We start from the raw sequence: 113136 nt of genomic DNA on the forward strand, positions 1-113136 counted from the left end.
TCAGCTGAGTCCTTCAATGCAAAGATCAAAGCATTTAGAAGCCAATTTAGAGGAGTAAAAAACATAGAATTCTTTCTATACAGATTAACTACAATTTTTGCTTAAACACAACAATTAGGATTGATCCATTATTCGTCCCCTAATTCGCATCCTGTAAAAACAAAAAACCCCGAAACGTAAGTTTCAGGGTTTTTTTGTGGTACCTCCAGGAATCGAACCAGGGACACACGGATTTTCAGTCCGTTGCTCTACCAACTGAGCTAAGGTACCTCGCCAAAGCGGCTGCAAATATAAAATCATATTTTAAACTGCACAACACTTCTGGATAAAAATACTGATTTATTTTTTGAGCTTTTTGTAATTCGGTGAGTCTGAGGGGTAGAGTATTTGTATTTTTACAAAAATTTTTCAGCGCATGACGACCTTAGCCATAGATTTTGGAAATACCCGGGTGAAATTTGGACTTTTTAAGGATGGAGATCTTGATGCGTCCTATTCGGTACTTGCTGCTGAAGCTCAAAATCAATTTATAAATCTTCACGAAACCTCTAATCCTGATGCAATTGTGTTCTGTGCTACAGGTAATTCAAAAGATTTTGTCACGTTCCTAAAAAAAAGAGGTCTTTCGTATGAAGTTATTGAAGCCGGTACGCCGGTGCCTTATAGTAATTTATATAAAACCCCGGAAACGCTGGGCCTGGACCGAAAAGTGCTTATGGTGGCTGCTTATAAAGAATATTCGGCCTATAACACCCTGGTAATCGATGCGGGCACTTGTGTGACTTATGATTTTAAAAACAAGGAAAATGCTTATCTGGGGGGTGCGATATCGCCGGGTTTGCAAATGCGTTTTAAGGCCATGCATCAGTTTACGGCAAAACTTCCTGATTTGGAGGTTTCAAAAGATGCCGTTGATTTAATAGGGACAGATACGTATAGCGCCATGCAATCGGGAGCTATTAATGGTTTGGTTGCTGAAATTGACGGGTTAATCGACCGATATAAACTCGAATACGACGAGTTAAAGATTATTTTAACAGGAGGGGACGGGCTATTTTTGTCTGATAGATTAAAAAATGGCATATTTGCGGACTCAAATTTTCTCCTGAAAGGACTCAATTACATAGTAGAATTTAAAAGGACTTAATGATCAAAAGAATTTTAATTGTTGTTTTAATAGGCTTTACAGTTTCAGGCTGGGCTCAGGAAGGAAATACATCACCGTATTCATTTTATGGTTTAGGCCTTTCTAATTTTAAAGGTTCTGTTGAGAACCAGGCGATGGGAGGCATAAGTATTTTGGGAGATAGTATTCATACCAATTTTAGAAATCCTGCCGGTTACGCTGCTTTAAAGCTTACCAATTTCACCCTTGCAGGAAGTCATACAGAAACCAGTTTGACCTCAGATGAGGGAAGCGGTAGCGTAAATTCTACAACGATCGATTATTTATCGCTTTCATTTCCCGTTTCGAGGAAGTTGGGCGTTGGTTTTGGTCTTATACCTCAAACCTCAGTAGATTATGCAAATATCGAAATATCTGAAGACCAAATAAGTCAATACAGCGGTAGAGGTGGTGTAAATCGCGCTTATTTAGCTGCGGGACTTGAACCCTTTAAAGGTTTTAGGATAGGAGCTGAAGCCAGCTATAATTTTGGAAGCATACGCAACGAGATTATACAGGCCGATTCAGATCAGCAATATGCAATTCGTGAGATAGATCGTTCAGATGTGAGCGGGTTTACTTATAATTTGGGACTTCAGTACGAGCAAAATCTGGGTAAAGGTTATTTGCTTTATACATCGGCAACGTTTCAGCCGGAGACGGCATTAACTCTAGAGAATGACCGCTCGCTTCAGTCTGTATTGTACTCTGCAGCTGATAGGGCAGTAGCTGGCGTTGTTGAATCTCAGGATTTTCGTTTAGCAGATTCTGAAATGATTATGCCAAATGAATATTTTTTAGGTCTGGGTACCGGGAAACGCAACGTATGGTTTGCCGGGGGTCAGGTAGAGTTTGCAGAAACCAGTAAGAATACTAACCGTTCCTTCAGTTTGAATAATGTTACCTATCAGGATTCTTATAAATATCGTCTAGGTGGGTATTTTATTCCGGATTACAATTCAATCACAAGTTATTTTAGCAGAGTCACTTACAGGTTAGGTGCGCGCTATGAAGAAAGTGGTTTATACATACAAAATGAGTCGATTGACGAGTTTGGCATATCTTTTGGACTTGGGTTACCGTTAGGACGCGGATTCAGCAATGCCAACTTGACATTTGAATACGGCCAGCGTGGTACAAATAACGCAGGCTTAGTAAAAGAAGATTTTTTCAAAGTTGGTCTTAGTTTATCTCTCAACCCACTTAGACCGTGGTTTGTGCCTAACAAATACAACTAAAATTCTTATTATTGCTATTAAAACCTTTCAAACGATGAAAACTAAATTTAAATTACTTTTTGTAGCTCTTATTGGAGCGGTAAGCTTTGCCAGCGCGCAGGCTACAGAAGAGTGTGTGACAACGATGTCTATATTTTCAGAGCACGCTAAAGTGAAAAATTACGATGCAGCTTACGAGCCTTTTATGAAGCTTCGTAAAGATTGTCCTACTACTTCATTTGCGTTGTACCAATATGGAGAGCGTATTCTTAAAGACAAGATCGAAAAATCTTCAGGGGCCGAGCAAAAAGCATTTCTTACTGATCTGCAAAAGATGTATCAGGAAAAGAAAACACATTTTGCCAGTAAAACCAATGAAGGTGAGGATATCTCAGAACTTGCCCTGGTAATGTATGAAAACAAAATAGGTACTACCGAAGAGCAGTATGAAATGTTCAAAAAAGCATGGGAAACTGATAAAGCCAGCTTTAGAAATGCAAAAGGTCTTTACGTATTCTTCAACCACGCAGTAAGTCTGCAGGAAGCAGGTAAGATTGAGTTGCAGGAGGTTTTTGATCTTTATGATGGTGTTCAGGGACACATTACCGAAATCCAAAACAACTATGCGACCGATATGGAAAAAATTCTTGAGAAGAATGAAGCAGGTACTGCTTTAACCCCTCAGGAAAAACAACTTGAGAAAGCTGCAGAGGTAAACCTTTCTAACTATTCTAAAGTTTCCGCAGGTGTAAATGGTATGTTAGGTAAACTGGCTGACTGCGATCGTCTGATTCCATTTTATCAGGCTGATTTTGAGGCTAAGAAAAATGATGTGGCGTGGGTTAGAGGTGCCGCAGGACGTTTGGTTTCTAAAGAATGTACAGATAGTGAGTTATTTGTTTCTCTGGTAGAGCAATTAAATACACTTGAGCCATCAGCTCAAACTTCATATTACTTAGGTCGTCTTGCTGAACAGCGCGGTGAAAATGCTAAAGCATTAGAATACTATGAAGAGTCTGCAGAGCGTCAAACTGACCCTGCTGAAAAAGCTAAAGTATACTACCGTTTAGGTGAGAACTTTAGAGACAAGGGTAATTACCCAAGAGCGCGTACCTATTATCAAAAGGCTGTTGCATCTCAACCGTCTATGGGTATTGTGTACTTGAGAATAGCTTCAATGTATGTGTCTAGTGCCAATAACTGTGGTAACACCCGTTTTGAGAAACTTGCAGTGTATTGGTTAGCCGCAGAGACTGCTGCAAAAGCCGGTCGTATAGATCCTTCGCTTGCTGATACTGCAAATAAAACTGCTGCTTCATACAGAGCTAGTGCTCCTACTAGAGAGATGATCTTTAGTGAAGGTAATGCCGGTCAGCGTATTAACTTTACCTGTTGGATTGGCGGTGGTGTAACCGTACCCAGTCTATAAGTGAAACGATATTCACAACATATAATTCTAAACTTAGTCACAGCATTTGCTGTGACTTTGTTTTTTAGCTGCGGAAACAATGCTGAAGACATTCAGAAGTTTAACCAGCGTTCCGAAGGGCCTTCTGCCGAGGGGGAAGGGGTGTTGCTTAAATATACAGACTCCGGTAAAGTAGTGGCAACCTTAAAGACCCCGTTAATTATAGAATATGGTCTTGCTGATTTCCCTTATGAGGAGTTTCCTAAAGGGGTAGAAGTGACTTTTATAGACGATAATAAAAAAGAAAACTACATCACTGCAGACTATGCGATTCGGTATAAGCGATCAGGGCTTATAGATTTGCGAAAAAACGTCGTGCTGATCACCAGCGACTCCACGCGGTTAGATGCTTCGCAGTTGTTTTGGAGCCAAAAAGATGAATGGGTGTTTACCGATAAACCTTATACCATAGACTTTCCCGACGATTCTTATAATAAAGGAGATCTTTTCGATAGCAGTCAGGACTTCAAAAATTTTATATCTTTAGAAAATCAAAGCCGTCTGTACGTTGAAGATAACGCTACAGAAGCTCCCAAAGACAGCATAAACTAATGTCTAAATACTTTAAATACTTCGAGTACGCGTATCTGTTTTTTGCAGCATTGTTTTTATATGAAGCAGCGCGAACGTGGACTGAAGAACCCTCAAAAGCCTATTTTTTTCTATTTTTTGTAGTGGTCGCTGTAGGCATGTATTTTTTTAAACGCAGGTTTAGGAAGAAATACGAGCAACGCAATCAAAATTAATTATGGAAACAGAGATTCTTATCATCATTGTTTCTTTAATACTTTCCGCCTTTTTTTCGGGGATGGAAATCGCTTATGTATCGTCTAATAAGATACATATTGAGATTGAAAAAAAGCAAAATGACCTTATTGCCAAAGTGCTTACCCGGTTAACGCAGAAACCTTCCAAGTTTATAGCTACCATGTTAGTGGGTAATAACCTGGCGTTGGTGGTCTACGCTTATTATATGGGAGGGATTTTACAAAACTGGCTCGAACTGGCAGATTTTGGGTATCCCTGGCTTACTGCATTTTTTGTAGAATTCAGCCTGCTTACCCAAACCATCATCTCAACATTGCTTGTGCTTATTACAGCGGAGTTTTTACCCAAGGTTTTTTTTCAGATTTACGCCAATACGCTACTTAAATTTTTTGCCATTCCCGCTTATCTGTTTTATGTAGCCTTTAGCTTTTTGTCCTCATTCATTATCTGGATTTCAGATAAAGTGCTTAAAAAGTTTTTTAAAACCGAAGGAGACGAGGTGCAACTGGCATTTACCAAAGTTGAACTGGGTAATTACATCACAGAGCAAATCGAGTCTGTTGAAACTAATGAAGAACTGGATTCTGAAATCCAGATTTTTCAGAACGCACTTGAGTTTTCGGAAGTGAAATCCCGGGAGGTGATGATTCCGCGTACCGAAATTGTGGCGGTAGACCGGGAAGATAGCCTGGCAGAATTGCGAAGTCTTTTTACTGAAACCGGACTCTCAAAAATTTTGGTTTACCAAAACTCTATAGATGATATTGTAGGCTATGTGCATTCGTTTGAGCTTTTTAAAAAGCCGAAAAGTCTGGAAGAAGTGCTTATGCCGGTCATTTTTGTACCCGAAACTATGCTGGTTAAGGATGTTTTGAGTATTCTGATAAAGAAGCGTAAAAGTATCGCAGTAGTAATTGATGAATATGGTGGTACCAGCGGAATGATGACCGTTGAAGACATTGTGGAGGAACTTTTTGGTGAGATTGAAGACGAGCACGATAGTGTTTTGTTAATCGAAGAGGAGCTAGGGGAGGACGTTTATAAATTTTCGGCCCGTCTTGAAGTTGATTACATTAACGAAACCTATAAATTAGAACTTCCCGAAGATGAAAACTATGAGACTCTAGGAGGTCTTATTGTAAATCACACTGAAGGAATCCCTGCTGAAAACGAAATTGTAGACATCGAAGGTTATCAATTTCTCATTCTTGAAACCACAAATACCAAGATAGAATTGGTTCAGGTTAAAGTTCTTGATAAGGACTAAAAGGCATTCTGCTTCAGCATATTTACATTAATAAACCGGGTTTTATTATCAAAAAGGCTAATCTGCCCTATCGCAGATTTTTATAGCTGTATTTTGACTCGATTACATTTTATTTTTTCATTTAAAATGGTATTTTCGCCCACTATTTTACAAACACATAAAAAATGGCAGTTTTAAACAAAATTAGACAGCGGTCTGTATTTCTTATTGCGATTATAGCATTGGCTTTATTTGCATTTGTACTGGCTGATGTATTTCAAAACGGTGGATTTTCTACCCAGAAGTCACAGCGTATAATTGGTTCGGTGAATGGAGAGGATATAGATCAGCAGGAATTTGCAAGCCGGGTTGAAGCTCAGACTGCACGTTACGGTGGTAATATAACAAACACTCAGGCGGTTAATGCAGCCTGGGAAGAAGAATTGCGTCGCATCCTACTGGACGAGCAATTTGAAGAACTGGGCATCAGCATCGAGCAGGATCGCATCAATGACCTTCTTAAAGAAGCACTTGAAAACGATCCCAGCTTTCAGACTGACGGTGTTTTTAGTGAGCAAAAATTAAAAGAGTATATCGCTACATTGAAGTCTACAAACCCTACTATGTACGATCAGTGGGTGGCTTATGAAAAGCAGTTGGCTAAAAATGAGCAGCAGCAAATTTACTTTGACCTTGTAAAAGCCGGTATCAACACCAATTTCAAAGAAGGTAAGATGGCTTATGAGATGGAAAATAACCTGCGTAACATCGAGTTTGTTCAGGTTCCTTATACCTCAATTGAAGACGATAAAGTAAATGTGTCTAAATATGACATCGAGGCTTATATCAAAGAGCATAAAGATGCATATCAGGCCGAAGCTTCACGCAATCTGCGTTATGTACTCTTTTCGGAAGATGCTACTCTAACCGACGAGGACACCATTAAATCTTCTGTTGCAAAATTGCTTAATGATCGTTTGGCTTATACTGCAGCGACCAAAACCAACGATACCGTGCGTGGTCTTACCAGGACTGCAAACGTAGAAGATTTTGTAAACGAAAACTCAGACCTTCGTTACAATGACAGTTTCCTGTTTAAAAATGAATTACCTGTTGAAGTTTCTGACGCACTTTGGGCTTTGAATGAAGGTGATGTATACGGACCTTATAAAGACAACGGTTTCTACAAAATATCTAAAGTAGTAGCAGTAACTCAGATTCCAGATTCTGTACAATCATCACACATTTTATTAACCTATCAGGGGCTTCAGAATGCAGCAGCTCAAACCCGCACAAAAGCCGAAGCTAAAGAATTAGCAGACAGTCTTGCAGGAGTAATCAGAGCCACGCCTTCAAAAATGGCAGAGCTTGCACCTGAGTATTCAGCAGATGGAAGCAAAGAAAAAGGAGGAGACCTGGGTTATGTGACCAAAGGTCGTTTCGTTAAGCCTTTTAATGATTTTGTATTTAATGGTTCTACCGGTGATGTAGGTGTTGTGGAGTCTCAATTTGGTTATCACGTAATTAAAATTGACGATCAGAAGAACAGACAACGTGCTATTAAATTAGCTACTGTTGCTAAAGAGATCACACCTTCTCAGCAAACCATTAATGACGTTTTCAATAAGACGACCAAATTCCAAATGGCGGTTAGCGAAAACAAAAATGGTTTTGAAGATATCGCAAAAGAGAATAACTATACCGTACGTCCTGTAAACAACGTAAAATCTCTTGATGAGACTATTCCGGGTCAGGGCAGTCAGCGTGAAATTATTCGTTGGGCATTTGATGAAGATCGTAAAACCGGAGATGTAAACCGCTTTAATGTAGACGGTGGTTATTTGGTTGTTCAGGTTACTAAAAAGACTGAAAAAGGCCTGATGTCTGTTGACGAGGCTTCACCACGTGTAACTCCAATTCTTAGAAATGAGAAAAAGGCAGCAATGATCAGAGAAAAAATCTCAGGAAACGATCTTAATGCAATCGCCAGCGCTAATGGCGTGAGTGTACAAACTTCAACCGGAGTTAACCTTAAAAACCCAACTCTTGCCGGTGCAGGTACCGAACCTAAAGTAGTGGGTGTAGCTTTTGGCCTTGAAAAAGGTGAGGTTTCAAAACCTATAGATGGTGATAAAGGAGTTTATGTGGTTAAAGTAACCGAAATCACACCGGCTCGTGAGCTGGATAACTACGCAAGTTTTGCAATTCAAAAGCAAAATGCCGATCGTGCTACTGCAAATGGTCGCGTGTATCAGGCATTAAAAGATGCTGCTGAGATTGAAGATAAACGCGCAAGCATTTACTAATAAACCATAAGTAGAAAATAGATATAAAAAGAGCCGCTTCAAAGCGGCTCTTTTTTTAGTTTATTACCATTTCATCAAATGGGATCAGCGTTGTATAGCCTTTTTTCCTAAAGTATTCCTGTTCATCTACGCCACCTGTCGCGAGAATAAAGTCGCCACCCCAGCCGCCCAGGCTTTTGATACTGCCGCTGTAGTCTTTAAAAAGCGTCTGCTTGATGGGTGCGGTATTTAAGGCTTTAGCGATTAATTGCTCGTGAGCCTCAATGAGCATACAGAAACTGGTGAGGTCTTCACACTTCAATACGGTCTCACTAATCCCTGAAATTTTGGTCTTGAGAAGTTCCTGTCCCGCTTTAGGTTGATTGCGGTAATTAGAGATGGCATCTCTGCTGTTTTGTTTTTTATTGAGATAGACGAAGAAAAGCTGTTTACTAAAGGGAGGCTTAAAAGTGGTTTGATAAACAGTAGGCTCTCCCAGGTTTTTTTGGTATAAAATAGCCGCCTCAGCGCCTGCGCAGGCCAAATCGTAACCACTACCCCCAAAGGTGGTTTCCAGTAGGCTGTACGGATTAATTTGTGCCCATTTTGCCAACATATAAACCAGCGTAGAAGACGATCCTAAACCCCAGTTGCGGTCAAATTCAAGTTTTGTGGTGATCTTCAGGCCGCTTTGTTCTGCCAGAAATTGCGGATTCAGCTTTTGAGCAGCTCTAAATAATTGAAGCAGGCGTTGTTTAGGGTCTTCGGGCTTTGCGATTTTCGCTTCGCTGATTTCAGGGTAGGTTAATGTGGTTTCAAACCAAATTTTCCCATCTGCATCCTGACTTTCCCAGTAAATGCCATTTTGGTCACTCGACTCTATGTATAGATGTTGCCCTTTCTTTGTGGGAACAGCTAAAGCTAAAGCACCGTCAAGCACGGCGTATTCGCCGGTTATTAAGAGTTTTCCGTGTGCGTAAAAATGCAACATGCTTAAGGTTTTTTAGATTCTTGCGGGTGGTTTAATATCCACTTGCGCAGGTTGTAGATGGCCTTTACCGCTTCTGGAGTTGCTGTATTTGCGACAATAATCACGGCCAGACCTTCATCTGCATTAATAAATGTATGGCAATAATAGGTGCCGGCACTTCCGTCGTGAAAGGATATCCGATCTCCGTCACTAGTAGAATTCCCCCAGCCGTAGGCATACGGACTTTGCCCAAAATGAAGCCGCTTGTAATTTTCAGCCTTGAGGTAATTTGATTTACCGGCAAGTCCGTTTAGATTCAACTGTATAAACTTGCTGTAGTCTGCAAGATTCAGTGCCACATCACCGGCGCTTGACATGAAATTGGGCAGTCTGTAATCGTGTGTAGGTTCAAGTGCTGTAAGACTTCCGCCTTCAAACCAGTGTCCCCAGGGGTTTTCTGATGTTTCTTTATTTGGGAAGCCTACAAACCAGTCGAGGTTTAGGTCATCCATCGTTTCTTCAAGAAGCTGGCGGTAGGTTTTGCCGCTTGCTTTTTCGAGCATCAGTGCTGCTAAAACATACCCGGCGTTAGAATACGCTCCTTTTTTTACCGGTTTATCCTTCAGGATGCTTTGGGCGAAAGCATACCGGTTTTCGGAAGCGCTTCCTTTTAAATTGCGAAATTTTGCCAGTTCAATTCCTTTGGTATAGGGCGGAATAAAAGCCTGATGACTGAGTAAATCTCCTAAGGTTATTTGATGATATTCTGGTTGTGCATCAGTTTGAAATTCCGGGAAAAGCTGAAAGAAGGGGGTTTCGAGCTTTAGTTTTCCTTCTTCAATAAGATGCATTGCCATAAAAGCGGTAATCGCTTTGGTATTTGAGCCTAAATGGAATTTGGCATCGGGACTTATTTTTTCTTTTTTTCCAAGTTTTGCTTTTCCGTTTACATAACTAAAAACGGAGTCTGTGGTAATAAGACTAACCCCAATAGCCGGAATCTGAAATTCCTTTTGAGCCTGCTTTATTTGTTCCTGCAAATCTGTAGAAAGCTCTTGAGAGAAGCTGAAAACCGGAGCTAAAACTAAAAAGAAAAGGAGTAGTTTTTTCATTTTTCTACCGTGTTTCGCAAACCTTCCATGAATTGCTGCACCGCATTGTGACTTACTTTATGGGTTTTAAAATGACTGATGGCCTGTTCCTTTTCGGTCTTTGTGGCTTCAAGCAGGTTGAGCATGTTCATCAGGTGCATTTTCATATGTCCTTTTTGAATGCCCGTAGTGGTGAGGGATTTTACGGCTCCGAAATTCTGAGCCAGACCCGCCACGGCAATAATTTCCATAAGTTGGGGTGCGCTGGGATTGCCCAGCATTTCCAAATTTAGTTTTACAAGCGGATGCAGCTTTGTAAGGCCACCCACCGTACCCAAAGCCAGCGGTATTTCAATCCAAAACCGGAATTGATCGTTACTTATTTCGGCGTGGGTAAGACTGCTGTATAGGCCGTCTTTTGCTGCATAGGCGTGCGCCCCCGCTTCAATGGCTCTAAAATCATTGCCGGTGGCGAGTACCACTGCATCAATACCATTCATAATGCCTTTGTTGTGCGTAACCGCACGATAGGGCTCTACTTCTGCTATGCGTACCGCCTGCACAAACTTTTCGGCAAACTCCTGTGGGTCTATGCCGTCAGCTTCTGAGAGTTCACCCACCGCACAGTTTACTTCGGCCCGCACCACACAACCGGGAACGTAGTTTGATAGGATGCTCATCACGACCTGTAACGTTGTGTTTTCGGTTTTTGAAGACCAGGACGCAAAAATGCGCTGCCAGGATTCGCTCAGTTGTTCTAAACAGGTGTTTATAAAATTAGCACCCATGGCATCAAGCGTTTCAAAAGTTACGTGAAGCTGGTAATAGTGTTCTAAAGCTTCGGTTTTACTGATGAGTTGAAGCCCCGTGATCCCGCCGCCACGCTTTTCCATAGATTGAGTAAGCGGTTTCAAATCGGCTAAAAGTTCCGCTTTGCTGGCTTCAAAAAGCGCCTTAAGTTCAGATTCTGCGCCGCTATAAATAAAATGAACCTGTCCTATTTTTTCGGTTCCGAGAATTTCAGCCTTAAAACCCCCTCGTGACATCCAGAATTTTGCAGCCTTGCTGGCAGCCGCTACCACCGAACTTTCTTCAATAGCCATAGGGATGGCAAAAGTCTTATTGTTGATGACAAAATTAGGAGCGATTCCCAGCGGTAAATAATAATTGGTGACGGTGTTTTCGATAAACTCATCGTGCAGTTGCTGCAGGTTGCTATCGGTATTCCAGTATTGTTTAAGTATACTTTCGGCCTGAGGATTTTGGGATAAAAAGTTCTGGGTAAGCCAGTTGATTTTTTCTTCTTTACTCAGCTTTGAAAAACCTTGAATGGTATGCGACATAATTTGGACTGATATTTTAACCGGTAAAACTCGTTTTGTGCTACAAGTTTTATAGGGGTAGCAATTTAATTTAAAATACGCTTTTATAGCCTAATTAAGTCTATTCCATTCTGAAAAATGCACTGTAGTATGTGACTTTAAAAGTGGCGCGATTTTAGGATAAAGTTTTTCCAATGCTGAAATAACCGCAATAAAAACCTTGTTTACCTCTTTTTGAATAGGTATTTAACAAGGGAATTGCGCGTTCTTTAGTTAATTTTTAGTAAAATTGGCGGACTATTTTTAAGCCTGACCGGGTTTAAAACCACGCACCCCGGTGCGATCACACTCTTAAATTTTTTATATGTCTATACGAAAAGCAGGCGCCCTGATTTTATTCCTCTTAGTGGGAGCCGTTTATGCTCAGCAAAAACAAATCACTTTAGAAGAAATTTATAACGGTACATTCAGGATGCAATACCTGGATCGTTTGCACTCGATGAATAACGGGAAGGAATATGCCGTTCTCAACACAGACCGCAATACCGGCACCAAAACTCTTGATGTTTACAGCTATAAAACCGGAGATAAGGTTTCTACCCTTATTAATTCAAAGCAGATTGAAGGACTTGATTATTTTATAGGCTATACGCTGAGTGATGACGAAAGTAAAGCACTCTTAAGTACCAATCTGCGCTCTATTTACCGTCGTTCAAGTCTTGGGGTGTATTATGTGTATGATCTAAAAACCAAAAAACTTATCAAGGTTGCAGATGATGCCATTCAGGAGCCTACTTTTTCTCCGGATGCTTCAAAAGTAGCGTACGGATTAAACAATAACCTGTATGTGAAGGATTTAGAGACCGGTGCTACCACTCAGGTTACCACAGACGGGGCTGAAAATAAAATCATCAACGGTATCACAGACTGGGTTTATGAGGAAGAATTTGCCTTTGTACGTGCTTTTGACTGGAATGCAGATGGGACCAAATTGGCTTACATCCGTTTTGATGAGACTGAAGTGCCTGAATTTTCCATGGATGTTTTCGGTAAGGAATTGTATCCTTCTCAGGATGTATTTAAATATCCAAAAGCAGGCGAAGCTAACGCTACGGTGAGTTTGCATATCTATGATTTGGAAGATCAAAATACTAAAGCAGTTGACCTTTCCGGATTTCAGAATTATTACATCCCAAGGCTGGAGTGGACTCCCGATGCTGATGTACTGGCAGTGCAAACCACAAACCGAAAGCAAAACGACGTCAACCTGCTTTTTGTAGATGGCGCTTCCGCGAAAGCGAAACTCATTTTGTCTGATACAGACGATGCTTATGTGGATATTACCGATAACCTTACGTTTCTGGATGAAAACGAGTTTCTTTGGACCAGCGAAAAAGACGGTTGGAATCACATCTACCACTACGATCAGGATGGAAAACTCATCAATCAGGTGACTAAAGGCCCCTGGGAGGTGACCAGTTACTACGGTTATGATGCTAAAAATAAGCGGGTGTTTTACCAAAGTTCAGAAAACGGTTCAATCAACCGCGGAGTGTATTCGGTAAAGCTGAATGGTTCCGATAAAAAGGCACTAAGTGCAGATGCGGGTACCAATTCGGCTAACTTCAGTACTGATTTCACCTATTACATCAACAGTTTTTCAGATGCTTCAACCCCTTATGTGTTCACGCTGCATAGTGCCAAAGACGGAAAACTCATTCGTAAGATTAAAGACAATCAGGCCTTAAAAGATCAATTTTCAGAATACGTGATTTCCGAAAAGGAATTTTTCACCCTTCCGATAAATGGCGAAGAACTTAACGCTTATATGATTAAGCCAAAAGATTTTGATGCTTCTAAAAAGTATCCGGTTTTTATGACCCAGTATAGTGGTCCCGGTTCACAAAGCGTAGCAAACAGCTGGGGTGGTGGTAATGACTATTGGTTTCAGATGTTGGCACAGGACGGCTATATCATCGTGTGTGTTGACCCACGCGGGACCGGTCTAAAAGGCCGTGATTTCAAAAAAATGACTCAAAACGAATTGGGCAAATATGAGGTTGAAGATCAGATCGCTGCTGCTCAGGCTTTAGGCGAGCGCCCTTATATTGATGAAGATCGTATCGGAATCTGGGGATGGAGTTACGGCGGTTTTATGGCTTCAAACTGTATTTTTCAGGGAGCCGATACCTTTAAAATGGCCATCGCAGTTGCGCCGGTTACCAGCTGGAGGTTTTACGATTCTATTTATACCGAGCGTTATATGACCACGCCGCAGGAAAACGCGAGCGGTTATGACGAAAACTCACCTATTTCGCACGTAGATAAACTGAAAGGAAAGTATTTATTGGTTCACGGTAGTGCAGATGATAATGTACACGTACAAAACACCATGCGCCTAATTGAAGCTTTAGTACAGGCTAATAAACAGTTTGACTGGGCAATTTACCCAGATAAAAATCACGGTATTTATGGCGGAAACACCCGTTTACACCTCTATACCAAAATGACCAATTTTATTAAAGACAACCTATAATCCTTTTATATGACACAAGCAGCACAAGTCGCCAGACAAAAAGAATTGTTCGGCCATCCGGTAGGACTTTATATTTTATTCTTCACAGAGATGTGGGAGCGTTTTTCGTACTACGGAATGCGGGCAATATTGGTATTATACCTTGTTGCAGAGGCAACTTCCGGCAATCCCGGTTTGGGTTGGACAAACGCTGAAGCCCTTTCGTTGTATGGAACTTATACCATGCTTGTGTATGTTTCTTCCATTCCCGGAGGTTGGATCGCAGATAAGTTTTTAGGTCAGAAAAAATCGGTGCTATACGGAGGTATTCTGCTGGTTGCGGGGCATAGTATTTTGGCCATTGAAGAAATGTGGGCTTTTTATACCGGTTTGGGTTTGATCATTGCCGGAGTTGGAATGCTGAAGCCTAATATTTCAACTATGGTAGGTGGCTTGTATAAAAAAGGTGATATCCGCAGAGATAAAGGCTTTACTATTTTTTATATCGGTATTAACCTGGGTGCTTTCATCGCTAGTTTACTGGTTGGAACCGTAGGGGAAGTTTACGGTTGGCACTACGGTTTTGGTCTTGCAGGAATTGGAATGGCTTTAGGGCTATTGCAGTATTTATTTGGGCAGAAATATCTTAAACACGTAGGGAATTTTATTGGAACCTCTCTGGATCCCGAAGAGATTGAAGCGCGTAACAGACCATTAAACAAACAAGAGAAAGATCGGGTTGTTGTTCTTTTTGTTTCCTTTTTAATGGTAATTGTTTTTTGGGGTGCTTTTGAACAGGCAGGCGGTTTAATGAATTTATATGCATCTGAGAAGACAGATCGCTTTTTGTCATTTTCACTTCCATTTATAGGTAATGAAGTTCCGGCTTCCTGGTTTCAGTCTCTAAACTCTTTGTTTATCATTTTATTAGGTACCAGTGTTGCGGCATACTGGGCGAAGCGTAAACTTAAAGGAAAAGTAGCTACATCTCTTTTCAAAATGGCGATGGGGCTTATTATTATGGGTACCGGATTCTTCTTTATGACAGCGGCTTCAGCGCAATTTCAGTCTAATGGAGCATCAGCAATGTATTGGTTAGTAATTGCTTATTTATTCCACACCGTCGGTGAACTTTGTCTTTCTCCGGTAGCCTTATCATACATTACAAAACTTGCTCCCCTTAAATATGCATCAATTATGATGGGTGTGTATTTCGCGATGACCGGTTTTGGAAATAAAGTAGCCGGTCTTTTGGGAGAATCAGCATCTCAATTAGGCGAGTACACGATTTTTACAGGAATCGCTATTTTCTGTATCGCTTTTGCGCTACTTGTTTTGGTTTTTAGAAACAAGCTCGAAAAGCTTACTCACGGGGCAGAGGATAATGAACGTGAGATGCTGGAGCAGGAAGATTATGAACTGGCAGACCCTAAAATCAACAATTAAGATTTAGTATTTAGCTCTATGGCCAATACGTCAACTGATCAATTTTTTAAAAATCCGGTGTTGGGTCATCCCGCCGGATTATTTGTATTGTTTTTTACCGAAATGTGGGAGCGTTTCTCGTATTACGGAATGCGCGCCTTACTGGTATTATTTTTAACGGCTTCGCTGTTTGATGAAGGCTGGGCCTGGCCACGGGAGCACGCGCTTGCACTCTACGGTACCTACACCTCTATGGTTTATTTGACACCTATTCTGGGAGGTTATATAGCCGATAAAATTATTGGCTATAGAATGGCAGTGGTTGTAGGAGCTTTGTTGATGACCTTAGGTCACGCTTCCATGGCACTTAATGCTCCTTTTGCGTTGTACTTAGGATTGTTTTTACTTATTGCAGGAAACGGTTTTTTTAAGCCGACTATGACTTCGATTATTTCTCAGATGTACGAAAACCATCAGCATAAAAAAGACGGCGCATATACCATTTATTATATGGGCGTAAATGCCGGGGCGTTTTTGGGTATTTTGCTTTGCGGATATCTGGGCGAGCAATGGGGCTGGCATTGGGGCTTTGGTCTGGCAGGGATTTTTATGTTTGCCGGGATGCTTCAGTTTTATTTTTCACAGGATATCTTTGGCGAAGTTGGTAAAAAGCCTGAAAAGACTGATGATGAAAAAGCTTCGCTTGACCCTTCGGTTAAATTGAATCCATTCTCGTTACTCGATAAAGCTTTTATCGTAATTAGTGCGGTTATAGGTCTGGTGTGGATTATCAATGATCCTATGTCTAAAATTGGTGACGTCAATGTTTTTGATTTTGAGGTGGGAAGCCTTTCAGGAAGTAATTTCATGATACTTTTTGCCCTGGCAGTATTTCTCATTTTACTCGTTTCACGTATCGTTCGTTATGCGCCTATCGTGCGCGATCGCATGATTGCCGTTTCGATCTTTGCTTTTTTTACTATTTTCTTTTGGGCGGCATTTGAACAGGCTGGTGGCTCGATGACCATTTTTGCAAACGATTATACAGATCGCGTACTGGAAGGAAGCGCAGGAACCATCTTCAGAATTGCCAATACGCTAATTACTGTGATTCCCCTTGGTGTAATTACCTGGGTTTTATGGATGTTGTTTAAGCAGACTTTTGAGAAGTACAAGTGGGCTAATATCATTCTGGGAGCCAGTTTTGTCATCATTTGGGCTTTGGTACTGCGTATGCTTTACGAGCAATATACCGCCGAGGCGCCAGAAGTGCCGGCATCATGGTTTAGCGTTTTAAACTCTTTATTTATCATCATTTTTGCACCGCTTTTTTCTAAACTTTGGGAGAGTAAATACAATCCCAGTGTAGCTGTAAAATACGGTGCCGGACTTATTCTTTTGGGTGTAGGTTTTGCAGTTCTGGCTTATGGTTCGAGCGATATCCCACAAGGTGCAAAAGTGGCTGCAGTGAGTATCATATGGTTGATTTTGGCGTATTTCTTTCATACCATGGGAGAACTTTGTCTGTCGCCGGTAGGGCTTTCCTACGTCAGTAAATTGGTGCCGGGCAGAATGATCGCGATGATGTACGGGGTATGGTATCTCGCTATCGCAATTGGTAATAAACTTGCGGGTACGACCGGAGGAATGATCGATACAATTACGGCTGAGTATTCGCTTTCTACCTTCTTTTTATTATTTTTCTTCATTCCGGGAGGAGCTGGGGTACTAATCATCCTCTTGCACCCGTTACTTAAAAAATTGATGCACGGCATTCACTAATGTGGTCTGCTTTTTGAAATGTGTTGGAAAAACAGAAATATGAAAAAAATAATTATACTTCTTCTTTTAACCGTCGTAGGCACTGCTGCCGGATTTTCCCAAAAGCAGGGCGAGATCAAATGGATGAGTTTTAACGAGGCTCTGGAAGCTCAAAAGAAAGAACCCCGAAAGATTTTTATGGATGTCTATACAGACTGGTGTGGCCCCTGTAAATTGCTGGATCAAAATACCTTTCACAACAAAGACGTGGCAGACTACATCAACAAAAACTATTACGCGGTAAAGTTTAATGCGGAGGGCACCGAGAAAATTGACTATCAGGATTTTGTGTATACCAATCCCAACTACGATCCCAACCGTAAAGGCCGCAACAGTCAGCATCTGTTTGCACACGCGATGAAAATAAATGCCTATCCCAGTGTTGTGTTTTTTGACGAAACCGGAAAGCTCATTCAGCCGGTACCGGGTTACAAAACGCCTCAACAACTGGAGATTTTCTTAAAAATGGTGTATTCTGACGCGTATAAGAAAATTACTTCTGCAGAAGCCTGGCAAAATTATCAGGAAAATTTTGTGAGTACTTTTAAAGGATAAGGTATTCAGTCTAAGCTATAAAATCCCTTTTCATACGTGCTGTGAAAAGGGATTTTTCGTTTTTCACAGGTGGCTTCCCAGCGTTTTACATAGCTTCTGTAGTTGCTGGCGTCTGCTATTAGAATAGCCTTCGGAAAGTACGCGATTAGGCGATCAAGATTGACCTTTGGCGATTGGGTTAGCAAAATGTATTTGGGCTGTAATTCTTTAAGCTGGTAGATTGCGAGACTGTCAATAATGAGCAGGGGTCCTTCAGGGGTGTTGTAAATGGACTTCAGCGGTTGGATAGAGATTTTTTTTATCTGAAGATTTTCTTTAAAGCCTTTTATGATTCGGGACGTGTCAATGGTTTTAGAATTGAGATACAGAGACAGGTTGTTTGCCTCATCCACGTTTGCAAGACTTGTTGAGCGGTAGGAGTTGAGAACATGAAATTCGTTTTGTTGCTTCAGTTTTAAGGCCAAAAGTACAAGCGGAAAGATCGCACCCGCAATTAGAAATCGGCTTACATTTTTAAAATTGAATTTTTCCGTGAGCTTTCCTAAACCAAACACGAGTAAATAGGTGGTGGGAATCAATGCCAAAGGGAAATAAATACTTTTAAAAATGAAATAATCTGCCTGCGAAATCAAACCTATGCTGTTGTTGAGCAGCCGTAGTATAAAGTCATAGGCGTCAACCATTAGTTTTGGTAACCACTCCGGAAGAGCTAAGATTAGAATCAAAATTCCATAAATCAAAATAAAACCTAAAACCGGAAGGACAACCAGATTCGCTATTAGAAACAATCCCGGAAATTGGTGAAAATAGTACAGGCTTAAAGGTAAAACACCCACTTGTGCCGCAAGACTCACGCAAATAAGTTGCCAGTAATAGCCGAGAATTTTGTTTTTCGGTTTCCATAACATTTCCAGTTTGGGATAAAGCCACATGATAAAGAATACAGCGGTATAACTGAGTTGAAAACCTACATCAAGAAGGAGGTTTGGGTTTATGAGCAGCAAGATTAAAGCAGATGCGATCAACGCGTTATAGCCTGCCCGCCGCTGGCCGTAAACCAGACCAATTTGTAAAAAGCTAAACATGGTTGCGGCTCTTAAAACTGAAGGAGATAGCCCCGTTAGAATCGCAAACAGCCAGATTACAGCAAGCACGATTAGCATACGCAGCAGTCTGGTTTTTTTCTGATTGCCTAAGGGTTTAAGTAAAAACTGTACAATGAGCATGAGAATTCCCACGTGAAGCCCAGACACCGCCAGAATATGAATGACACCGGCATCAACATAGCTTTGTCTGAGTTGAGTCGACAGATCCTGACGTTCTCCTAACAGCAGGGCATAGGTTATGGCTTTGCTATCAGGGCTGAGTTCGTAGCGGTTTAGTTTAAATTTGAGATACGAGCGAAAACGGTGTGCACTAAATTTGGAGGAATTTGCATCTGAAGAAATCTTTATGAAAGAGTCTTTTGTCAATCTGATTTGGCCAAAAATCCCCTTGCTTTTCAGATACGCGCCATAATCAAATTGATAGGGCGCATTAACCGGAAACCGGGTCTGAAGCAGGGCGTCTACGTATAGCAGATTGTCTACATCCAGATCTAACGCACGGTTTATAGAATCTTTAGGTATGGTTACCAGTATTTTGCCTGTTGCGGCAGCCGTATTGTGTTGAAGCACCTGAGCTGTAAAACGAGCCTGAGAATTGCCCGGCGCAAGCCGTTCTTCTAATTCAATTACAAAATTGCTATCTGCGTTTAAATCTGTTTGATTGATATAATGATTTGGTAAACGGAGTGGATTGCTCAACGTTTGTGCCAGTAGGCCTAATGAAAAAAACACCAGAACAGCAGCCGCGCCGGTAAAGACCGAAGTAGACTGTTTGTGCAAATGGAACACATGCAGCAAACCGAAAATAAACAGGCTTACCGGCAGCAGGACTAAGGCTGATTTTAGCGAAGGCTGAAAAGTGCTGGCGTAGACAATCCCGGCCAAAAGTCCTGTAAGAAGCAGCAGTAAAGTGGTATTTAAGCCTTTCACAAGTAATTTTTAAAATTCAAAATCACCTGTTGCTTAAACGGTAGGGCGTTCTAAGAACAGTAGCCTTAAAATACTACTTAAATCGAAAATTACATAATGCGGCGCGCTTCAACAAAAGCATTGTTCCAGTAGCCTTCATTGAGAGATGAGACGATAACTCCCTGCGAAGTAGATGAGTGAATAAACAGAATCTGCCCGGGTAAGACGTCTACCACAAGGCCCACGTGATTGATGTTTTTACTGCGCCTACCGGTAATAAAGAATAGCAAATCTCCTGGAATCACTTCATCGGTTTTAATGCGTTTACCTTCTTCGGCGATAGCGCGGCTTACTCTGGGGATGCTTATGTTTTCCTCTAAAAAAACCGTGTAGATCAGGCCGCTGCAGTCCATTCCTTTTGAGGTGGTGCCGCCATATTTGTAAGGTGTACCTTCAAAGCGGCGTGCGTTGCTGATGATGTTATAGCGCAGTTGATTTTCGTCTTCGTCTTTGATTTCAGAAAGGTAGATGAGTTCATCTCCGGCGTCTTCAGCAGCTTTGATTTCTCTGCGTTCCGGTTCTTCATAGGCTGCCGATCCTATCACGGCAGGGGTTTGTATGCTTCTTTTGCTTCCGCCGCAACTGGCTAATGCCAGGCTTAAGGCAAGTATGCCGCTCTGCTTTAGTATTCTGTTTCTCTTCATATATAGAAGCAAATATTCCTTAATTGGCGCCGCTGCGGAAAAGTATTCCTTAAGCTTGCCTGATTTCTGTAATTGGGTTAAAATAGGTATCTCTTTTGGTAATATCGAGATCCTATTTCTTTAATTTTTCACAAATTAACTGGGCTGTGTTTCTACTGGCGCCAGGTCCTCCCAGTTTTTTCTCGAGTTCGAAATACTCGTGAAACACCTGTTTCCGGTTTTCTTCATCAAGAATGTTGTTTAACGCAGCTTTCAGCGATTTGGTATTGAAATCGGTTTGAATCAATTCTTTTACCACTTCCTTATCCATAATAAGGTTGACCAGCGAAATATAATCAAGATTAATTACCCGTTTTGCAATTTCGTACGAAATCCTTCCGCCCTTATAGCATACCACTTCAGGAACTTTAAATAATGCTGTTTCCAGGGTTGCTGTACCCGATGTAACTAAAGCCGCGCTAGACACATCAAGGAGATTGTAGGTTTCATTCATCACAATGTGCACCCGGTTTTTCTTTAAAAACGGCTCGTAAAACTCGGCGTCCTGACTGGGAGCTCCGGCTATTATAAATTGATATTCCTTAAAATCTCCGGTAATGCTGAGCATACCTTCAAGCATTTTCTGAATTTCCTGTTTTCGGCTTCCGGGCAAAAGAGCAATTATAGGCCGTTCATCCAGATTGTGCTTTTCGCGGAAGGTTTCCGGAGATACGGGTTCGCGGTCGTAAATAGCATCGAGCAGGGGATGCCCCACAAAATGAACCGGAAACTGATGTTTCTTTTCGTAAAACTCTTTTTCAAAAGGCAGAATGACAAACAGCTCATCAATATCCCGCTTGATGTCTTTGATTCGGCCTTCTTTCCAGGCCCAGATTTGAGGCGAAATGTAATAGTAATTCTTAAAGCCCTGCAGACGCGCCCATTTCGCTATGCGTAAATTAAAACCGGGATAGTCCACGTAAATAATAACGTTGGGGTTGTAGGCCTGAATGTCTTTTTTGCAGAATGTCAGGTTTTTGAAAATCGTGCGTATGTTAAGCAATACCTCGAGAAAACCCATAAAGGCCAGATCGCGATAGTGCTTGACCAGAGTACCGCCCTGTTGCTGCATCAAATCACCTCCCCAAAACCGGAATTCAGCCTCGGGATCTTCCTTTTTCAGGGCTTTCATCAGATTTGAGGCGTGTAAATCGCCGCTCGCTTCGCCTGCCAGAATGTAATACTTCACGTGTTGAGTTTTAAAGATTTTCGCAAAGCGAAAAGACTAGGGGTTCAGATTCCAGGAATTCAATTCAGTAATAAAACGATGTGCGGTAAGATCAAATTGTACCGGTACTACCGAAACATAGCCGTTTGCCAAAGCCCATTCATCGGTATCTTCCCCTTCGTCGTGATTTACAAACTCGCCGCTCAGCCAGTAGTAATCGCGACCCATTGGGTTTGTGCGTTTATCAAAATCTTCCACCCACTGCGCATTAGCCTGGCGGCCCACCTTGATACCGCGTATCTCGCTGGCCTTTAGTTTTGGTATGTTTACATTCAACACCACGCCCTGAGGAAGACCGTTTTCTAAGACCTGACTGGTAATGCGTTTCACAAACGTGTCGCAATGCGAAAAATCTGCATCTATTGAGTAATCAAGCAATGAAAATCCTATTGCCGGAATACCTTCAACACCGGCTTCTACCGCTGCACTCATCGTGCCGCTGTAAATCACATTAATAGAGGAGTTAGAGCCATGATTGATGCCGCTCACGCAGATATCCGGTTTGCGGTGCATGATTTCCTGTACGGCGATTTTGACACAATCTGCAGGAGTGCCCGAGCATTTATATTCTTTATGATCGTCATCCTGAAATTCACGAACGGGATCGCAATAAATCGTGTCATTTACTGTTATAGCGTGACCCATACCGCTTTGCGGACTGTCTGGCGCTACCACAATAACGTCCCCCAGTTCTTTCATAAGGCTGATGAGTTTGCGAATGCCCGGTGCGGTAATGCCGTCGTCGTTTGTGATTAAAATAAGCGGTTTTTGTGGTGTCATTAATTTTTGCTTTCTGCTGCTAAAATACTAAATTACGTGGCCTTTGGCGGGCCTGCGGTTTAACAAATTATTACCGCTTCCTTTTGGCCGTGGCACGGTTTTTAATGTAGATTGCTAGTAAAAGAATAAAATGCTTAGAATTATGATAAAAAATGCAAAAGTACTTGTTTTAGCCTTACTTCTTGGGGCTGCGTCGTGTAGTTTCACGACAAATTCTGAAGACCCCGGTAAGGATAAAGTACTTATAAGCCTTATTTCTTATGTTTTAGAGAAAGGGCATTACGACGCAAAAGATTTTGACGATAAATTCTCTGAGCAGGTCTTTGACGATTTCATTACCGCGCTCGATCCGCTTAAACGGTATTATTTAGCCAGCGATATCAAGGAATTTGAGGTTTACAAAAATCAAATTGATGATCAGATCAGAAAAGAGGATATTACTTTTTTTGATATGGCATATACGCGTTTAAGAGAGCGTATGGAAGAATCTAAGAAAATTTATGAGGAGGTACTCGATAAGCCTTTTGATTATACTGCCGAGGATTCTATAGATACCGATTACGAAAATGTTGGGTACGCCAAAAACCGTAAGGAACTTAAAGAGCGTTGGGAAAATCAGCTGAAATTCAGTGCTATTGGCACCTATTACGACCGAATTCAGGAAGAGGAGCAAAAAGCGAAAGACTCTACAGGTTATACTCCAATGTCTAAAAAGGAACTGGAAGAAGAAGCCCGTAAAACAACCAAGGATTCGTATGCAGAATATTTTGAGTTTGCAGACGAGTTAGATCGGGATGATTATTTCTCGGTTTATATCAATTCTATCGTAGAAGAGTTTGACCCACATACCACATATTTCGCACCCGTAGATAAAGATCGATTCGATATGCAAATGAGTGGTCAGTTTCAGGGAATTGGGGCACGTTTACAGAAAAAAAGTAACGAAATCAGTATAACCGAAATCATATCCGGTGGTCCTGCCTGGAGAGGTGAAGAGCTTGAAGAGGGCGATATCATTCTGAAAGTAAAACAACAGGATGAAGATGTCGCGACCAGTGTTGTGGGAATGCGTCTGGACGATGCGGTTGAATTGATCAAAGGCCCTAAAGGAACTGTGGTTACTTTAAACGTTAAGAAAAAAGACGGGACAATTCGCAATGTTGCCATTACCCGTGATGTTGTGGAGCTTGAAGAGACTTATGCGAAAACTACCACTGTAGAGAAGGAAGGCCGCAAGTATGGGGTTATTAATCTGCCTAAGTTCTACTTCGATATGCAAAACGCCAACCAGCGTAATGCAGCGACCGATGTGAAGCAGGAAATAATCAGACTTAAGGAAGAAGGTGCAGAAGGTTTGGTAATCGACCTGCGCAGTAATGGTGGAGGTTCACTTTCTACTGTTGTTGATATCGCCGGCTTGTTTATTAAAGAAGGTCCGGTCGTTCAGGTGAAGTCTAATGGAGCCGAAAGTGAAATTCTTAAAGATAAAGACCCAAGTATTTTATGGGATAAGCCTTTAGTGATTTTGGTAAACGAAATCAGTGCTTCAGCAAGTGAAATCCTTGCAGCAGCAATGCAGGATTACAAGCGTGCTGTAATCATTGGGAGCAAACAAACCTACGGTAAAGGAACCGTTCAGAATGTATATGACCTCAATCGCTGGTTGCGTCAAAATGATCTGGGTGATATGGGAGCATTAAAAATTACTACCCAGAAGTTCTATCGAATCAACGGTGGTTCTACCCAGCTTGAAGGTGTAAAAAGTGATGTGGTGGTACCAGACCGTTACAGCTATATTGACATAGGTGAAAAAGATTTAGAAAACCCACTTCCATGGGATAAGATCGATGCGGCAGACTACAAGGTTTGGGATGGGTATATCGATTATGAGCAAACCATCAATAACAGTAATGCGCGTATGTCACAAAACCAGCAGTTGCAGTTGATTGAAGAAAACGCCAAGTGGATTAAGAGCAAGCAGGACGATTCGGTATGGCCTTTAAATCTGGAGCAGTATGCTGCTAAGGTTGAAGAAAGTGAGGCCGAGGCCAAGCGTTTTGATGCACTCAGAGATTATAAAACCGACCTGGTTTACAAATCTCTGCCTTACGAACTGGAAGAATTTAAGAAAGATACGGTGCTTAAAGATAAGCGTCAGCGCTGGCACGAAGAATTGGCTAAAGACGTGTATATGGAAGAAGCCATCAATGTGCTGGAAGATCTTAAGACCAATAACATTAGAAGAGGAAAGCTGGCTGACGTAAGAGAATAATTTAAAAGCGTGTTGTTTGCGCAACTTTAAAAGAGCTCACCAAGTGAGTCATCTATGGCAGAAAAATCCAGTTCATTAACTCAATTAGCGCTCCGGAAATTCAAACGAAATTTCTGGGGCGTTTTGAGTTTTATATACATCGTGCTTTGCGGCTTTGTTGCCCTTTTCGCCTATGCGCTGGCGCCAGACGATACCCAAAATGCAAACCAGATGCATCTTTCCATTCATTCTAAAAAGCCGGGATTTACCGTAAAAATGCTAACGGTGCCGGGTCCTGACCCCGCGGAGCAATCCTTTTTTAGTCAGCTGTTTCTAGGTAAAGCCAATGCAGATACCGAAATCCCGATTGATTCATTCCGCCTTACAGAGAATGAAGTGGAGTATGTTCCCTACAGCGATGAGGGAGCGGGGGAGTTGACTAAAGCCATAGCATACACAGACTTTGGCCTACAAGGGCAAATTGATCCTTCCGCTTTTGAAGACGATTTTGTTTCAGAGAAAACCTTTATTCTCGGTACCGATAAATACGGAAGGGATCTCCTGAGCAGAATGCTTATAGGTACCCGTATTTCCTTCAGTATTGGTTTTGTAGCTGTATTGATTTCATTACTCATCGGAATCTTTATGGGCGCAATTGGAGGCTATTTCGGTGGAAAAATTGATGCACTCGTGATGTGGATTATCAATGTAACCTGGTCTATCCCAACCTTACTTCTGGTGATAGCAATCACTTTGGCTTTGGGTAAAGGCTTCTGGCAGGTTTTTATAGCTGTTGGGCTAACGATGTGGGTCGAGGTTGCCCGTGTAGTGCGGGGGCAGGTTTTAAGCGTCAAGGAAGCGCAATACGTAACTGCAGCCCGTGCACTGGGTTATAAAGATATGCGCATTTTGTTTCGGCATATTTTACCTAACATTCTGGCTCCCGTTATTGTGATCAGTGCGGCAAACTTTGCAGGAGCCATTCTCATTGAAAGCGGGCTCAGCTTTTTGGGAATTGGAGCTCAACCGCCTATCCCCAGCTGGGGTGCGATGATTAAAGATCACTACTCGTATATAATTTTAGGCAAAGCTTATTTAGCCATTATTCCCGGCCTGGCTATCATGAGTCTGGTAATGGCATTTATGCTTATGGGTAATGCCTTGCGTGATGCCCTTGACGTAAAAGGAATCAACTAATATGAAACGTAAATACACGTATCCGTTCCTGATGATGGTGGCGGTAACACTTATTTTTTTGGCCGAAAGGTATCTGGATGCACAGGAAAAACAGAAGTATGTTGAGGCCGGTGCAAGCGTAAAGTCTGAAGATTTGGACTTTTTTCTGCCGGCTGCTACCTCAAATCAAATCATTAACCACGATTATTACACTCTTGAGTATAGCGAGGAGGCTGAGCAGGCGAGTTGGGTGGCCTATACCTTAACTAAAGATCAGCTTACGGAGACCAATTTGAGCAGGCCCTATTTTGAGATTGACCCGGCGGTGAAAACCGGCGCCGCACATTGGCGTAATTATAAGAACAGCGGCTATGACCGGGGGCACCTATGTCCAGCCGGGGATCGTCGTTTCAGTACGCAGGCGTATAACGAAACCTTTTTGACGAGTAATATTAGTCCGCAATTGCAGGAATTTAATGGAGGGGTTTGGAACAGGCTTGAAAATCAGGTGCGTGACTGGGCGCGGCGTTATGGGGAGCTTACTATTATTACAGGCGGACTTCTGAAAGATCCTGTTGACAAAATAGGCGAAGAGGAAGTTTATGTCCCTTCAGCTTTCTATAAAATTTTGATTCGAAAAGACGCTTCCGGTTTTACGGCGCTCGCTTTTTTAATTCCGCATAGCGAAAGCGATCAGGATCTAAAAGCATTTTTAGTTACAATAGATGCGATTGAAGAGCTAACCGAACTCGATTTCTTTCCGCAGCTAGACGATGCTACTGAAGCTCAACTGGAAGCTTCCCATTCGGTTACAGACTGGAAATTCTGATTTTCCAAAAGTCTTTTCGCCCAAATTCTACCAGTCGTTAACCCGGTTGCTATCTAGTTTAACGAATATGAATAGCAAGATCGTAAAGCCCCATAAGGATGAGCCCCCATAACTGAAAAAGGGCAGGGGAATACCTACCGTAGGAAGCACCCCGGTTACCATCCCGATATTTACCAGAAAGTGAATGAATAGAATTCCGGCAACGCTATAGCCGTAAATACGACTGAACTGACTCTTTTGCCGTTCGGCAAGTATAATGACGCGCAACATAAGGCCCACAAAGAGGAAGATGACCAGCGTGCTGCCTAGAAAGCCCCATTCTTCACCCACGGTGCTAAAAATATAGTCGGTTTGCTGCTCAGGTACAAAATCGCCTTTGGTCTGAGTTCCCTTCAAAAAGCCCTTTCCAAATAAACCCCCGTTGCCAATTGCAATTTCAGACTGGTAGGTGTTGTAGCCTATGCTTTTCATATCTACATCTTTCCCCAATACCACATTAAAGCGGTCGCGATGGCGCTGTTCAAAAACGTTTTGAAAGATATAATCTACCGAAAATACAAAGAGCATTGAGACTATGGGTAAAACGTAATACAGTCGTTTGCCGAAGCGCTTTTTGCGGTTCATTATGAGCAGAATTACCGCAATCGCAAAAATTCCTGCAATGACGTAATAAGGGCCAAAAGCCAGCGTCAGTATAAAAAGGCCTACTACAACAGAGCCAATAATGAGGTAAATACCTGAAAGTCCTTCGCGGTAAAGTGGAAAGAAAAAGGCGGCATACACCAGCGCGCTACCGGGATCGGGTTGTGGAATAATACAAATAGCGGGTAGAGCAATAATTACAAAAGCTCTAAGTTGATGAACAAATGATTTTACATCGGTCTGAATATCACTTAGGTATTTGGCCAAAGCGAGTGCTGTTGCGGCCTTGGCAAATTCGCTGGGCTGCAGGCCAAAACTTCCGAAGCCGTACCAACTGGTAGCGCCTGAAATGGTTTTTCCAAAAACAAAAAGCCCCAGAAGTGACAGGATGGAAACTACATAAATAATACTCGCAAAGCGTTCAAAAAACTTAGCTTCGAGTGACAGGATAAATATGATGAGCAGAATGCTTAGACCTATAAAAAGCAATTGTTTTGCATAGAGGTTGCTCAGGTCAAAGAGATTGTAATTCTCCGTAGGATCTATAGATGCCGAGATGATATTCACCCACCCAATACCTACTAAAGCGAGATATAATACAATAATTAACCAGTCAAAAGTTCCGCGGTTGCGTGTATTTATAGCCATTAAAGTTGAGGCTTTTCGGGAATGCCACTTAATTTTTTACCATCATTGATATAGAAGGGCTGGCCGCTTAACGGTTTTGCATATTCGTCCTCAAGGCTGTGGGTAAGTACCCATTCTTCAAGATCTGTTCTGGTGATTTCGCCTTTAATGTGTTTTTCAATCATTAAACTGGCGATTTTACCGGCGTAACGCGATCCCCAGTATCCGTTTTCTACGAAAACCGCGATGGCAATTTTTGGGTTATCTTTTGGCGCAAAAGCCACAAAGATCGAGTGGTCGGTTAATTGTTCGCGCTCCCCGTTAATCTTGGTGTAATTTTCGGCAGTACCGGTTTTACCACAAATATCAATATCGGCGATACGCACGGCCGATGCTGTTCCGTAGTTATACACATCGTACATACCCTGAACTACCGGTTCAAAATTAGCAGGATCTATACTGGTAACATGCTTGGTTCGGTATTCTTCGGGAATTTGCTTTTCATCTCCTTCAATACTTTTTATGATATGAGGTGTATAATACCAACCCCGGTTAGCAATGGCCGCTGTGACGTTTGCCAATTGAATAGGCGTAGTGATTACCTCGCCCTGACCAATGGAGTTAGATATTGTGGCAGTACTAAACCACTTGTATTTTGGGTACTCGTACGACCTATTGTAAAACTTGCTATCCGGAATAAAGCCGGGACGTCCTGTAGGCAGGTCGGTTCCCATGAAGTCACCAAGCCCGAAACTGGCAAGGTGATTATTCCAGACGTCCATACCTTCCTGAGGAGAATCGTATTTTTCAATGACGCGTCGGTAAACATTGGCGAAATAGGCATTACACGAGTTGGCAATACCCGGAATCATACTCAGTGGTGAAGGATGGTGGTGACAACCCAGTTTTCGGCCTCGTCCATAAACATAGCCGCCGTGACAGGAAAAACTCTCTTCAGTGTTGACCACGCCTTCCTGCAATGCGATAAGCGCATTTAAGGTTTTAAAGGGTGAGCCGGGAGGATATTCTGCCTGAAGACTGCGGTCAAACAGAGGTTTTGAGATAGTATCGTACCAAAGTTTGGTAAAGTTAGCCGAACGTTCACGCCCTACCAGCAAAGCAGGATCGTAATTGGGTGCAGATATCAAGGCAAGGATTTCACCGGTAGCAGGCTCTATGGCAATAATACCGCCACGTTTATTGACCATCAATTCTTCTCCATAGCGTTGCAGTGCAGCATCTACGGTAAGGGTAATGTCTTTACCGGGTTGGGGTAGGGTATCTAGGCTTCCGTTTTTATAAGGGCCTATGTCGCGATTGAAGCGGTCTTTTTGAATATATTTTACGCCCTTGACTCCTCTTAAAACATCTTCATATTGTTTTTCTACTCCTGTTCTACCTCTTAAGTCTCCCGATTGATAATACGGGTTTGCTTCGATGTCAGATTGGTTTACTTCGGCTATATAGCCTAAAAAATTGGCGCCAAAATCTATTTGATAATCCCTTAAAGAACGTTTTTGAATATAGAAACCTTCGTATTTGCGCATTTTTTCCTGTAAATAGGCGTACTCAGACTTCGTAAGCTGAGGTATGACAATAGAAGGCAGGCGCGGTGAATAAACCCTTGCCTTTTCAAGACGCGTTACCAGAGCTTCTTTGGTCATCTTAAGCATCTGGCAGAGTTCCAGGGTGTCAAAAGGCTCTACTTCGCGCGGTATTACCATCACATCATACGAGGGCTGGTTACTAACCAGCAGTTCGCCATTGCGATCGTAAATATGACCGCGTTGCGGATAGTCGAAGCTGCGTTTAATCGCATTGTTTTCAGACAGGCCGGCGTATGAAGTATTTAAGATTTGTAAATAGAATAGCCTTCCGGTAAATAAAAGTCCGGAAACCAATACAACAGTAAATAGCAGTATTCTTCTCATTTACGTCTAAAACTAAAGAGGGTGATAAAAAGCATGCAGAGGGTTAAAGTAAATACCCCACTGAACAACGTCTTCTTAAGTATATAGATTATATCTGAAAAGTTAAAACTTTCGAGAGAAAAAAGGATGAGGTGATGTGCGAAAATCATAATGCTGATGAAGAGCAGTCGCTCGCCATAAGCCGCGGTTGAGATTTTCACGGCATTGTACTCGTAGGCAATACCAAAAATAGATTGCAGGATCCATGGGCGTATGTAGGCAACCGTTACACTTGCAGCTGCGTGCATCCCGCCACTATTGGTAAACATATCTATACTGAGTCCCAGTAAAAAGCTCGAAAACAATAAGAGCGCGCGGTTGTCACCTATTGGAAACAGAAGTATAAACAGAATATACGGGTAGGGGTTTATATAGCCTAAAAACTCGATGTTGTTAAACAGGGTAATCTGTGCCAGGACCAGCACGATAAAGCGTAGGGTGTTACGTATTATACTATTGCTCATCGCGGGTTTCCTGTTCTAAAGTTTGTATTTCTTTCCGGTCCAGGTTTTCAATCACGTACACGTGACCTACATTAGTCATATCGTTAAAAAGTTTAACCTTGATGCTGTAAAAATTTTCGGTAGGATCCAGTGCAAACTGCTCTATGGTACCTATACCAATACCCTCCGGAAAAATGGTTGATTTTCCACCGGTTACGATGGTGTCGCCCTGTTTTACAGGGGCTTTAGACTGCACGTCGATAAGATCAACGAGATTGGGGTCACCGCCTTTCCATACTAAAATTCCAAAGTGATTGCTCTTCTTCAATTTGGCATTGATCTGGGAGTTGCTGTTGAGAATGCTCATTACGGTGGCATAGCCCGGAGATACCTTATCTACAATCCCTACAATCCCTTTGCTGGTTATAACGCCCAGGTCTTGCTTTATCCCTGCGTCACGACCGGCTTTTAAGGTTAGGAAATTGTCTTTGTGTGAGTAGTTGTTGTTGATGACTTTTGCGGTGGTAATTTTAAATTTTGTACCAAAGCTTGAGGTGTCAATTTTCTGCGAAACACTGTCCCGTGTGTTGAGAAGCTGTTGTCTAAGACGGCTGTTTTCGGCAAGCAACTGCTCATTATGGGTTTTTAGATCAAAGTAGGTCGAAACGTTGTCGATAGCCGTAAAAATACCACCACTAAGAAAATTTGCCGAGTTGACAAATTTGCTTCGGTGATAGGAATGCGACTGAATGGTAAAAACAAGGGATAAAAACAGCAAAAATGCAAATAGCAGAAAGTTTCTATACTTGATTAGAAAATTGACAATTTGCTGCATGAATCACAATGCTATTATTTGATGAGAACGCTCTTGAATCTGTTCAGGTTTTTTAGCGTAATACCGGTACCGCGTACTACAGCGCGAAGCGGATCTTCGGCAATATAAACGGGTAAATCGGTTTTTTGCGATAAACGCTTATCAAGACCGCGCAACATACTACCACCACCGGCTAGGTAAATACCGGTGTTATAAATGTCTGCAGCAAGTTCGGGCGGGGTTTGAGATAAGGTTTCCATCACAGCGTCTTCAATACGCAGGATCGATTTATCTAAAGCCTTGGCGATCTCACGATAAGAGATTGATACCTGCTTCGGTTTGCCGGTTAGCAGGTCACGTCCCTGAACGCTCATATCTTCCGGCGGAACTTCTAAATCTTCAGTAGCTGCACCAATTTGTATTTTAATTTTTTCCGCACTGCGTTCCCCTACATAAAGGTTGTGCTGGGTGCGCATATAATAGATGATGTCGTTTGTAAAAACATCTCCCGCAATCTTAACCGATTTATCGCAGACAATTCCACCTAAAGCGATCACGGCAATTTCGGTAGTACCACCACCTATATCCACAATCATATTTCCTTTAGGCTGCATAATGTCTACCCCAATACCTATAGCTGCTGCCATAGGCTCGTGAATCAAATAAACCTCCTTGCCGTTTACACGCTCTGCACTTTCTTTAACCGCGCGCATTTCAACCTCTGTAATCCCGGAAGGAATGCAAATAACCATACGCAAGGCAGGAGCAAAAAGGCGTTTTTTGAGCGCAGGGATCTCTTTGATGAACATACTCATCATTTGCTCGCTGGCATCAAAGTCTGCAATAACCCCGTCTTTCAAAGGCCGGATGGTTTTGATGTTTTCATGCGTTTTGCCCTGCATCATCGCGGCATCTTTACCGGCAGCGATAATCTTATTGCTCACCCGGTCACGGGCTACAATAGACGGACTGTCAACCACAACTTTATCGTTGTGGATGATGAGGGTGTTTGCGGTACCAAGATCTATTGCTATTTCTTCGGTAAGAAAATCAAAAAAGCCCATAAGCTATGATGTGATTAGGGAGGTTAGATGCTAAAAGGTTAATCTTTAAATGTACTTAAAAAATACGGTTTATTAGTGTTTAAAATGTCTTGTTCCGGTCATTACCATCGCCACATCGTGTTCATTGCAATAATCAATGCTTAATTGATCTTTTATGGAACCTCCGGGTTGAATTACCGCAGTAATACCTGCCTTATCTGCCAGCTCCACACAATCCGGAAACGGGAAAAATGCATCACTCGCCATCACGGCACCTTTAAGGTCAAAACCAAATGAAGTGGCTTTTTCTACTGCCTGACGCAAAGCATCAACTCGTGAATTCTGACCGGTACCACTTGCAAAAAGCTGTTTGTCTTTAGCAAATACAATCGTGTTCGACTTGGTGTGCTTGCAGATTTTTGAAGCAAATACTAAGTCAGTTAACTCTTCAACCGTGGGTTTATTGTTTGTTACCGTCTTAAGATCTTTAAGGCTGTCTGTTATAAAATCTTTATCCTGAACCAGCACGCCGTTTAAACAACTGCGCACCTGATCTTTAGGAAGGTCAACCGGCTTTTGAACCAGCAGTACTCTATTTTTCTTTTCTTTTAAAATTTCTAAAGCGGCTTCAGAATAAGAAGGAGCAATCACTACCTCACAGAACAGTTTGTGAATCTCTTCGGCGGTAGCTTTATCAATTTCTTTGTTGGCGATAAGTATACCTCCAAAGGCAGATACGGGGTCTCCTGCCAAAGCATCTACATAAGCCTGGTGTAATGTCGCGCGCTGTGCTACTCCGCAGGCATTGTTGTGCTTTAAAATGGCAAAGGTTGGATTTTCATCTTTAAATTCGGCCATTAGGTTTACGGCAGCATCTACGTCAAGCAAATTGTTATAGGAAAGCTCTTTTCCGTGCAGTTGCTCAAACATTGCGTCAAAATCTCCGTAAAACGTTCCTTTTTGATGCGGGTTTTCACCATAACGTAAGCTTTTACCCTGTGTATAACTGGCTTTGTAAACGGTTTCTTCTTCGTTAAAATAATTGAAGATCGCTGTGTCGTAATGTGAAGAGACATTAAATGCTTTTGCTGCAAAACGCTTGCGATCGGCCAGGGTAGTGGTTCCTTCATTTGCTGAAATAAGTTCTAAAACCTCTTCATAATCGTCAACCGAAGAAACACAAAGCGTGTCTTTAAAGTTTTTAGCTGCAGCGCGAATCAGTGAAATACCGCCAATGTCTATCTTCTCAACGATGTCCTGCTCAGAAGCTCCTGAAGCCACCGTTTTCTCAAAAGGATATAAATCTACAATTACGATATCCAACTGTGGAATCTGATATTCTTCCATCTCGGCAACATCGCCCTCGTGATCCTGGCGGTTCAAAATTCCACCAAAGATTTTAGGATGTAAGGTTTTAACTCTTCCGCCCAAAATAGAAGGATACGAAGTGATATCTTCAACAGGTACAACCGGGATGTCTAAATCGCGTATAAATTTTTCGGTGCCCCCCGTAGAATAAAGCGTTATGCCAAGTTCATGAAATTTTTTGATAAGCGGTTCTAGACCTTCTTTACTAAAAACGGAAACCAGGGCTGCTTTGGCCTGAATAGGAGTGCTCATAAGAAAAATTTATTTTGGGTGCAAAAGTATGAATTTAAGCACTAAAACGTCACGCATATTTTTGTAATTTCTAGCTATAATTTTGTAACGATATGCGCCCTTTTGCGTCATACCGTCATTCTAATCCAATCTATACCATGCTTATTTACCTCAGGGTTTTAAAAGAGAGTCTGGCATTTGCTATTAACGCATTGCGTAATAACAAGTTGCGTACACTGCTATCGCTGTTGGGGGTAACCATAGGTATCTTTTCGATTATAGGAGTACTTGCAGCTGTAGATTCGCTAAAACAGGAAATTAAGGGCAGTCTGTCTTCTCTTGACAACAGTACGATTATTCTGATGCGTTTTTCGTTTGGCCCCACCGATATCCCACAATGGAAACGGGAACAATTTCCTGATGTGACGTATGAGGAGTTTCAGTTTATAAGCCGAAACGTGCCTGATGTAGAGGCCGCCTCTTTCAGTCTCAATGTGCCTCAGGAATCTATAAAGTATGGCGATAAGCTGGTTACAGGAGTGAGTATTGCACCGGTTACAGACGGTTATTACAATATTGAAGCCTTGCAGCTTGAAGAAGGGCGTTTTTTTAATGAGGCCGAATCGAACAGTGGTTCAAACGTTGTGGTGCTGGGAGATGAGATTGCCGAAGGTTTGTTTGGCGGCCTTGATCCTATCGGAAAAGAGGTGCGCCTGTACGGACAGCGATTTTCGGTAATAGGAGTTTTGGAGAAAGAAGGAAGCAGCATTTTTGGTCCGTCTAAAGATGGAATGGTCATACTTCCGGTAAATGTGGTGCGTCGTATTTACGGAAGTAATAATAAATCTGCATTTCCGCAGATTGTAATTAAGCCAGAATCCGGAGTGGATATTCCGGAATTTAATGCGGTTCTAACCCAGCGCTTACGTCAGTTTCGGGGATTGAAAACGGACGAAGTCAATAACTTCTTTATCAATCAGCTTTCGGGTTTTACCGATTTTATAGATAATATCACGGGTACGATGTCAACCATCGGAGGATTTATTGGGCTTTTTTCCCTACTGGTAGGAGGTTTTGGAATCGCCAATATTATGTTTGTAAGCGTAAAGGAGCGTACCAATCTGATTGGGATTCAAAAGGCCTTGGGAGCCAAAAACAAGTTTATTTTGCTTCAGTTTTTATTTGAATCAATAATTCTGGCTGCCATAGGCGGATTGATCGGTCTGGGGCTGGTATGGATTATTACCATCGTCCTCTCGCAATTCACCGGAAGCTTTGAATTTGTGCTTTCGGCTACCAATATTTTCTACGGACTTTTCAGTTCTGTGATAATAGGTTTAATCGCCGGAATTGTGCCTGCTTTTATGGCTTCGCGTTTAGACCCGGTAGAGGCGATCAGGACGGGGATGTAAATTTTTAGCTTAAAATTCCCGAAACCTGCTCATTTACCCATTCTAAAAAGCGCTCGTCAGCTTCCGTAAAGGGGTCTGCGGTATTTGAATCAATGTCGATTTGACCTATGTTTTTTCCGTCAACAAATAGTGGGACAACGATCTCTGCTTTCACGGTAATGCTGCAGGCGATATAGTTGTCCTGAGCCTTAACATCTGGCACCACAAAGTTTTGATTGGATACGGCTACCTGACCGCAGATGCCTTTTCCAAAAGGAATTATGGTATGATCTGTAGGCTCGCCGGCGTAGGAGCTTAGTTTTAGTTCGTCTTTATCTCCATTCTTAAAATAGAAACCTACCCAGTCGTAATAATCAACTTCAGCACGTAAAAGCGTGCAAAGTTCTTCAAGACGGTGCTCTACCGAAAGCTGATCTTGTTGCAGAATAGTTGATACTTGTGGTTTTAGAGCTTCAAAAGTCATTTTTCTTGTATTTTAGGGCGGTTTTAAACCTGTTTTTTAGTGCTTCAATTGATTCGCAAATATAAGTCGGTACTTTCGTTTATCCTTACTTTTTTAGGGGTGTATCTCGTGTTGACGTTTAGTTATGCGATGTATTTGAAATATGCGCAGTCAGAAGTCTATTATCCAGATTATATCACACATCGCGTAGCTGAGCAGAGCGAAAGCCTGGTGAATATGATAGGATATCGTGGAGAGATTGAACCGCATCCAAACGAGGCTTCTATGAAATTGTATGTAAACGACCTGTTTGTAGCCCGTGTGGTAGAAGGTTGTAATGCAGTAAGTGTAATGATTTTATTTGCTGCGTTTATTTTGGCATTTTATCAGGGATTGCGCCCCACGCTGCTGTTTATTCTTGGTGGTGGTGTGCTTATCTATAGCATCAATATTATACGCATCGCCTTGCTGAGTATTGGTTTGTATCAATACCCGGATTATAAAGATCTTTTACACGACGTTGTTTTTCCGGGTATCATTTACGGGCTGGTAGTAATGCTTTGGCTTTTTTGGATTCGCAGGTTTAAAGGCCGGATGAAATGAGAAAAGGTCTTGTGATTTTAGTGTGTGCTGTTTTAATAATTGCTTTGGGGTGTATTCGCATTTTTCAACAGCAGTTGTTTTATGATCCGTTGCTTCTTTTTTTTGAATCGGCCTATCTGTACGACGCTTCGCTTCCTCAACTGGATTTTATAAAACTCATCGTGCACACCGGCATCCGTTTTTGGCTGAATGCTTCAATCTCCATTGTTTTTATTCTTTTGCTTTTTCGCAGCAGCGAAAATTTTAAAATACTGCTGCTTATTTATGCGGCGACATTTATTTTACTCCTAACAGCCTTCGCTTTAGTGCTAAATAGCTATACTATAGAGCTTAACCTGTTGCTTTTTTACATCAGGCGGTTTTTGATTCAACCCATGTTGCTCCTTATTTTAATTCCTGCATTTTATTACCAAAGGCTCAAGAGCAGCGCGTAGTTTGTATCTTTAGCCGGAAAATTGAATTTTAAATTACAAAAGCCCATAAGTGGCATTTGGTAAATAAAGGTCATTATCTACCAAAATAATTAACTGAACTCTAATTCTTGACAACATTTAAATAGATGAAAAAAGTACTTATAGCATGCGCTACGCTGGTGTTTTTAGCCTGCGGCGAAAAGAAAACAAAATCAGAAACGGTAAGCGTTTCTACTGATGCAACTCAGAAAGAAATCTATACGGGCAGTGAGCGTGAGGCACAGTTTGAAGACGAACAGGTTGCTCGGGTTTATGATGACTACAATTTACTCAAGGTTGCACTCGTCAATACCGATGCTGAGGCTGCCAGGGCTGCTGCTTCAAAAATGTTGGAAAGTATTAAAGAATTAGATGATGATACGGCTGATCTTTTGGTTGCTGCTCAGGATATTGCTGCCGCGACCGATGTAAACCTGCAGCGAGCCCGTTTTGAAGATTTAACCGCTGAGATTAAATCTTTGGTAGAAGCAAATATCGCCTCAGGTAGCCTGTATTATCAGTATTGCCCAATGGCTTTTGACGGGAAAGGAGCGTATTGGATTTCTAATGAGGAAAAAGTTTACAATCCGTATTTTGGAGATGTCATGCTCAATTGCGGTACGGTTGACTCTAAGATTGAATAACCCTCTGTCTGTTAAGGGTTTAAAGTTCAGAAATAAAAAAATCCCTTTGGTCAACCAAAGGGATTTTTGCTTTATAAGGTTTGCCTGTACGGCTTGCGCTTACATCATTCCGGGCATACCGCCGCCCATTCCTCCTGGCATAGCGCCTCCGCCTTTCTCCTCAGGAATGTCAGTCAATGCACACTCGGTAGTAAGAATCATACCAGAAACCGAAGCTGCGTTTTCAAGAGCAACACGGGTTACTTTCTTAGGATCTATGATTCCTTCGGTAAGCATATTTACATAACGCTCAGTCTTGGCGTCGTATCCGTAGTCTGCTTCACCTTCAATTACCTTAGCGATCACAACAGAACCTTCGCCGCCAGCATTAGCAACAATTGTGCGTAATGGAGCTTCGATTGCACGGTCAACGATTTTAATTCCGGTTGCCTCGTCTGCGTTTTCAGATTTTAGTCCTTCAAGAACGCGTTTTGCGCGAACCAAAGCAACACCACCACCGGCAACGATGCCTTCTTCTACAGCCGCACGGGTTGCGTGAAGGGCGTCATCTACACGGTCTTTTTTCTCTTTCATTTCTACTTCAGAAGCAGCGCCTACATAAAGAACAGCAACACCACCGGCTAGTTTAGCCAGACGTTCCTGTAATTTTTCTTTATCATAATCGCTGGTTGTAGTTTCAATCTGAGCTTTGATTTGGTTAACACGAGTTTTAATCGCGTCGCTTTCGCCACCACCATTTACAATAGTAGTATTGTCTTTATCGATGGTTATGTTTTCTGCAGTACCTAACATATCTACAGTTGCGTTTTCAAGTGTGAAACCGCGCTCTTCGCTTATTACCGTACCACCGGTAAGAATGGCGATATCTTCAAGCATTGCTTTACGACGATCTCCAAAACCTGGAGCTTTCACAGCAGCGATTTTAAGTGCACCACGTAATTTATTTACTACAAGTGTTGCAAGAGCCTCACCGTCTACATCTTCAGCTACGATAAGTAAAGGTTTACCTGACTGAGCAACCGGCTCCAAAACAGGAAGTAAATCTTTCATAGAAGAGATCTTCTTGTCGTATAACAGGATGTAAGGATTGTCCAGTTCAGTCTGCATTTTTTCACTGTCGGTAACAAAATACGGAGATAAGTATCCGCGGTCAAATTGCATACCTTCTACAACGTCTACGTAAGTTTCGGTACCTTTTGCTTCCTCAACGGTGATAACACCTTCTTTGCCTACTTTGCCAAAAGCTTCAGCGATCAACTCCCCAATAACGTCATCGTTATTTGCAGAGATTGAAGCTACCTGCTTTATTTTTTCAGAAGAGCTTCCTACTTCTTTAGCTTGTTTTTCAAGGTCTGCAGTGATTGCTTCAACTGCTTTGTCAATACCGCGTTTCAAATCCATCGGGTTTGCACCGGCAGCAACGTTTTTAAGACCTTCCTGTACGATTGCCTGAGCAAGTACGGTTGCAGTAGTTGTACCGTCACCGGCAAGATCGTTGGTTTTAGAAGCTACTTCCTTAACCATCTGTGCTCCCATATTTTCAAGAGGATCTTCGAGTTCGATCTCTTTTGCAACGGTTACCCCGTCTTTGGTTACCTGTGGGCCACCAAAAGATTTGCTGATGATTACGTTACGACCTTTAGGTCCTAGAGTTACTTTTACCGCGTTTGCGAGTGCATCTACACCGCGTTTTATGCCATCTCTTGCTGAGATGTCAAAGGTTATATTTTTAGCCATTTTTGTTAAATTTTTTGTTTTTCGCGAATGCGAAAGAATTGATAATTATTGCGTTAAACAGAAGTTGAATTAGATGATCGCCAGGATGTCGTCTTCGCGCATCATCAGGTAATCAGTTCCTTCTAATTTTAATTCGGTACCCGAATATTTTCCGTAAAGAACAGTGTCGCCCACTTTCACGGTCATTTCGTGATCTTTTTTACCGCTTCCTACAGCTACAACTTTACCTTGTTGAGGTTTTTCTTTTGCTGTTTCCGGAATGTAAAGTCCGGATGCCGTTTTGGTCTCAGCAGCCATCGGCTCTACCAAAACCCGATCTGAAAGAGGTTTAATGTTTACTCCCATTTTTCTATAAATTTTAGTTATTAATTTTTTCTTGAATGTGACCTCCAAAAGGCATAAAGTATGCCAGTCAAATAAGGCTGACAAAAAGGCAAAAAAAAGACCGCTGTATTGCGGTCTTCTAATTTATGAGTTGTCTAAACTGTCATTTAGTTATTATCTGTATCTGTAGCAGGAGCTGCATCGGCCGGAGCAGGTTCTGATAATGGCATAATGTTTTCCACATCTTCTCCTTCGATTACTTTAGACTCATTGCTGTCGTTGCCTCCAAAGATGGTTACGTTCGATATCAAAATGAGTACAAGAAGTACGGTTGCCAATCCCCAGGTACTTTTGTCTAAAAAGTCTCCGGTTTTTTTAACACCGCCTATTTGCTGAGTGCCTCCACCACCAAAAGAAGAGGATAGACCGCCACCTTTAGGATTTTGTACCATAATTACTACGATAAGTAGGAAGGCTACTATAATGATTAAAACTAAAAAGATTGGAAACAACATTGTATTACGTATTATATTTTGTGTTCGTCTTTCTTAACGAAGCACTATTTCTTTATTTACTTTCCTGCAATTGTTCTATTGCCCGAATTTGGTCTGCAAAGAAACCACTTTTTTCCGGATATTTCAAACTTAAAATTTTATAGGCCTGTTTTGCTTTTGTGTAGTTTTTTTGCTCCACATAAACCCGGGCCAAAGTCTCGGTCATCAGGCTGTCACTGGGTTTAAAGCGGTCTTCCAAATCGGTCTTTTTAAAACCGGTATCGGGCGGACTCACTTTGATTTTTGGATTGGTTTCAATAAAACGGTCAATAAGCTCGAGACGGCGGGCGCGGTCGGGATCGTCTTCGGAAGGGATTTGGGGTTCAATATAAGATTCAGAATCTGCGCGTATTTCTTCTTGTTCAGTCTGGGTTTCAGCTTCTTCTTCTATGGGAAGTGCTTCAGTTTCCCGGTTTATTTTATTAAAAGAAGTAAGCTTCAGCCATTCACTGAAGGAATGTGTTTCTTTTTTATTGAAGTCGAGTGGTTTACCTATTTGCAGTTGCTTCTCGGGAGTAGATTCTTCTACGGGTTCTTTAGGGATAAAAAAGTCGGGATCCAGAACTCTGTTAGCTTTGTTGACTTCTTCGGCGTCCAGTTGGGCTGAGACATCAGTAAACTCGTAAACAGCCATATTTTTAAGCTGAGCTTCCTGATTTTTAATTTGCTCGCTCACATCGGTCTGATTAAAGACTTCAGAAGTGATGTAGTCAAACAGCACACTCCGATCCTGCGTGTGTGCCGCTGTTTTTTTTAGTTCGGTATTGTAAAGGTAACTGTCTTCATTTTTAAGACCCTTTAGGTAGAGCGCACGTGCCGCCTGAAAATAGGGATAGGTCTTTACAATTTCTCTCAGTTCGAGGGACTGATCTGCGGTAATGCGGTCAGGATGTTCTAAAAGATAGGTAAAGGTTTCAACGTGCATAAGATTACCAGTTTGCCAGTGACGCCTGAAAAATATCTTGCGTGATGCGTTCAAAAATTTCTTCAATGGCCCCGTCCAGTACCGTTCCTACAGGTTGTGCATTACCGGCTATATCAACGAAAAATGAAAAGCGCTTTTCAAAATCGGCGCTTCCGTCTTCAATAGCTTTATTGGTAAAACTACACAAAACCACTATGGTCAAACGGGTTTGTGCCGCTACGTCATCTGAGGTCGCAGTTTGGGGTGCAAAATAGTAGTCGATTATTTCACCGGTGTACACCAGATCGGCTTCATTAAGATTGGTCGTAAGATTAAGACTGGTTTGGTTTTGTATTAAATCCTGTAAGGCAAAAGTAAAACGCTGGTCAATCCCCGGCTCAATCACCGCTGCGGTATTCTGAAAAAACGGAACTGCAAAAGTTTGTGCATTGCCTATGTCAACCCCGGTAAACGAATAAAACCCGCAGCTGTTGAACGTTAAGAGGCTTAAGAATAAAAAAGTCAGTTTAAGTTTTTTCATAGTTGCCGGTGTGCTAAGGTCTTAAAATGGTGTAACGCCTTTTTTATAAGTCGTATTGTTTGATTTTGCGATAGAGCGTGCGTTCACTGATGCCCAGTTCTTTTGCTGCTGCTTTGCGCTTGCCGTTGTGACGCTCCAGAGATTTTTCAATCAGTTCGAGTTCTTTTTCCTGAAGTGAAAGCGTTTCTTCTTCCTCTACATCTTCGGCAAAATGATATTTGTCTGAAGCCGGAGCGCTCACTACAGACTCCTGAGGAATTTGAAGCACCTCGGTAATATCTTCGGCACTCTCAAAAGCATCAGTATCTTCTTCCTGATAAATCTTTTTGATGAGTGATTTGTTTTCTTCCCTTACCGAAGCGTTGTTTCCGTTTTCCATCAACTCCAGCGTTAGCTTTTTGAGGTCGTTGAGGTCGCTTTTCATATCAAAAAGCACTTTGTATAAAATCTCGCGTTCGCTGCTAAAATCGCTTTCTCCTTTTTTAGATCCTACAACCGCAGGCAAATTTGCTCCGGTATCGGGTAAATAGGCGCGTAGTTTCTCTAGTGTAATGCTTCGGTTTTGCTCCAGTACCGAAATTTGCTCGGCCACATTACGCAATTGTCTAATGTTACCAGACCAGCGGTATTTCAACAAAAGCTGAACCGCATCATCATCAAGCCTTATAGTAGGCATTTTGTATTTACTGGCAAAGTCTGAGGCAAACTTTCTAAAAAGCAAATGAATGTCGTCTTTACGGTCGCGCAGAGGCGGAAGGCTGATCTCAACCGTACTCAGGCGATAATATAAATCTTCCCTGAACTTCTCCTGATTGATAGCCTCAAACATTTTTACGTTTGTGGCAGCTACAATGCGCACATCAGTTTTTTGGGTTTTTGACGAACCAACTTTTAGAAATTCGCCGTTTTCCAAAACACGCAGCAAGCGTACCTGAGTGGGAAGCGGCAATTCGCCCACTTCGTCCAGAAATATGGTTCCGCCGTCAGCCTCTTCGAAATAACCGCTTCGGGTTGAAGTAGCACCGGTAAAGGCGCCTTTTTCGTGACCAAAAAGTTCACTGTCAATGGTTCCCTCAGGGATAGCGCCGCAGTTTACGGCTATATATTTATTGTGTTTACGGTGCGAAAGCGCGTGTATGATACGCGGAATACTTTCTTTACCCACACCGCTTTCACCAGTAACCAAAACCGAAATATCTGTAGGTGCCACCTGAATGGCTTTTTCTATTGACCGGTTGAGTTTGGGATCATCGCCTATGATACCAAAACGTTGTTTTATCGCGTGAACTGATTCCATAGTTTGCTCTTAATTGTTGTCTGAATAACCAACAGCCCTGCCCAAAAGGGTGGTGCTGGTGCAGTCTAAAATTTCAACATTTACAAAATCACCTACTTTATAATGTTCTTTAGGGAAAACAGCGACTGTGTTCTGGGTGGTACGCCCGGCCCATTCTTTATCGCTTTTCTTCGATTCTTTCTCTATAAGTACTTCAACTGTTTTGCCTAATTGTTTTTGAGTGTTGTGCAAAGAATGTTTTTGCTGAAGGGCAATGATTTCGGCCAGGCGCTCTTTTTTAACTGCCAGTGGCACGTCATCCTCGAGTTTTCGCGCAGCTAAAGTACCGGGACGCTCGCTGTAGGCAAACATAAAACCAAAATCATACTTCACATACTCCATAAGACTTAGCGTGTCCTGATGATCGGCATCGGTTTCGGTTGGGAAGCCGGTGATCATATCCTGAGAAATCGCACAGTCCGGGATAATCTCCCGAATGCTGTGAATCAGGTCAAAATACTCCTGACGGGTATGCAGGCGGTTCATTTCTTTAAGAATACGGTCGCTACCGCTCTGCACCGGCAAGTGAATGTACTTGCAGATATTGGGATATTTAGCCATTGTTCGAATCACATCCAGTGTCATATCCTGTGGATTAGAGGTCGAAAAGCGAATGCGCATTTTGGGCTGTGCTTCGGCAACCATAGCAAGTAGGCCTGAAAAGTTTACAGCAGTGGCCTTGGCCATATCGCTGGCTTTGTCAAAATCTTTCTTGAGTCCGCCGCCATACCATAAAAAGCTGTCAACATTTTGTCCGAGCAGGGTCACTTCCTTAAAGCCTTTAGCGGCAAGATCATTTACTTCCTCTACGATGCTTTGGGGATCGCGGCTGCGTTCGCGTCCACGGGTGAATGGTACAACGCAAAAGGTGCACATATTGTCACAACCTCGGGTAATACTCACAAAAGCAGTCACACCGTTGCTTTGCAGGCGAACAGGCGCGATATCTCCGTAAGTTTCTTCTTTAGAGAGAATGACATTTATAGCATCGCGGCCTTCTTCAACCTCGCTCAATAAATTGGGCAAATCTTTATAGGCATCAGGTCCTACAACCAGATCCACGATTTTTTCTTCTTCGAGAAATTTGCTTTTAAGGCGTTCTGCCATACAGCCTAAAACACCAACTTTCATAGCCGGATTTACTTTCTTTACGGCATTGTATTTTTCCAGACGCTTGCGTACAGTTTGCTCGGCTTTATCGCGAATGGAACAGGTGTTTACCAAAACCAGATCTGCATCTTCCAGCGATTGTGTGGTGTTATACCCTTCCTTAGAAAGTATAGAAGCGACAATCTCACTGTCGCTAAAGTTCATCTGGCAGCCATAGCTCTCGATGAATAGTTTTTTGGTGTTGGTCTTTTGAGGCTTAAGAACCAGAGCTTCGCCTTGTTTTTTTTCGTCAATAATCTTCTCCATAAACAAACTGCTTCCTTAAAATAGTGGGCAAAGATACAATTAAGCCCAGTTGTGACAAAGTGTCACTAGCTTATAATTTAAATCATTTTGATCCTAACGTGATTTGGGCTGAAAAAACTTAGTGGCGAGGGATAAGCAGGATTTCTTTTAATTTTGTCTAAGTTCGTTGCAGCAAGCTTAAACAGGTCTATATTTAGGTCTTGTCTGGCGCATTGTAGGGGCTTAGCGGTTAAATAATAAAATTTCTACTACTTTTGCCTAACTCAAGTCAGAAATAAAGGAACTTGTAGCCCTTGATGTAAGGGCAAATCGCTTCAAAAAATCACTATGGCAAAAAATCTGGTAATTGTTGAGTCACCTGCGAAAGCAAAGACGATAGAAAAATTTTTAGGTAAGGAGTACAAGGTTGAAAGCAGCTTTGGTCATATTGCCGATCTTCCTACCAAAGAACTTGGCGTAGATGTAGAGGGCGATTTTAAACCAAAATATACCGTTAACAAAGACAAGAAGGCTGTTGTAAAGAAGCTGAGGGATCTGGCTAATAAAGCAGAGACCGTATGGCTCGCGAGTGATGAGGACCGGGAAGGAGAGGCAATTGCCTGGCACCTCGCCGAAGAACTGAATCTCGACAAATCAAAGACAAAGCGCATTGTTTTTTCTGAAATTACCAAAAAGGCGATTTTAAAAGCGATAGAAAACCCAAGAGAAATTGACTACAATTTGGTTAATGCGCAGCAGGCACGTCGTGTGTTAGACCGTTTGGTAGGCTACGAAATCTCTCCGGTTTTATGGCGAAAAGTAAAGGGCGGACTTTCGGCAGGACGGGTACAATCGGTATCTGTGCGTCTTATTGTAGAGCGCGAGCGCGAAATACAGGCTTTTAATACCGAAGATTATTTTAGAGTAGATGCAGAGTTTGCAAATGCGGAAGGAAAAACTTTAAAAGCAAAGCTTCCGAAGAACCTGGATACCCGAAAAGAGGCAGAAGACTTTTTAAATGCGAACGCAAATGCAACCTTCAAGGTAGATGCCTTAACGACCAAGCCGGCTAAAAAGGCACCGGCACCACCATTTACAACTTCAACCCTTCAGCAGGAAGCTGCACGTAAGTTGTATTTTTCGGTAAGTAAGACGATGACTCTGGCACAACGCTTATATGAGGCGGGTCTTATTACCTATATGAGAACCGATAGTGTCAATCTTTCGCAGGATGCCAAACAAGGTGCGGCTGATGAGATTGTTGCAGCATACGGTGAGAAATACCATAAGGAACGCAATTATAAAGGAAAGAGCAAAGGAGCTCAGGAAGCTCACGAGGCAATCAGACCTACCGATTTTAGCAAACACAGTGTAAATATCGACCGGGATCAGGCGCGTTTGTACGAGTTGATCTGGAAACGGGCAATTGCCTCACAAATGAGCGAAGCCCGTCTGGAGCGTACTAACGTTCAGATTGCTTCTTCAAACCATCCGTCAAACTTCACAGCTAATGGCGAGGTAATTAAATTTGATGGATTTCTAAAAGTTTATCTGGAAGGTACCGATGATGAAGATCAGGAAGAAAGCGGGATCCTTCCGCCATTGCAAGAAGGAGAAGTGCTTGACAATCTGTGGATCACAGCAACAGAACGTTTTACAAGACCGCCGTATAGATACACTGAAGCTTCTTTGGTTAAAAAACTCGAAGAACTGGGTATAGGTCGTCCTTCTACTTACGCACCAACCATTACCACCATTCAGAATAGAAAATATATCGAGAAAGGAAATGTAGAGGGGACCGAGCGCGAATACGATTTGCTAACGCTTAAAAACGGAAGCGTTAAGGCTAAAAAGTTGACCGAAAAAGTGGGTTCAGACAAAGGAAAACTGGTGCCTACCGATGTGGGGATGGTGGTAAATGACTTTTTGGTCAACCATTTTGAAAATATTCTGGATTACAACTTTACGGCCAAGGTAGAGCAGGATTTTGATGAGATCGCCGAAGGTAATGAGGAGTGGACCAAGATGATGAGAGATTTCTACAAAGATTTCCATCCTCAGGTAAAAGACGTGGCCGAAAATGCAGACCGTGAAGTAGGGGAGCGTGTTTTGGGTACAGATCCTAAAACAGGTAAACCGGTGAGTGTGCGTTTGGGTAAATACGGTGCGATGGTGCAGATAGGTTCTGTTGAAGATGACGAGAAACCGCAGTTTGCAGGTCTTTTGCCCGATCAGCAATTAGAAAGCATCACCTTTGAAGAAGCGATGGATTTGTTTAAGCTTCCGCGGGATTTGGGTGAGTATGAGGGCGAAACCGTTGAGGTTAACAATGGCCGTTACGGACCTTATGTGAAGTTCGGGAAAACTTTTGTTTCCCTGCCTAAAGGTCGCGACCCTATGGAAGTTGAGTATGACGAGGCTGTAAAATACATCAAAGAAAAGCAAAAGGCCGATGCGCCTATCTACGAATACGAAGATAAGCCTGTAACCAAAGGTGTGGGGCGTTTTGGGCCTTTCATCAAATGGAACAGTATTTTTATCAATGTCAATAAAAAATACGATTTTGATAACCTTTCAGAGGATGATATCATAGAGCTTATTGAAGATAAAAAGCAAAAAGAGAAAGATAAAATCATTCACAACTTCAAGGAAGAAGGAATTCGGGTTGAAAAAGCCCGTTGGGGACGATCTAACATCATTAAGGGGAAAGTGAAGATCGAATTGCCTAAAACTGTTGATGCGGCAGAACTTACGCTCGAAGAAGTAAAAGATATCATCGAGAAACAGGGGCCAAAACCCAAGAAAAAAGCTGCAAAAACAACAAAAAAGAAGACAACCCGTAAGAAGACAACGGCAAAAAAGAAATAATTCATGGCATTTGAAAATTTGCTTCCGGTCTCTGATGCCCTTTTGGCACAGGCGGGCTTATTTAATGAACAGCGACTCTTCAATCAGCTTCAAATACATTCGCGGGAAGAGGGTTTGCCGGAACTAGAGGATCTTGATATCGTGATCATTGGGGTAAGAGAGCGCCGTGGTGCAATTGAAGAGCAGGAAGATTATCTTGATTTTTCAGCGGTGCGAAAAGCTTTTTATACTCTTTTCCCCGGAAACTGGCATTGTAAGGTTGGTGACCTGGGTGATCTGGATGCCGGCGATCAGCTTTCAGATACCTATTACGCACTTAAAGAATTGATTAATGCCTGCGTTAAAAATGAAGTGATCCCCATTATTCTGGGCGGGAGCCAGGACTTGACCTACGCTTTATACCGCGCGTTTGATGATTTGGACCAGATGGTAAACCTGGTCAATGTAGACAGTCGTTTTGATTTGGGGAACAGCAGTTTGCCCATTACCCATCAATCGTATGTGGGCAAAATCATAGTTGATCAACCCTATAATCTGTTTAACTATTCTAACCTGGGTTATCAGACCTTTTTCAACAGCCAGGAAGAAATAGATTTGATGGAAAGGCTTTATTTTGATGCGTTTAGATTGGGTAATCTTACCGCAGATATCAGCAGGATTGAGCCTGTAATGCGAGATGCGGATATCGTGAGTTTTGACCTGTCGGCAATACAGGCAGATGTGCTTGGTTTTATGCACCCGCAGCAGAGTAATGGTTTTAATGGGCGGGAATCCTGTGCTATCGCCCGTTACGCAGGCTTAAGTGACCGGGTGCGTGTTTTCGGGATTTTTGAGTATCAGTTAACCAGCGAAGCTACGGTGTCTGCGTCGCTTGTAGGTCAAATGATCTGGTACTTTGTAGAGGGTGTTAACTTCAGGATGAATGAATCACTTTCTAACCGGGATGAAGATTTTTTGCATTACACTGTCCCTGTTGAAGATGAGATGCTTAGCTTTTATAAAAGCCGGAAGTCAGACCGCTGGTGGATTGAAATTCCATTTTTGGAAGGTGTTAATACTAAATTAAAAAGGCATACGTTATTACCTTGCACTGAAGAAGATTACATAAACGCTTGTAATCAGGAGATTCCGGAGCGATGGTATAAAGCAAAGCTTAAGAATGAAATATAATTAACAATTTATTTAGATTTTCGGGTAATTTTCATGAAAAAATTGCTTTTTAGCATTTTTATAGATAGGTTTACCGTCTCAAATCTAGATTTAACATAATTAACCTATGAAGAAGTTTCTTGCAATTATTGCAATTGCGAGCTCGTTGATTGGTTGCGGTCGTAACGATCGCGGTGAGCTTGTTGGGGCAAAAGGCAAAAAGTGGAATCCTGAAAAGCCCTATGGGATGACTTTAGTGTCTGGAGGGGCTTACATTATGGGTAAAAGTGATGACGATATCGCCGCCATTAAAGATGCCCCTACCAAAACGGTTACCGTCCGCTCGTTCTACATGGATGAAACCGAAATTACCAATTCAGAATACAGACAGTTTGTGCAATGGGTACGGGATTCTGTTATCCGGGCACGTTTAGCTATCGAGGCTGATCTTATGGGTGAAACTCCGGGTAATGGTACCATAGGGGATTATGCTTTTATAGATTACGATCCAGATGACATGACCCCGTACGAGCAGTATATGTATGATAATTACTACAGTCTTAGCGATGATTACAGTGACCGTAAATTAAACTGGGACATTGATTTAATTGATGATCCAATGGATTATCCTGACGAATCCTATGTAATGGTTATGGATTCTATGTACATTCCTCTTGAAGAAGCATACAACGGTCAGCGTACCATTGATGTGGAGAAGCTGGTGTTTAAATACAAGTATTTGGATATTGAGGCTGCGGCCCGTAAAAAGAACGGTTCCAGAAAAGATTTTATAATTACCGAAGAGACTAAGATTTATCCTGATACTACGGTTTGGATTAAAGATTTTGCCTACTCCTATAATGAGCCTATGCACAACGATTACTTCTGGCATAGCGCTTATGATGACTATCCGGTTGTTGGTGTAAGCTGGCAACAGGCCAAGGCTTTTTGTCAATGGCGTACAGACAACAAAAACTCGTATAAAAAACAACGCGGGCAGGAGCTTGTAAACCGTTTCCGTCTGCCAAGTGAGGCAGAGTGGGAATATGCTGCTCGTGGAGGTCTCGAAGGTGCTACCTATCCTTGGGGTGGGCCTTATACCAAAAATGACCGGGGTTGTTTTATGGCAAACTTTAAGCCGCTGCGAGGAGATTATGCTGCAGACCAGGCACTTTATACCGTAGAGGCCGACGCTTATGAGCCTAATGACTACGATTTATACAATATGGCGGGTAATGTTTCAGAATGGGTGGCTTCATCCTATGATCCTAACGCCTATGAATATGTTTCTACAATGAACCCAAACGTAAGCGATCCTCTTAATGCGCGAAAAGTGGTACGTGGCGGTTCCTGGAAAGATGTGGCTTACATGATTCAGGTAAGCACTCGTGATTATGAATATGCTGATTCAGCCCGAAGCTATATAGGCTTTAGAACGGTACAGGATTACCTTGGCGTTGATCAGGATGTAAATATGCGTAATGGTGCTTCGCGCCGCTAATTAACCCTAAATATATTTCCCCAAATATATCTTAACCTAATTTCACTTAACTAAAAATCTTTAAAAATGGCAAGCGCTAAAACAAAAAAGAAATTATTAAACATGGCTTATGGCCTTGGTGCATCTGTTGTAATCCTGGGAGCATTATTTAAAATCTTACACTGGGAGTTAGGCCCCCTTAACGGTGGTACCCTTCTGGCGATAGGTCTTATTACTGAAGCTCTGATTTTTGCCTTATCGGCTTTTGAACCCGTCGATGATGAGTTAGACTGGTCTTTGGTGTATCCTGAATTAAAGGGAGAACTTGCAGTAGAAAAGCCTAAGAAGAAAGAAGAATTTACAGAAGCAAAAGGTTTATTGTCTGAAAAGCTTGATGCGATGCTTAAAGAAGCGCGTATAGATGCAGAATTGATGAGCAGTCTGGGTACCAGTATCCGTAGTTTTGAAGGTGCTGCAAAAGGTATGGCTCCAACTGCAGAAGCTATGAACTCTACTAAAAAATACAGTCAGGAGATGGCACTTGCTGCTGCTCAGATGGAGTCTTTGAACAGTCTCTATAAAGTTCAGGTAGAAACTGCCGGACGTCAGGCTGAAATTAACAACGAAGTGGCTAATAACGCCGGTAAGTTGAAAGAACAAATGGAAAGTTTAGCAACCAACCTGTCCTCTCTTAATGGTGTGTATGGTGGTATGTTGTCTGCAATGAGCAAAAGATAACTGAATTAGTTAAATTCATTTAATTCAGTAGAAAACTAGCACTATGGCAGGAGGAAAACAAACCCCAAGACAGAAGATGATTAATTTGATGTATCTCGTGTTTATCGCGATGCTTGCATTAAATATGTCAAAGGAGGTGCTTTCAGCATTTGGTCTACTTAATGATAAGATAGCCGAAGCGAATGTCACTTCAGAACAAAGAAACCAGGCTTTTATGGCCGGTTTGGCTGAAAAAGCCTCAGAACAACCCGCTAAATACGGGCCTATTCAGGAGAAAGCAAAAAAAGTAAGCGAGCTTTCTGCAGATTTAGATGGTTATATCGCCAATCTAAAATCAGAAATGGTAGCGACTCTTGAAGATCCTAAAGACTATGAGACTCAGGATAAAACAGACTTTTTAGATCAGCGATTTTTTCAGGGTGATCAATTAAGCGCAGAAGGTGAAGCCTTCAAAGCGAAGATTGAAAACTTTAGAAATGAAATGATTGCATTAACTGAAAAGGATTATCCGGCTATAGCTGAAGAGATCAAACAAAAATTTGAGACCAGTCCTGTAGAAAACCGCGACGGTAAAGAGGTAGAATGGTTGAGCTATAATTTTGAAGGCTTCCCAATGATTGCTTCAAGAACCAAGCTTACTCAAATGCAAGCTGATATTAAGACCACTCAAAGTGAACTCTTATCGGCTATGCTTGCCGGTGAGCAGGCAGCTCAACTATCTATGAAAAACTATCAGGCTATTGTGATTCCAGATAAGAGCGCTTTTTTCTCAAGTGAAAACTTTAAAGGAAAAGTGGTTTTGGGTCGTTATGACAATACCTTGAATTTTGAAAAGGTTATTATAAACGGAAAAGAAGTTAAGGCATCAGCGGGAGAGGTTAGTCTGGAGTTTCCGGCAGGAGCCGTTGGTGAGCGTAAAATTGAAGGAGAGCTTCAGTTTAAAGAAGGAGATGAAATTGTGACTATACCTATTTCAGATACCTACGCAGTAATTAATAAGCCCAACTCGGCAACCATTTCTGCCGATAAAATGAACGTGGTATATCGTGGGGTTGATAACCCGATGACCATTAGTTTTGCAGGAGTGGCTGATAACAATGTTTCGGCAAGCGCTCCGGGTCTTTCAAAAGGATCAGGAAGCAGTTATGTTATGAGACCCGGTCAGGGACGTGAAGTTACCATTAGTGTTTCCGGTACTATGGCTGACGGAACTAAAGTAAGTGACTCTAAGCAATTCCGTATTAAAGATATTCCAAACCCGATAGGAACGGTTCGTGGAGAAGACGGTATACTAAAAATGCAACGTAATTCGTTAGAAATTTCAGAAGTAGGTGCAGCCTTACCTGATTTTGACTTTGAGTTAGGTTTGCGTGTTACCGGTTTCAAATTTAACGTTCCCGGGCAGCCTACCGTACAGGTAAGTGGGAACAGACTAGACTCGCGTGCAAAAGATGTATTACGCAGAGCGCAACGCGGGGAAACGGTACAAATATTTGATATCGATGCTCAGATTTCAGGCAACAGCAGTTACAGACTTAAAAAAGTGTCGCCTGTATTGATTGAGCTTACCAATTAAAAGAAATGATTATGAGAGGCCAGAAGCTATTAACACTTGTTTTGTGTTTGATGACCGGAGGTTTGAGTATGTATGCTCAGACTAACATTCTCAATGCAAAAATGCCCGGTGAGATGTTTGAAAAGACCGAAGGGCAACGGGAGTTGGATAACGACAAACCCCTTCCTTACGGGTATGTGGATAGTCGTGATGTGCTTTGGGGTAAAAACACGTGGGAGATCGTTGATCTTGATGAGCGCATTAACTTTCCGCTGTATTATCCTATAGATACCAATAATATTGGTTCTGACCGCAGGCCCTTATATGATGTTTTGGTAAAAAATGCCCGGGAAGGAAAACTGGATATTTACGCAGATTCGTATTTCAATCAAAAAATCGCTTTAGAAGATATCTCAGCGGCTTTATCGAGAGTAGATACCACAGATTTAGGTATTGAGCAAATCAATGCCGGCTATGAGGTAGACGAGCAATATATAGATCGTCGTGATATTTCTGCTGCTGATATCGAGCAATATTGGATAAGGGGATACTGGTATTTTGACAAGCGTCAGGGAGAATTGAAGTACCGTCTTATAGGTATTGCACCCGTCGCTCCTGATGTAAACTTTATTGATGAGGAAGATCCGGTGATGGTGCCTTTATTCTGGGTGTGGTATCCTACGGCGCGTGAAATTCTTCACGAGGCCAAGGTATTTAACCCTCAGAACTCAGCTCAGCCTTTGTCTTTTGATCATTTGCTGAATTCAAGACGTTTTAACGGCGTTATTTATCAGGTAGATAACATCCAGGGAGATCGGGAAGTGAAAGAGTATATCGCAGACAACGCAATGATGCAGCTTCTGGAGTCTCAACGCATTAAAGAGCAAATCCGCAATTTTGAAATTGATATGTGGAATTACTAAATGTAAATTCTCTAAAATCTTGAAAACGCCTTTTTATAAGGCGTTTTTTTATGGGTATAGCTAAGGTCAGATCAGACTGGGTTGCGTTCTCAGCTAGTGCGGGATGTTATTCCTACTGAATTTTTATTCTTTTAATGAGAGGTTTGTTTACTTTGTAACCTATGAAGACGGTTGATTATATAGTTGTAGGTTTTGGTCTGGCAGGTATGGCTTTTTGCGATCAGCTGGAGCGGCATGATAAGACTTTTGTTGTGGTAGATGGGCGTTTTCCTTCGGCTAGTAGAGTGGCAGCAGGACTCATCAATCCGGTTATACTAAAGCGCTATACTATTCCCTGGAAAGGTGAGGAGCAATTTGATCTGGCTCTTGATTTTTTTAATAGCGTAGCAGCCCGTCTCGATCTGGAAGCTGTTGATTATATGCCTGTGCATAAATTATTCGCTTCGGCAGAAGATCAGAATAATTGGTTTGAAGCTTCAGATAAACCCGTTCTTAACCGGTTTTTAAGCGATGTCTTGCTCAAGGATACTCATCTGGTGCACACGCCCTACGGTAAAGGTCAGGTTCTTGAAAGCGTGCGTATTCAAATTAACAGGTTGCTTGATGCCTATGCTGAAAGATTAAAGACTGAGGAGTGCTACATCGAGACTGGTTTTGATTATGACAATCTAATAATTAAAGATCAATACGGCATTGAGTATGGTGATATTGCAGCCAAACAGATCGTGTTTGCCGAAGGTTTTGGGCTTAAAAACAATCCGTATTTTAATAAACTTCCGCTTGTGGGAAACAAAGGGGAGTATTTGATCATCAAAGCACCAAAGCTTCAATTGGAGCAGGCATTGAAATCTACTTTTTTTATCATTCCGCTAGGTGATGATTTGTATAAGGTAGGGGCCACGTTTAACTGGAATGACAAAGATGCCTTGCCTTCGTTAGAATCACGCGGGGAACTGGAGGCTTATTTGGCCAAAATACTGAAGTGCGATTACGAAGTTGTCGATCAGCAGGCCGGAGTGCGTCCTACTACGGGAGATCGAAGGCCTCTTTTGGGCAGGCATCCACAACATCCACAACTTGTTTTGCTAAACGGTCTTGGTACCCGCGGAACTATGATGGCGCCTTATCTGGCCCGCCTGCTTTATGAACATTTAGAAAGCGGGATTCCGCTTGATGATACAGTTTCTATCTCGCGTTTCCCTAAGAAGTTTTAGCTTTCTTCGGGTCGTATTTAAAGAAAAAATTCACCCAGATATTTCGACTCAGGCGCATAATGACCGGAGCAAGAACAAACAACGTAGCAACGATTGTCAGAAATGCCGTAAGTAAAGTTGAGCCCAGAAAGTAATACGAGATGATAAAAGCCGCTACGGCAAATGCCACACCTACGCCATAGCTTACATACATAGCTCCGTAAAAGAACGAGGGTTCGATTTTAAATTTGGTATTGCAATGCGGGCAGTGCTCGTGCATTTTAAGTGTTTCAGACAGTTTGTAGGGATTGGGGTCCCTATACATCCCGGCTTGATGGCATACAGGACAGCTTCCGGTAAAAATGCTGTAGAGTGGGTTTCCTTGCAAAAGTTTTTTCATGGGTTTCGTTTTTACCAAATGCCTGCGGCTTTAAACCACTGCAACCCGTTTCCGGAAAATTGATTTGGCTTATGCCTGGTAAAATTAAGGTTTTAGGCTCGGGATAAATATGACTTTTAGCATTAAAATGCATTTCAAATAGACTCTGCAAATCTTGCATTAAATGGTAACTTTGCATCTTTAAATTTTTAGCTATGCTTAACATACATAATCTTTCGGTTAGTTTTCAAGGGTCTTATCTTTTCGAAGAAGTGACATTTAGATTAGGAGAGGGAGACCGCGTAGGTCTGGTGGGGAAAAATGGTGCCGGAAAGTCAACAATGTTGCGCATAATCTCCGGGGAACAGGAATACGATACGGGCCAGATCGCAACCGATAAAGAGGTAGAGATTGGTTTTCTTAAACAGGATATCGATTTTGTTGAAGGGCGTACGGTGCTTGAAGAATCGTATCAGGCTTTTGAGAAGATTAAAAAGCTGGAGAAGCGCCTTGAAGAAATAAATATAGAGCTTGCTGAGCGTACCGATTATGAAAGCGAATATTACCATGACTTAATGGTTGAGCTTAATGAGGTACAGCAACAATATGAAATACATGGCGGTTATAATTATCAGGGAGAGACCGAGCGCATCCTGATGGGACTTGGTTTTTCGCGTTCAGATTTTAACCGAATTACCGATACCTTTTCCGGAGGATGGCGTATGCGTATTGAGCTTGCTAAACTCCTGCTTCAGAACAATGATGTACTGCTTCTCGATGAGCCTACAAACCACCTTGATATTGAATCAATTATTTGGTTGGAAGGTTTTCTGCGTAATTATACCGGGGCGGTAGTAATCGTATCACACGATAAAATGTTTCTCGATAATGTGACTAACCGAACCATCGAGATTTCATTGGGAAAAATCTACGATTATCCCAAGCCGTATTCTAAATATCTGGTGCTAAGACAGGAAATGCGGGAGCAGCAACTGGCTGCACAGAAAAATCAGCAACGCGAAATAGAACAGACCGAAAAACTGATCGAGAAGTTTAGAGCCAAGGCCTCTAAAGCTACAATGGCTCAGTCGCTCATCAAAAAACTTGATCGTATGGATGTGATCGAGGTTGATGAGGATGATAATAGTGTGATGACCTTGAATTTTCCCGTATCTGTAGTGCCCGGGAAGGTGGTTGTAGAGGCTGAGAATGTCTCAAAAAGCTATGGCGAAAAAACCGTGCTTAAAGGTATAGACCTTCTTGTTGAACGCGATAGTAAAACCGCTTTTGTTGGTCAAAACGGTCAGGGTAAATCTACTTTGGCAAAAATTATTGTTGATGAGATCAGCTACGAGGGTAGGCTCAAGTTGGGGCATAATGTACAAATAGGTTATTTCGCCCAGAATCAGGCAGATTATCTGGACGGAAACAAAACCGTACTCGACACCATGATCGACGCCGCTAATGAAAAAAACCGCAGTAAAGTGCGTGATATTCTCGGCTCCTTTTTATTTCGCGGAGACGAGGTTGAGAAGTACGTGCGGGTACTCAGCGGAGGGGAGCGTAATCGCCTGGCACTGGCCAAACTCATGTTGCAACCCTTCAACGTGCTTGTGATGGATGAGCCTACAAACCACCTGGATATCAAATCTAAGAACGTACTTAAGGATGCTCTTAATCGTTTTGAGGGTACTTTGCTGATCGTTTCTCACGACCGGGATTTCCTGCAGGGATTAACCAAAACGGTTTACGAGTTTAGAAATCACCAGATCAAGGAATATCTGGGAGACATCGACTATTATCTGGAGCAGCGTGAGGTAGAGAATATCAGGGATATTGAAAAGAAGGATAAAAAAGAGAAAGTAAAGCCGGTTGCTTCAAAAAACACCTACCACGATCAAAAGAAGTTTAAATCGCTTAGTAATCAATTGAGTAATACTGAAGCCGAAGTACAAAAACTAGAGCGTGAACTCAAAAAAATGGATGCAGAACTGGCTCGTGATTACGAGAAGACTTCAGCCAAGCCCGATTTTTTTGATAATTATAATGCAGTCAAAAAAAATCTGGAGCGCTCCATGGAAAAATGGGAAAGCCTCTCTGAAGAACTGGAAGAATTTAACTAGTCTTTAACTTTAGGCTTTTGTTAACTGATGTGGTAGGGTCTTACAGGTATTTTTGCTAAAATCTTATTAACTAGACAGAATGCTTACAGCTGTACGTACTATTATCGCGCTAATTATTGTGGGTGGCGCTGCCACTGCGGGATATTTTATCGCCAATCGGGATAAGGATATTCCTAAAGAAGTTGAAAAAGCGGTGAAAACCGTTTTTGTTGACGAAGTTCAAAATGGTACTGTACCCATAATTATTCCGGCAAACGGAAATTTGGTTGCAAAAAACAGACTGGAGCTATATGCCGAAGTTCAGGGCGTTTTTAGATCGAGTGCACATGACTTTAAAGTAGGCCAAACTTATTCACGCGGGGAAACCCTTCTTAATCTGGACGCTTCAGAATATTACACCACAGTACAGGCAGCCAAGAGCGAACTCTACAATGTAATCACTTCTATAATGCCCGACCTGCGGCTAGACTATCCGGAATATTTTCAGAAGTGGCAGAATTATCTCAACGGGTTTGAGATGAGCAGAACGGTGCCTCAGTTGCCCGAGACCGCTTCCGAAAAGGAAAACTATTTCATTACCGGCCGCGGAATCTTTTCGGCATATTACAACGTGAAAAACCTGGAAGAACGACTGGTGAAATATCGCATTACCGCTCCATTTAGCGGTATTCTTACCGAAGCCGCCGTAACGCGCGGAACCCTTATTCGTCCCGGTCAGAAATTGGGAGAATTTATAGATACCTCTGTTTATGAACTCGAGGTTTCACTGGGTAAAAAGTTTAGCGATTTGCTTGAGCTTGGAGAAGAAGTGGAGCTTAAAGATGCCGCTGGTGTTGCCTATACCGGTAAGGTGGTGCGCATAAACGGCCGGGTAGATCAGGGGACTCAAACCATCAAGGTTTTTATTGAAGTAAAAGGTTCAGACAGCCTTAAAGAAGGTATGTTTCTCGAAGCGCTGCTCAATGCCAAAGAAGAACTCAATGCCATTAGCCTGCCAAGACAGCTGGTGGTAGATAATTCAAAAGTTTATATTGTGCGCGACAGCATTCTTGACCTGGTAGAAATAGACCCGGTTTATTTTTCAGATGAAAATGCGGTGATCAAAGGTCTTGAAGATGGTACGCAATACCTGGCCAAACCCGTTCCGGGAGCTTATGCAGGAATGCGGGTTAAGGTGTATGGGGAGGAGTCTGCTAAAGCGCAAACCGAGTAGGCTTTATGAGAAAAATCATCAGTTATTTCATAAAGTACGATGTTGCAGTCAATATCGTCATTTTTGCATTTATCATTTTTGGAATCATTGGCGTGTTGCGCATGCGCTCGTCGTTCTTTCCACTTATAGATTCTGAAATTATAACCATAAATGTCACCTACCCCGGGGCAGCCCCTCAGGAAATTGAGGAGGGTATCATCTTAAAGATTGAAGATAACCTTAAAGGACTGGTAGGGATTGAACGGGTTACTTCAACTTCGAGAGAAAACGGGGGTAATGTGACGATCGAGATTGATAATGACGAAGATATTAACGTCATTCTTGCCGAAGTTAAAAATGCCGTAGACCGCGTACCCAGTTTTCCCAGTGGTATGGAGCCTCTTGTTGTTGCAAAACAGGAAGCCATACGGGAGACCATTGGTTTTGCTGTAAGTGGCGAGACCTTAGATCTTGCTACGCTAAAGCAAGTTGCCCGGGATATCGAATACGATTTGCGTGCGATGGATGGGATTTCCCAAATAGAAATCACCGGGTATCCCGAAGAGGAAATTGAGATTGCCGTAAGGGAAAACGATCTTTTAGCCTATAACCTCACCTTTGAGGAAGTCGCACAGGCTGTCTCCAGAGCAAACATTCTTACCACGGGAGGTAATATCAAAACCGAAACTGAAGATTATCTCATACGAGCCAATAACCGTGAATATTATGGTAAAGAGCTTAATAATCTTATTGTAAAGGCTAATCCAGACGGTTCCCTGGTGCGTCTTGGAGACATTGCGGTAATACGCGACCGTTTTTCGGAAACTCCAAATGCATCCTTTTTTAACGGGAATCTGGCGGTGAATGTAGAAATCAGCAATACCAATAACGAAGATCTATTGCCTACAGCCGAAAAGGTGAAGGCGTATATTGAAGAGTTTAATAAGAAATACGATGCAGTACATATAGACATTACCTCAGACTCTTCCGTAAGGCTGGAGCAGCGTACAAATCTGCTGCTGGTAAATGGTATTGAGGGAATTTTACTGGTATTGCTTTTTCTATCCTTTTTTCTGAATACCCGCCTGGCATTTTGGGTAGCTGCCGGAATTCCTGTAGCTTTTCTTGGGATGTTTATTTTCGCCGGAGGTTTTGGCGTCACCATAAATGTGTTGTCGCTTTTCGGGATGATTATTGTAATCGGGATTCTGGTAGATGATGGGATTGTCATTTCCGAAAATATCTATCAGCATTACGAGATGGGCAAGACTCCCATTCGCGCTGCGATAGATGGTACGATGGAAGTGATTCCGCCTATTATTTCGGCCATCATCACTACGGTTCTTGCATTTTCTACCTTTTTGTTTCTGGACAGCCGTATCGGGGAGTTTTTTGGGGAGGTTTCGACGGTCGTTATACTTACTCTGGTGGTTTCTTTAGTTGAAGCACTCATTATCCTGCCGGCGCACATTGCGCATTCTAAAGCCCTGGTGCGGGAAGAAGATCTGGATATCAGTTCAAAAAAGGGTTTTGATAAGTTTTTATATAAGCTGCGTTTTTTCAACGAGAAGGGCGATCAGTTTATGCAGTATATGCGTGACAACCTCTATACGCCCGCATTGCGCTTTACGTTAAAGAATCAGCTTATAACCCTTTCTATTATTATTGGATTGTTTGTTTTGACCATAAGTTCGATTATGGGAGGCATCATTGGGGTTACCATCTTCCCAAGTATTGCCAGTGACACGGTTTCGATAGACTTGCTTATGCCCGAAGGAACTAACCCGCAGCGTACCGATAGTATAATTACTATGGTAGAGCAGGCTGCCTGGAGGGTAAATGACGATTATACTGCAAGACAGAGTGGTAACAAACAGGTTGTTGAAAATATTATTAAGCGTGTGGGGCCCGGTAATAACAAGGCTTCCCTGCGTATAAACCTGCTTCCCGGGGAGTTTAGGGATTTTTCTTCGCCCGATATTACAAATTCAATACGCGATGAAGTGGGCGATGTGTATGGAGTAGAGCGGCTCACTTTTGGTTCCGGCGGAAACTTTGGCGGCAGCCCGATTTCGATTTCTCTTTTAGGTAATAATACCGAAGAGCTAGAGGCTGCAAAAGATGAATTGCGTATAGCGCTTGAGGATAATGCCCTGCTCCGTGATGTAGTAGACACAGATCCTGAGGGTATAAAAGAAATTCAAATCGAACTTAAAGAAACGGCCTATGCTCTGGGGCTCAATTTAAACTCGGTTATGAGCCAGGTGCGCGGTGGTTTTTTTGGAACCCAGGCACAGCGCTTTCAGCGGGGTCAGGATGAAATACGCGTTTGGGTACGTTATGACCGCGATGACCGCAGCAGCCTCAATGATCTGGATGATATGCGAATAGTGACTCCTTCCGGAGAGCGTATTCCGCTTAGTGAGATAGCTACTTACGATATAAGTCGGGGAGATGAATCCATCAGCCACCTGGAAGGCCAGCGCGAGATACAGGTCAATGCAGATATGGCAGATCCTAACGGGAGTGTAACAGACATTCTGGAGGACATCAAGACCAATATTCTGCCCGATATTTTATCGAAATATCCTACCCTTTCTGTTTCGTATGAGGGGCAAAACCGGGAAGCAGAAAAGCTTAGCAGTTCGGCAAATAAAGTCATCTGGGTTATACTCTTTTTGATTTATGCCACGATCGCTTTCACCTTCCGCAGTTACAGTCAGCCGTTTTTACTGTTGTTGATGATACCTTTTAGTATCATTGGTGTGGCATGGGGACATTACCTCAATGGCTTCCCTATAAACGTATTGTCGGCTTTAGGAATTATTGCATTGATAGGTATTATGGTTAACGATGGATTGGTGCTTATAGGTAAGCTTAACGGCTTCCTGAAAGAAGGGATGAAATTTGAAGATGCGATATTTGAAGCCGGTAGATCCCGTTTTAGGGCTATTTTCCTTACCAGTATCACTACTATTGCCGGTTTGGCGCCCTTGCTTCTGGAAAAAAGCAGACAGGCGCAGTTTCTTAAACCTATGGCGATTTCTATTTCCTTTGGTATTGCAATCGCAACCGTATTGACCCTGTTAATGCTGCCGTTGCTGCTTTCCATCTCAAACAAGATCAAAATCAAATCAGCTTGGGTGCGTACAGGTAAAGAACCCTCACGGGAAGATGTAGAGCGGGCTATAAAAGAATTAAAGCAGGATGAAGATGATGCGCATTAATTTAAATAAGACGATGGCAAACCACTTATTCCACACTTTTAGATTGGCTTGGACTGTCAGGATAAGCTATGTGTTCTTCGCTGTGTTTCTTTTTAGTGAAACGATTGGAGCTCAGGAGCAGCTTTCTAAAGATGAAGCCATTAAGCAAATGCTGGAGAATAATTTTGGGATTAAACTTGCCGAGAATCAGTTGAAGATAGCAGATAATAACCAAAGCATTCTCAATTCGGGCTATCTCCCATCTATTACCGGTAACGCAGGAGCTCAATACGATCAATCTGATGATATTAGGGAATTTCCCGGGGTATTTGATGAAAATGGAGACCCAAGGGATGATGTAGTCATTGAGGGTGCTGAAACTCAAAGCTACAATGCTGCGGTAAACGTAAATTACCTTTTGTTTGACGGGTTGGGCAGGTATTACAATTACAAACAGCTTCAGGAACAGTACAACCTCACCGAACTACAGGTACGGGAAACGATAGAAAATACGGTTTTACAGCTTTACAGTGTGTATTATGATGTTGCACGGCGTTCTGAAAATTTAGAAGTGCTTAAAAAAGCTTTAGCAATATCCCGGGATCGGGTAACCCGTGCGCAGTACCAATTTGATTATGGCCAAAACACAAAACTTGAGGTCCTGCAGGCAGAAGTAGATGTAGTTACAGATTCTATTAACGTGCTTAATGCCAAACAGGATTTGATAAACGCCAAGCGGGACTTAAATGTGGTCTTAAACCGGGAGCTTGAAGTGGGTTTTGAAGTAGATACTGTTGTTAATTTTCAAAATCAGCTCATCCTTGAAAGTTACATCAAGGATGCTCCGCAAAATAATGTCACCTTACTACAGGCAGAAAAATCTGTTACAATAAGCGATTTTCAAATTAAAGCAAACAAGGCGCTCTTTTTACCCAGTATCGGTTTAACGGGTAGTTACGGGTGGAACCGCTCAAACAATCCGGCATCTGCATTTTTCCCGGGTTCTATTTCGCGAGGTGAAAGTTTACGTCTAGGCGCTAGTCTTACCTGGAGTTTATTTGACGGTGGGCGTAATATCATCAGCCTTAAAAATGCAAGGATATTAAAGGATTCTGAGGTTTTGCAACGGAAGCAATTTGAGCTTCAGATAGAGCGAGACATCGCAAATGCGGCCGGGAACTACGCAAATCTGCTACAGATTTACCGCATACGGGAACAAAATGTAGAAACCAACGAAAACAATTTAGAACGCTCTCAGGAACGTCTTAAACTGGGGCAAATTTCATCTATTGAATTCCGGCAGGCTCAGGTTAATCTAATTAATGCTGAGACCAGTAAGAATTTTGCAAAGTATGATGCAAAACTGGCAGAGCTTGAATTGTTGCGGTTAACAGGCCAGCTGCTTAATATCGAATTTTAAATGGAAGAACATTTTTTTCAATGTCCGTATTGCTGGGAAGAAATTTCTATGTTGCTCGATACTTCCGTATCCTATCAGGTCTACGTTGAAGATTGTGAGGTATGCTGCAATCCTATAGAATTGAGTGTGCGTTATGAGGAGCAGGAGTTAACAGCATTTCAGGCCAACAGTATAGAACAATAAACCTACCTGAAATAAAAACTGTTAAAAGGGTTTTTTTGGCAAAAAGGTTTCGTAACTTATTATAAAACAAAAAGTTATGAGCTTAAGGTATTTTGAATTGGGAAATGAGGTTTTAGGATTTCTCACCACAACCAAAATTGAGGAAAGAGATCTCGAAGAAGTTCATGTAGAAATCAAGAAGCGACTCGAAAATCACAATAAAATACGCATTTATTGCGAAAATGCTTCCGGAGAAGCGATGTCTGCAAAGGCTTCTCTGGAAGATCTTATCTTTAAATTGAAGTTTAAAGACCGTTTTGAAAAGGTCGCGATTGTTTCAGATGTTTTTAAAGATAAGCTACGCACTAAGGTAGAATGTACTTTTCTCAATTCACAATGTCACTTTTTTAAATGTTCTGAGCGTACCGAGGCCTTACAATGGGTGGTTCGTTAATAGTCCTGAATAACTTTGATACCTGAATTTTATCCTTTAAATTACAACTAAAATTTTAAGGTGCTTCTAAATTTCAGTTTTTCAGACAATTCCGTAGGCTACATAATTGAGGGCTCTATGGATTATAAGGCCGTTCAGGAATTGAAGTCGGCCATTCTTGAGATGCTGAAAGAACACGACACAATTAATCTGTATCTTGAAGATAAAAATATTGATCGTTTTACGCTTGATGCTATTTTTATAGCTTCCATCTTCCCCATGCAACATTTAAGAAAGCTCAATAAAATTGCGATGGTGACAAACCGAAAATGGATTCACGCAATCGCCAATTTTAATAAGGCACTTGTAGGAGTTGAGATACGTAATTTTACAATCGAAGAGCGATTGGATGCTATTAGCTGGATTGCTGAAGATTAATCAAGCAGGGTCATCGATTTCAGCATGCCTTCCTTGATGTTGATCCAGAGGTAATTAAAAAAGGACTTGTTGCGATTGCGTTCTACTTCGCCCTGACCTTCCTTGAAGCCTGATTCCTCCCGTTTACTGGTTTTCGAAATAAAGATGTTAGCCAGGGTACTGGCCAGCCATTTTTTTTTCTTTTTTTCCTGATCAACGATGCTCACCTTGTACTCATCATATTTCATTTTCATATCGATCTGAGAGCTGTAGTCATTACCGGTAATATCAAAATAAACCTCCTGAAGGCTTCCTTCCATCGAGACTCCAAGATTGGGCGAGGTAAATGCGTTTAAATCTTCTGCCGGCAGGTTTTGCAGGCTTCCGTTAACGTGAAAAAGATCCTGTGTGTTTTGCACATCAAAATTCCAACTCAGCCTTAGCGTGCTTTGTTTCATAAACATTGCGCGGATGTCGATTGCTGTTTTTTTGGTACCGATTTTATACGTGTTACCCAGATTGTAAATCGAAGCATTGATTTGTTTAAAATCAAGTCTGCCGGCCTGTGTTGCACTGTTTACCTTTTCTTCATAGGTAATGGCTCCATTTTTTATGCGAACCGAATCAATCATCAAATCGAAGTTTAATTCACGAAGCTTTTGAGAATACAGCGGTTTGGTCTCGTAGTTGTCGGGTAAACGTTTGTCCCGGTAGATGATAAGTGCCGGTTGCTCCATCTCCAATACCGAAGCATCAACGTACACTTTTTTTGAGGGATGATGGCCATACCGTAATGAATCTAGCGTCACGCGCTTTATGCTGAAGTTGGTATGGTCCTGTTCCCGGCTGATGCTTTTGCTGAGGGTGCTTCGGCTTACGATGGTTTTTAGGTGCGTGTTTTCTAACACCAGGCGAATACCGTCCCATTTAACCTGCGCAATGGTAAGTACATCAAACTCATTAAGCTTGTAATACAGGGAGTCTGAACTTAATTGTATTTGCTCGTAGTTAAAGGGGCGGGTTGGCGTTTCGGTAATTGTGGGAGTTATAGCGGTGAGCTTTAAATTGAAATGGGCTGTTTTGAGAACAACCTGCTCCGTTTCAGGATTTCGTATTTGTATAAAATCGGTTACCAGATTAAACTGTTCGATTTGAAACTTGTGATCCAGGTTTTTTGCACTTATAGGGTTGTTGATACTGTCTTGTTTTTCCTTTTGGGACACTTCCCTTTTAGGCCCCTGATGGGGATAATGTATTAAGGTATCTGCGTGAATATTTATTTTATTAAAGTGAATATTCTTTTCCCTGAAATAATCCCAATGATTAAAGCCTTCTAAAGTCACTGTGGCATTCTGAACCCGGCTTCCGGGAAGCGAATCATTAGATTGAAAGCTTACGCAGGCATTCTTCATTTGGGCATTACCGCCCCAGCTGTCAATATTCAGGTCCTCGTAGCTTAAGGAAATAGATTTTGGCAGGTCGTTTTCAATGACCTCCTGAAGTTGATCTTTGAGATACGAATTGAGGTACAGCGCGGTTAAACCCAGCAATACAACCACTATGAATAACCCGGCAAGTATTTTTCTCATAGGCGTAAGTTATCTATTACTCAGAGTGCTGCGTGTTATTGAAATGATAATATTAATAAAAGTTACATTTATTACGGCAATTCTTGTGTGGAAGGGAAATTAGTTCTATATTTGCCGTCCAATATCGCGGGATAGAGCAGTAGGTAGCTCGTCGGGCTCATAACCCGAAGGTCACTGGTTCGAGTCCAGTTCCCGCTACTAGGAAAGACAAGGCTTTCGAGAAATCGGAAGCCTTTTTTTATACTCAGGGTACAACATAGGTACAACATTTGGGCATTTTGAGAGCAACATTCTTATTAATGCCTATTACCTCTCTTTGTGTTTAAATCCTATGAATTATTAAATGAAATAATAAATTTCAAGTAGTTGCAACCTCAATTCTTCGTTAGAGAGGTTTATTATCATACAATATACCCGCAAGATAAACTCGTAAAATACTTCCATCAAAAGACTACGGCATAAAGCCGACGCTCTTTCCTTCGCTTATTTATTCCGTTTCCTTTTGAGCCAAGATTTTATCTTCCGTTTGGTTTCTGCTCGAATATTGTTTAATCAAAAATTTGAGTATTATGACAACAAAAGCCAGTACCACAAAGAAGCGCAGTAGGACGAAATCTACTGCCAAGAAAGAAGTAAACGGAAAGAAATCTTCCGTGCTTCAAATTCAGAACTTACCGTTGGGCAACATCAAGCCTGACCCAGAACAACCAAGAAAGACTTTCAACAAAGATACTTTACAGCAACTTTCTGAGAGTATCGAAAATCACGGTGTATTGCAGCCAATCACGGTAAGGCAACTAAATGGCCATTATGTCATCGTAATGGGCGAACGCCGATATCGTGCAAGCAAGCTGGCAGGAAAAAAGACCATACCCTGTATCGTTAGGACTTATGAGAACAATGATGTCATTGAAGTTCAAATCATAGAAAATCTGCAACGACAGGATGTTGAGCCTACCGAGGAAGCTGAAGCGATTGCTTACCTAAGTGAGAAATACGCACCGACTGAAATTGCAAAACGACTGGGTAGAACAGACAACTTCATTCGGCAAAGATTAAAATTGGCTGGACTGATTGACGGTTTCAAACACTTTGTTCGTAATGGCGAAATGACCATTTCCTTAGGTGTAGGTGTTGCATTGTTTGCACCAGAAGAACAGCAGATGATGTTGGAAACGATGGGCGAGGATTTTAATGCGCATCAAATAAACAGAATGATTAAAGACCAGACCTACGACTTAGAAAAAGCATCTTTCGATGTAGCTGATAAGGAATTATTACCGAAAGCAGGCTCTTGTATTGAATGTCCGTTCAATGCGGCCAATCAAGGCAATCTGTTTGGCGAGGGTAAAATGGTCTGCACAAAATCAGCTTGTTTTGAAACGAAGAAAAACAAATCGTTCTTGAATTTGATTGAGAAATCGAAACAAGAGAATATAATTTTAATTCCAGAAATACGGAAGTATTGGGCAGACGAGGAAAACAATCAGATGATTATCTCACAATTGGAAAAAAGTGGCTTGAAGGTTTATCTGCTGGACGATGTCGAAATCATAGAAAATCCGATTAAGCCGACAATGGATGCCATTAAGATTGAATACCAGCATTATGATTATTCCGAGGACGAATTGAAAGCAGAATTGGACGAAGCCATACAGAGCTATAAAGAAGACCTGGAAACGTACAATTCAGCAGAAAAAAATGGTTTTGTAAATGGTATCGTCTTCCATCCTGAGACCTACCAAAACAAAGAAGTGTTTGTAAAGGTAATCGAGAAATCAAAAAATGAGTCAACTGAGTATTCAGCACCATTGACCAATAGAAAAATGGCAGATTGTACACCTGAAGAACAAATCATCAAAATCAACGATAGGGAAATCCGCAAGAAGCAGATTGAGAACAACAAACAGTTTGAAGAAGTTGTTGAAATGATACGAGAGACAAAATACATCAATACGAAGAAGGCACTTTCAACAGACGAAATGGTGGCATTCTCGATATCACTTTTTGAAAATAATGTGGACTATATGAGCCAACAAAAGTATTTCTCAAAGTTCTTGGGCGACACGTCCAAAATGACCAAAGTTGAAATGGTCGAGAATTTCAAGAAGAAATTCAAAAAGGAAATCTTTCACAAGCTGATACGCTATATGCTTACAAAGCAAGTGCATTTTGGCGAAAGCAATCACGTTAATAACCTGACGAATATTTCATTCTACATTGCGATGCAAGGATATTATAAGTCTAAGGTTACCGGCATTGAGAAGGAATATGCCGAAAGACGAGACAAGCGTGAAGCAGGTTTGAAAGAGCGTATCACAGTTCTTGAAAAGAAAATTCAGGAACTTAACGATTAGCTTTTGTTGTTTGAAGAAGGGTCGGCATTCGTGCTGGCCCTTTTTCTTTTTTATGATAGTGCCTAAAAAATGTATTTACTAGGAAGGGGTTATCAATCAATAGTTGGCGCAAAGGTAAACTCGTAAAATACACCCATCAAAAGACTACGGCATAAAGCCCATGCTGCACTCTACGCTTATTTATTCCGTTTCCTTTTGAGCTGTGATTTTAGCTTACGTTTGGGTACTGCTCAAATATTGTTTAATCAAAATATATAATTATGAAACGAGTATTTAAAAAATCTAAAATTTCGCCACAAGAGGTTGAAATACATTATCAATCGAGTAAAGAAAATTACTACATCGAAGGCGCGGAAAGCCACTTGGCTTATTACAGAGAAAAAAATCCAATCTATTATGCGGTGTTATTACAAAATGTTTAATCTAAAATTCAAAAGCTATGTATTTACAAAATTTGCAACAGGATGAAATCTTTTTTCCATCAGAAATGAAATCCTTAAAGAGTCTGACCCAGATGGAATCTCGCAGAGGACTTGAAAATGCCATTATCTCAAATGGAAAAATTGTCAACGTGGTATCGAACAGTTACGGGCACATTCCGAATCAATTGTTCTTCAGGAAAGCTGAGGAAATGCTGACCGATGCCCAACTGAACTTCCACAAACGTACCATCAACAAGAATGACAGGTCGTTCATTACCGATTTTATCATCGACGACAAAAGTCAGTTTACGGTCAAAAACGATAAGGATTTGATACTGCCGATGCTTCGGTTTAAAAACTCGTATGACGGTAGTGAAAAGACCTCTGGTCATTTTGGATTTTATAGAGAAGTGTGCTCAAACGGTCTGCACGTTTCACAAGCAGAAATCGAGTTTTCGATTAAGCACAGTAAGAACAATACACATCTTATAATGCCAAGGCTGAACAATCTTTTCGATAAATTTCTGGACAATGAGTTCTACACCATTACCAAGAAATTTGATAAGATGAAGGAATTTAAAATCATCGACACACAAGAGTTTGTAAAAGCCATTCTCGATAAAACAAAACTCTTTAGATACGAGTGTAGCGACAAGAATAGTGACCCTTCAAAAAAGTCTCGTGAGGTTATCGAAATTTTAAATTATGAAGCCTTGTTGCTTAATGAAGAACCGAATCTTTGGCTGGGTTACAATGCATTCAATTCTGTACTTCATAATGTAATAAAGAAAAGCTTCGGCCAACAAGAACGGTTGGATAAAAAGCTGTTTGATGAAGTCTATGCTATGGCATAAATTAAATAAAGGTTTGTCCAGTACCTTAAACTGGATGACTAAATATATCATAAGCATTTACTTCCAATCCACTCAGCACATTCCCCTACATTCCACGCTTACCTGCCGAAAAAAGCAGGCAACCACTTCATTCCGGGAAAAGAGCTTCACTACAAATATCTTGGACACAATCCCCAATTTCAGCTTTCCATTCCGTTAACCCTTCCCGCTGCTCTGGGAAGGGACACTACATTCCTGAGCCAAAATTGTGAATTAAGTCCGCTTTTCGTCGGAAAGCCATCACTTCGGTTTCCTTAACAGGATTTTCGGCGCGGTCTTCTTGAGCCTTCCCTCGAAAATCCCTAAAAACCAAACCGCTGTCTTACACATTTTAAGGGGTTTATAATGGATAAAGCCTTTGTTGTTTTTCGGGTCGTCGAAAAACAGGCAGTGCATAACCAATTCTACATTAAACCCAGCCACTCATTTCGCTTAACTGTCGGTACGCTCAAATCGTAACCGGATTTAAAAGAATTGCTAATGCCCTTATGGAACTTGTCAAGACCGTAGCAAGTTTTAGTGAAAAATAAGGTATCTACTTCCTTGAAATTCCAAGGAATTTACTACGTCGCAAACACACCTGATTTATTCCCTAAAAGTCTTGACAAAACCCACTCTATCCATTGTGCTATGCACGAAAGAAAAGAACAAACACCCCTTAAAATTTTATCTGAATTGAAAAGGGAAATATTAATCAAGCCTGTAAAGGGCATTTAAAACCATTTAGTTATGAGTACTATTAGAAATCACGTACAGTTAATCGGAAATGTTGGTCAAGAGCCGACCATTACGAACCTTGAAAGCGGTAAAAAAGTAGCTCGCTTCTCACTCGCTACAAACGAGTATTACAAAGACAGCAAAGGCGAAAAGCAAACGGACACCAACTGGCATACCGTTGTGGCTTGGGGCAAGACCGCTGAAATCGTTGAGAAATATGTTGAAAAAGGCAAGGAAGTAGGGATTACGGGAAAATTAAAGACCCGAACCTACACCACGGACGATGGAAATCAACGCTATGTTACCGAAGTGGTAGCCGATGAAATCCTATTACTTGGAAGCAAAAACGACAAGTAATCTTAAAATGAAAGAGGGCGTTCCTCTCGAAAGTTGCGCCCTCTTTTTTTCATTATCCATTAATTAAAATTAAGATAACAATGAAAGCACAAGTTAACGAAATCAAAGAAGGATTACAACATTTTCACGGAACGGAAATGTTCTATTCCTTACCTCTAATAAGAACCAGATTTACCGACGGATTGAAATATCTATCGGAAGTTGCCGAATGTTTTTGGCTCATTACGGATGCTTCCGTAATTGCAAAAAGTCTGATGAACCGAAGCGAATTTATCACAATCGACTTTAAACGATTACCCGAAGAAAAACAGGATTATTCGGGTTACGAAGCCGAGATAATTTACAGCGATGGCAACGATAATATTTTGGAAAAACACGGCTATCGTGCCACCGATTTTCCACTCGATGAACTGCGGTTGTTTTTTGTAAATGATACGCTGATGTTACCAAGCGAATATTAAAATCTTCAGCTATGGTATATCTCAATTTTACAGACTTGAGCGAGGAAGCTCAAAACCGACTTTTGGAAACTTCCAAAGAAGATGTGAAACGAAAATTTGGGGATAGCATTCGCAAATACGTAAAGGATAATTATGGCTGTTTTGAAACGATAATTGAAGAGGAAGCACTTCGGAATTTATATTCTTACACCTATGTATTTAACATATGAAATTTTGAAACAATAAGGCAAACGCCTCTGAATTTTCAGAGGTGTTTTTGTGTGTAATTAAACCTACATCAAGAAAAAATCACTATCTTTATTTCGCTGAAATTCAGCATTCAAATTAAAGTAGGGTTATCCACTTTTCGACTTTCGCCGATAGCCTTACACATCGAAAAATAACATATCGGAAAATCATTTTCCCTGAAAATGGCAATCGGCTTTTTAGCCGGATTGTATGGATTTTTGTCACGCTTGCGCGTGACGAAAAGGAATAGCAAGAGGGTAACGGGCTACGCCGCGTTACATATTCCATTTTCGTTTTAATCCATTGAATTTTAATTAGTTAAAATCAAACAGGATTTAAAAATTTCAGCAATTTGCGTCAAATGGTCTTGAAACACCAGTAAACAGGGATGGATTTACGTCAAATCTTTAAAAAAAGCGAAAGGAAATGGATTCATTCATCACTATCAGGTTCAAACGAAAAACTGCCAAGCGGTTTCAGGAATTTTCAAAAATGCACTTTAAAACGCACACCGAAGCGATGGAAAACATCCTTGATTTTTTCCTCTATAACGAGATTTCCCCACGAGAAAAATTTGGTCCTACAGGTAGAACCATTGAAGCCAAGCTCTTGAAAAGAATCAATGCGGTCATCGCCATAATGCGTGATGTAGAAAAAACCCAAACCAAACCTACGGTCGCAATGTTGCAATCCCTTTTTGTGATAGACGAACCCAACAAAAAACCATTGATAGTTGAAAAGAAATATGCCGAAGAAAAGAAAGAAGTGCGCTTTCGCGAAAATCGAAATCTAAAAAACGAACTCTAATATTCAAGCTATGTACATCACAATAACACCCCAAAAGATGGGCGGTAATTTTTCCAAAAGTTCTGCAGATTTTGTTGGGTATTTAGAGAAAGAAAATCAAGGTTTGGAACAACAGGATATGGAACATTTTTTTAATCAATATGGCGATGAGATTTCCGCTGAAGAAGTCATTAAGGAAATCGATGGGAATACTGCAAAATTGGAAAAACACGAACCAAGATTCTATTCAATTACCATTAGTCCTTCAAAATATGAATTGCAAAAACTTCAGAATAGTAGTCAAGATTTAAAACGATACACCAGAGAGCTGATGAAAGATTATGTGGCTTCATTCAATAGGGAAATCAAAGGGCGACCGGTTAACATCGATGATATAAAGTACTACGCAAAAATAGAACATCAACGCACCTTCAAGGGGACAGATTTTCAGGTAAAAGAGAACCAACCGTATGCCACGAAAATTCTTCAGCTCAAAACGGAAATCCGAAATATCCAAGAAGGAAGAGCTGAAGGAAATATTAAAAGGATGAAAAAGGAAATAGCAAAATTGGAACGCCAAGCGCCCCACCAGCAAAATGGAAAACGGATTGTCCAGGGAATGCAAAAAGATGGAAACCAAAGCCACATCCATATTATCGTGAGCCGTAAGGATGCGTCTAACAGATTCAGCTTATCACCCGGAAGCAAATACAAAGCATCCGACGTGAAGTTGAATGGGCAAACCGTAAAACGAGGATTTGACCGAGACAAGTTTTTTGAAAGTGCAGAAAAAACATTTGATAAGACTTTTGGCTATAAACGAAACTTTGCCGAGACCTACAAAGCCAAAAAGACATTCGTCAAAAATCCGAATCTATATTTCGCTGCCTTGATGAAATTGCCAGCTAACGAAAAAGCATTGGCCTTCAAAATGATAGCAAAGACCGGATTGCCGATAGTGCCAGATATTCCAGTTAGTCAAACACAGATTGCACTTCGGGTTCTTAAACGTTTAAGACGTGGTGCTGAAATAGCAATCAAATCGAGTTCCATTGGAATCTAACAATTATGCAAATAGACAATCTCATAATTTCACTTTCAATTATTGGTCTGGCCAGTATCGTTTTCTATGCGATGTTTCGGGTAAGTAGGTATGCATTCATCGTTAATTTTCTCGTGCTTGGTGCGATGGTGTTCTATTTGAACGAGGAAAACCGACTGATTCTGATTTCTCTCTATCTGGGTTGCCCTCTCATATTAATTAACATAGGAATGTATGTGTTCCTTCATAAAACGGACAAGCCGAAAAATGGCGATAGCAAATATCAGGTCAACTTTCCTACGACCAAGGGCAATTTCAAATTGGATAATATCAAACGGGGTGCATCCATCATCGGTTCTGCCGGAAGTGGAAAGACCGAAAGTGTTGTGTATGGATTTCTGAAACACTTTCGGAAAGAAGGGTATTGCGGAATTATCCACGACTATAAGGATTTTGAACTGACCGAAATGGCATATCCACTTTTCAAAGACAGCGATATCCCTTTTAAGGTCATTTCCTTCGATAAAATCATCCACAGGGTAAATCCTATTGCGCCACGCTATTTAGAGAACGAGGAAAGCGTAAATGAGGTGTCGAGAGTGCTAATCGAAAATCTTTTAGAGCAAAGGGAAAGTGGCACGACTGGCACAACGAAGTTCTTCAACGATGCTGCGGAAGGTTTGATTGGTGGGTTGATTTGGAAACTGAAAACCACCTATCCACAATTCTGTACACTTCCTCATTTAATTGCCATTTACCAATATCTGGACACGGATAGCTTAATCCAATTCTTAGAAACTAATACCACATCAAGGGCAATGGCAGATGCTTTTATAAGCGGCAAGGATTCAGATAGGCAGACCGCAGGCGTTAAAAGTACCTTGGCCAATGCGCTGAAACGAATTAGCACACAACGCATTTTTATGGCATTATCGGCAGATGAAGTACCGTTAAATGTAAATAGCGAAGATAATCCTGCAATCATTTCCGTAGTAAACAATCCCAAATTTGAAACATCATATTCGCCTGTTATTGCTACTATTATTCACACCATTACAAAACAAATGAGCGTGCGGAATTCCAAACCATCATTCTTGCTAATGGAAGAAGCACCGACCATTCGTCTATTAAATATGCACCGTATTCCGGCAACGTTGAGAAGTTACAATATCGCAACTATTTATGTGATGCAAGATAAAATCCAGAATGATATGATGTACGGCGATAAAGCAAGCAAAGCTATATTAAGCAATTTATCCTATCAGTTTTTCGGCAAAGTCAACGATCCAGATACCGCAAAATATTACGAACGATTTTTTGAAATCATCAAGGATCCTACAAAAAGTATAAGTCGTGGTCATAATCTGGATTTTGATACGCGAATCACGACGGGCGAAAAGGAAATTCCAAAGATAAGAGCCGATGTGTTTTTCAGGCTAAAGCAGGGCGAGTTTATCACGTATGCCGATGGGAAAGATAAGAAGGTACAATTCAAATTATCTAACATCAATAGGCAACTACCAAAAGAAACCAAGCAATATTCAAGTGCTGATATGAATGCTAATTTTGAGCGGGTTTATGCTGAAGTGCGGTCGATATTTAGAAACTGAGTTAATAAAATAATAACCTTTTAAATGTTAAAGAAAACTAAAAAATATTTAGTATAATTATATAAATTCAACGATATTGCAAAGTTTATTGTTATATGAAGAAAATTTTAGACTTTATTGCCGATGAGACAGATGGGAAAAATTTTAAATCCTATAAGTACTGCTTTGAATCTGTTGAAATCCCGAAGATAGAATACGAGGATAAAAAAGGTATACAAGTCAAAAAGAAAGGCGAGACGGATAAAAGTCTGACCAAGACAAAATCTTTAAAAGAATTGGCAGATAGGCTTGTCAAAAACGGTAAACCTCTTTTTAAATACTTTCTTGATGGTTCCCGTCGTACTTATAAAGTTGATGATATTGCCTATGGCAAAAGACTTTATCCCGTAATAGCAGGTCAAATAGGTGTAGCAGTTTGTGAAAGACAGGATAGGCATAGTTTTAAATCTGTTAATTTGAAAAATCCTCTGGTTATTTCAATTCCTGAAAATGCTAATGCCCAAGAAGGAATTGGAAACAGTGGTTTGTTCTTTAATAATTTGATTAAAAAATTGAATGAACAGGATATTCTTCTGAAGCAGAACTTGAAATTCAGCAAAATCCTTCCATACAGTAGCAAGACTCTAAAAGAAAATGATAAATATGAAGATAGGGGTGTTGCTAAAATTCAGGATGAGATGATTGGTTTGGAGCAAAAAGTTGTTTTTGAACTGGTTAGAGCTAAAAAATTAAACGACCAATCCTTTTTAATAAAGGATGGTTCTCTTGAATATATGAAAAGTGGAGAGGCTAAAGAATTGTCCGTGATAAAAACAAACTATGATTGCGTTGTAGGTGTCTCAAAAGCATTCAATCCCGAAGCCTTATCGAATGATGTTAAAGACATTTCAAGAAGGATTGCAGAATTAAAGTGTTATCATAGAACACCTGCTTTTATGTATCAAACTGAAAGAATTCCTGATGTGAAATTTGCGGTTTGGTATTTGAGAATTCGTGATACTCTAAGTCCGTTTGACGGGATTCTTAAAATCGAGAAGATTTTAGTTCGCGAAATCCAAGAAGAAGAAGGCTTGGATTCAGATGAGATAGATTTGATTAGTGCCAATATAATAAATGAAAGAAACCCTGTTTGCTATGGCAAGGATGACCGATGGCAAAAACATCTGTATCCCGTTCATCTTACAGAGTCGTATATTAAGAGCCAATATCTAAGCGATATACATTTCATAAATTTATTTTAAAATATGAAAAAAATTATAGGCAAAGTAGCTGCCACCGAAAAGAAACCAACTACAATTGATGAATTTTATTTTTGGACCAACAAACAAAGAATTTTGAACCCCTTCGATGTGGTCAAAGTTGAACATATTGATAAGTCTATATCTTACGGAGTTATAGAGGAGATATCGCATATTACTGATTCAGCAAGCTACTTAAGTAATTTTATTTCAAGTGATTTTGGGGATGTTTCTACTGAACCGAATATGCATCGCATAGGTATGAACTTTGTTAAGGCAAAAGTTCTGGGAAATAACAAAAGTATTTACACCCCAGTCCTTGACGGGAGTAAGGTGGGTCTGGCCGAACAATCTGAAGTTCTTGAAGCTTTGGGCTTGGATAAAATCAAAAACCCACTTATATGTGGGTATATGGAAATGTATCGAGACGAAGATAAAGTGACTTTGCCAGTACACTTTAATTCTCAATTTTTGATAGGTCCAGAGGGTGCTCACTTGAATATTTCAGGTATTTCTGGTTTGGCGGCCAAGACTTCTTACACAATGTTTTTGATGAAGGCTATTCAGGATGAATATTTATCGAAGACTGATGAAAGTGATTCGGTAGCTTTTGTGATGTTTAATGTAAAAGGAAGGGATTTATTAGCTATTGACGAGCCTAATGAAGATTTGAGTATTGATGAAAAAGAGCGATACACTTCAATGTTAGGCTTGAATACTGAACCTTTTAAAAATGCCAAGTTTTATTATCCATATTCAAACCACTCAAAATCTAAGACACATAGTTATGGCAATAGTGACGATATCAATACGCAAGTTGACTTAGATAAAGCTTTTAGATACAAATATAATTTTGAAGATGATAAGGAGAGTTTAGATTTACTTTTTTCAAATGTGGAAGATTCAACTGGCACTATGGAGTCCATTGTAAATTTTATATTGACTGGACAAGGTGGGTTTGGCGATATAACTACTTGGAGTCAGTTTATAAACAAAGTTGGAGAATATACTAAATCTGGACAGAAAGGAGATAAAGAAATTTCTGTAATGAGTTGGAGGAAATTCAAAAGAATTGTTACCAAAGCGTTGAATAATGAAATCTTCAATCCGAGAGTTGTACCAGAAAAAAGCGAGGTAAGATTACGAGATTCAATAAAAAGTATCCAAAAGAATGATATTCACGTTATAGATATAGCAAAACTTGACCAAGATACTCAAGCGTTTGTTTTCGGAGATGTTATTAGGGCAATATATGACCTCAAGCTTGGACAGGAAGAAAGAGACGAAAATGATATTCCTTCAAAAATTGTGATTTTTATTGACGAGCTAAATAAGTATGCATCCAAGGATATACCAAAAAACTCACCTATTCTAAGGCAAATTATTGATATTTCTGAGCGTGGTCGCTCATTGGGGATTATTCTTTTTTCGGTCGAGCAATTTAAAAGCGCTATTCACGATAGAGTAAAAGGAAATTGTGCTACCCACGCTTATGGAAGAACCAATGCAATAGAAATATCGAAAGGTGATTATAGGTTCGTTCCTAATGTTTACAAAAATATGATGACACGCCTTGACCCAGGGGAATATATCATCGAACACCCAGTATTTCGTTCTCTACTGAATATTAAATTCCCAAGACCACTTTATAAACAATTCCCGAATGGCTAATATTAAAACTCAAATAGGTAAAGATGTAATTGAATCCCTTACATTAGGAATGTACGAGGATTCAAGGTTTATTTTTCGAGAATATATACAAAATAGTGCTGACCAGATTGATAAAGCGGTTGAAGATGGCTTGTTTGATACGTTAAGAGATGGCAAAATTGAAATTGAGATTCAACCAAATACTGAAAAAATAAGCATAACCGATAATGCCACAGGTATATCTAAAAATAATGTGCAATCAATTCTAAAGAATATTGCAAAATCCACCAAAGATAGAACTAAGAATAAAGGATTCCGTGGAATAGGAAGACTTGGAGGTCTTGCCTATGCAGATAGATTAATCTTTGAAACAAGCTTCAAAGGAGAAGATGTAAAGACATACCTTATTTGGAATGCGCAAGAACTAAAATCAATTATAAATAATCGTAGTACTAAGGAAGATGCCTCAAAAGTAATTGACCAAGTAACAACTTTTAAGGAAGAAAAAGAAGATAAAGAAACGCATTATTTCAAAGTTACCTTGGAAGGTGTTAAAAATAAAACTCTTTTAGATAAGGATGATATATATGATTATCTAACTATGGTGGCACCAGTGCCTTATAAAAAAGGTTTTTTCTTCAAGGATAAAGTTTATACCAAGGCTAAAGAGCTCGATTTCAATATTGATGAATATCTTATTTACGTCAATAGAAATCAGGTGCTTAAATCTTACACAATGAGTATATATTCAGGAGATACTCAAAACAGAAAAAAGATAGACGAAATACACGACATTGAAACCTATGAGATTCGTAATTCAAGCAACCAACTTTTAGCTTGGGGATGGTATGCTATTTCAAACTTTACAAAAGTTTTGCCAGCCATTAATACAGCTCGATGTTTGAGGCTTAGAAAGGGGAATATACAGATTGGATTGGAGGATGCACTGTCAAAACTGTTTAAAGAATCAAGAGGTACCAAATATTTCTTCGGCGAAGTTTACGCGGTAAGTCCGGAACTTATACCGAACTCACGTAGAGATTATTTTACAGAAAATAAGGCTTTAAAAGAATTTGAGAAACATTTAAAATTTAAATTTTTTGAATTACACAATCTTTATCATTTCTCATCAAAAGTTAGGAACAGCCAGAAAAAAATTGACGATTTAGTGGATTTCACGAAGGTTTTTGAGCAAAAATCGAAAAATGGAGGCTTTACGGACGAAAAGGAGAAAGCTGATTTCATAGAAAAATTTGAACAAAAAAAGGAAAAAGCTGCAACAGCGGAAGCCGAGCTAAAAAAAGAGAAAGAAAAAATATCCTCAGCTGACACTTCAAAATCTAAGGTTTTTGACAATGTGGTTAAGGCTAAGAATAAGGATGTAAGTAAAGTAAAAATCAAGGATACTGGTAAAACAAAATTTATTACTGATGATATTACCACTTTAAGCCGAAAAGACAGGAAATTGGTTTCTAAGATTTTTGGGGTTGTGGATACAGTTTTAACACCAGATTTAGCATCATTGCTTAAAGAAAAAATTAAAGAAGAGCTGCAATGAAAATATCAATTGAGAATTTTAAATCCATTCACAAAGTACAAGGTTTCGAGATTAAACCGTTGACACTTTTATCAGGCGTTAATAGTGCTGGTAAGTCTTCATTTTTCCAGATTTTACTATTGCTAAAGCACTCAATTGAACAGAAATCTCAGAATAGGCCTCTCGATTTAAGCGGAGGGCTTTACGAAACTTCGAGTTTTAATGATTTAATACATAACCACGATGCTGAGAAAAATATTAAAATATCCTTTTTGTTTTCGAAAAAGGAGTATCAAAGTTTAGATGATAGAAAAACTACCAAATTTTTTGATTCTCTAGGTGGGTATAGTTGTGAAATAGATGTTCATTTTTCTATAAGTAGTAATAAGATAATAATTTCTCTATTTCAGATTGAGTTTAAGTTTGACGAGGACACAAACAAATATATTCGTTTTTATCAGGATAAGAATCTAGTTCATAAAATTGAAACAAATACCCCAACTTTTATTGATGAAAATTTTACTGCCGATATAATATCTGAATTAAACGTAGAATATAATTCAATTTTTCCAAATCAAATCAGCTATAAACAAAAGGTTGAAGATGAAGATTTGCAAGGTAGGTCAACCACTCTAACAGAAGAGTTTTATAAGGTGGTAAATGTGAGCGATACAAAAAAATTAATCAGCAGGTTCTTTGAGTCAATTCATTATATCGGTCCCTCTCGTAAAGAACCTCAAGAGAGCTATACATTTAAGAGGGAAAATTTTGACGTTGGCAAGTATGGTGAGAATACATCCCAAATACTTAAAGACCAATCAGAAAGGCCAATTACACACTTTGTTTTTGAAGAGAATAACAAAGGCGAAGTAGAGTATATAAAAAAAGAATCTTCCTTAATTGAAGCCGTAAACTATTGGATATGCAAAAAATTTGTGTTAGCAAAGGAAATATGGTCTGAGGAAGATGACGGGAAGTATAGAATTTTACTAAAATATGGTAATGACCTGATAGTCAATATTAAGCACGTAGGTTATGGAATAAGTCAAATACTACCAATTATAGTACAGGGATTGCTAATGAATCCGGATAAAATTCTGATGATTGAGCAACCCGAATTGCATCTTCACCCAAAAATTCAGAGCAAACTCTACGATTTCTTATATAGTCTCACCTTATCAGATAAAAAGCTAATAGTTGAAACGCATAGTAGCCATTTTATAACAAGAATGCGCCGTAGAATTGCTGAAGATTTGAGTAATGAAATGGACGATAAGATAAATTTGACTTTTATAGAAAATTCATTGTTCAGGACTTTAGAATTAAACGATTATGGAACAATATTAAATTATTATCCAAAGGATTTTATTGAGCATCCAAGCAAAGAAATGCGCGCTATCGTGGAAGCTCAAATAAAAAAGAGAAAAATTAATGAGTAAACAGAATTATTTACCGAGCATCGACCCGTCGTCTATTATTTGGGATAAAGCAATTTATGAAGATAATAGGTTGGAATATGGAAGTATTTTATTGTCGCTTTCTAAGTTGATGGACGAAATGGAAACATTTACATTTTTATTAAGTGAAGAATTAAAAGAGGAGATGATTTCTAATTTTCCTGCCAACTTATGTGAAGGATTGGAAGGAGACCTATGGGCAATTGTGCATCAGCTTTACGATTTTTTGTCAAAGATTGGGAGTAATGACTTCACGAAGAACCAAGATGAAGATTTAGAATCATTTCCAAATCAGATAAAAGGTCATTTTAACGAGAGAACTTCTTCAGAAGTTAATTACCTATTGAATTATTATCACACTGATGATACTGAAAACAAGATTTACTTTTCTTTCGAGAAATTATGGAATGAAACTAATGAATTGGTAACTAAGTCTAAAAACGATAAAAAGCATTCGTGCATAATTGTAGATAGGGAAAATAATTTTCAGGATTTCATAGATAGTTACGTCCCTAAATTTGAACACAAGGAAAAACACGATATATCAGTATATGGCAATAAAGAAGCTTGGAAAAATAAAGATGTTGAGAATGAATTCATTAGTCAACTCAGCTGTTTGTTAGATGATGGCTCTAAATCACCTCAGGAAATCTTAGACGAAAGGTATGATAAATTCTTTGGCAATCTGTCATATTATGGATATGATACCTGCAACAAAGTTTATGTAGTTTTTAGAATTTCTGGTGCTGGTACAAATATTTATCACGCCCACGATGAATATGACATTAATGTTATTCCGCAAGAGGTAAAAAATCATTTTGGAGTTTTTAAGTACGATTAATATATGGAGTTTAAACCACACATAGGAAAGAACGTAATAGAAACACTCACATTGGGGATGTATGAGGATGCTCGATTTATTTATCGGGAGTATGTTCAAAATGCGGCTGACCAAATTGATATTGCGGTTGAACAAGATATTTTAAACAGTAAAGATGAAGGCTTAATCGACATTCATATCAACAGAGCAGAAAGGTCTATTACAATTTTCGATAATGCCACTGGAATAGAAAACAAGAATGTATATCAATTTTTAGGGGATGTAGCGAATTCACAAAAGGATAGAAATAAGAGAAAAGGATTTCGAGGTATCGGAAGATTAGGAGGATTAGGCTACTGCGAAAAATTGGTCTTTGAAACAAGTTACGTTAATGAGGAGGTGAAGAATACGATTACCTTAAATGCCAAGAGCTTAAAAAGAATCATTGAAGATAAAACAGATACATCAGATGCAGCAACGGTAATTAGAGCAATCACAAGTTTCGAACAGCAAACAGAACAGCCAGAGAGGCATTATTTCAAAGTATGCTTAATTAACGTGACTAATGATTTATTGCTCGATGAGGTTGAAGTACAGAAATATTTGTCCATAGTTGCGCCCGTACCTTTTAGGAAAGACTTTAAATTCTCAGAAAAAATCTACCGGAATTTCAATAAACGTTATATTAAAATTGAAGAGTATGATGTTCAACTAAATTTAAATAATGAAAAACTTTTCAAACCATATAAAAATACCGTACACAGTAAGACAGGATACAAACCTGTAGAAATAATAGATGTCGAGTTTATTGAAATACTTAATAGCGATGGTGAGCTTATTGCATTAGGTTGGTACGGGGTTTCAGATTTATTAAACAACATAATTCATCAAGATGATTATGAAAGAGGATTCAGAATCCGAAACGATAATATTCAGATTGGCTCTGAAAATACTTTGAACGGCTTCTTCAAAGAAGATAGATTTAATCACCATTTTATTGGAGAGATTCACACTTTCGGATATAATTTCAAGCCTAATGCTAGAAGAGACTATTTTAACGAAAACAAAGTAGTAACTCTTTTTGAAGAAAAACTAAAGAAGGAATTTGGCTCTCTGTATAAGATTGCTCATCAATCCTCTGATATTCATAGCTGTATAAAAAAGATTGAGCTATACAACAGAGAGAAAGAAAATTTTGAGAGTACTAACTTCAGAAGTAAAAATGAAGAGATAAAAAAGAAACGAGCACTAAAGCCAAAATTCGATAAGGCCAAGATGGCTATCACAAAATTGAATAAAATAGCGGTAAAAGCTGAGGAAAACGAAATTCTTAGAAAAATATACAATCAAAAAGTAGAAGATGAAAGTTTATTTGTAGATGATATGCCTAATAGTCTTATCCAATATGTAAAACCTAAGCTATCAAAGTTATCAAAACAAAAAAGAAATTTAGTTTATGAGGTTTTTGAAATTCTGGAAAAAAATTTGGACATTGATAATGCTGAAAATATAAAAGAAATAATCGCTGAAAAGTATAATTAATAGATGCAAAGAAAAAACCGAAATATATTATTAATAGAACCTGGATATAAAAATAAATATCCACCAATCGGTTTGATGAAAATTGCAACCTATCATAGAATGTTAGGAGATAATGTAGTTTTCTACAAAGGCAAAGTAAAGCAGTTTATATTTAATCAAATTTTAGAAGATTGTCTGTTCAAATTAAATGATGTCTGCCCTAAAGTTGACTGGGTAAAACAAAAAGAGGATATTTCAAAATTTATAAAATCAAACCATTCCACGAAACGTGAAGCGCTCTTGCCCACGCCTAAAATGGAGGATCAAAATTTCAGTGAGATAACTAGCCAAGTTCCATTAGTTGAAATGTGGTTAAAGTATTTCGGAGACTATTACAAGAGTAAAAAATATAGAGAAGAACCAGTTTGGGATAGGGTTTACGTAACAACGCTTTTTACTTTTTATTGGAAAATTACAGTCGAAGCAATTCACGAAGCTAAAGACTTGGTTAAAGATTTAAATGAGTTAAAAGTAGGTGGTGTGTTGGCTTCATTATTAACACTAGAGGTCGAGGAAGAAACGGGTATTACGCCAATGACAGGTATATTAGATAAACCTGGAATGCTTGATAAGGGAAATTCAATTATAGTAGATGATTTGCCTTTGGACTATTCAATACTCGACGAGATTGACTACAAATACCCAACAGGTAGCGCATATTTTACTTTTATGACTAAAGGTTGTACTAGAACCTGTGCCTTTTGTTCCGTACCAAAACTCGAACCAACTTATAAAGAAAAGATACCTACGAAAGATAAATTTGAGAAAATCAAAGAGTTGTACGGAGAACAACAGAATCTTCTTCTTATGGATAACAATGTTCTAGCATCGCCTAAATTTCCGGAAATAATTCAAGATATTAAGGATATGGGGTTTGTTAAAGGTGCAAAATTTGTAGAACCTAACCAACTGGATATTGCAATTCGCAATTTAAAAAGAGATGATAATGATGTGGCATATGTAAAAAAATGCTTTTCATTATTGCAAGAATTTTTGAATAGGAGAGTTAAAGGAGAAAATGAACAAATTGTTTACGACATATATGATAAATTCGATTTATTAAACATTAATTCTGTTACTAAGAAAAATTTAATACTTGCTTACGATGAATTAAAAGAATTATACGAACGATATCGAAATAAAGCACCGAGAAACCGATATGTAGATTTTAATCAAGGCACAGATGCTCGTTATGTAACTGACGAGAATATGAAATTGATTAGTGAAATACCTATAAATCCATTACGTATTGCATTTGATTATTGGGGTTTAAAGAAAACATACGAAAAAGCAGTAAGATTGGCTGCCAAATATGATATCACTAGGTTATCAAATTATCTTCTTTTCAATTTTAAAGATAGGCCTGAAGATTTATGGAAAAGAATGCATATTAATATGGAACTATCAGAAGAATTGGATATTCATATTTATTCATTTCCAATGAAATATATACCATTATTTGGAGAAGAAGCAAAACATCGAACCTACATTGGTAAATTTTGGAATAAAAAATTCATAAGAGCAATACAATCTATTAGTAATGTTACTAAAGGAATTGTGCCACCTGAAAGGAGCTTTTTTGAAAAGGCGTTTGGTGCTAGTGAAGATGAGTATTTTGAAATTATGTATATGCCTGAAACTTTTATCATTTACAGAAAACTATTTGAAGAGGAATTAGAATTGACGCCAAAGTGGAAGTCTGTTTTTAATGCCATTAAATCTGATGAAAAGCTTTGGGAGGAAGTTAAGCCAATTCTTGAAAGTAGCGAATTTTCTAATATTGAAAATTTAACAAATAACCCGATTTTGTTGAATTTCTTTGAATTCTACAAAATTAAAAGAGAAGATGTTAAGCAAAGCGATAAGGAATATAAAAAACTGAAAAAGAAATTTGACCATTTGATAAAGTCTGACCAATTTATTGACCTCACTTTGACTTATGATTATGAATAAATGCCAGAAACAAACCGCATAGAATATAAACGAGAACTGTCAGACGGACTTGAAAAAGAGGTCATTGCGTTTCTGAACTACCGTGAAGGTGGTGTTCTATACATTGGTGTCAATAAAGACGGAAATACTTATGGTTTGGCAGATGCAGATGGCGACCAGTTGAAAATTAAGGATAGGCTAAAGAACAATATCCGTCCTTCTGCACTTGGCTTATTTGATATAGTAAGCGAAGAAAGAGACGGTAAGAACATCCTAAAAATCATTGTGGCGAGTGGTCCCGAAAAACCCTATCATCTTAAAAAGTATGGGATGAGCGAAAAGGGTTGTTTTATTCGCTTAGGTTCAGCAGCTGAACCGATGCCGCAAAAGATGATAGACGAGCTCTTTGCCAAGCGTACCCGAAATTCCATCAGTAAGATCAAATCTGGATGGCAGGACTTGAATTTTGGTCAGTTGAAAATCTACTACGAAGAAGCTGGCTATAATCTTGGTAAAGCCTTTGCAAAGAACTTGGAACTACTTACCGAGGATGGTGCATTCAATTACGCCGGCTATCTTTTGGCCGACAAGAACAATACCTCTATAAAAGTTGCCAAATATTCAGGAAAGACCCGTACTGACTTAATAGAAAGCAATGAATATGGCCACGAATGTTTGGTAAAGGCCACTAAACAAGTGATAGATAAAATTGCGGTCGAGAACAGAACCGCGACGAAAATCACAGCCAAAGAGCGACAACAAGCCAACCTTTGGCATCCCGTCGCTTTGCGTGAGGCGATAATCAATGCCTTTGTGCATAATGACTATACCAATGAGATTACCCCAAAGTTTGAAATCTTTACGGATAGAATTGAAATCACATCGGCAGGTGGTTTACCTGAAGGATTAAGCAAACAAGAGTTTTTCGAAGGCTTTTCAGTCCCACGGAATAAGGAATTGATGCGAATTTTTAAGGATTTGGAACTGGTGGAACAATTAGGTTCTGGCATCCCTCGTATTTTGGAACACTATGGCAAAGAGAGCTTTAGTTTTTCAGATAACTTTCTTAGAATGAAATTTATGGCTAAAGAAACTGCTGTTGAAGAAGGTGGTCAAGTAGGTGGTGTAACAGGTGGTGTAACAGGTGGTGTAACAGGTGGTGCAATAGATGCTATAGATACACTTACTAAAAGACAAAAAGAAGTTGTTAAACTTATTGCTGCAAATCCATCTATAACTTACAATGAAATAGCAGATGTTTTAGGTATCAATGAATCTGCTGTTGGAAAACATATAACAGCTATAAAAAACAAAGGCGTCCTAATTCGTCAAGGTGGCACGCAAGGTTATTGGGAAATAAAGTTACCGAAAACCTAAAAAACAAATTTCATCAAAAAGGCGATTTATCCTTTGAACCTCTCGCATCTGCCAACCATTTGCCATCCTGTTTAATCAGTTTAAAAACACCAGGCGTTTTGTCGTAAGCTGTGGTATATTTTACCCAAGCCACGTCGCCCATAATGGTGTCTTGCAAAACAGTAAAGTTTGAATCATCTTTTACCGTAGCATTAAACATATTTATGGTATTCATATAGTTTGAATACGCCTGCGGTGTCGAGTTGGCTTTTAAGGTTTCTTCATCCTTTTCATAAAAGCTTTCGATAACAACTTGGGCTGTAGCACTTGGTCCTGAAACATTAGTTGTGGAATCACCACAAGAAAGAAACAGTACTACGAGCGAGAAAACAACAATTTTTTTCATAACAGTATTAATTTGGGTTATTAATATATCTGTGCGATAGTTTCATTTCAATATTTCGTTCACCATCCTTTTCGTTCAATTCTAAAATTGCCCTGCGGTCATTGGATAACGAGAACTTGGGCAACACATAAACGAACCGTACCGTTTGGCCTTCTACAATTTTTGAAGGCAGATTATGTTTGTAAATCGGCTCTTGATACAGGCGTTGCAATGATTTCCTTTTTCCTTTTTGTCGTGTTTCAATCGAAAGGTTCAAGAAATTCAAATCGTAATCCAAGGTAGAATTATTCTCAATCTGGATAACGAAATAGAGCTCTTCTTTATCAAAAACGATATTCTCAACGCTCAAAACAATGCCTTCATTTCGCTTTTTGATTCGACCTATGCGCTGTTTTCTATTGAGAAGATACGAGCAGAATTTTTGATAATAAAAGGTTCTGTTATCTACACGCTCTTCAGAAGATTCAGCAAGAATTGAATCAGTCACAATCGGCTTTTCATTCCCGATACTATTGGATGCCGGAATGAAATAATTGAGCTTAGAAAGCTGTTTTTTATACCTTACAATATACGAAAAAATCGAACCATTTCGGTTGACTACCAGCAAATTACTTTCCTTCCCAGGCTTAGCTTGTAACAGGCCAAAATACTGTTCTTTTTCACGATTGTAGGTAAAGACAAAATTATCTGAACCGGTTATGCCTTGCCGAATAGGTTCCGGAAAGAAAAGCGCAACATTCTTGGTGTCGTTTGCATAAATAGTATCAAGTAAGTGAGTGGTTTTTGAATTCGATGTAACCTGTGCCGAGCAAGGTCGAGGTACGAAAGCGAAAACAAATACCATTATGAATATATAATTATATCGTCTCATAGCTTTGGTTTTAGAATTAATTTGTAATTGTTGAGTACGGTTACTTTTACCCTTCGGTTAGAACGCCTGAATACTTGGGTAAGTCCGCCAACTTGTGGGACACTGGGGATATTTATATCACCAATAACATCATCGAGCACCTCTCTCGTAGCTTCTTCCCTAAAGTTGTTCTCAACATAGATGCCCTCGCTACCGTCTTGCAAATCGAATGCTTTGAGTTTGGTGGGATGGTGCTCTATATTCTCAATCTCAATCAATGCACGATTGGGCTGAAAGCTGATAAACCCAAAAATCGGTGTGTTCTTTGGCATCAGTTTGCCATTTATGGTAGCAGCTTTGGTAAGGCGCATCCGTAATCGGGTATTTGCCTGAACAATTTGGTCGCCATCCACCACTACAAAAATCGTTTCGTCTGTATTGCCGATAATTGAAACTTCATTGGGTTTTGGCGCAGCGGCAAAGAACAGTTGATGTTCCAAGCCCAATTCCTTGGCTTCAATTTTTTGAGCTCTTTTAACTTCAGCTGAGTCCACTTTTGGTTTGGTTTTTTTGGGTGCTCGCCTTTGCCCCAAATTTTGATACCGCTTTTCGGAATACTTAATCTTGCCAGCATCATAGATACTGTCAACGATACGTTCTTTTTCACGTTCCGGTAAATCTGGGTCGTAAAAGCCCAGGGAATCAATCAGCTTTTCATCATAGATGCTGGGTGCATTGGTTTCACGCACTTCCTTGAGGTCATTAATCGCATCGAGCTTGGACTCGTATTCTTTCTGGTCTTCTTCCAAATCAGGCACTAAAGTCTGTTGTAGGCTTTCGTTCTCGCTGTCATCATCACCCATTACCATTACGGAATAGGAAATGAGGAATATGAAAATCACGGCCAATACCGCTGCAAATACTATTTTGTTTTTCTCAACTTTCATCGTTTAATTTTTTAAGGGTGTTCTCGAAGTAATTTGTAATCAAAAGTCCGTGCGGATTGTTGGGAAAGTTCCGGTCCACCATAATCAGGTTTCCGGTGGAAACTAATTCATAGGTATCTATGATTGAACCTCTATTAATTTCAAAAATGGTTGTGGTCGTGAAACTATACGTGCCATTGCTTTCTGAAATTCTTGAATCAATACTCAAAACTTTTTGAACCAATGAATACTGAAGCAATCGGTTGTAAACACCATCCGCTTTTTTCTGACGGTACAGATTGTCCACAGAACTATTGCCCAGCCAAAGTGCCTTTTCCAAGTTACGTTCATAATTGCTCGCATCGATGTTGTAGAAGTAGTTGTGAAACAATTCCAGATGTGCGAGAGCTTCCACCTTGAAATTCTCTTTTTGGGTAACGAGTTTTAAGGGAATAATACTGCCATCGGTATTAATTGCAAAAGCACTATTGAGCGCCTTTTGATTGGTGTTGAATACCATCCAAACTGAAAAGGTGCTGGACAATAACGCACAGACAACGACTGCCAAAACGATAAACCGATTTAATTTTAGGACGTTATAGATATTCTTGTAAGGTGTTTTCATTTTGAATTGAATTAGTTGGTAAAGAGTCTGAGCGTAAAGGATGTGGCACGTCTGTACAATTTGAATTTCAGGAAGACGATGAAGCCAACAGAACCCAATTGAACGACAGGTGCAAAAAAGCCCTGACCTGTATCAGTCCCAAATAGGTTGACCCAGAAATTGGTATTGATTTCCGTATAGATGGCATTGATGAATACATTGACGAGAAAGAACGCTGGTACGAGCATATAAACGGCAGCATACAGTTTAAAGAAGGTATAGGCGAGCGAACGGAATTTTTCAAAGACCGCAAGGCTAATGACCAATGGGAAGAATGCTTGCATTATTCCCAAAAGGAAAAAACGCTCTGCCAAGAATAGCGGATAGATGAACAAATCCAATATCCAGAGGATGGTACTTAGGATAAAAGCCAATATTTTGAAACCATATAATGGTGTTACTAATGCCTCATACAAAAGCGTCATTGCGGAACTTGCGGCATCAAATAGGCTTACATCTTCCTCTAATGGAATATCCTGCATTTGCAAGGGAAGTAACGCAGGTGCCGTGCCCCTATATTGTCCCTCGATGGCTACCAATATCCCATCAAAGAATCCTAACACCTGCGTTGAAAATATGACCAGTAGGACAATAGCGAAGTTCTTGGCCAGTTCGCCCGGACTCAATCCCCAAGTATAACCGTCCTTATCTGCAATGCCTTCATTGTATTTTTTAAGGATATTGACCAAAAAGAACAGGACGGCAAGCGTTTTCATTCCGGCAATAGTGTATTGCGAAAAGTCGCTGGCCTGTATGGTCTGGAATACCGTATCGATGTATTCCAACCCAATCCCTAAAATGATGGTCGCGGTCATTTTTAATATTCTGTTTCGCGGTTATTGACTTTATCCTGCATTTTTCTGAAGGATATAATGTCACGATAGCGTTTCGTTTTCGTAGTGATGTTGGACACCATTTGTTTAGATTCCAATTCTTTTGCTTTCAGGATTTCGGCACGTTCGGCATCGCTCATTTTTAGGTAATCGCTGGATAGGACTTCGTCTATAAAATCCACCGTATCCAATGAATTTTGGACAATGGTTTCAAATGAGGCCACAACCCTATCAATTTCCTCGGGTTTGATGTAGGGCGAATTCAGAATATCCTGCAAATCATTTTGCATTACATTGATAAGGCGCTGATTGTTCTGTGCGATTTCCTCAACCGCTCTAAGTTGTTGCACTACGCTCGATACTTTCTCAATGGCTTCCTTGGCATCTTTCAGGAATTTGACGGACTTGATCATTTCTGCCGTCTGTTTACCAGATTCCAAGAGTTGTTTTACCAAACTGATAAAGTTGGTATTGTCATAAACCGGCATTCCTTGAGCGGAAGCATCTTTCGGCATTAAAAGGGCAACCGCTAAGATTAGCCCGAATAACATTGTTTTGATTTTTGTCTTCATAACTTTATGTTTTAGATGTGAATTGAATGATTGCTTTTTGCATATCCTGATGCTCGTTGTAGAGCTTCATTATTTCCTCATTTTCCTTACCGTCTGTGAGGTAAGCGGCATAGACTTCCTTAGGAACTTCCAGACGGAAGATGTTGCTTTCCCTACCTATTTTGATGAACATTTCGGTGTATTTCCGTGGTCCGGTAAGGTTGTTCTTGATGGATTTTAACTGGTTCAGGTCGTGGCTGGACAGATTGAGCCTTTTGACCAATTCGTCATAACCCTTCTCATTGTTTAGGCTATAGATGACCTGTGTGTTTTCAAGGATACTTGCTGAAGTCGAATTGTTCGGAAGTTGATTGATAGATTGAAGGATAATCCCAATCGCACCGTTCTGTTTTCGGATGGCTTGATAGTAGAACTCGACACTTTCCAAAACGTTTTCAAACTTCAACTGTTTTGCAAACTCATCGAAAAGGATGATGCCTTTTTCAGCTCGGTTCTTCCAAATCGTTCTTTGGATGGCTGACTTTATCAATTTCAGCATCACGGATAGGATTTCCTTATTGTCCTTTACTTCATCCAGTTCAAAAACTATCAATCGTTTGTCCTCGATTTTATAGGTCTGGTCTTCGCTCACTTCAAATAGAAAACTATATAGACCATCGCCGACATATTCGGACATTACGTGCAAGAAGCTCGTAACATTGAAATAGTCGGGATGGATTTTAAGGGTGCTCAGAAGGTCTTTCTGATTCCTTTCTATAAAGCTGTAAAAACCATCCAAAGAATGGTTTTCTGAAGTGCTGTCATAATAATGGCGCAGTATCTTTTTGACCGAAACCGATTGTGCTTTGGTAACTTTCAAATCAGATGCGAACAGCTCAAATAGGAAAACTGATAAGTCTTCCAAACGTTCGGGTGTAAGGTCTTTTGCATTACTTATGTAGAATGGATTTATACCCAGGTTCTTTCCGCTTTCATAGCGCAGTACTGTATATTTTTCTGGGTAGAGTTTGGCAAACTTGGTATAGGATCCACCAAGGTCAATAATGACCAGACGAACACCACTTTCAAAATATTGGCGCAGGATGTTATTGGCCAAAAAGGATTTGCCTTCACCTGTTGGTGCAAAAATGGCAAAGTTCCGTGCTTTGATGCGTTTCTTGCGCTCGTCCCAGACATCCTTTAGAACGGGAATGTTGTGTTCGCGGTCATTGAAGATGATTCCAGTTTCGTCGGATTTGTAGCTGGTATTGTTGATGAACAAGCACAGGGCGTGTTTTAAATCGGTGACGTATAGGTCATTGTTCGAGAAGTTGGAAGAGAAACAGCAGAAACTATTTAGGATATAGTTTTTTCGTTCCTCACCTCTTGGGTAATATGGGATAATATCGAGTTCCTTAAACTCGGTCTTAATTTTTGAGGTTATCTTATCAAGTTCTTTGACATCTTTAGACCAATACACGATGTTCAGATGCCCACGAATTATACGTGCATTATCATCGGCATTGATTTGGTCAAGGATGTGCTGAATCTTTCCAAGCACCACTTTATTCTGTGACCCGAAATTGGAACTTTTGTTCAGTTCTTCAATTTTCTTATCCAGCAATTTGCGCCACTTTTGTTTGTCGTCGAGATAGAGAATCTGATTGACGATATGATTTTCATTAAGCGTAAGCCCCAAACCATCAATAAACCCTTGATGAAACACAAAATCGTCAGAAGTGAATTTCTCATTGGTCTTGCTACTCTGTACACTTTCGCCAAAGCACAGTTCGCTATTGATGGCCAGGGCATCAAAATGGTTTTCGCCAATATTGACGCTTTTCTTTTCTAATATGATATCCGTATCAAAGCCTTCGTTGAAACCATTGAAATAGCCATTCGTGAGTTGCAGAATCTCTTCCGCTTTTAGCGAAATAAATTCCATCTTTCGGCTATTGTTGATGAAGGAAACGGAATCGCTTACTGAATTGACAAAGCTCTTAACGTTGTCATTGAGTTCTTGCACAATTCCCTTGGAAACCTTCAGGAACGGGTTGACATATTTTGAATTATTAAGTGCCTTGTTCTTGGTCAGTATGAAGAACAGATAGCATTTATGTTCTATATGTCCACGTCCTTTAAAATGCTCGTGTGTGGCTTTTTCCAGAAAGGTTGTATTTGGAAGTTGTTCCGAAGAATAGGATTTCTTCAAATAGATATCCTGTTTATGAACCACAGTCCCAATAGGTAGGGACTTCAAAGCCTGAAACCAAGCACCGTGCATATCCTCAAAGTCCTTTTCGGACAACGAATAAATTTCAGGTAGATTACCTTCATAGCTCAGAACGACATTGCCATTATTAGCAAACACGATATTGTCCTGAATATCTGCAATGGGTTGATATTTAGAAAGGTTAATCTTGTTCATAGTCGAAGCCTGAATTTCTTTTGTTGCTGATAATTTTCGGGAATGCGTTGGCAGTTTGAAATAGCTGAGGGTTGTGGGTAATTCTTGTCAATGCTACATAGAGCGCAGCGTTAAAAACCAGTACGCCTATAATTATCCCAAAGCTGAAAGAGAAAATAATGACCAAAAGCGATGCGAGTATGGAAACCATCATTAAGGCAAACAAGGAAATGGGCAGCCCAAAAATAACCGCCCGTTTCCTGATGTTTTTATAGACCTCGAACTGTTTCATTTACACAACAATTCCTATGAGGTAAGTGAAGATGCCGACTACCGCACCTGCAATCAAAACAAAGACGAGAACCCGGGTAATCCCTTTTTTAAGGTCAGCATTTTCGCCAAAGAAGTGTCCTGCGTTAAAAAGGAAACCAACAAGGAAAATAACACCAAGTAAAATGGGAAATACGGTTCTTATAGTATCGCCCACATCGTTAACAGAATCTTCAATGCCACCAATTTGAGCAAATAGCGAAGTAGATAAGAGTGAAAGAAAGGATGCTAAATAGAATGATTTTTTCATAACGTAACAGTTTAAATTTTTGTGTTGTTTTCGTTATGGGAAATTTACATATATTTGATTATAATAACCTGAAAATCAAATATTTGTGAATAAAATAATATTTGGTTTCGTTTGAATTCCGTTGCTATTATTTGGCATCAAATGCTATGGATTTTTGAAGTGAAGTTGTTGATAACCCGAAAATTGAAAATGAAAAAAGTGCTCAAAAACGTCAGTTTTATGTTTTTACTTTTGAAAATGTGCATCATTTTCGGACAAGAAATGAGTACTCAAAAAAGAATTATAATTGACGCCGGACACGGTGGAAAAGATTCCGGTGCGATAGGTGTAAATGGCATTCAAGAAAAGGATGTTGCACTAAATATTGCAAATGCCATTCTGAAGCTAAATAATGAATTAGATACCCCTTTAGATATTTACTTGACCAGGTACACCGATACCCTCATTTCATTATCCGATAGAACGAAGTTGGCTAAAGCCCTTAAAGCGGATTTATTTGTGTCGCTGCATTGCAATCATTCGGATAATCCGAATGCAAGAGGTGTAGAAGTTTATGTGGCAGGTGCAACATCCAAATATTCTGATGATGCCACTTGGATTGCATTTGAAATACAAGCTGCACTCAATAAACAATTAGGATATGAAAGTAGAGGTGTAAAATTTTCAGGCTTTCAGGTACTACGGGATGCTACTGATTTGTTTCCTGCGATACTTTTAGAATTAGGTTTCCTTTCCAACCTGGATGAGGCAGAGCATTTAATGGAAGAAGAAAGTTTATTTGCAGTAGCGCTATCAATTCTGCAAAAGTTACAAATTAATTAACAAGGTTATGAGCGAACTATATACATTGGTTTTTAAAATTTTAAAAAAAGTTTTAAAACAAATATTCATTGAGCTCAAAGGGATTATTACTCGTATTCGGAAGCGGTAAATCCGCTTGATTTATCTATGGGTTCACAAACCAATTTTTAAAAGGGGTTGATAAAGCTTATCCTCGGTCAATCAAAAAATATCTAAAATTATTTGCGTAGTTAAATGGCTTCATATATATTTGTAGTCAAATAACTTCATAATGAAACTGAGACGAGACATATTTCAAGCCATAGCCGACCCGACGCGAAGAGCGATACTGGTTCTGCTTACCACACAGACGATGACAGCAGGAGATATTGCCTCTAATTTTGATTCTTCAAGACCCACGATTTCCAAACACATTCAAATCTTGAATGAATGTGATTTAATTGAGGCAAACCAACAGGGACGGGAAATTCATTACCAAATAAAAATCGATAAGATGAAAGAAATCGATAAATGGTTGGAACAGTTCCGAAAAATCTGGGAAAATCGTTTCGGACAATTGGACCATTTATTATCAACATTAAAAAACAAAAAAGATGAAAAATGAGATTAAGGTGTCTGCAACCATAGAAGCAGACGTGAAAAAAGTTTGGGACTACTACACCGACCCAAAACACATTGTCAATTGGAATTTTGCAGACCCATCTTGGCATTGCCCAAATGCTTCAAATGACCTAAAAGTAGGAGGAGAATACAAAGCAAGAATGGAAGCCAAAGATGGAAGTTTCGGATTCGACTTTGAAGCCATCTACACCAAAGTTATCGAGGGCCAGGAGTTTACCTACGAATTTGGAGGGAGGACGGCCAACGTAAAATTCCATAACCGAAATGACCAAACCGAAATCGTGGTGGTCTTTGAACCAGAAGAGGACAATCCCATAGAAATGCAAAAGGGAGGATGGCAGTCTATCCTCAACAATTTTAAAACATATACCGAGAACAATTAAAACAAGAAAGATGAAAAATAATTTGTTATTCGACTTTATCGTCGACAAGAAAACAAGTACCGTATTTGTTAATCGGGAATTTGACGCAGCCCAACCAACGGTTTGGGATGCTTTCACAAATCAGGCAATCCTTGACCAATGGTGGGCACCGCAGCCTTGGAAATCAAGAACAAAATATATGAATTTTGAGGAAGGCGGAAGACGGTTTTATGCAATGGTCGGTCCCGAAGGGGAAGAACATTGGTCTATTCAGGATTTTACCTCTATTTCGCCAATAGATAATTTCCAGTTCAAGGATGCCTTTGCGGACAAGGACGAAAACGTAAATGAACAAATGCCATCTGCCAAATGGAATTTAGACTTTAGCGAAAAGGAAGGAACAACAACCGTAAAAATTTCCATAAAGCACGAAAAACTTGAAGACCTTGAAATGCATATACAAATGGGCTTCAAAGAAGGTTTCACAATGACTTTAGATTACCTAGCCGAATTATTATCAAAATCAAAATAATATAAAATTATGAATATAAGAACCACAATACTTTGTTTGCCTGTTCAAAATTTGGAAGAAACACTAACATTTTACAGTAATATATTTGGACTTCCTGACATAAAGATTGAGGAAGGAATGATTACGATTGAGCTTCCAAATCTTTCCTTATTTTTTATGGAAACAACGGCTTTTGAAGGCTACAGCAGAAAAGCAGGTCGTGGAGTGCAACTTCCAAATCAAAATGTTGGAACAATTATCAGTTGTGCATTGATGACTAAAAAAGATGTAGATACAGCTTTGGAAAATGCACCAAATTATGGAGGAGTAGTAAAAGAAAAAGCTAAAATTGATGAACTCTATGGAGGTTACATCGGCTACATTTCTGACCCCGATGGCCATTTATGGGAACTGGTATATCCCCAGCAGAATTAAAATAAAGTGAATAATAAACAAACCGCCAGCATTGATTGGCAGTAGTATAAAAATAATACAACCAATGGAAAAAATGAAAAATAATTTGCAATTCGACTTCCTTGTAGATAAGGAAAACAACACGCTCACTATTGTTCGTGAGTTTAACGCAGAAAGACAACTGGTTTGGGACTGCTACACCAAACAAGAATTGTTGGACCAATGGTTTGCACCAAAACCATTTACCACTAAAACAAAATCAATGGACTTTAAAAATGGTGGCCATTGGCATTACGCAATGATTGACCAAGAAGGTACTGAATATTGGGGTTATACCGAATATTACGATGTAAACCCTATTGATTATTATCGAACAATCGATGCATTTTGTGATAGTGAAGGTACAATAAATCAAGAACTTCCTACGGCAAATTGGAAAGTGACTTTTAACGACAAAGGCAAAAATGCCACAGTTACAACCGTTGTTACTTACGATTCGTTAAATGACCTTGAAACCATAATCAATATGGGAATGGAAGAAGGTATGATTTCAACACTTGAGAAATTAGATGAATTATTAGAAACCTTAAAAAAATAAAACGATGAAAAAAATTAAAATCATTTTTTGGGTAGCTACAACTATCATTTTCCTGATGGAAGCTGTGATGCCATTGGGTACACTAATATTCGCTCACGAATACTTTAACGCAGGGACAAAACCATTGGGCTATCCAGACTATTTTGCTTACACTTTAATCATCTGCAAAATATTGGGCGCAACAGCACTGATGCTTCCTAAGCTTCCCATCAAATTGAGAGAATGGGCTTACGCAGGTTTAACTTTTAATCTGATTTTTGCTGTCATAAGCCACATCGTAGTGGATAAAAATATCAGCTACATTATAATGCCATTAGTGGTTGGTGCTATACTCGCAGTATCATATATCTATAATCAAAAAATTCAATCAAATGGCTAAGAAAATAATTCCAAACCTGTGGTTTGACGGCAATGCAAAAGAAGCCGCTGACTATTACCTGTCCATTTTCAAAGACGGTAAAGTAATTAACACTACATATTATCCAAAGTCTGAAGCCGAAGGTCTGGCAGATTTTCAAAAAGACTTTGCGGGCAAGGTACTTACAGTTGAGTTTGAGATCTTAGGAATGCGGTTTATTGGTATCAATGCTGGTCCGCATTTCAAATTCAATGAATCGGTTTCGTTTATGATACCCTGTAAAGGACAAGAGGAAATTGATTATTACTGGAATACGCTCACGGCTAATGGGGGCGAAGAAAGCGTATGTGGATGGTTGAAGGACAAATACGGATTAAGCTGGCAGGTATGTCCTGAAAATTGGGAGGAGCTTAATAAAAAACCAAATGCCTTTAAAAAAATGATGGGTATGAAAAAAATCATTATTGCAGACTTTTAAATAAGAATTTTGAAACCTAAAGAGACTTATTGTGGAGACAAAAAATAAAATCCGATGGAACAACTCAATAAAAAAGTAACGGAATATATTAGAAATTCAGAAGATTTTGCGAAGCCAATTTTAGAACATTGGAGACAACTCGTTCACGAAACTTGCCCAAATGTAGATGAAGCCATTAAATGGGGAATTCCCCACTTTGACTATAAAGGCGATTTTATGTATGTAATGGCTTCCTATAAAAATCATTGCTCGTTCTCATTTATCAAGGCAGAATTGATGAAAGACAAAAGGTTGAAAGAAAATAAAAACCTAAAACCTATTCAACGCTTTTTGGGCAAAATCACATCGCTATCAGATTTACCATCCGATAAAGAATTTGTTGGTTTTCTTAAAGAGGCAATGATCTTGAATGATAAAGGAATCAAGGTAGTTGCAAAAAAGTCCGACAAACCAAAAGTAATCGAAACACCAGATTACTTTGTGGAAAAATTGGCCACCAACCTAAAGGCAAAAGAAATTTTTGAAACCAAGTCAGATTCATTTCGCAAGAATTATTTAATTTGGATAACCGATGCAAAAACAGAATCCACTCGGAATAAAAGAATTGAACAATCTTTAGAATGGATAGCTGAAGGAAAAGATAGGTTTTGGAAATATGCGAAATAAAGAAACAATGAGCGACACAAAAGATTTAAAAACAGTCAACGAATATTTTAATGCTCAACCCGATAAGACGAAAAAAGCACTACTTGAGTTAAAGGCGTGCATAGTAAACGTTGCACAGAATGCGACTGAATTGCTCAATTATAACATTCCAGCTTATGCATTATTGGAAGGTGGAAAAAGAGAACAGCAAATTATGATCGCGGGTTACAAAAAACACGTCGGGTTATATCCGCACCCTACGACTATGGAAAAGTTTGATTCGGAACTGAGCGAGTTTAAAAAAGGAAAAGGCTCGGTTCAATTTCCATTGGATAGACCACTTCCTGTTGAATTAATTAAAAGAATGGTTCGATATAGAATGGAACTACTGAGAAAGGAAATTTAGTATCACAATTTGGACAGTTTCAAAAAGTTTGTTGAATCAATTAATAGCTAAAATGACAAAAATAAATATTCCAATTGACTGTGGTAACTCGCCAAAAAGAGAATTCATCAAGGAATTTAATGTGGCCTTTGCCAAAGGGAATGCTGATTTTATTATTGAGCACGTAAGTGATGATATAGTTTGGACAATGCACGGCGATAAGAAAATTGAGGGTAAGGAATCTTTCTCAAAAGAAATTCACAAAATGAAAGAGAAAGTTGCTGATGAGATGACCTTGCATAGTGTCATTACACACGGTAAAGAAGCATCCGCTAACGGGGAAATTAAAATGGATGGTAAAACCTATGCGTTTTGTGATGTGTATGTTTTCGCAAAAACTACAGGCAAAATTATAAAAAGGATAGATTCCTATATAATCTCAATTTAAACAGAACAAGTTTATTTTCTCTTATCGCCAGCCTTTGTATCAAAAGCAATCAAATTAAAGAGCTCTCGCATCCGACTACGAACACGATTTCCGTAGCGTTCTTCCAATTCTTCAGCGTTAAGATTGGTAGTGGCGTGGGTTTTTATTTTATGCTTAGTCTGAAGATAAAGTTCATACCGAGAAAGTAGCACTTCGCCCATCACATTAAGATCCTTTCCATAAAATCTTCCAGATGGTTCCACGCCTAAATCATCAAAGCAATAGAATTTGGTGTTACCATATTCCTCAACTGTTTTAAATCCTAAATGGTTAAAGCTGAATGTTACGTTACGGCAGGGAATCATTTCATAAGGTCGTTGCAAGGGAACTAAATGCCGTAGCAATTTCATTAAACTGGTCTTTCCACAACCTACCGGTCCAGAAAGTAAAATACCTTTTTCAATATCAATTCCGTACGTTTTACAATTTTCTTTGTCCTTGATGAAGTAAGAACAGAGCTTCAGTAGAATATCCTTGTCCTCATCATAAATCCTGAATTTTTTGCCAAACAGTAGTTTGCCTTTGGCATTCAGGTAAATCAGAATTTTTGGAAAATCGTATAGGACGCTTTTGCCATCAAATTTTCCCAGCGAATATTCTACGCCACCTTCAATAATTTTAGAGGGGTTGTCCATAATCCTTGTTTTTAGTGGTTCGCAAGTTGTCCTTGATTTGGGACGCTTGTTTTTTGTTTGGTTTGTTTTCTTCTTCGAAAAGTTCGGTTCTATCCATCCAGTTTGTGGCCAATGAGCGCCAATCCCGTATTGGCTTTCCGTCGCTTGTTTTCCATTCTCGGTCTGCATAATGCTCGTAGAATTTTTTTCCTTCATCAGCATCAAAACCTTTTTCTTGAAAAAATAAAATAACGGCCTGCCTGCCCTTTGGCTGTTTTATATTGTTTTCTAGTTTGATATTGTTTGTATTAGATACCAATGCTTGTCCATCTATGGGACGGTGTTGGTACACAACCTGTCCATTTTTGGGATGGTGGTGTCCCTCAAGCGGTACACCTCTGGGATGGTACTGTTCCGCAAGCTGTTCTAAAATGGGATTGTACTGTCCCACAACTGGTTCATCACTTGTCCCAATAATGGCCATCTTGATTTTGCTGCCTTTGTATGGATTGTTGGAAGGAAAGTAGGATAGGTACTGCCAAGCATCCAATTCCACAATACATCTATGGTATGTTGATTTTGAACCAATCTTGGCAACGCCCATCAGTTCCCGTCGATTTACATAGAATTCATCCATAAACCGAGAGCTGTTCCATTCCTGGAACAGCGCCATATACAAACTGATATGGGTAGGATTTAGGCGGTCATCAAAATAGAACTTCTCAAAAGCCGCATTAAGTAGCTTTATATAGTTCATCGCTTAAGAATTTAGACCGTGACACACACGGTTGGCGTCCATCACTTTTTGAATTTCTTCTGTATCGTAATAGATAATACCACCTACTTTGGTATAGGGCAAGGTGCCATTGATACGAAGATTTTGAAGTGTGCCTGGACTCACTTGAAGCAAATCCATAACCTCAGAAGATTTGAGGTATTTTTTTAGTTTTCCTTTGGACTGATTGGTAAGTAGTTTTTTAATGTCATCGAGCAATTCCATTTTGAATTCCCGAAGGTCGTCTGTGGTAATAATACTTGTCGGCATAATAGAACGGTTTTAATAGAAATGGACTATCTGGGTTCATACTTTTAATTGATAGTCCCTGACCTGATTTGACTTTCGTTCTACAAATTTGAGGTGGTTTATTGGATTTTATTCCCCAGTACGACCGTACTACGGTCAAAATTTAACATCTTGAAATTTGGTGTGTTTTGGTGTGTTTTGAGTTGACTTTTAGGAAATATAGTCATCAAAGCATACTGAAATTTATTAAAAATTCGCGTGAAACTAAATCACCGTAGGTCGACCGTACTACGGTCTTTTTTTAACAGTTTGAAACGTACTACTTATAGAGTGAATTTAGGGTTCATTCCTCACTTCTATCCATTTCTATGAGTAGCGATGTAGCAAGTTGGTCCAGAAAAAGTGTTCTGCTGTTTTTCCTGTTTTTAATGTCCTGATAGGTTTTGTAGATGTCCTTTGGTTCAATATTAAATAGTTTTTCCAACTTTTTTGAAACCTGCATAATGCCTTGATTGTTTTGTTTTCCCAATCCTTTTGAACATAGTGCATAGAGCAGTTCCACATAATCTGTGTTAGAAAATGGCCAATCAATTTTTTCCATTGGCTTGATGCTCTTGTGTTTTCCGTTTAATCCGTTGCGAACTCTATCTTTTTTTTCATCAAAATAGGTCACTAAATAATCGTACGCCTTGTATTTGCCCAAAAGCATATCTCTCGGTGTGCAAAATTCAGGGTCTTGAAAGTAGAATTTGGATGTTGTGATATGAAAGGTTTCCAGATAATCCCGTGTGTAATATTCTTTGTCAAAATGGGTAGCCCCAGAATTGACGTATCGACCAAAATCAATATTGTAAAGGAAGAATCGATTTATTTTATTTATTTTTTTCTTTATCGATTTTAGTTGGGCATCCTTATCGCCTTTGGGAAGTTGAATCTCAAATGAATGTATTTCAGAAAAGTAGATGAGTTTAATGAGTGGAACCTGCTTTGTGTTCTTGAAGAAATTTATCTCATCTTGAACCGTCTTAAATTTCGTTTTGATTATTTCTTTTTTGTAGGCGCTCAGTAGTTTGCGACAGGCTTTTATGGAAAGGTAGGCACTTTCTATAATGTTTCCATTCTGAATTTTGATTTCATCCAGATCCTTTAAAAGTTTTTGAGATAGCAATTGTGAGTTCATAAGCAGGAACTTTAAGATAATAAACCATAGTAATGGGATTTAGTTGATAAGGTTGGTTAGATGATGTCATAGTCCTGCAAAATGGTATAAATGAAAGTCACGCTTCATAAAATTTGTGGTTCATTGATGTATTTTAGGGAACTCTATCTAAAGTAACTTTACCTTGTGATTTTACAAGGAAAACGTACCGTATATAATTACGGAATAGTCCGTATTTTTCTACGGATAACTTGTGAGGTATTGCCAATAGGGGGTTCTGTAAAGAATTGAATTTGCCTATTTTTTCTTCCTGAATCGCTTTAAAAATTCACGCCTATTCTTCACGCCTGTCTTTTTGAAGATATTGGATGCGTGTTTCGATACAGTACTTTCAGCGATGAACAAATCTTTGGCTATATTTTTATAGCTCAAATTACTCAGAATTGACAAGGCTACCTCGATTTCCCTTCGGGTCAAATCTTCATAAATGATTTTGCGTTCTACCGATTCATCACGTTGTTTTTTCTTTAGGGCAAATACCTCATACATTCGATTGTTGTTTTCTATAAAGTACAAATACCTATCAGCTTCAATAGCGGTTATCGCAAAAAAAGCCAAGTTCATAACGGTAAAAGTTATCCATTGGTAATCGCCTATTACCGTACAAATGGGTAATAAGGCTATGCTTGCCACACTAACCATCGACAACTTATTTCGCCTTAGTATAAAGGCATTTGGATTGCTGGGATTCGAGATTCTACGGTAGAAAATGAATAAAAAAATAAAGGCTAAAATCGATATCGGAATGGTAAAAAGAAAACGTGCCGATTTCAGCGAATCTGTTAGAAAATAGGGAATCAAGAATAAAACTATAAAACTGACACTTGCCAGTATTGCAAGATTTCTAATGGACGAGTTAAACTTCAACACAACAATATCATACTCTTTATACAGGTAGTAAACAATGTAAACACAAAGCGTAATGGCAACACCGTAAGTAATTATATATTGAAGTATAAAAGGTCCGGGAAAATCTTCTACGGGTAGAAACCCACCAGTGGCATTATAGGCAATAAATAAAAAGCCAAGATAGAGAAACCGTCTTAGGCTACTGCGAGTTTTTTTTCTCGAAAAATAAAGGGTAAGCAATACAATGACCGTATCTATTAAAAGATAGAAGAACGTTGTCCAATGTATTGATGTCCCAAACATTTATATTCCTACTCATTGCGCTCAAATTTGTTGGTTTCTAAATTTTTTGAAACATTGTTCCAAAGAAAAATTTGTCCGTTCATAGCAATATAAACATCCGGTTTTAGAAGCTGTAGCGAGCTGATTGCATATCCTAAATTAAATGGTGCATCCGTGTTCTCAGATGAACCTATAATGAAAGACCCAACCAGAACAATGGTTTTTTTCAGATTGAGTCTTCCTATATATTTTGCGGTATCTTCCATCGTGAAAGTACCGTGTGTTATTAAAATTTTAGTTGCATTAGATTCGGCAATCTTGCTAACTAACAGTTTTCTATCATTTTCATTTATTGCCCGACTATCTTTTTTAAAGACGCTCTCGATGGTATATTTAAAATCAACATTTGCACCTTTAAAAAAATCCTCGATGGTAACATTGGATTTTGTTATTCCGTTGTCATCAACATAATCTAAGCCCTCTATGGTGCCACCTGTTGTGAATATATGTATCATAATAGGTCTTCGTTTGGACCTATAAATATAGTGGTAATAATTTATACTCAACTCTTGTTGAACTTGTTAAGTCACTGTTTGTTTAAGAATCTTTCCACTTCATCTTCTGCAACCGAACTGCATTTAATATAGCCAAAAGCGCCACACCCACATCAGCAAACACCGCTTCCCACATAGTTGCCAAACCGCCTGCACCAAGAATAAGCACAATTACTTTTACCCCAAATGCCAAGCCAATATTTTGCCAAACGATGCTTCGGGTTGAACGCCCAATTTTAATTGCCCTGGCAATCTTGCTTGGTTGGTCGGTTTGGATAATAACATCTGCCGTCTCAATGGCAACATCGCTGCCCAAACCACCCATTGCGATACCTACACCACTGGCCGCCAATACAGGCGCATCATTAATACCATCGCCTATAAAGGCTACTTTCGTTTCAGGTTGTTTTTTGAGTTCTTCGACCTCGTTTAACTTATCTTCCGGCAATAAACCACCTTTTGCCCAATCTATGTTCAGTTCTTTTGCTACTTGCTGGGTAATGGAATCCTTATCGCCCGAAAGCATTATGATTTTTGAAATACCAGCCTCACGTATTTGCTTAATGGCTTGGTGGGCATCTTCCTTCAGTTCATCGGCAATGGTTACATAACCTGCAAATTTCCCGTCAATAGCTACCATCACTATGGATTCTACTATACTATCGGTTTCAGAAGGTACTTCGACACTGTTCGAGGTCATCAATGCTTTGTTACCGACCAAAACAGTTTTTCCGTTGACCGTTCCTTTTAAGCCCTTTCCGGCGACCTCGGAAACTTCGGTTGCTTCCAAGTCGGCACCATCAGCTTTGTATTCCAGAATTGCCTTTGCGATGGGATGGGTAGATTGTTCTTCCATCGCCATCAGGTATTGCATAAATTCCGCTTCTGCGAAAGTGGATGTATTGACCACTTCCTTAATCTTGAAGACCCCTTTGGTAACAGTTCCCGTTTTGTCCATTACCACGGTATTGACTTTGGTCATTGCATCCAAAAAGGATGCGCCCTTGAACAAAATACCGTTGCGGGATGCTGCACCCAATCCGCCGAAATATCCTAATGGAATTGATATAACCAAAGCACAGGGACAGGAAATAACCAAGAAAATCAACGCACGATAAAGCCAATCCCTAAATACATAATCGTCCACAAAAAAGTAAGGCAAAAACGTTAAGCCGATAGCAAGAAAAACCACGATTGGTGTATAGATTCGTGCAAACTTTCTGATGAACAATTCAGTCTTTGATTTACGAGCGGTAGCATTTTGCACCATATCCAGAATACGGGCAATGGAACTGTCCTTAAATTCTTTGGTGGTTTCAATTTCGATGACACCATCGAGATTGATGCTTCCCGCAAAAACCTTTTCGCCTTTCGCAATGGTATCGGGCTTGCTTTCGCCCGTTAACGCTGCGGTATTAAACGACCCTTTATCTGAAAGTAAAATACCATCGAGTGGTACTTTTTCACCCACTCGTACTTGAATTTTCTCGCCAATCTCGACAGTTTCAGGATTGACAGAGACAAAATCATCATCACGATAGACCAATGCTTCATTAGGGCGCACATCAAGTAGTGCTTTAATATTTCTTTTGGCGCGGTTGACCGCTGCATTCTGGAACAGTTCGCCTACGGCATAGAACAGCATAACCGCCACACCTTCGGGATATTCGCCTATGGCAAAAGCCCCCAAAGTGGCAATGGACATCAAGAAAAATTCCGTAAAAAAGTCGCCTTTTAAGATGCTGTTCCAACCTTCCCGTATAACAGGAAATCCTACAGGAATGTAAGCCACAGTGTACCAGACAACTCGAATCCAACCTTTAAAGAAGGGGAAGGCATCAAAATAATCAATAGCAATACCAGCAATTAGCAACACAAAGCTGAAAATGGCGGGCAAATAAGTTCTGAAGTTTGACAATTCTTCCTGACTGCTATGATTGTGTCCGTCATCGTGGCTGTGCTCGCCCTTATGTTCTTTAGGGTCTATGTCGCGTAAATTTACTTTTTTCTTTTTCATCTATTCTGATATCCAAATTTTTGCTTGTTCTTTATCTTTTAAATCGAAGTATTTTACTTCCGAGCTTGTGAAGAAGTCGGTGGCTTTCGCAGCCCATTCTTGCCATTTCTTTTCGCCGACAAACGCCATTTTTCCATAGTCTTTAATATGTGCGGCATCAGTTTTTATGTCTTCCCAAAATCCTTTAAGGGTATAGCCTTCGAAATTTTCCATTTCAAAATAAAAGTCCACTTTATGACCCTTATCGATAATTTGGTGTATGCGTTCGTGAACGGTCTGTAAATTTTCTTCATTCAATTTGCCCAAAAGCTTTGCTGCAATCAGGTTTTCTTTTTTTGTTTCTATAAACTGTATCATAACTTCTTATTTTTCAGCTTTCAAAGTACAGGTTTAAACCGTGCAACGGAAGTGCATTTATTGCCCGCTACACTTTTCGCAAATTCCTTTTATAACTAAGTTCGCATCCTCAGCCACATATCCATCTGGTAGATTAACCTGCGGTATCTTATGTTCTGTGAGACATACTGTTTCATCGCAGTTGTTACAATGAAAATGCAAGTGTAAATCTTGTTCGATTTCACAATTGCACCCAGGTTCGCAAAGCGCATATTTTGAAATATTGGTGCCATCGTCTATTTGGTGCACAATTCCTTTTTCTTCAAAAGTTTTTAAGGTTCGGTAAAGTGTAGTTCTGTCCGCTTTCGCGAAAGCGTTCTCAATGTCCGTTAATGCAACGGCAATTTCTTTCTCGGCCATATACTTATAAATCAAAATGCGCATAGCCGTAGGACGCACACTTTTGTTTTCCAATGTTTTTTCTATTTCTTTCATTATTTATCGAGATTCTTTTTTATGTTTTTTGCTTTGGTAAAGGCTTCCCAGCCTTCTTTTGCCGCGTAGGGAACTATCAACAATGCCGCGACAGGGTCTGCCCACCACCAGCCCAACCATTTCACGAGCAGCAGACCCAATAGAACTACCACGGTTTGGTACAGGCAGATAAAAGTGTCCTTGGCATCCGCTAACAGAGCGGGACTATCCAGTTTATTTCCATAGTTCCGTTTGTAGTAAATCAAAATGGGATTTACAACCAATGATACCATCAGTATCACAATGCCCACCGTTGACCAAGAAGCGGTTTCTTGACTCATCAGTTTTGATATAGAATCATAGGATATGAATGCACAGATAAGCGCAAAGGATATCGCAATGACGTAGAGCGTTATCATTTTTCTTTTCTCTACACGCCTTTCATCAATGCCTTTGATTTCGCCGTGCAATCGCCAGCCCAGTGTTCCGGCACTTATCACCTCAATGGTACTGTCAAGTCCCCAGCCTATCAACGCCGAACTGTTTGCGGTAAAGCCTGCGATTAGCGATACGACTACCTCTATAACATCATAGATGACATTCCAGATTTGAAGTGTACGTGCTTCTTTTAAATTTTGTTTTCTTTTTGTTTCCATAGGATTAGTGACTATGTTCCGCTTCGCCCTTTTTCATTTCGGCCATTAAATAATAAGCATTATTCAAAGCATATTTGACATTCGATTTTTGTTCTGTTAGAAAATCAATGGGAATCCATTCCCCATCTTGAGACCCTTTTGTTACTTCATTAGGTGTAAAAGACCAATCATCACCTTCCTTTTCAACCGAAAAAACAAAAAATCGGTTACCATCTGCGGCTATGGCACTTTCGGGTATCGCCAACGTCTTACTATTGTCCGTTTGTATGCGCCCTTGGATATACATTCCGGGAATAAGATTGCCTTCCTTGTTCTCGATTTCTGCGTGAACGTGTATCGCTTTGGGATTCTGCTCAAAAGTCTTTCCTACTGAATAGATTTCCGCGGTCAGTTCCTTCCCAGGAATGGATTGGACATTGAACGTCACTTTCTGACCTTCCTTCACCTTATAGACATCCTTCTCAAACACCATCAAATCTGCGTGAACGTGATGGGTGTCCACGATTTCCATTAGGTCGGTCTGGGGTTCTACATACTGCCCTGTTTTAACCTCTACCTTTTGTACAAATCCTTCGATGGGACTTCGCAGCGCGACACGCTGGTAAATCGTTCCGTTCCTTACGCCCGATGCACTAACGTTTAGTTGTTGCAGTTGGGCTTCAAGACCTTTTGCCATACTTCGGGATGCTTGGTATTCGGCTTCCGCCTTTTGAAAATTAGCACCGCTTCCTACACCTGCATCGTAAAGGGTTTTTTGTCGTTCAAATTCCTTCTTTAAAAATTGACTGTTGCTATACGCGTTCAGGTAGTCGGTCTGTTTTTGAATAATGTTGGGGTGCGATAGGTAAGCGACTGTTTGCCCTTTATTGACCTTATCACCCTCGATAACTTCTATGGAAACTACGTTTGCACCCACCACTGTTGTAATGGATGCTTCATTCTGTGGTGGAACTTCCAACTGACCATTGGCTTCCACGTACCCACTCATATTTCTCATTTGTAGGGTATCGATTTGCATTTGCAGGGCGTCGAACTGTTTTGCTGTGAGCATCACTTCTTCGGCTTTGCCTTCTGCGTGGGCTTCTTCCGTTTCAGAATTTCCCTCATTGTTTTCAGCTAACTCTGATTTAGAATCACCGCAAGAGGTTAACCCTAAGAGAATAGCCAATAAACTGATGACTGTATATTTAGATAGATTTTTCATTATTGTTTGAAATATTGTAGTTCGAAAACTGATTTTAGATAATTGTCGAGCGCATCCAGCGCATCCATTTCAGTATTTATGGCATCCCGTATGATTTGCGTGAACGCTGCATAGTCTACCGCACCTTCCTTGTAGGCAAGTAGTGCGCCCTTGCGTTGTTCTTCAGCAAGGGGTAAGGCTTTATCCCTGTAAAATTGCCAAGATGTTTCCCATTTTTGATAGGACTGTACGGCCTGCTGATATTCAGATTGCAATTGGCGTTGTGTATATTCAGCATTAGTTCTTGCGATCTCGCTGTCAATTTTGGCGGCTTTGGCTTGGCTACGTTCCGTACCGGAAAATAAAGGAATGGAAATACCAGCTTGATAGCTGTAGAACCCGCTATTGCCGTTCACTCTTTGAAGTCCGCCCTGAAGATTAAACTTAGGAAGCAAGTCAGCACGTGCCGCATCATAATTTGCCTCAGCTTCATCAATTTGCCTTTGCGAAAGCTTCAGTTCGGGATGATTTTCTACTGATGTGGGTATGCCCAATACGGCAACTTCACTTTCATCAAGCGATTTTGGAACAGTATAAAAAACGTCCGAGACCAGCCATAAGTTGAGTTTTTGTAAGGCAATAGCATAATCGGTTTCAGCCTGTTGCAATTTGTTACTGATTTGCAAGGCTTGATTTGTCGCTGATGAATATTCCAACCTTGAAATGGCTTCTACCTCATAATTAAGCGCAATGGCTTTTTCAAATTGTGAATAGATAGAATCCAGTTCTCTGTACAGTTCAAATTTCTGCCGTTGCTGATAAGCTTGCGACCACGCCTTTTTAACTTCCTGTTCTACCTGAAGTTCAGAAAGGTCAAGAGCTGTTTCGGCCAAAGCGATACGTTGCTTTTGCAGACGCTTTTTCGCACCTATGCCGAATAAGTTGATATTCTGTTGCCCTAAACCAACCAATGTATAAATCCCCTGACCATCCGATATTTCCTCGCCACCTGTAAACACTTGGGTGTTTCCAAAATCGTAAGCTGTGCCTTTTAGAGCAGTTTGTCTTTGAATTTCCAACTGTTTCGTTTTCAAGAGCGGATAGTTTTCCGTAGAAACTTCTACCGCTTTTTCTAATGATATTACTTGCAGGGAATCATTCTGTGGAAGTTGCTGCGCTTTCGCGAAAGTGGAAGTAAATAGCAAACAAACCACTGCCATAGCGGTAGCAAATTTTGGATTCAATTTCGCTTTTCGTTCCGAACGTTTCTCGACCCATTGATAAAAGATGGGCAGTATAAAGAGCGTCAAGAGGGTGGAAGTTATCAATCCACCAATGACCACGGTAGCCAAGGGTCGTTGCACTTCAGCCCCTGCGGATGCTGAAATGGCCATAGGCAGGAAACCAAGAATATCGGTTAAGGCAGTAAGCATAATCGGGCGGATCCTTCGTTTTGTGCCTTCCACTATGCGGTCTCTCAAATTGGTCACACCTTCTTCCTTCAGTTCGTTCAATCCGCTTATCATTACCAATCCATTCAGTACCGCCACACCAAAGAGCACGATAAAACCAACCCCTGCGGAAATGCTAAATGGCATATCCCTGAGCCATAGGGCAAAAACGCCACCAATGGTTGCCATAGGGATGGCCAAATAAATCATCAAGGTTTGGGGAAAGGATTTTAAAGCGAAATAAATCAAAATGAAAATTAGCAATAAAGCAATCGGGACAACGGTCTGTAGCCTATTGCTGGCACGTTCGAGGTTTTCAAAAGCACCACCATAACGAATGTAATATCCAGGGGGCAATTCAAATTGGGCATCTAATTTATCCTGAATTTCTTCGACTACCGATTTAACATCACGGTCACGTATATTGATACCTACATACGTTCGTCTATTTGTATTGTCCCTGCTTATTTGCATTGGGCCGGGTTCGTAGCTCACATTCGCAATTTCCCTTAACGGAATTTGTGAACCATTAGGCAAATTGATAAATAGGTTTTGGATATCATTAATGCTTTCTCGGTTTTCTTTTTGCAGTCTAACCACCAAGTCAAATCGCTTTTCCCCCTCGAATATCACACCTGCCTTACCACCTGCAAAAGCAGCCTGTACCACACTATTGAGCTGGTTGATTTCAAGCCCATATTGTGCCAGTTTATTGCGGTTGTAATCAATGGTTATTTGAGGTAATCCGTCAGTTGCCTCTACTTTCATATCCGCTACACCAGAAACGGTCGCAATGATTTTGCCCATTTCTTCCGCCTTGCTTGCCAGAATGTCCAAATCTTCCCCAAACAGTTTGATAGCAACATCTTCACGTACACCCGTAAGTAGTTCGTTAAAACGCATTTCTATGGGTTGGGTAAATTCATAATTGACACCGGGAATTATGCTTATGGCTTCTTTCATTTTTTCCACCAATTCATCTTTGCTCTCGGCAGATGTCCATTCATCACTTGGTTTTAAGATGACGAATACATCTGCAATATCCATTGGCATAGGGTCGGTAGGCACATCGGCCACACCAATACGGCTGATGATAGTTTCCACCTCTGGAAATTCCGCTTTTACGATACGCTCTATTTTTGTGGTTGTTTCTATCGTTTCTGAAAGGGAACTTCCCGGTTTTAGGATGGCGTGAAAGGCAATATCGCCTTCGTCCAATTGTGGGATGAATTCGCCGCCCATTCTGGTAAAAGCAAAAATGGCAACTGCAAAAAGAGCAATAGCAATACCTATAACCATCTTCCCTTTAGTGAGTGATTTGGTCAATAGCGGTTCATATTTTCGCTCTACCCAATGCACAAACTTATCGCCATACGATTTCTTTTCAGATTTTGGTGGTCTAAGGAATAATGCCGAAATCATTGGAACATAAGTCAAGCAAAGTAACATTGCACCAATCATAGCAAAGATGAAAGTTAAAGCCATAGGCTGAAACATCTTACCTTCAACCCCTTCGAGCGCCAGAATAGGAAGGAATACAATAAGTATGATTAGCTGACCAAAGAAGGCGGCATTCATCATCTTCTTAGAGGCCTTTGCAGCGATTTCGTCCCTCGTTTCAGAACTCACGGCCTTCTTTTTGACTACATAAGAATACATTAGGAAAACGGTACTTTCCACAATGATGACAGCACCGTCCACGATGATTCCAAAGTCGATTGCCCCCAAACTCATCAGGTTTGCCCACACGTCAAAAACGTTCATTAGTATGAACGCAAACAACAGCGATAGGGGAATGGTGGATGCCACTATTAAACCACCGCGCCAATTCCCTAAGAGCAAGACCAGAACAAAAATCACGATAAGGCCACCTTCCAAAAGGTTTCCAGTTACCGTTCCGGTGGTTTCCGCAATCAATTCGCTACGGTCGAGGAAAGGTTTGATACTAACCCCATCTGGAAGCGACTGCTGAATTTGTTCCATCCGTTGGGTTACATTTTCAATAACTTCGTTGGAATTTGCGCCTTTTAGCATCAAAATCATTCCGCCTACGGCCTCACCCTTACCATCTTTGGTCAGCGCACCATAGCGCACGGCACTTCCTATACTCACATTCCCTACATCCTTTATTTTTATAGGAATGCCGTTGACCGTTTTTACAACCATATTTTCGATATCCGAAATGGTTCTGGCAAGTCCTTCGCCACGGATGAAATTAGCTTGATGATTTCGCTCAATATAGGCACCGCCCGTATTCTGATTATTGTTTTCCAAAGCTGAAAACACTTCAGATATTGTAATTCCGATGGCACGAAGTTCGTCAGGGTCAACGGCTACTTCGTATTGTTTTTTATTTCCGCCAAAAGCATTCACTTCCACAACACCAGTAACCATTGCCATTTGTCTGCGGACTATCCAGTCCTGAATCGTTCTCAGTTCCGTTGCAGAATATTCGCCCTGGTGCTCATCATCGACTTCAAGGGTATATTGGTAGATTTCGCCCAATCCCGTTGAAATGGGTCCCATTGCTGGTTCGCCAAAACCCATAGGAATTTGTTCCTGTACCTCAGTAAGTTTCTCGGCAACAAGTTGTCTAGGTAAATACGTCCCTACATCATCGTCAAATACAATGGTTACAACAGAAAGACCAAAGCGGGAAACCGAACGGATTTCTTTGACATTGGGCAGGTTACTCATAGCCACCTCGACGGGATACGTCACAAATTGCTCGATATCCTCTGTCCCGAGATTGGGCGATTGTGTAATGACCTGTACCTGATTATTCGTAATATCGGGTACAGCGTCAATAGGAACTTGGGTCATACTATATATACCTGCACCAATTAATGCAAGCGTGAGCAGACCAATAATAAATTTGTTATTGATTGAAAAATCAATGATTTTATTAATCATAGATAAGGGTGTTAATTCAGTTTAAATTCTCTGTGAGCGCAATGCAGAAATGCAACGCACTATATTGACATACCTAAAATGAAGACACGTCAAGACAGGATATAGCTATCCTATGAAAACTGAATTATGCCCGAGGGGGTTGTAAAAGGGAATGGGGAATATCTTTGCCGAGATTATCAAAATGGGCAAAAAATTCGTGTGGGATTGCAGCCTGTAGCGTTTCAAAAGCAACAAGCCCAAAATTTATAGTGTGAACGTGGCAGCAATGACATTGGCAAAAAGGCGAGCATAACTCGCAATCTTGGTCGTGTTCGCCATCAAAGTCGATTACCGTAACAACTTGGGAATCAATTTCGTTATTCGCCGAGTCGCTACAAGGCACAGCATTAAGTGCCAAAAAGTAAAAGGATAATATGATTGCTATAAATTTCACGTTACAAAGATAACAGAATTTTAATGCAATCGTGTTGCAAAGTATTTTAGGTTATGTGTAAAGACCAGGAATATATGTTTTAGGTGTCAAAAAAGGTATGGTCATCCTCGCCTGAACAGTTCGATTGAAAACATAATTTTTAAAATCCGTAATTTCAAAAAAATCATTGCGGGTCGGTTCAGAATTTAAGGCATAAACTAAACCAAATGGCGGATAGGTAATCTCGCCAAGAGTGTGAAATCCTTTTTCCGTTCTTGCCATTCCCCAACCATTTCTTACTTGCTTTGTAGCAGTATGATATACAAAAACCCTTATAATTTCTGGAAGTGTCTGGGAATCTTTATCCAATAGAAATTTTGATAGCCCTTCTAAATTTAGAAGTTGGTCACTTGTATCAATCGACATAAACATAGACAAGACTTGCTTTAGTATGTTGAGAGGTTGAATGGCGTATTCAAAGGTTATAACCTTAGATGCCCAAATTCGATTTGTCAGGGCCATCATGGATCAATCCTAATTGTTGTGTTTAAGCAAAAATTGTAGTTAATCTGTATAGAAAGAATTCTATGTTTTTTACTCCTCTAAATTGGCTTCTAAATGCTTTGATCTTTGCATTGAAGGACTCAGCTGA

The 113136-nt window shown here is 40.2% G+C and carries 105 protein-coding genes and 2 tRNA genes; 61 read left to right on the top strand and 46 right to left on the bottom strand.

Annotated features, from left to right (window positions below; all coding sequences use genetic code 11):
- Positions 1–197: 197 nt before the first annotated feature.
- Positions 198–270, bottom strand: a tRNA-Phe gene (locus LLW17_RS12305).
- A 145-nt stretch (positions 271–415) separates the two neighbouring features.
- On the opposite strand from LLW17_RS12305, the gene LLW17_RS12310 reads away from it, so the two are divergent.
- The 7 genes from LLW17_RS12310 to LLW17_RS12340 all read left to right on the top strand — a co-directional run bounded on the left by LLW17_RS12310 (position 416) and on the right by LLW17_RS12340 (position 8170).
- The gene (locus LLW17_RS12310) at positions 416–1147 is read left to right on the top strand and encodes a type III pantothenate kinase (protein ID WP_228230590.1); all 732 of its coding nucleotides are present in this window, start codon (positions 416–418) and stop codon (positions 1145–1147) included.
- Positions 1147–2403: a BamG family beta-barrel-assembly machinery protein gene (gene bamG, locus LLW17_RS12315; RefSeq protein ID WP_228230591.1), complete on the top strand. Its 1257-nt coding sequence runs from the start codon at positions 1147–1149 to the stop codon at positions 2401–2403. The genes LLW17_RS12310 and bamG overlap by 1 nt, the downstream gene beginning before the upstream one ends.
- A 34-nt stretch (positions 2404–2437) precedes the next feature.
- Positions 2438–3811, top strand: a complete 1374-nt coding sequence (locus LLW17_RS12320) for a tetratricopeptide repeat protein (RefSeq protein WP_228230592.1) — start codon at positions 2438–2440, stop codon at positions 3809–3811.
- The gene (gene lptC, locus LLW17_RS12325; RefSeq protein ID WP_228230593.1) at positions 3812–4402 is read left to right on the top strand and encodes an LPS export ABC transporter periplasmic protein LptC; all 591 of its coding nucleotides are present in this window, start codon (positions 3812–3814) and stop codon (positions 4400–4402) included.
- On the top strand, positions 4402–4596 hold the full coding sequence (locus LLW17_RS12330) for a hypothetical protein (RefSeq protein WP_228230594.1): 195 nt from the start codon (positions 4402–4404) through the stop codon (positions 4594–4596). Before lptC ends, LLW17_RS12330 begins: the two co-directional genes overlap by 1 nt.
- Positions 4597–4598: 2 nt before the next feature.
- On the top strand, positions 4599–5885 hold the full coding sequence (locus tag LLW17_RS12335) for a hemolysin family protein (RefSeq protein WP_228230595.1): 1287 nt from the start codon (positions 4599–4601) through the stop codon (positions 5883–5885).
- 164 nt (positions 5886–6049) lie between these two features.
- Complete coding sequence (locus LLW17_RS12340; RefSeq protein ID WP_228230596.1) at positions 6050–8170, top strand: peptidylprolyl isomerase; 2121 nt, start codon at positions 6050–6052, stop codon at positions 8168–8170.
- A 55-nt stretch (positions 8171–8225) separates the two neighbouring features.
- Here the strand turns inward: LLW17_RS12340 and LLW17_RS12345 are convergent, their stop codons facing one another.
- From LLW17_RS12345 to LLW17_RS12355, 3 genes are read right to left on the bottom strand one after another with little or no spacing between them, the layout of a single operon-like run.
- On the bottom strand, positions 8226–9140 hold the full coding sequence (locus LLW17_RS12345; protein WP_228230597.1) for a GYDIA family GHMP kinase: 915 nt from the start codon (positions 9138–9140) through the stop codon (positions 8226–8228).
- Between the two features lie 2 nt (positions 9141–9142).
- A complete protein-coding gene (locus LLW17_RS12350; protein WP_228230598.1) occupies positions 9143–10231 on the bottom strand; it encodes a serine hydrolase domain-containing protein in 1089 nt (362 codons plus the stop codon).
- The gene (locus LLW17_RS12355) at positions 10228–11553 is read right to left on the bottom strand and encodes a hydroxymethylglutaryl-CoA reductase, degradative (protein ID WP_228230599.1); all 1326 of its coding nucleotides are present in this window, start codon (positions 11551–11553) and stop codon (positions 10228–10230) included. The genes LLW17_RS12350 and LLW17_RS12355 overlap by 4 nt, the downstream gene beginning before the upstream one ends.
- A gap of 343 nt (positions 11554–11896) precedes the next feature.
- On the opposite strand from LLW17_RS12355, the gene LLW17_RS12360 reads away from it, so the two are divergent.
- The 4 genes from LLW17_RS12360 to LLW17_RS12375 are packed head-to-tail and all read left to right on the top strand — an operon-like array spanning position 11897 to position 17848.
- The gene (locus LLW17_RS12360) at positions 11897–14068 is read left to right on the top strand and encodes a S9 family peptidase (RefSeq protein WP_228230600.1); all 2172 of its coding nucleotides are present in this window, start codon (positions 11897–11899) and stop codon (positions 14066–14068) included.
- Between the two features lie 9 nt (positions 14069–14077).
- Positions 14078–15493 carry a peptide MFS transporter gene (locus LLW17_RS12365; protein WP_228230601.1) on the top strand — a complete coding sequence of 472 codons (1416 nt, stop codon included), beginning with the start codon at positions 14078–14080 and terminating at the stop codon, positions 15491–15493.
- An 18-nt stretch (positions 15494–15511) separates the two neighbouring features.
- Positions 15512–17254 (top strand): peptide MFS transporter, encoded by a 1743-nt coding sequence (locus LLW17_RS12370; protein ID WP_228230602.1) that lies wholly within the window; start codon positions 15512–15514, stop codon positions 17252–17254.
- Positions 17255–17293: 39 nt separating this feature from the next.
- On the top strand, positions 17294–17848 hold the full coding sequence (locus tag LLW17_RS12375) for a thioredoxin family protein (protein WP_228230603.1): 555 nt from the start codon (positions 17294–17296) through the stop codon (positions 17846–17848).
- Positions 17849–17853: 5 nt separating this feature from the next.
- Here the strand turns inward: LLW17_RS12375 and LLW17_RS12380 are convergent, their stop codons facing one another.
- The 4 genes from LLW17_RS12380 to surE form a co-directional block, all read right to left on the bottom strand.
- Positions 17854–19884, bottom strand: coding sequence for a ComEC/Rec2 family competence protein (locus LLW17_RS12380; protein ID WP_228230604.1), 2031 nt, complete (start codon positions 19882–19884; stop codon positions 17854–17856).
- Between the two features lie 89 nt (positions 19885–19973).
- Entirely contained in the window at positions 19974–20567 is a 594-nt protein-coding gene (locus LLW17_RS12385) for a C40 family peptidase (protein ID WP_228230605.1), read from the bottom strand.
- Positions 20568–20679: 112 nt separating this feature from the next.
- Positions 20680–21795, bottom strand: coding sequence for a lipid-A-disaccharide synthase (lpxB, locus tag LLW17_RS12390; RefSeq protein ID WP_228230606.1), 1116 nt, complete (start codon positions 21793–21795; stop codon positions 20680–20682).
- Positions 21796–21831: 36 nt separating this feature from the next.
- Positions 21832–22614, bottom strand: coding sequence for a 5'/3'-nucleotidase SurE (gene surE, locus LLW17_RS12395; protein WP_228230607.1), 783 nt, complete (start codon positions 22612–22614; stop codon positions 21832–21834).
- A 142-nt stretch (positions 22615–22756) separates the two neighbouring features.
- On the opposite strand from surE, the gene LLW17_RS12400 reads away from it, so the two are divergent.
- Genes LLW17_RS12400 through LLW17_RS12410 form a run of 3 tightly spaced genes read left to right on the top strand, consistent with a single transcriptional unit; the run spans position 22757 to position 26870 of the window.
- Positions 22757–24886, top strand: coding sequence for a carboxy terminal-processing peptidase (locus tag LLW17_RS12400; RefSeq protein ID WP_228230608.1), 2130 nt, complete (start codon positions 22757–22759; stop codon positions 24884–24886).
- Between the two features lie 54 nt (positions 24887–24940).
- Complete coding sequence (locus LLW17_RS12405; RefSeq protein ID WP_228230609.1) at positions 24941–26062, top strand: ABC transporter permease; 1122 nt, start codon at positions 24941–24943, stop codon at positions 26060–26062.
- Between the two features lies 1 nt (position 26063).
- Positions 26064–26870 carry a DNA/RNA non-specific endonuclease gene (locus tag LLW17_RS12410; RefSeq protein WP_228230610.1) on the top strand — a complete coding sequence of 269 codons (807 nt, stop codon included), beginning with the start codon at positions 26064–26066 and terminating at the stop codon, positions 26868–26870.
- A 27-nt stretch (positions 26871–26897) separates the two neighbouring features.
- Here LLW17_RS12410 and rodA read toward each other — a convergent pair whose 3' ends face one another.
- The 6 genes from rodA to purH all read right to left on the bottom strand — a co-directional run bounded on the left by rodA (position 26898) and on the right by purH (position 34029).
- Positions 26898–28160: a rod shape-determining protein RodA gene (rodA, locus tag LLW17_RS12415; protein WP_228230611.1), complete on the bottom strand. Its 1263-nt coding sequence runs from the start codon at positions 28158–28160 to the stop codon at positions 26898–26900.
- A complete protein-coding gene (mrdA, locus tag LLW17_RS12420; protein WP_228230612.1) occupies positions 28160–30070 on the bottom strand; it encodes a penicillin-binding protein 2 in 1911 nt (636 codons plus the stop codon). Before mrdA ends, rodA begins: the two co-directional genes overlap by 1 nt.
- Entirely contained in the window at positions 30067–30573 is a 507-nt protein-coding gene (locus tag LLW17_RS12425) for a rod shape-determining protein MreD (RefSeq protein WP_228230613.1), read from the bottom strand. The genes mrdA and LLW17_RS12425 overlap by 4 nt, the downstream gene beginning before the upstream one ends.
- Positions 30563–31387 (bottom strand): rod shape-determining protein MreC, encoded by an 825-nt coding sequence (gene mreC, locus LLW17_RS12430; RefSeq protein ID WP_228230614.1) that lies wholly within the window; start codon positions 31385–31387, stop codon positions 30563–30565. The genes LLW17_RS12425 and mreC overlap by 11 nt, the downstream gene beginning before the upstream one ends.
- Positions 31388–31401: 14 nt before the next feature.
- Complete coding sequence (locus tag LLW17_RS12435) at positions 31402–32430, bottom strand: rod shape-determining protein (protein ID WP_228230615.1); 1029 nt, start codon at positions 32428–32430, stop codon at positions 31402–31404.
- A gap of 72 nt (positions 32431–32502) precedes the next feature.
- A complete protein-coding gene (gene purH, locus LLW17_RS12440) occupies positions 32503–34029 on the bottom strand; it encodes a bifunctional phosphoribosylaminoimidazolecarboxamide formyltransferase/IMP cyclohydrolase (protein WP_228230616.1) in 1527 nt (508 codons plus the stop codon).
- Between the two features lie 137 nt (positions 34030–34166).
- On the opposite strand from purH, the gene LLW17_RS12445 reads away from it, so the two are divergent.
- Entirely contained in the window at positions 34167–35420 is a 1254-nt protein-coding gene (locus tag LLW17_RS12445; protein WP_228230687.1) for an ABC transporter permease, read from the top strand.
- 4 nt (positions 35421–35424) lie between these two features.
- On the opposite strand, the gene LLW17_RS12450 is transcribed toward LLW17_RS12445, so the two are convergent.
- Positions 35425–35883, bottom strand: coding sequence for a GAF domain-containing protein (locus LLW17_RS12450; protein WP_099647362.1), 459 nt, complete (start codon positions 35881–35883; stop codon positions 35425–35427).
- Positions 35884–35922: 39 nt separating this feature from the next.
- On the opposite strand from LLW17_RS12450, the gene xrtF reads away from it, so the two are divergent.
- The 3 genes from xrtF to LLW17_RS12465 all read left to right on the top strand — a co-directional run bounded on the left by xrtF (position 35923) and on the right by LLW17_RS12465 (position 37561).
- Positions 35923–36465 carry an exosortase family protein XrtF gene (gene xrtF / locus LLW17_RS12455; RefSeq protein WP_228230617.1) on the top strand — a complete coding sequence of 181 codons (543 nt, stop codon included), beginning with the start codon at positions 35923–35925 and terminating at the stop codon, positions 36463–36465.
- Entirely contained in the window at positions 36462–36899 is a 438-nt protein-coding gene (locus LLW17_RS12460; RefSeq protein WP_228230618.1) for an exosortase F system-associated membrane protein, read from the top strand. Before xrtF ends, LLW17_RS12460 begins: the two co-directional genes overlap by 4 nt.
- A 125-nt stretch (positions 36900–37024) precedes the next feature.
- Entirely contained in the window at positions 37025–37561 is a 537-nt protein-coding gene (locus tag LLW17_RS12465; RefSeq protein ID WP_228230619.1) for a DUF3347 domain-containing protein, read from the top strand.
- A 99-nt stretch (positions 37562–37660) separates the two neighbouring features.
- Here the strand turns inward: LLW17_RS12465 and groL are convergent, their stop codons facing one another.
- The 7 genes from groL to miaB all read right to left on the bottom strand — a co-directional run bounded on the left by groL (position 37661) and on the right by miaB (position 44373).
- Positions 37661–39298: a chaperonin GroEL gene (gene groL / locus LLW17_RS12470; protein WP_228230620.1), complete on the bottom strand. Its 1638-nt coding sequence runs from the start codon at positions 39296–39298 to the stop codon at positions 37661–37663.
- A gap of 69 nt (positions 39299–39367) precedes the next feature.
- Positions 39368–39643, bottom strand: coding sequence for a co-chaperone GroES (locus tag LLW17_RS12475; RefSeq protein ID WP_228230621.1), 276 nt, complete (start codon positions 39641–39643; stop codon positions 39368–39370).
- A 146-nt stretch (positions 39644–39789) separates the two neighbouring features.
- A complete protein-coding gene (gene secG / locus LLW17_RS12480; RefSeq protein WP_228230622.1) occupies positions 39790–40137 on the bottom strand; it encodes a preprotein translocase subunit SecG in 348 nt (115 codons plus the stop codon).
- A gap of 52 nt (positions 40138–40189) precedes the next feature.
- Complete coding sequence (locus LLW17_RS12485; RefSeq protein WP_228230623.1) at positions 40190–41101, bottom strand: DUF8458 domain-containing protein; 912 nt, start codon at positions 41099–41101, stop codon at positions 40190–40192.
- 4 nt (positions 41102–41105) lie between these two features.
- Complete coding sequence (gene lptE / locus LLW17_RS12490) at positions 41106–41621, bottom strand: LPS assembly lipoprotein LptE (RefSeq protein ID WP_228230624.1); 516 nt, start codon at positions 41619–41621, stop codon at positions 41106–41108.
- Positions 41622–41664: 43 nt separating this feature from the next.
- Positions 41665–42918, bottom strand: a complete 1254-nt coding sequence (locus LLW17_RS12495) for a sigma-54 interaction domain-containing protein (RefSeq protein WP_228230625.1) — start codon at positions 42916–42918, stop codon at positions 41665–41667.
- Between the two features lie 9 nt (positions 42919–42927).
- Positions 42928–44373, bottom strand: a complete 1446-nt coding sequence (miaB, locus tag LLW17_RS12500; protein WP_228230626.1) for a tRNA (N6-isopentenyl adenosine(37)-C2)-methylthiotransferase MiaB — start codon at positions 44371–44373, stop codon at positions 42928–42930.
- A 327-nt stretch (positions 44374–44700) separates the two neighbouring features.
- Between miaB and topA the strand changes: the two genes are divergently transcribed.
- The 7 genes from topA (at position 44701) to LLW17_RS12535 (ending at position 54279) form a co-directional block, all read left to right on the top strand.
- The gene (topA, locus tag LLW17_RS12505; protein ID WP_228230627.1) at positions 44701–47220 is read left to right on the top strand and encodes a type I DNA topoisomerase; all 2520 of its coding nucleotides are present in this window, start codon (positions 44701–44703) and stop codon (positions 47218–47220) included.
- A gap of 3 nt (positions 47221–47223) precedes the next feature.
- Positions 47224–48390, top strand: a complete 1167-nt coding sequence (locus LLW17_RS12510) for a formimidoylglutamase (protein WP_228230628.1) — start codon at positions 47224–47226, stop codon at positions 48388–48390.
- Positions 48391–48496: 106 nt separating this feature from the next.
- Positions 48497–49870, top strand: a complete 1374-nt coding sequence (porK, locus tag LLW17_RS12515; RefSeq protein WP_228230629.1) for a T9SS ring complex lipoprotein PorK/GldK — start codon at positions 48497–48499, stop codon at positions 49868–49870.
- Between the two features lie 66 nt (positions 49871–49936).
- Positions 49937–50587 carry a type IX secretion system motor protein PorL/GldL gene (porL, locus tag LLW17_RS12520; protein WP_228230630.1) on the top strand — a complete coding sequence of 217 codons (651 nt, stop codon included), beginning with the start codon at positions 49937–49939 and terminating at the stop codon, positions 50585–50587.
- A 43-nt stretch (positions 50588–50630) separates the two neighbouring features.
- Entirely contained in the window at positions 50631–52163 is a 1533-nt protein-coding gene (gene porM, locus LLW17_RS12525; RefSeq protein ID WP_228230631.1) for a type IX secretion system motor protein PorM/GldM, read from the top strand.
- A gap of 11 nt (positions 52164–52174) precedes the next feature.
- The gene (gene porN / locus LLW17_RS12530; protein ID WP_228230632.1) at positions 52175–53065 is read left to right on the top strand and encodes a type IX secretion system ring subunit PorN/GldN; all 891 of its coding nucleotides are present in this window, start codon (positions 52175–52177) and stop codon (positions 53063–53065) included.
- Between the two features lie 161 nt (positions 53066–53226).
- Positions 53227–54279: an NAD(P)/FAD-dependent oxidoreductase gene (locus LLW17_RS12535; protein ID WP_228230633.1), complete on the top strand. Its 1053-nt coding sequence runs from the start codon at positions 53227–53229 to the stop codon at positions 54277–54279.
- Here the strand turns inward: LLW17_RS12535 and LLW17_RS12540 are convergent.
- Positions 54266–54658 (bottom strand): DUF983 domain-containing protein, encoded by a 393-nt coding sequence (locus LLW17_RS12540; RefSeq protein ID WP_228230634.1) that lies wholly within the window; start codon positions 54656–54658, stop codon positions 54266–54268. The genes LLW17_RS12535 and LLW17_RS12540 overlap by 14 nt on opposite strands.
- A gap of 194 nt (positions 54659–54852) precedes the next feature.
- Here LLW17_RS12540 and LLW17_RS12545 point away from each other — a divergent pair, with 194 nt between their 5' ends.
- The 7 genes from LLW17_RS12545 to LLW17_RS12575 all read left to right on the top strand — a co-directional run bounded on the left by LLW17_RS12545 (position 54853) and on the right by LLW17_RS12575 (position 63611).
- A complete protein-coding gene (locus tag LLW17_RS12545; RefSeq protein ID WP_228230635.1) occupies positions 54853–56760 on the top strand; it encodes an ABC-F family ATP-binding cassette domain-containing protein in 1908 nt (635 codons plus the stop codon).
- 79 nt (positions 56761–56839) lie between these two features.
- Positions 56840–57973: an efflux RND transporter periplasmic adaptor subunit gene (locus LLW17_RS12550; protein ID WP_228230636.1), complete on the top strand. Its 1134-nt coding sequence runs from the start codon at positions 56840–56842 to the stop codon at positions 57971–57973.
- Positions 57974–57978: 5 nt separating this feature from the next.
- Positions 57979–61179, top strand: coding sequence for an efflux RND transporter permease subunit (locus LLW17_RS12555; RefSeq protein ID WP_228230637.1), 3201 nt, complete (start codon positions 57979–57981; stop codon positions 61177–61179).
- 13 nt (positions 61180–61192) lie between these two features.
- Positions 61193–62578, top strand: coding sequence for a TolC family protein (locus LLW17_RS12560; protein WP_228230638.1), 1386 nt, complete (start codon positions 61193–61195; stop codon positions 62576–62578).
- Positions 62579–62761, top strand: coding sequence for a CPXCG motif-containing cysteine-rich protein (locus tag LLW17_RS12565; RefSeq protein ID WP_228230639.1), 183 nt, complete (start codon positions 62579–62581; stop codon positions 62759–62761).
- A gap of 76 nt (positions 62762–62837) precedes the next feature.
- Positions 62838–63194, top strand: coding sequence for a SpoIIAA family protein (locus LLW17_RS12570; protein ID WP_228230640.1), 357 nt, complete (start codon positions 62838–62840; stop codon positions 63192–63194).
- Between the two features lie 60 nt (positions 63195–63254).
- Positions 63255–63611, top strand: a complete 357-nt coding sequence (locus tag LLW17_RS12575; RefSeq protein ID WP_228230641.1) for a SpoIIAA family protein — start codon at positions 63255–63257, stop codon at positions 63609–63611.
- Here the strand turns inward: LLW17_RS12575 and LLW17_RS12580 are convergent.
- A complete protein-coding gene (locus LLW17_RS12580; protein WP_228230642.1) occupies positions 63608–65179 on the bottom strand; it encodes a hypothetical protein in 1572 nt (523 codons plus the stop codon). The genes LLW17_RS12575 and LLW17_RS12580 overlap by 4 nt on opposite strands.
- A gap of 125 nt (positions 65180–65304) precedes the next feature.
- Here LLW17_RS12580 and LLW17_RS12585 point away from each other — a divergent pair.
- The 18 genes from LLW17_RS12585 to LLW17_RS12670 all read left to right on the top strand — a co-directional run bounded on the left by LLW17_RS12585 (position 65305) and on the right by LLW17_RS12670 (position 85644).
- Positions 65305–65377: transfer RNA gene (locus tag LLW17_RS12585), tRNA-Met, on the top strand.
- A gap of 371 nt (positions 65378–65748) precedes the next feature.
- A complete protein-coding gene (locus LLW17_RS12590; RefSeq protein WP_228230643.1) occupies positions 65749–67536 on the top strand; it encodes a ParB/RepB/Spo0J family partition protein in 1788 nt (595 codons plus the stop codon).
- Positions 67537–67796: 260 nt separating this feature from the next.
- The gene (locus LLW17_RS12595; RefSeq protein WP_228230644.1) at positions 67797–67958 is read left to right on the top strand and encodes a hypothetical protein; all 162 of its coding nucleotides are present in this window, start codon (positions 67797–67799) and stop codon (positions 67956–67958) included.
- A 17-nt stretch (positions 67959–67975) separates the two neighbouring features.
- Positions 67976–68812: a DUF932 domain-containing protein gene (locus tag LLW17_RS12600; protein ID WP_228230645.1), complete on the top strand. Its 837-nt coding sequence runs from the start codon at positions 67976–67978 to the stop codon at positions 68810–68812.
- Between the two features lie 768 nt (positions 68813–69580).
- Positions 69581–69925 (top strand): single-stranded DNA-binding protein, encoded by a 345-nt coding sequence (locus LLW17_RS12605; protein ID WP_041495866.1) that lies wholly within the window; start codon positions 69581–69583, stop codon positions 69923–69925.
- Positions 69926–70005: 80 nt separating this feature from the next.
- Entirely contained in the window at positions 70006–70386 is a 381-nt protein-coding gene (locus LLW17_RS12610) for a DUF6876 family protein (protein ID WP_228230646.1), read from the top strand.
- Positions 70387–70397: 11 nt separating this feature from the next.
- On the top strand, positions 70398–70595 hold the full coding sequence (locus tag LLW17_RS12615) for a hypothetical protein (protein WP_228230647.1): 198 nt from the start codon (positions 70398–70400) through the stop codon (positions 70593–70595).
- A gap of 445 nt (positions 70596–71040) precedes the next feature.
- Positions 71041–71421 (top strand): BfmA/BtgA family mobilization protein, encoded by a 381-nt coding sequence (locus LLW17_RS12620; RefSeq protein ID WP_228230648.1) that lies wholly within the window; start codon positions 71041–71043, stop codon positions 71419–71421.
- Positions 71422–71431: 10 nt separating this feature from the next.
- Positions 71432–72463, top strand: coding sequence for a MobB family relaxase (gene mobB / locus LLW17_RS12625; protein ID WP_228230649.1), 1032 nt, complete (start codon positions 71432–71434; stop codon positions 72461–72463).
- A 5-nt stretch (positions 72464–72468) separates the two neighbouring features.
- The gene (locus LLW17_RS12630) at positions 72469–74052 is read left to right on the top strand and encodes a type IV secretory system conjugative DNA transfer family protein (protein ID WP_228230650.1); all 1584 of its coding nucleotides are present in this window, start codon (positions 72469–72471) and stop codon (positions 74050–74052) included.
- 95 nt (positions 74053–74147) lie between these two features.
- Complete coding sequence (locus LLW17_RS12635; RefSeq protein ID WP_228230651.1) at positions 74148–75293, top strand: hypothetical protein; 1146 nt, start codon at positions 74148–74150, stop codon at positions 75291–75293.
- A 3-nt stretch (positions 75294–75296) separates the two neighbouring features.
- The gene (locus LLW17_RS12640; protein ID WP_228230652.1) at positions 75297–76961 is read left to right on the top strand and encodes an ATP-binding protein; all 1665 of its coding nucleotides are present in this window, start codon (positions 75297–75299) and stop codon (positions 76959–76961) included.
- A complete protein-coding gene (locus LLW17_RS12645; protein WP_228230653.1) occupies positions 76954–78498 on the top strand; it encodes an ATP-binding protein in 1545 nt (514 codons plus the stop codon). The genes LLW17_RS12640 and LLW17_RS12645 overlap by 8 nt, the downstream gene beginning before the upstream one ends.
- Positions 78495–79916, top strand: coding sequence for an AAA family ATPase (locus tag LLW17_RS12650; protein WP_228230654.1), 1422 nt, complete (start codon positions 78495–78497; stop codon positions 79914–79916). The genes LLW17_RS12645 and LLW17_RS12650 overlap by 4 nt, the downstream gene beginning before the upstream one ends.
- The gene (locus LLW17_RS12655; protein WP_228230655.1) at positions 79909–80775 is read left to right on the top strand and encodes a hypothetical protein; all 867 of its coding nucleotides are present in this window, start codon (positions 79909–79911) and stop codon (positions 80773–80775) included. The genes LLW17_RS12650 and LLW17_RS12655 overlap by 8 nt, the downstream gene beginning before the upstream one ends.
- Before the next feature lie 3 nt (positions 80776–80778).
- Positions 80779–82296: an ATP-binding protein gene (locus tag LLW17_RS12660; RefSeq protein ID WP_228230656.1), complete on the top strand. Its 1518-nt coding sequence runs from the start codon at positions 80779–80781 to the stop codon at positions 82294–82296.
- A 3-nt stretch (positions 82297–82299) separates the two neighbouring features.
- Positions 82300–84288 carry a hypothetical protein gene (locus tag LLW17_RS12665; protein WP_228230657.1) on the top strand — a complete coding sequence of 663 codons (1989 nt, stop codon included), beginning with the start codon at positions 82300–82302 and terminating at the stop codon, positions 84286–84288.
- Positions 84289–85644, top strand: a complete 1356-nt coding sequence (locus tag LLW17_RS12670; RefSeq protein WP_228230658.1) for an RNA-binding domain-containing protein — start codon at positions 84289–84291, stop codon at positions 85642–85644. It begins immediately after the preceding gene.
- 13 nt (positions 85645–85657) lie between these two features.
- Here the strand turns inward: LLW17_RS12670 and LLW17_RS12675 are convergent, their stop codons facing one another.
- The 8 genes from LLW17_RS12675 to LLW17_RS12715 all read right to left on the bottom strand — a co-directional run bounded on the left by LLW17_RS12675 (position 85658) and on the right by LLW17_RS12715 (position 92840).
- Positions 85658–86029: a hypothetical protein gene (locus LLW17_RS12675; protein ID WP_228230659.1), complete on the bottom strand. Its 372-nt coding sequence runs from the start codon at positions 86027–86029 to the stop codon at positions 85658–85660.
- 7 nt (positions 86030–86036) lie between these two features.
- Positions 86037–86900 (bottom strand): DUF4138 domain-containing protein, encoded by an 864-nt coding sequence (locus LLW17_RS12680; RefSeq protein WP_228230660.1) that lies wholly within the window; start codon positions 86898–86900, stop codon positions 86037–86039.
- The gene (traM, locus tag LLW17_RS12685) at positions 86897–87826 is read right to left on the bottom strand and encodes a conjugative transposon protein TraM (protein ID WP_228230661.1); all 930 of its coding nucleotides are present in this window, start codon (positions 87824–87826) and stop codon (positions 86897–86899) included. Before traM ends, LLW17_RS12680 begins: the two co-directional genes overlap by 4 nt.
- Entirely contained in the window at positions 87816–88430 is a 615-nt protein-coding gene (locus tag LLW17_RS12690) for a conjugal transfer protein TraK (protein ID WP_228230662.1), read from the bottom strand. Before LLW17_RS12690 ends, traM begins: the two co-directional genes overlap by 11 nt.
- An 11-nt stretch (positions 88431–88441) precedes the next feature.
- The gene (locus tag LLW17_RS12695; RefSeq protein ID WP_067030851.1) at positions 88442–89284 is read right to left on the bottom strand and encodes a hypothetical protein; all 843 of its coding nucleotides are present in this window, start codon (positions 89282–89284) and stop codon (positions 88442–88444) included.
- Positions 89285–89286: 2 nt separating this feature from the next.
- Positions 89287–89874 (bottom strand): conjugal transfer protein, encoded by a 588-nt coding sequence (locus LLW17_RS12700; protein WP_228230663.1) that lies wholly within the window; start codon positions 89872–89874, stop codon positions 89287–89289.
- A 4-nt stretch (positions 89875–89878) separates the two neighbouring features.
- Positions 89879–92281 carry a TraG family conjugative transposon ATPase gene (locus tag LLW17_RS12705; protein ID WP_228230664.1) on the bottom strand — a complete coding sequence of 801 codons (2403 nt, stop codon included), beginning with the start codon at positions 92279–92281 and terminating at the stop codon, positions 89879–89881.
- 271 nt (positions 92282–92552) lie between these two features.
- The gene (locus LLW17_RS12715; RefSeq protein WP_228230665.1) at positions 92553–92840 is read right to left on the bottom strand and encodes a hypothetical protein; all 288 of its coding nucleotides are present in this window, start codon (positions 92838–92840) and stop codon (positions 92553–92555) included.
- Between the two features lie 189 nt (positions 92841–93029).
- Here LLW17_RS12715 and LLW17_RS12720 point away from each other — a divergent pair, with 189 nt between their 5' ends.
- The 11 genes from LLW17_RS12720 to LLW17_RS12770 all read left to right on the top strand — a co-directional run bounded on the left by LLW17_RS12720 (position 93030) and on the right by LLW17_RS12770 (position 98461).
- A complete protein-coding gene (locus tag LLW17_RS12720; protein ID WP_228230666.1) occupies positions 93030–93662 on the top strand; it encodes an N-acetylmuramoyl-L-alanine amidase family protein in 633 nt (210 codons plus the stop codon).
- A gap of 250 nt (positions 93663–93912) precedes the next feature.
- A complete protein-coding gene (locus LLW17_RS12725; RefSeq protein WP_350355211.1) occupies positions 93913–94245 on the top strand; it encodes a metalloregulator ArsR/SmtB family transcription factor in 333 nt (110 codons plus the stop codon).
- A complete protein-coding gene (locus LLW17_RS12730; protein ID WP_228230667.1) occupies positions 94235–94645 on the top strand; it encodes an SRPBCC domain-containing protein in 411 nt (136 codons plus the stop codon). The genes LLW17_RS12725 and LLW17_RS12730 overlap by 11 nt, the downstream gene beginning before the upstream one ends.
- Positions 94646–94655: 10 nt before the next feature.
- Positions 94656–95156 carry an SRPBCC family protein gene (locus LLW17_RS12735; RefSeq protein ID WP_228230668.1) on the top strand — a complete coding sequence of 167 codons (501 nt, stop codon included), beginning with the start codon at positions 94656–94658 and terminating at the stop codon, positions 95154–95156.
- 9 nt (positions 95157–95165) lie between these two features.
- Positions 95166–95570, top strand: coding sequence for a VOC family protein (locus LLW17_RS12740; RefSeq protein ID WP_228230669.1), 405 nt, complete (start codon positions 95166–95168; stop codon positions 95568–95570).
- A gap of 64 nt (positions 95571–95634) precedes the next feature.
- A complete protein-coding gene (locus LLW17_RS12745) occupies positions 95635–96147 on the top strand; it encodes an SRPBCC domain-containing protein (protein WP_228230670.1) in 513 nt (170 codons plus the stop codon).
- Between the two features lie 4 nt (positions 96148–96151).
- Positions 96152–96526, top strand: a complete 375-nt coding sequence (locus LLW17_RS12750; protein ID WP_228230671.1) for a DoxX family protein — start codon at positions 96152–96154, stop codon at positions 96524–96526.
- Entirely contained in the window at positions 96519–96983 is a 465-nt protein-coding gene (locus LLW17_RS12755; protein ID WP_228230672.1) for a VOC family protein, read from the top strand. The genes LLW17_RS12750 and LLW17_RS12755 overlap by 8 nt, the downstream gene beginning before the upstream one ends.
- Before the next feature lie 54 nt (positions 96984–97037).
- Positions 97038–97649 (top strand): YdeI/OmpD-associated family protein, encoded by a 612-nt coding sequence (locus LLW17_RS12760; protein ID WP_228230673.1) that lies wholly within the window; start codon positions 97038–97040, stop codon positions 97647–97649.
- Positions 97650–97656: 7 nt separating this feature from the next.
- Positions 97657–98034 (top strand): iron chaperone, encoded by a 378-nt coding sequence (locus LLW17_RS12765; RefSeq protein WP_228230674.1) that lies wholly within the window; start codon positions 97657–97659, stop codon positions 98032–98034.
- 52 nt (positions 98035–98086) lie between these two features.
- A complete protein-coding gene (locus LLW17_RS12770) occupies positions 98087–98461 on the top strand; it encodes a nuclear transport factor 2 family protein (RefSeq protein WP_228230675.1) in 375 nt (124 codons plus the stop codon).
- 11 nt (positions 98462–98472) lie between these two features.
- Here LLW17_RS12770 and LLW17_RS12775 read toward each other — a convergent pair whose 3' ends face one another.
- From LLW17_RS12775 to LLW17_RS12835, 14 genes are all read right to left on the bottom strand, one after another.
- Complete coding sequence (locus tag LLW17_RS12775; RefSeq protein ID WP_228230676.1) at positions 98473–99135, bottom strand: P-loop NTPase family protein; 663 nt, start codon at positions 99133–99135, stop codon at positions 98473–98475.
- Positions 99119–99871: a hypothetical protein gene (locus LLW17_RS12780; RefSeq protein ID WP_228230677.1), complete on the bottom strand. Its 753-nt coding sequence runs from the start codon at positions 99869–99871 to the stop codon at positions 99119–99121. The genes LLW17_RS12775 and LLW17_RS12780 overlap by 17 nt, the downstream gene beginning before the upstream one ends.
- A gap of 3 nt (positions 99872–99874) precedes the next feature.
- The gene (locus LLW17_RS12785) at positions 99875–100159 is read right to left on the bottom strand and encodes a helix-turn-helix domain-containing protein (protein ID WP_099647815.1); all 285 of its coding nucleotides are present in this window, start codon (positions 100157–100159) and stop codon (positions 99875–99877) included.
- A gap of 322 nt (positions 100160–100481) precedes the next feature.
- Positions 100482–101318 (bottom strand): RteC domain-containing protein, encoded by an 837-nt coding sequence (locus LLW17_RS12790; RefSeq protein WP_228230678.1) that lies wholly within the window; start codon positions 101316–101318, stop codon positions 100482–100484.
- A gap of 276 nt (positions 101319–101594) precedes the next feature.
- Entirely contained in the window at positions 101595–101921 is a 327-nt protein-coding gene (locus LLW17_RS12795; RefSeq protein ID WP_228230679.1) for a response regulator transcription factor, read from the bottom strand.
- 596 nt (positions 101922–102517) lie between these two features.
- A complete protein-coding gene (locus LLW17_RS12800) occupies positions 102518–103003 on the bottom strand; it encodes an asparaginase domain-containing protein (RefSeq protein ID WP_228230680.1) in 486 nt (161 codons plus the stop codon).
- A gap of 82 nt (positions 103004–103085) precedes the next feature.
- On the bottom strand, positions 103086–105059 hold the full coding sequence (locus tag LLW17_RS12805; protein ID WP_228230681.1) for a heavy metal translocating P-type ATPase: 1974 nt from the start codon (positions 105057–105059) through the stop codon (positions 103086–103088).
- The gene (locus tag LLW17_RS12810) at positions 105060–105416 is read right to left on the bottom strand and encodes a SpoIIAA family protein (protein ID WP_228230682.1); all 357 of its coding nucleotides are present in this window, start codon (positions 105414–105416) and stop codon (positions 105060–105062) included.
- Between the two features lie 57 nt (positions 105417–105473).
- Positions 105474–105890, bottom strand: coding sequence for a Fur family transcriptional regulator (locus tag LLW17_RS12815; protein WP_126160965.1), 417 nt, complete (start codon positions 105888–105890; stop codon positions 105474–105476).
- On the bottom strand, positions 105890–106525 hold the full coding sequence (locus LLW17_RS12820; RefSeq protein WP_228230683.1) for a cation diffusion facilitator family transporter: 636 nt from the start codon (positions 106523–106525) through the stop codon (positions 105890–105892). Before LLW17_RS12820 ends, LLW17_RS12815 begins: the two co-directional genes overlap by 1 nt.
- Positions 106526–106529: 4 nt before the next feature.
- A complete protein-coding gene (locus tag LLW17_RS12825) occupies positions 106530–107729 on the bottom strand; it encodes an efflux RND transporter periplasmic adaptor subunit (RefSeq protein WP_228230684.1) in 1200 nt (399 codons plus the stop codon).
- Positions 107729–112072 carry a CusA/CzcA family heavy metal efflux RND transporter gene (locus LLW17_RS12830; RefSeq protein WP_228230685.1) on the bottom strand — a complete coding sequence of 1448 codons (4344 nt, stop codon included), beginning with the start codon at positions 112070–112072 and terminating at the stop codon, positions 107729–107731. Before LLW17_RS12830 ends, LLW17_RS12825 begins: the two co-directional genes overlap by 1 nt.
- A gap of 124 nt (positions 112073–112196) precedes the next feature.
- The gene (locus LLW17_RS19010; protein ID WP_350355212.1) at positions 112197–112505 is read right to left on the bottom strand and encodes a DUF6660 family protein; all 309 of its coding nucleotides are present in this window, start codon (positions 112503–112505) and stop codon (positions 112197–112199) included.
- Positions 112506–112556: 51 nt separating this feature from the next.
- Positions 112557–113009, bottom strand: coding sequence for a hypothetical protein (locus tag LLW17_RS12835; RefSeq protein ID WP_228230686.1), 453 nt, complete (start codon positions 113007–113009; stop codon positions 112557–112559).
- Positions 113010–113136 lie beyond the last annotated feature (127 nt).

Source organism: Leeuwenhoekiella parthenopeia, assembly GCF_020782115.1.
GTDB classification, from domain to species: Bacteria; Bacteroidota; Bacteroidia; order Flavobacteriales; family Flavobacteriaceae; genus Leeuwenhoekiella; species Leeuwenhoekiella parthenopeia.

Excerpts from the sequence above, each read along its gene's own strand:
- traM (WP_228230661.1), bottom strand. The coding sequence starts at position 87,826 with ATGAAAGTTGAGAAAAACAAAATAGTATTTGCAGCGGTATTGGCCGTG.
- LLW17_RS12660 (WP_228230656.1), top strand. The coding sequence starts at position 80,779 with ATGGAGTTTAAACCACACATAGGAAAGAACGTAATAGAAACACTCACA.
- LLW17_RS12615 (WP_228230647.1), top strand. The coding sequence starts at position 70,398 with ATGGTATATCTCAATTTTACAGACTTGAGCGAGGAAGCTCAAAACCGA.
- LLW17_RS12745 (WP_228230670.1), top strand. The coding sequence starts at position 95,635 with ATGGAAAAAATGAAAAATAATTTGCAATTCGACTTCCTTGTAGATAAG.
- LLW17_RS12815 (WP_126160965.1), bottom strand. The coding sequence starts at position 105,890 with ATGAAAGAAATAGAAAAAACATTGGAAAACAAAAGTGTGCGTCCTACG.
- LLW17_RS12465 (WP_228230619.1), top strand. The coding sequence starts at position 37,025 with ATGAAAAAAGTACTTATAGCATGCGCTACGCTGGTGTTTTTAGCCTGC.
- lptE (WP_228230624.1), bottom strand. The coding sequence starts at position 41,621 with ATGAAAAAACTTAAACTGACTTTTTTATTCTTAAGCCTCTTAACGTTC.
- LLW17_RS12565 (WP_228230639.1), top strand. The coding sequence starts at position 62,579 with ATGGAAGAACATTTTTTTCAATGTCCGTATTGCTGGGAAGAAATTTCT.
- porM (WP_228230631.1), top strand. The coding sequence starts at position 50,631 with ATGGCAGGAGGAAAACAAACCCCAAGACAGAAGATGATTAATTTGATG.
- LLW17_RS12755 (WP_228230672.1), top strand. The coding sequence starts at position 96,519 with ATGGCTAAGAAAATAATTCCAAACCTGTGGTTTGACGGCAATGCAAAA.
- miaB (WP_228230626.1), bottom strand. The coding sequence starts at position 44,373 with ATGGAGAAGATTATTGACGAAAAAAAACAAGGCGAAGCTCTGGTTCTT.
- LLW17_RS12590 (WP_228230643.1), top strand. The coding sequence starts at position 65,749 with ATGACAACAAAAGCCAGTACCACAAAGAAGCGCAGTAGGACGAAATCT.
- LLW17_RS12345 (WP_228230597.1), bottom strand. The coding sequence starts at position 9,140 with ATGTTGCATTTTTACGCACACGGAAAACTCTTAATAACCGGCGAATAC.
- LLW17_RS12550 (WP_228230636.1), top strand. The coding sequence starts at position 56,840 with ATGCTTACAGCTGTACGTACTATTATCGCGCTAATTATTGTGGGTGGC.
- LLW17_RS12670 (WP_228230658.1), top strand. The coding sequence starts at position 84,289 with ATGCCAGAAACAAACCGCATAGAATATAAACGAGAACTGTCAGACGGA.
- LLW17_RS12410 (WP_228230610.1), top strand. The coding sequence starts at position 26,064 with ATGAAACGTAAATACACGTATCCGTTCCTGATGATGGTGGCGGTAACA.
- LLW17_RS12310 (WP_228230590.1), top strand. The coding sequence starts at position 416 with ATGACGACCTTAGCCATAGATTTTGGAAATACCCGGGTGAAATTTGGA.
- LLW17_RS12835 (WP_228230686.1), bottom strand. The coding sequence starts at position 113,009 with ATGATGGCCCTGACAAATCGAATTTGGGCATCTAAGGTTATAACCTTT.
- LLW17_RS12375 (WP_228230603.1), top strand. The coding sequence starts at position 17,294 with ATGAAAAAAATAATTATACTTCTTCTTTTAACCGTCGTAGGCACTGCT.
- LLW17_RS12385 (WP_228230605.1), bottom strand. The coding sequence starts at position 20,567 with ATGAAGAGAAACAGAATACTAAAGCAGAGCGGCATACTTGCCTTAAGC.
- LLW17_RS12760 (WP_228230673.1), top strand. The coding sequence starts at position 97,038 with ATGGAACAACTCAATAAAAAAGTAACGGAATATATTAGAAATTCAGAA.
- LLW17_RS12605 (WP_041495866.1), top strand. The coding sequence starts at position 69,581 with ATGAGTACTATTAGAAATCACGTACAGTTAATCGGAAATGTTGGTCAA.
- LLW17_RS12765 (WP_228230674.1), top strand. The coding sequence starts at position 97,657 with ATGAGCGACACAAAAGATTTAAAAACAGTCAACGAATATTTTAATGCT.
- LLW17_RS12320 (WP_228230592.1), top strand. The coding sequence starts at position 2,438 with ATGAAAACTAAATTTAAATTACTTTTTGTAGCTCTTATTGGAGCGGTA.
- LLW17_RS12630 (WP_228230650.1), top strand. The coding sequence starts at position 72,469 with ATGCAAATAGACAATCTCATAATTTCACTTTCAATTATTGGTCTGGCC.
- LLW17_RS12750 (WP_228230671.1), top strand. The coding sequence starts at position 96,152 with ATGAAAAAAATTAAAATCATTTTTTGGGTAGCTACAACTATCATTTTC.
- LLW17_RS12460 (WP_228230618.1), top strand. The coding sequence starts at position 36,462 with ATGAGAAAAGGTCTTGTGATTTTAGTGTGTGCTGTTTTAATAATTGCT.
- LLW17_RS12360 (WP_228230600.1), top strand. The coding sequence starts at position 11,897 with ATGTCTATACGAAAAGCAGGCGCCCTGATTTTATTCCTCTTAGTGGGA.
- LLW17_RS12695 (WP_067030851.1), bottom strand. The coding sequence starts at position 89,284 with ATGACCGCGACCATCATTTTAGGGATTGGGTTGGAATACATCGATACG.
- mobB (WP_228230649.1), top strand. The coding sequence starts at position 71,432 with ATGTACATCACAATAACACCCCAAAAGATGGGCGGTAATTTTTCCAAA.
- LLW17_RS12775 (WP_228230676.1), bottom strand. The coding sequence starts at position 99,135 with ATGGACAACCCCTCTAAAATTATTGAAGGTGGCGTAGAATATTCGCTG.
- LLW17_RS12485 (WP_228230623.1), bottom strand. The coding sequence starts at position 41,101 with ATGCACGTTGAAACCTTTACCTATCTTTTAGAACATCCTGACCGCATT.
- LLW17_RS12435 (WP_228230615.1), bottom strand. The coding sequence starts at position 32,430 with ATGGGCTTTTTTGATTTTCTTACCGAAGAAATAGCAATAGATCTTGGT.
- rodA (WP_228230611.1), bottom strand. The coding sequence starts at position 28,160 with ATGGCTATAAATACACGCAACCGCGGAACTTTTGACTGGTTAATTATT.
- LLW17_RS12450 (WP_099647362.1), bottom strand. The coding sequence starts at position 35,883 with ATGACTTTTGAAGCTCTAAAACCACAAGTATCAACTATTCTGCAACAA.
- LLW17_RS12595 (WP_228230644.1), top strand. The coding sequence starts at position 67,797 with ATGAAACGAGTATTTAAAAAATCTAAAATTTCGCCACAAGAGGTTGAA.
- LLW17_RS12790 (WP_228230678.1), bottom strand. The coding sequence starts at position 101,318 with ATGAACTCACAATTGCTATCTCAAAAACTTTTAAAGGATCTGGATGAA.
- LLW17_RS12690 (WP_228230662.1), bottom strand. The coding sequence starts at position 88,430 with ATGAAAACACCTTACAAGAATATCTATAACGTCCTAAAATTAAATCGG.
- LLW17_RS12680 (WP_228230660.1), bottom strand. The coding sequence starts at position 86,900 with ATGAGACGATATAATTATATATTCATAATGGTATTTGTTTTCGCTTTC.
- LLW17_RS12495 (WP_228230625.1), bottom strand. The coding sequence starts at position 42,918 with ATGGAATCAGTTCACGCGATAAAACAACGTTTTGGTATCATAGGCGAT.
- LLW17_RS12705 (WP_228230664.1), bottom strand. The coding sequence starts at position 92,281 with ATGAACAAGATTAACCTTTCTAAATATCAACCCATTGCAGATATTCAG.
- LLW17_RS12600 (WP_228230645.1), top strand. The coding sequence starts at position 67,976 with ATGTATTTACAAAATTTGCAACAGGATGAAATCTTTTTTCCATCAGAA.
- LLW17_RS12720 (WP_228230666.1), top strand. The coding sequence starts at position 93,030 with ATGAAAAAAGTGCTCAAAAACGTCAGTTTTATGTTTTTACTTTTGAAA.
- porK (WP_228230629.1), top strand. The coding sequence starts at position 48,497 with ATGAAGAAGTTTCTTGCAATTATTGCAATTGCGAGCTCGTTGATTGGT.
- surE (WP_228230607.1), bottom strand. The coding sequence starts at position 22,614 with ATGACACCACAAAAACCGCTTATTTTAATCACAAACGACGACGGCATT.
- LLW17_RS12510 (WP_228230628.1), top strand. The coding sequence starts at position 47,224 with ATGGCATTTGAAAATTTGCTTCCGGTCTCTGATGCCCTTTTGGCACAG.
- LLW17_RS12800 (WP_228230680.1), bottom strand. The coding sequence starts at position 103,003 with ATGATACATATATTCACAACAGGTGGCACCATAGAGGGCTTAGATTAT.
- LLW17_RS12445 (WP_228230687.1), top strand. The coding sequence starts at position 34,167 with ATGCTTATTTACCTCAGGGTTTTAAAAGAGAGTCTGGCATTTGCTATT.
- LLW17_RS12330 (WP_228230594.1), top strand. The coding sequence starts at position 4,402 with ATGTCTAAATACTTTAAATACTTCGAGTACGCGTATCTGTTTTTTGCA.
- topA (WP_228230627.1), top strand. The coding sequence starts at position 44,701 with ATGGCAAAAAATCTGGTAATTGTTGAGTCACCTGCGAAAGCAAAGACG.
- LLW17_RS12795 (WP_228230679.1), bottom strand. The coding sequence starts at position 101,921 with ATGAACTTGGCTTTTTTTGCGATAACCGCTATTGAAGCTGATAGGTAT.
- LLW17_RS12535 (WP_228230633.1), top strand. The coding sequence starts at position 53,227 with ATGAAGACGGTTGATTATATAGTTGTAGGTTTTGGTCTGGCAGGTATG.
- purH (WP_228230616.1), bottom strand. The coding sequence starts at position 34,029 with ATGAGCACTCCTATTCAGGCCAAAGCAGCCCTGGTTTCCGTTTTTAGT.
- bamG (WP_228230591.1), top strand. The coding sequence starts at position 1,147 with ATGATCAAAAGAATTTTAATTGTTGTTTTAATAGGCTTTACAGTTTCA.
- LLW17_RS12805 (WP_228230681.1), bottom strand. The coding sequence starts at position 105,059 with ATGAAAAAGAAAAAAGTAAATTTACGCGACATAGACCCTAAAGAACAT.
- LLW17_RS12635 (WP_228230651.1), top strand. The coding sequence starts at position 74,148 with ATGAAGAAAATTTTAGACTTTATTGCCGATGAGACAGATGGGAAAAAT.
- porL (WP_228230630.1), top strand. The coding sequence starts at position 49,937 with ATGGCAAGCGCTAAAACAAAAAAGAAATTATTAAACATGGCTTATGGC.
- LLW17_RS12400 (WP_228230608.1), top strand. The coding sequence starts at position 22,757 with ATGATAAAAAATGCAAAAGTACTTGTTTTAGCCTTACTTCTTGGGGCT.
- LLW17_RS12825 (WP_228230684.1), bottom strand. The coding sequence starts at position 107,729 with ATGAAAAATCTATCTAAATATACAGTCATCAGTTTATTGGCTATTCTC.
- mreC (WP_228230614.1), bottom strand. The coding sequence starts at position 31,387 with ATGCAGCAAATTGTCAATTTTCTAATCAAGTATAGAAACTTTCTGCTA.
- LLW17_RS12700 (WP_228230663.1), bottom strand. The coding sequence starts at position 89,874 with ATGAAGACAAAAATCAAAACAATGTTATTCGGGCTAATCTTAGCGGTT.
- LLW17_RS12655 (WP_228230655.1), top strand. The coding sequence starts at position 79,909 with ATGAGTAAACAGAATTATTTACCGAGCATCGACCCGTCGTCTATTATT.
- LLW17_RS12715 (WP_228230665.1), bottom strand. The coding sequence starts at position 92,840 with ATGAAAAAATCATTCTATTTAGCATCCTTTCTTTCACTCTTATCTACT.
- LLW17_RS12620 (WP_228230648.1), top strand. The coding sequence starts at position 71,041 with ATGGATTCATTCATCACTATCAGGTTCAAACGAAAAACTGCCAAGCGG.
- LLW17_RS12545 (WP_228230635.1), top strand. The coding sequence starts at position 54,853 with ATGCTTAACATACATAATCTTTCGGTTAGTTTTCAAGGGTCTTATCTT.
- LLW17_RS12405 (WP_228230609.1), top strand. The coding sequence starts at position 24,941 with ATGGCAGAAAAATCCAGTTCATTAACTCAATTAGCGCTCCGGAAATTC.
- LLW17_RS12560 (WP_228230638.1), top strand. The coding sequence starts at position 61,193 with ATGGCAAACCACTTATTCCACACTTTTAGATTGGCTTGGACTGTCAGG.
- LLW17_RS12610 (WP_228230646.1), top strand. The coding sequence starts at position 70,006 with ATGAAAGCACAAGTTAACGAAATCAAAGAAGGATTACAACATTTTCAC.
- LLW17_RS12350 (WP_228230598.1), bottom strand. The coding sequence starts at position 10,231 with ATGAAAAAACTACTCCTTTTCTTTTTAGTTTTAGCTCCGGTTTTCAGC.
- LLW17_RS12365 (WP_228230601.1), top strand. The coding sequence starts at position 14,078 with ATGACACAAGCAGCACAAGTCGCCAGACAAAAAGAATTGTTCGGCCAT.
- LLW17_RS12645 (WP_228230653.1), top strand. The coding sequence starts at position 76,954 with ATGGCTAATATTAAAACTCAAATAGGTAAAGATGTAATTGAATCCCTT.
- LLW17_RS12640 (WP_228230652.1), top strand. The coding sequence starts at position 75,297 with ATGAAAAAAATTATAGGCAAAGTAGCTGCCACCGAAAAGAAACCAACT.
- LLW17_RS12555 (WP_228230637.1), top strand. The coding sequence starts at position 57,979 with ATGAGAAAAATCATCAGTTATTTCATAAAGTACGATGTTGCAGTCAAT.
- LLW17_RS12425 (WP_228230613.1), bottom strand. The coding sequence starts at position 30,573 with ATGAGCAATAGTATAATACGTAACACCCTACGCTTTATCGTGCTGGTC.
- LLW17_RS12730 (WP_228230667.1), top strand. The coding sequence starts at position 94,235 with ATGAAAAATGAGATTAAGGTGTCTGCAACCATAGAAGCAGACGTGAAA.
- porN (WP_228230632.1), top strand. The coding sequence starts at position 52,175 with ATGAGAGGCCAGAAGCTATTAACACTTGTTTTGTGTTTGATGACCGGA.
- LLW17_RS12820 (WP_228230683.1), bottom strand. The coding sequence starts at position 106,525 with ATGGAAACAAAAAGAAAACAAAATTTAAAAGAAGCACGTACACTTCAA.
- LLW17_RS12340 (WP_228230596.1), top strand. The coding sequence starts at position 6,050 with ATGGCAGTTTTAAACAAAATTAGACAGCGGTCTGTATTTCTTATTGCG.
- LLW17_RS12370 (WP_228230602.1), top strand. The coding sequence starts at position 15,512 with ATGGCCAATACGTCAACTGATCAATTTTTTAAAAATCCGGTGTTGGGT.
- LLW17_RS12570 (WP_228230640.1), top strand. The coding sequence starts at position 62,838 with ATGAGCTTAAGGTATTTTGAATTGGGAAATGAGGTTTTAGGATTTCTC.
- secG (WP_228230622.1), bottom strand. The coding sequence starts at position 40,137 with ATGTTGTTTCCAATCTTTTTAGTTTTAATCATTATAGTAGCCTTCCTA.
- LLW17_RS12540 (WP_228230634.1), bottom strand. The coding sequence starts at position 54,658 with ATGAAAAAACTTTTGCAAGGAAACCCACTCTACAGCATTTTTACCGGA.
- LLW17_RS12725 (WP_350355211.1), top strand. The coding sequence starts at position 93,913 with ATGAAACTGAGACGAGACATATTTCAAGCCATAGCCGACCCGACGCGA.
- mrdA (WP_228230612.1), bottom strand. The coding sequence starts at position 30,070 with ATGAGAAGAATACTGCTATTTACTGTTGTATTGGTTTCCGGACTTTTA.
- LLW17_RS12780 (WP_228230677.1), bottom strand. The coding sequence starts at position 99,871 with ATGAACTATATAAAGCTACTTAATGCGGCTTTTGAGAAGTTCTATTTT.
- LLW17_RS12770 (WP_228230675.1), top strand. The coding sequence starts at position 98,087 with ATGACAAAAATAAATATTCCAATTGACTGTGGTAACTCGCCAAAAAGA.
- LLW17_RS12830 (WP_228230685.1), bottom strand. The coding sequence starts at position 112,072 with ATGATTAATAAAATCATTGATTTTTCAATCAATAACAAATTTATTATT.
- LLW17_RS12740 (WP_228230669.1), top strand. The coding sequence starts at position 95,166 with ATGAATATAAGAACCACAATACTTTGTTTGCCTGTTCAAAATTTGGAA.
- groL (WP_228230620.1), bottom strand. The coding sequence starts at position 39,298 with ATGGCTAAAAATATAACCTTTGACATCTCAGCAAGAGATGGCATAAAA.
- LLW17_RS12785 (WP_099647815.1), bottom strand. The coding sequence starts at position 100,159 with ATGCCGACAAGTATTATTACCACAGACGACCTTCGGGAATTCAAAATG.
- LLW17_RS12650 (WP_228230654.1), top strand. The coding sequence starts at position 78,495 with ATGAAAATATCAATTGAGAATTTTAAATCCATTCACAAAGTACAAGGT.
- LLW17_RS12355 (WP_228230599.1), bottom strand. The coding sequence starts at position 11,553 with ATGTCGCATACCATTCAAGGTTTTTCAAAGCTGAGTAAAGAAGAAAAA.
- LLW17_RS12475 (WP_228230621.1), bottom strand. The coding sequence starts at position 39,643 with ATGGGAGTAAACATTAAACCTCTTTCAGATCGGGTTTTGGTAGAGCCG.
- LLW17_RS12665 (WP_228230657.1), top strand. The coding sequence starts at position 82,300 with ATGCAAAGAAAAAACCGAAATATATTATTAATAGAACCTGGATATAAA.
- LLW17_RS12735 (WP_228230668.1), top strand. The coding sequence starts at position 94,656 with ATGAAAAATAATTTGTTATTCGACTTTATCGTCGACAAGAAAACAAGT.
- LLW17_RS12335 (WP_228230595.1), top strand. The coding sequence starts at position 4,599 with ATGGAAACAGAGATTCTTATCATCATTGTTTCTTTAATACTTTCCGCC.
- LLW17_RS12675 (WP_228230659.1), bottom strand. The coding sequence starts at position 86,029 with ATGAAAAAAATTGTTGTTTTCTCGCTCGTAGTACTGTTTCTTTCTTGT.
- LLW17_RS12580 (WP_228230642.1), bottom strand. The coding sequence starts at position 65,179 with ATGAGAAAAATACTTGCCGGGTTATTCATAGTGGTTGTATTGCTGGGT.
- LLW17_RS12810 (WP_228230682.1), bottom strand. The coding sequence starts at position 105,416 with ATGATACAGTTTATAGAAACAAAAAAAGAAAACCTGATTGCAGCAAAG.